Annotated in this window: 111 protein-coding genes, 7 tRNA genes and 1 pseudogene (2 of these 119 only partly in view); 67 read left to right on the top strand and 52 right to left on the bottom strand. The window is 66.9% G+C overall.

What is annotated here, in order from left to right:
- The 5 genes and pseudogenes from dapA to CETAM_RS07955 form a co-directional block, all read left to right on the top strand.
- Positions 1–573, top strand: partial view of a 4-hydroxy-tetrahydrodipicolinate synthase gene (dapA, locus tag CETAM_RS07975; RefSeq protein WP_156228363.1) — the 3' portion only. The gene continues 336 nt to the left of window position 1, outside the view; 573 of the gene's 909 nt are visible here — the last part of the coding sequence; its start codon lies beyond the left edge, outside the window; its stop codon occupies positions 571–573.
- Positions 574–782: 209 nt separating this feature from the next.
- A pseudogene (locus CETAM_RS07970) lies at positions 783–2,705 on the top strand (ribonuclease J); the annotation flags it as partial.
- A gap of 42 nt (positions 2,706–2,747) precedes the next feature.
- Entirely contained in the window at positions 2,748–3,374 is a 627-nt protein-coding gene (locus CETAM_RS07965) for a TIGR03085 family metal-binding protein (protein ID WP_231587399.1), read from the top strand.
- An 85-nt stretch (positions 3,375–3,459) separates the two neighbouring features.
- On the top strand, positions 3,460–6,318 hold the full coding sequence (locus tag CETAM_RS07960; protein WP_156228360.1) for a DNA translocase FtsK: 2,859 nt from the start codon (positions 3,460–3,462) through the stop codon (positions 6,316–6,318).
- Positions 6,319–6,520: 202 nt separating this feature from the next.
- Positions 6,521–7,654, top strand: coding sequence for a TerC family protein (locus tag CETAM_RS07955; RefSeq protein WP_156228359.1), 1,134 nt, complete (start codon positions 6,521–6,523; stop codon positions 7,652–7,654).
- On the opposite strand, the gene CETAM_RS07950 is transcribed toward CETAM_RS07955, so the two are convergent.
- Positions 7,655–7,960, bottom strand: coding sequence for a YciI family protein (locus tag CETAM_RS07950; protein ID WP_156228358.1), 306 nt, complete (start codon positions 7,958–7,960; stop codon positions 7,655–7,657).
- Positions 7,961–8,051: 91 nt separating this feature from the next.
- Between CETAM_RS07950 and pgsA (CETAM_RS07945) the strand changes: the two genes are divergently transcribed.
- The 7 genes from pgsA (CETAM_RS07945) to CETAM_RS07915 all read left to right on the top strand — a co-directional run bounded on the left by pgsA (CETAM_RS07945) (position 8,052) and on the right by CETAM_RS07915 (position 14,125).
- Positions 8,052–8,549, top strand: coding sequence for a CDP-diacylglycerol--glycerol-3-phosphate 3-phosphatidyltransferase (gene pgsA / locus CETAM_RS07945; protein WP_156229440.1), 498 nt, complete (start codon positions 8,052–8,054; stop codon positions 8,547–8,549).
- Entirely contained in the window at positions 8,546–9,028 is a 483-nt protein-coding gene (locus tag CETAM_RS07940; protein WP_156228357.1) for a CinA family protein, read from the top strand. Before pgsA (CETAM_RS07945) ends, CETAM_RS07940 begins: the two co-directional genes overlap by 4 nt.
- Positions 9,028–9,354 carry a helix-turn-helix domain-containing protein gene (locus tag CETAM_RS07935; protein ID WP_156228356.1) on the top strand — a complete coding sequence of 109 codons (327 nt, stop codon included), beginning with the start codon at positions 9,028–9,030 and terminating at the stop codon, positions 9,352–9,354. Before CETAM_RS07940 ends, CETAM_RS07935 begins: the two co-directional genes overlap by 1 nt.
- Positions 9,355–9,434: 80 nt before the next feature.
- Positions 9,435–10,259, top strand: a complete 825-nt coding sequence (locus CETAM_RS07930) for a PspA/IM30 family protein (RefSeq protein ID WP_156228355.1) — start codon at positions 9,435–9,437, stop codon at positions 10,257–10,259.
- 206 nt (positions 10,260–10,465) lie between these two features.
- On the top strand, positions 10,466–11,533 hold the full coding sequence (locus CETAM_RS07925) for an iron ABC transporter substrate-binding protein (RefSeq protein ID WP_156228354.1): 1,068 nt from the start codon (positions 10,466–10,468) through the stop codon (positions 11,531–11,533).
- Positions 11,534–11,609: 76 nt separating this feature from the next.
- Complete coding sequence (locus CETAM_RS07920) at positions 11,610–13,121, top strand: ABC transporter permease (RefSeq protein ID WP_197085696.1); 1,512 nt, start codon at positions 11,610–11,612, stop codon at positions 13,119–13,121.
- Entirely contained in the window at positions 13,118–14,125 is a 1,008-nt protein-coding gene (locus CETAM_RS07915) for an ABC transporter ATP-binding protein (RefSeq protein WP_156228352.1), read from the top strand. Before CETAM_RS07920 ends, CETAM_RS07915 begins: the two co-directional genes overlap by 4 nt.
- Positions 14,126–14,164: 39 nt before the next feature.
- Here CETAM_RS07915 and CETAM_RS07910 read toward each other — a convergent pair whose 3' ends face one another.
- From CETAM_RS07910 to CETAM_RS07900, 3 genes are read right to left on the bottom strand one after another with little or no spacing between them, the layout of a single operon-like run.
- On the bottom strand, positions 14,165–14,776 hold the full coding sequence (locus CETAM_RS07910) for an energy-coupling factor transporter transmembrane component T family protein (RefSeq protein ID WP_156228351.1): 612 nt from the start codon (positions 14,774–14,776) through the stop codon (positions 14,165–14,167).
- Positions 14,773–15,462, bottom strand: a complete 690-nt coding sequence (locus CETAM_RS07905) for an energy-coupling factor ABC transporter ATP-binding protein (RefSeq protein ID WP_156228350.1) — start codon at positions 15,460–15,462, stop codon at positions 14,773–14,775. The genes CETAM_RS07910 and CETAM_RS07905 overlap by 4 nt, the downstream gene beginning before the upstream one ends.
- On the bottom strand, positions 15,462–16,043 hold the full coding sequence (locus tag CETAM_RS07900) for a biotin transporter BioY (protein ID WP_156228349.1): 582 nt from the start codon (positions 16,041–16,043) through the stop codon (positions 15,462–15,464). Before CETAM_RS07900 ends, CETAM_RS07905 begins: the two co-directional genes overlap by 1 nt.
- An 80-nt stretch (positions 16,044–16,123) precedes the next feature.
- Here CETAM_RS07900 and CETAM_RS07895 point away from each other — a divergent pair, with 80 nt between their 5' ends.
- From CETAM_RS07895 to recX, 3 genes are all read left to right on the top strand, one after another.
- A complete protein-coding gene (locus CETAM_RS07895) occupies positions 16,124–16,339 on the top strand; it encodes a DUF3046 domain-containing protein (RefSeq protein ID WP_156228348.1) in 216 nt (71 codons plus the stop codon).
- A gap of 216 nt (positions 16,340–16,555) precedes the next feature.
- The gene (gene recA, locus CETAM_RS07890; RefSeq protein WP_156228347.1) at positions 16,556–17,692 is read left to right on the top strand and encodes a recombinase RecA; all 1,137 of its coding nucleotides are present in this window, start codon (positions 16,556–16,558) and stop codon (positions 17,690–17,692) included.
- 8 nt (positions 17,693–17,700) lie between these two features.
- On the top strand, positions 17,701–18,279 hold the full coding sequence (recX, locus tag CETAM_RS07885) for a recombination regulator RecX (RefSeq protein WP_156228346.1): 579 nt from the start codon (positions 17,701–17,703) through the stop codon (positions 18,277–18,279).
- Between the two features lie 73 nt (positions 18,280–18,352).
- Here the strand turns inward: recX and CETAM_RS07880 are convergent, their stop codons facing one another.
- The 4 genes from CETAM_RS07880 to gluA are packed head-to-tail and all read right to left on the bottom strand — an operon-like array spanning position 18,353 to position 21,630.
- Positions 18,353–19,291, bottom strand: coding sequence for an amino acid ABC transporter permease (locus CETAM_RS07880; protein ID WP_156228345.1), 939 nt, complete (start codon positions 19,289–19,291; stop codon positions 18,353–18,355).
- A complete protein-coding gene (gene gluC / locus CETAM_RS07875; RefSeq protein WP_156228344.1) occupies positions 19,291–19,977 on the bottom strand; it encodes a glutamate ABC transporter permease GluC in 687 nt (228 codons plus the stop codon). Before gluC ends, CETAM_RS07880 begins: the two co-directional genes overlap by 1 nt.
- Before the next feature lie 22 nt (positions 19,978–19,999).
- Positions 20,000–20,872 (bottom strand): glutamate ABC transporter substrate-binding protein, encoded by an 873-nt coding sequence (locus tag CETAM_RS07870; protein ID WP_156228343.1) that lies wholly within the window; start codon positions 20,870–20,872, stop codon positions 20,000–20,002.
- 29 nt (positions 20,873–20,901) lie between these two features.
- On the bottom strand, positions 20,902–21,630 hold the full coding sequence (gene gluA, locus CETAM_RS07865; RefSeq protein WP_156229439.1) for a glutamate ABC transporter ATP-binding protein GluA: 729 nt from the start codon (positions 21,628–21,630) through the stop codon (positions 20,902–20,904).
- A 219-nt stretch (positions 21,631–21,849) separates the two neighbouring features.
- Here gluA and miaB point away from each other — a divergent pair, with 219 nt between their 5' ends.
- Positions 21,850–23,373, top strand: coding sequence for a tRNA (N6-isopentenyl adenosine(37)-C2)-methylthiotransferase MiaB (gene miaB / locus CETAM_RS07860; RefSeq protein ID WP_156228342.1), 1,524 nt, complete (start codon positions 21,850–21,852; stop codon positions 23,371–23,373).
- 64 nt (positions 23,374–23,437) lie between these two features.
- The gene (locus CETAM_RS07855) at positions 23,438–24,064 is read left to right on the top strand and encodes an Rv2732c family membrane protein (RefSeq protein ID WP_156228341.1); all 627 of its coding nucleotides are present in this window, start codon (positions 23,438–23,440) and stop codon (positions 24,062–24,064) included.
- Here the strand turns inward: CETAM_RS07855 and CETAM_RS07850 are convergent.
- Both CETAM_RS07850 and CETAM_RS07845 read right to left on the bottom strand, forming a co-directional pair.
- Entirely contained in the window at positions 24,061–25,080 is a 1,020-nt protein-coding gene (locus tag CETAM_RS07850; RefSeq protein ID WP_156228340.1) for a GNAT family N-acetyltransferase, read from the bottom strand. The two genes, CETAM_RS07855 and CETAM_RS07850, sit on opposite strands and share 4 nt — an antisense overlap.
- A 9-nt stretch (positions 25,081–25,089) precedes the next feature.
- The gene (locus tag CETAM_RS07845) at positions 25,090–26,454 is read right to left on the bottom strand and encodes a DUF349 domain-containing protein (protein ID WP_156228339.1); all 1,365 of its coding nucleotides are present in this window, start codon (positions 26,452–26,454) and stop codon (positions 25,090–25,092) included.
- A 103-nt stretch (positions 26,455–26,557) separates the two neighbouring features.
- Between CETAM_RS07845 and CETAM_RS07840 the strand changes: the two genes are divergently transcribed.
- The 6 genes from CETAM_RS07840 (at position 26,558) to CETAM_RS07815 (ending at position 30,035) form a co-directional block, all read left to right on the top strand.
- Positions 26,558–27,157, top strand: a complete 600-nt coding sequence (locus CETAM_RS07840) for a hypothetical protein (RefSeq protein WP_156228338.1) — start codon at positions 26,558–26,560, stop codon at positions 27,155–27,157.
- Positions 27,154–28,056 carry a tRNA (adenosine(37)-N6)-dimethylallyltransferase MiaA gene (gene miaA / locus CETAM_RS07835; protein WP_156229438.1) on the top strand — a complete coding sequence of 301 codons (903 nt, stop codon included), beginning with the start codon at positions 27,154–27,156 and terminating at the stop codon, positions 28,054–28,056. The genes CETAM_RS07840 and miaA overlap by 4 nt, the downstream gene beginning before the upstream one ends.
- Positions 28,057–28,061: 5 nt before the next feature.
- Entirely contained in the window at positions 28,062–28,871 is an 810-nt protein-coding gene (gene dapF / locus CETAM_RS07830) for a diaminopimelate epimerase (protein WP_156229437.1), read from the top strand.
- 45 nt (positions 28,872–28,916) lie between these two features.
- Positions 28,917–29,195: a transposase gene (locus CETAM_RS07825; RefSeq protein WP_156228337.1), complete on the top strand. Its 279-nt coding sequence runs from the start codon at positions 28,917–28,919 to the stop codon at positions 29,193–29,195.
- 2 nt (positions 29,196–29,197) lie between these two features.
- Positions 29,198–29,539: a transposase gene (locus CETAM_RS07820; RefSeq protein ID WP_156228336.1), complete on the top strand. Its 342-nt coding sequence runs from the start codon at positions 29,198–29,200 to the stop codon at positions 29,537–29,539.
- A gap of 217 nt (positions 29,540–29,756) precedes the next feature.
- On the top strand, positions 29,757–30,035 hold the full coding sequence (locus tag CETAM_RS07815; protein WP_156228335.1) for a transposase: 279 nt from the start codon (positions 29,757–29,759) through the stop codon (positions 30,033–30,035).
- Here the strand turns inward: CETAM_RS07815 and CETAM_RS07810 are convergent.
- Both CETAM_RS07810 and CETAM_RS07805 read right to left on the bottom strand, forming a co-directional pair.
- A complete protein-coding gene (locus CETAM_RS07810) occupies positions 30,032–30,559 on the bottom strand; it encodes a hypothetical protein (RefSeq protein ID WP_231587397.1) in 528 nt (175 codons plus the stop codon). The two genes, CETAM_RS07815 and CETAM_RS07810, sit on opposite strands and share 4 nt — an antisense overlap.
- A 9-nt stretch (positions 30,560–30,568) precedes the next feature.
- On the bottom strand, positions 30,569–31,315 hold the full coding sequence (locus CETAM_RS07805; RefSeq protein ID WP_156228334.1) for a hypothetical protein: 747 nt from the start codon (positions 31,313–31,315) through the stop codon (positions 30,569–30,571).
- Between the two features lie 118 nt (positions 31,316–31,433).
- Between CETAM_RS07805 and hflX the strand changes: the two genes are divergently transcribed.
- Genes hflX through CETAM_RS07790 form a run of 3 tightly spaced genes read left to right on the top strand, consistent with a single transcriptional unit; the run spans position 31,434 to position 34,795 of the window.
- On the top strand, positions 31,434–32,972 hold the full coding sequence (hflX, locus tag CETAM_RS07800; RefSeq protein WP_156228333.1) for a GTPase HflX: 1,539 nt from the start codon (positions 31,434–31,436) through the stop codon (positions 32,970–32,972).
- 38 nt (positions 32,973–33,010) lie between these two features.
- Positions 33,011–34,315, top strand: a complete 1,305-nt coding sequence (locus tag CETAM_RS07795; protein ID WP_156229435.1) for a uracil-xanthine permease family protein — start codon at positions 33,011–33,013, stop codon at positions 34,313–34,315.
- Between the two features lie 9 nt (positions 34,316–34,324).
- Positions 34,325–34,795 (top strand): hypothetical protein, encoded by a 471-nt coding sequence (locus tag CETAM_RS07790; RefSeq protein WP_156228332.1) that lies wholly within the window; start codon positions 34,325–34,327, stop codon positions 34,793–34,795.
- 63 nt (positions 34,796–34,858) lie between these two features.
- Here CETAM_RS07790 and CETAM_RS07785 read toward each other — a convergent pair whose 3' ends face one another.
- The 3 genes from CETAM_RS07785 to CETAM_RS07775 are packed head-to-tail and all read right to left on the bottom strand — an operon-like array spanning position 34,859 to position 38,177.
- Positions 34,859–35,125, bottom strand: coding sequence for an HPr family phosphocarrier protein (locus CETAM_RS07785; RefSeq protein ID WP_156228331.1), 267 nt, complete (start codon positions 35,123–35,125; stop codon positions 34,859–34,861).
- A gap of 39 nt (positions 35,126–35,164) precedes the next feature.
- The gene (locus CETAM_RS07780; RefSeq protein ID WP_156228330.1) at positions 35,165–37,198 is read right to left on the bottom strand and encodes a PTS fructose transporter subunit IIABC; all 2,034 of its coding nucleotides are present in this window, start codon (positions 37,196–37,198) and stop codon (positions 35,165–35,167) included.
- A 16-nt stretch (positions 37,199–37,214) separates the two neighbouring features.
- A complete protein-coding gene (locus CETAM_RS07775; protein ID WP_156228329.1) occupies positions 37,215–38,177 on the bottom strand; it encodes a 1-phosphofructokinase family hexose kinase in 963 nt (320 codons plus the stop codon).
- A gap of 343 nt (positions 38,178–38,520) precedes the next feature.
- Here CETAM_RS07775 and ptsP point away from each other — a divergent pair, with 343 nt between their 5' ends.
- Positions 38,521–40,215 (top strand): phosphoenolpyruvate--protein phosphotransferase, encoded by a 1,695-nt coding sequence (gene ptsP / locus CETAM_RS07770; RefSeq protein WP_156228328.1) that lies wholly within the window; start codon positions 38,521–38,523, stop codon positions 40,213–40,215.
- Positions 40,216–40,238: 23 nt separating this feature from the next.
- Here ptsP and CETAM_RS07765 read toward each other — a convergent pair whose 3' ends face one another.
- Complete coding sequence (locus tag CETAM_RS07765) at positions 40,239–41,021, bottom strand: DeoR/GlpR family DNA-binding transcription regulator (RefSeq protein WP_156228327.1); 783 nt, start codon at positions 41,019–41,021, stop codon at positions 40,239–40,241.
- Positions 41,022–41,261: 240 nt separating this feature from the next.
- Complete coding sequence (gene lexA / locus CETAM_RS07760) at positions 41,262–41,975, bottom strand: transcriptional repressor LexA (protein WP_156228326.1); 714 nt, start codon at positions 41,973–41,975, stop codon at positions 41,262–41,264.
- 745 nt (positions 41,976–42,720) lie between these two features.
- Between lexA and nrdR the strand changes: the two genes are divergently transcribed.
- Positions 42,721–43,215 (top strand): transcriptional regulator NrdR, encoded by a 495-nt coding sequence (gene nrdR / locus CETAM_RS07755; RefSeq protein WP_156228325.1) that lies wholly within the window; start codon positions 42,721–42,723, stop codon positions 43,213–43,215.
- Here the strand turns inward: nrdR and hrpA are convergent.
- Positions 43,212–47,120: an ATP-dependent RNA helicase HrpA gene (hrpA, locus tag CETAM_RS07750; RefSeq protein WP_156228324.1), complete on the bottom strand. Its 3,909-nt coding sequence runs from the start codon at positions 47,118–47,120 to the stop codon at positions 43,212–43,214. The genes nrdR and hrpA overlap by 4 nt on opposite strands.
- Positions 47,121–47,205: 85 nt before the next feature.
- Here hrpA and CETAM_RS07745 point away from each other — a divergent pair, with 85 nt between their 5' ends.
- Positions 47,206–48,165 (top strand): hypothetical protein, encoded by a 960-nt coding sequence (locus CETAM_RS07745; RefSeq protein ID WP_197085694.1) that lies wholly within the window; start codon positions 47,206–47,208, stop codon positions 48,163–48,165.
- Between the two features lie 25 nt (positions 48,166–48,190).
- Here CETAM_RS07745 and CETAM_RS07740 read toward each other — a convergent pair whose 3' ends face one another.
- The gene (locus CETAM_RS07740; protein WP_156228322.1) at positions 48,191–49,138 is read right to left on the bottom strand and encodes a hydrogen peroxide-inducible genes activator; all 948 of its coding nucleotides are present in this window, start codon (positions 49,136–49,138) and stop codon (positions 48,191–48,193) included.
- A gap of 146 nt (positions 49,139–49,284) precedes the next feature.
- Here CETAM_RS07740 and CETAM_RS07735 point away from each other — a divergent pair, with 146 nt between their 5' ends.
- The 4 genes from CETAM_RS07735 (at position 49,285) to sucD (ending at position 52,635) form a co-directional block, all read left to right on the top strand.
- Positions 49,285–49,881 (top strand): peroxiredoxin, encoded by a 597-nt coding sequence (locus tag CETAM_RS07735; protein ID WP_156228321.1) that lies wholly within the window; start codon positions 49,285–49,287, stop codon positions 49,879–49,881.
- A 3-nt stretch (positions 49,882–49,884) separates the two neighbouring features.
- Complete coding sequence (locus CETAM_RS07730) at positions 49,885–50,409, top strand: carboxymuconolactone decarboxylase family protein (protein WP_156228320.1); 525 nt, start codon at positions 49,885–49,887, stop codon at positions 50,407–50,409.
- A gap of 148 nt (positions 50,410–50,557) precedes the next feature.
- Positions 50,558–51,730, top strand: coding sequence for an ADP-forming succinate--CoA ligase subunit beta (gene sucC, locus CETAM_RS07725; RefSeq protein WP_156228319.1), 1,173 nt, complete (start codon positions 50,558–50,560; stop codon positions 51,728–51,730).
- A 20-nt stretch (positions 51,731–51,750) separates the two neighbouring features.
- Positions 51,751–52,635 carry a succinate--CoA ligase subunit alpha gene (gene sucD / locus CETAM_RS07720; RefSeq protein ID WP_156228318.1) on the top strand — a complete coding sequence of 295 codons (885 nt, stop codon included), beginning with the start codon at positions 51,751–51,753 and terminating at the stop codon, positions 52,633–52,635.
- Between the two features lie 17 nt (positions 52,636–52,652).
- Here sucD and CETAM_RS07715 read toward each other — a convergent pair whose 3' ends face one another.
- The 7 genes from CETAM_RS07715 to CETAM_RS07685 all read right to left on the bottom strand — a co-directional run bounded on the left by CETAM_RS07715 (position 52,653) and on the right by CETAM_RS07685 (position 60,972).
- On the bottom strand, positions 52,653–54,032 hold the full coding sequence (locus tag CETAM_RS07715) for a chloride channel protein (RefSeq protein WP_156228317.1): 1,380 nt from the start codon (positions 54,030–54,032) through the stop codon (positions 52,653–52,655).
- A gap of 45 nt (positions 54,033–54,077) precedes the next feature.
- Positions 54,078–55,412 (bottom strand): D-serine ammonia-lyase, encoded by a 1,335-nt coding sequence (locus tag CETAM_RS07710; protein ID WP_156228316.1) that lies wholly within the window; start codon positions 55,410–55,412, stop codon positions 54,078–54,080.
- A gap of 26 nt (positions 55,413–55,438) precedes the next feature.
- Positions 55,439–56,854, bottom strand: a complete 1,416-nt coding sequence (locus CETAM_RS07705) for a GntT/GntP/DsdX family permease (protein WP_156228315.1) — start codon at positions 56,852–56,854, stop codon at positions 55,439–55,441.
- 149 nt (positions 56,855–57,003) lie between these two features.
- On the bottom strand, positions 57,004–57,390 hold the full coding sequence (locus CETAM_RS07700; protein ID WP_197085693.1) for a DUF5655 domain-containing protein: 387 nt from the start codon (positions 57,388–57,390) through the stop codon (positions 57,004–57,006).
- Between the two features lie 68 nt (positions 57,391–57,458).
- Positions 57,459–58,832, bottom strand: a complete 1,374-nt coding sequence (locus tag CETAM_RS07695) for an MFS transporter (RefSeq protein WP_156228314.1) — start codon at positions 58,830–58,832, stop codon at positions 57,459–57,461.
- An 11-nt stretch (positions 58,833–58,843) separates the two neighbouring features.
- On the bottom strand, positions 58,844–59,845 hold the full coding sequence (locus tag CETAM_RS07690; protein ID WP_156228313.1) for a PDR/VanB family oxidoreductase: 1,002 nt from the start codon (positions 59,843–59,845) through the stop codon (positions 58,844–58,846).
- 2 nt (positions 59,846–59,847) lie between these two features.
- Positions 59,848–60,972: an aromatic ring-hydroxylating dioxygenase subunit alpha gene (locus CETAM_RS07685; protein WP_156228312.1), complete on the bottom strand. Its 1,125-nt coding sequence runs from the start codon at positions 60,970–60,972 to the stop codon at positions 59,848–59,850.
- A 194-nt stretch (positions 60,973–61,166) separates the two neighbouring features.
- Between CETAM_RS07685 and CETAM_RS07680 the strand changes: the two genes are divergently transcribed.
- Positions 61,167–61,793 (top strand): helix-turn-helix transcriptional regulator, encoded by a 627-nt coding sequence (locus tag CETAM_RS07680; RefSeq protein WP_156228311.1) that lies wholly within the window; start codon positions 61,167–61,169, stop codon positions 61,791–61,793.
- A gap of 9 nt (positions 61,794–61,802) precedes the next feature.
- On the opposite strand, the gene CETAM_RS07675 is transcribed toward CETAM_RS07680, so the two are convergent.
- Together CETAM_RS07675 and CETAM_RS07670 are read right to left on the bottom strand one after the other, a co-directional pair.
- Positions 61,803–64,334, bottom strand: a complete 2,532-nt coding sequence (locus CETAM_RS07675; protein WP_156229433.1) for a DEAD/DEAH box helicase — start codon at positions 64,332–64,334, stop codon at positions 61,803–61,805.
- A 36-nt stretch (positions 64,335–64,370) separates the two neighbouring features.
- Entirely contained in the window at positions 64,371–65,471 is a 1,101-nt protein-coding gene (locus CETAM_RS07670; protein ID WP_156228310.1) for a PAC2 family protein, read from the bottom strand.
- 263 nt (positions 65,472–65,734) lie between these two features.
- Between CETAM_RS07670 and CETAM_RS07665 the strand changes: the two genes are divergently transcribed.
- The gene (locus tag CETAM_RS07665) at positions 65,735–66,811 is read left to right on the top strand and encodes a DUF4192 domain-containing protein (RefSeq protein WP_156228309.1); all 1,077 of its coding nucleotides are present in this window, start codon (positions 65,735–65,737) and stop codon (positions 66,809–66,811) included.
- Position 66,812: 1 nt separating this feature from the next.
- Here CETAM_RS07665 and galE read toward each other — a convergent pair whose 3' ends face one another.
- The 6 genes from galE to CETAM_RS07635 form a co-directional block, all read right to left on the bottom strand.
- Positions 66,813–67,796 carry a UDP-glucose 4-epimerase GalE gene (galE, locus tag CETAM_RS07660; protein ID WP_156228308.1) on the bottom strand — a complete coding sequence of 328 codons (984 nt, stop codon included), beginning with the start codon at positions 67,794–67,796 and terminating at the stop codon, positions 66,813–66,815.
- A 6-nt stretch (positions 67,797–67,802) separates the two neighbouring features.
- A complete protein-coding gene (locus CETAM_RS07655) occupies positions 67,803–68,483 on the bottom strand; it encodes a metal-dependent transcriptional regulator (protein WP_156228307.1) in 681 nt (226 codons plus the stop codon).
- 126 nt (positions 68,484–68,609) lie between these two features.
- A complete protein-coding gene (locus tag CETAM_RS07650; RefSeq protein WP_156228306.1) occupies positions 68,610–69,599 on the bottom strand; it encodes a sigma-70 family RNA polymerase sigma factor in 990 nt (329 codons plus the stop codon).
- A gap of 72 nt (positions 69,600–69,671) precedes the next feature.
- Positions 69,672–70,106 carry a D-aminoacyl-tRNA deacylase gene (dtd, locus tag CETAM_RS07645; RefSeq protein WP_156228305.1) on the bottom strand — a complete coding sequence of 145 codons (435 nt, stop codon included), beginning with the start codon at positions 70,104–70,106 and terminating at the stop codon, positions 69,672–69,674.
- A complete protein-coding gene (locus tag CETAM_RS07640) occupies positions 70,103–71,626 on the bottom strand; it encodes a N5-glutamine methyltransferase family protein (RefSeq protein ID WP_156228304.1) in 1,524 nt (507 codons plus the stop codon). The genes dtd and CETAM_RS07640 overlap by 4 nt, the downstream gene beginning before the upstream one ends.
- The gene (locus CETAM_RS07635) at positions 71,623–72,159 is read right to left on the bottom strand and encodes a DUF3099 domain-containing protein (protein WP_156228303.1); all 537 of its coding nucleotides are present in this window, start codon (positions 72,157–72,159) and stop codon (positions 71,623–71,625) included. Before CETAM_RS07635 ends, CETAM_RS07640 begins: the two co-directional genes overlap by 4 nt.
- A 57-nt stretch (positions 72,160–72,216) precedes the next feature.
- On the opposite strand from CETAM_RS07635, the gene CETAM_RS07630 reads away from it, so the two are divergent.
- From CETAM_RS07630 to CETAM_RS07615, 4 genes are all read left to right on the top strand, one after another.
- Positions 72,217–72,456, top strand: a complete 240-nt coding sequence (locus tag CETAM_RS07630; RefSeq protein WP_156228302.1) for a DUF3039 domain-containing protein — start codon at positions 72,217–72,219, stop codon at positions 72,454–72,456.
- Complete coding sequence (locus CETAM_RS07625) at positions 72,453–74,183, top strand: DEAD/DEAH box helicase (protein WP_156228301.1); 1,731 nt, start codon at positions 72,453–72,455, stop codon at positions 74,181–74,183. The genes CETAM_RS07630 and CETAM_RS07625 overlap by 4 nt, the downstream gene beginning before the upstream one ends.
- Positions 74,184–74,301: 118 nt before the next feature.
- Entirely contained in the window at positions 74,302–74,820 is a 519-nt protein-coding gene (locus CETAM_RS07620) for a hypothetical protein (protein WP_156228300.1), read from the top strand.
- Complete coding sequence (locus CETAM_RS07615) at positions 74,817–76,055, top strand: DUF418 domain-containing protein (RefSeq protein ID WP_197085692.1); 1,239 nt, start codon at positions 74,817–74,819, stop codon at positions 76,053–76,055. Before CETAM_RS07620 ends, CETAM_RS07615 begins: the two co-directional genes overlap by 4 nt.
- A 111-nt stretch (positions 76,056–76,166) precedes the next feature.
- On the opposite strand, the gene CETAM_RS07610 is transcribed toward CETAM_RS07615, so the two are convergent.
- Positions 76,167–77,570 (bottom strand): RNA polymerase sigma factor, encoded by a 1,404-nt coding sequence (locus tag CETAM_RS07610; RefSeq protein ID WP_156228298.1) that lies wholly within the window; start codon positions 77,568–77,570, stop codon positions 76,167–76,169.
- A 170-nt stretch (positions 77,571–77,740) separates the two neighbouring features.
- A complete protein-coding gene (gene ppgK / locus CETAM_RS07605) occupies positions 77,741–78,493 on the bottom strand; it encodes a polyphosphate--glucose phosphotransferase (RefSeq protein ID WP_156228297.1) in 753 nt (250 codons plus the stop codon).
- A 36-nt stretch (positions 78,494–78,529) separates the two neighbouring features.
- On the opposite strand from ppgK, the gene CETAM_RS07600 reads away from it, so the two are divergent.
- Together CETAM_RS07600 and CETAM_RS07595 are read left to right on the top strand one after the other, a co-directional pair.
- Positions 78,530–79,375 carry an inositol monophosphatase family protein gene (locus tag CETAM_RS07600; RefSeq protein WP_156228296.1) on the top strand — a complete coding sequence of 282 codons (846 nt, stop codon included), beginning with the start codon at positions 78,530–78,532 and terminating at the stop codon, positions 79,373–79,375.
- Positions 79,376–79,495: 120 nt separating this feature from the next.
- Positions 79,496–79,789 (top strand): DUF4193 domain-containing protein, encoded by a 294-nt coding sequence (locus CETAM_RS07595; RefSeq protein WP_156228295.1) that lies wholly within the window; start codon positions 79,496–79,498, stop codon positions 79,787–79,789.
- 68 nt (positions 79,790–79,857) lie between these two features.
- Here the strand turns inward: CETAM_RS07595 and CETAM_RS07590 are convergent, their stop codons facing one another.
- Entirely contained in the window at positions 79,858–80,385 is a 528-nt protein-coding gene (locus tag CETAM_RS07590; RefSeq protein WP_156228294.1) for a DUF3093 domain-containing protein, read from the bottom strand.
- 46 nt (positions 80,386–80,431) lie between these two features.
- Between CETAM_RS07590 and dut the strand changes: the two genes are divergently transcribed.
- From dut to CETAM_RS07565, 5 genes are all read left to right on the top strand, one after another.
- Positions 80,432–80,878 carry a dUTP diphosphatase gene (gene dut, locus CETAM_RS07585; protein WP_156229432.1) on the top strand — a complete coding sequence of 149 codons (447 nt, stop codon included), beginning with the start codon at positions 80,432–80,434 and terminating at the stop codon, positions 80,876–80,878.
- A gap of 47 nt (positions 80,879–80,925) precedes the next feature.
- Positions 80,926–81,783: a DUF3710 domain-containing protein gene (locus tag CETAM_RS07580; protein WP_156228293.1), complete on the top strand. Its 858-nt coding sequence runs from the start codon at positions 80,926–80,928 to the stop codon at positions 81,781–81,783.
- 131 nt (positions 81,784–81,914) lie between these two features.
- Complete coding sequence (locus tag CETAM_RS07575) at positions 81,915–83,132, top strand: class I SAM-dependent RNA methyltransferase (protein ID WP_269076370.1); 1,218 nt, start codon at positions 81,915–81,917, stop codon at positions 83,130–83,132.
- An 82-nt stretch (positions 83,133–83,214) separates the two neighbouring features.
- Positions 83,215–85,128: a 1-deoxy-D-xylulose-5-phosphate synthase gene (dxs, locus tag CETAM_RS07570; protein ID WP_156228291.1), complete on the top strand. Its 1,914-nt coding sequence runs from the start codon at positions 83,215–83,217 to the stop codon at positions 85,126–85,128.
- A 129-nt stretch (positions 85,129–85,257) separates the two neighbouring features.
- Positions 85,258–85,488, top strand: a complete 231-nt coding sequence (locus tag CETAM_RS07565) for a hexameric tyrosine-coordinated heme protein (RefSeq protein WP_156228290.1) — start codon at positions 85,258–85,260, stop codon at positions 85,486–85,488.
- On the opposite strand, the gene CETAM_RS07560 is transcribed toward CETAM_RS07565, so the two are convergent.
- Both CETAM_RS07560 and CETAM_RS07555 read right to left on the bottom strand, forming a co-directional pair.
- Complete coding sequence (locus CETAM_RS07560; RefSeq protein WP_156228289.1) at positions 85,485–86,684, bottom strand: HRDC domain-containing protein; 1,200 nt, start codon at positions 86,682–86,684, stop codon at positions 85,485–85,487. The two genes, CETAM_RS07565 and CETAM_RS07560, sit on opposite strands and share 4 nt — an antisense overlap.
- 23 nt (positions 86,685–86,707) lie before the next feature.
- Entirely contained in the window at positions 86,708–87,289 is a 582-nt protein-coding gene (locus tag CETAM_RS07555) for a DUF3000 domain-containing protein (protein WP_231587642.1), read from the bottom strand.
- A 196-nt stretch (positions 87,290–87,485) separates the two neighbouring features.
- Here CETAM_RS07555 and hemQ point away from each other — a divergent pair, with 196 nt between their 5' ends.
- Positions 87,486–88,154: a hydrogen peroxide-dependent heme synthase gene (gene hemQ / locus CETAM_RS07550; RefSeq protein WP_330221212.1), complete on the top strand. Its 669-nt coding sequence runs from the start codon at positions 87,486–87,488 to the stop codon at positions 88,152–88,154.
- 53 nt (positions 88,155–88,207) lie between these two features.
- Here hemQ and msrB read toward each other — a convergent pair whose 3' ends face one another.
- The 9 genes from msrB to CETAM_RS07505 all read right to left on the bottom strand — a co-directional run bounded on the left by msrB (position 88,208) and on the right by CETAM_RS07505 (position 91,103).
- Positions 88,208–88,615 carry a peptide-methionine (R)-S-oxide reductase MsrB gene (gene msrB / locus CETAM_RS07545; protein WP_156228286.1) on the bottom strand — a complete coding sequence of 136 codons (408 nt, stop codon included), beginning with the start codon at positions 88,613–88,615 and terminating at the stop codon, positions 88,208–88,210.
- The gene (locus CETAM_RS07540; protein WP_197085691.1) at positions 88,560–89,852 is read right to left on the bottom strand and encodes a glycosyltransferase family 87 protein; all 1,293 of its coding nucleotides are present in this window, start codon (positions 89,850–89,852) and stop codon (positions 88,560–88,562) included. Before CETAM_RS07540 ends, msrB begins: the two co-directional genes overlap by 56 nt.
- Before the next feature lie 10 nt (positions 89,853–89,862).
- Positions 89,863–90,483, bottom strand: a complete 621-nt coding sequence (locus CETAM_RS07535) for a dihydrofolate reductase family protein (protein WP_156228285.1) — start codon at positions 90,481–90,483, stop codon at positions 89,863–89,865.
- Between the two features lie 52 nt (positions 90,484–90,535).
- Positions 90,536–90,608: transfer RNA gene (locus tag CETAM_RS07530), tRNA-Gly, on the bottom strand.
- 24 nt (positions 90,609–90,632) lie between these two features.
- A tRNA-Val gene (locus CETAM_RS07525) sits at positions 90,633–90,704 on the bottom strand.
- 10 nt (positions 90,705–90,714) lie between these two features.
- Positions 90,715–90,785 (bottom strand) — tRNA-Cys (locus tag CETAM_RS07520).
- Positions 90,786–90,824: 39 nt separating this feature from the next.
- Positions 90,825–90,897 (bottom strand) — tRNA-Gly (locus CETAM_RS07515).
- A 25-nt stretch (positions 90,898–90,922) separates the two neighbouring features.
- A tRNA-Val gene (locus tag CETAM_RS07510) sits at positions 90,923–90,994 on the bottom strand.
- 36 nt (positions 90,995–91,030) lie between these two features.
- Positions 91,031–91,103, bottom strand: a tRNA-Gly gene (locus CETAM_RS07505).
- Positions 91,104–91,355: 252 nt separating this feature from the next.
- On the opposite strand from CETAM_RS07505, the gene CETAM_RS07500 reads away from it, so the two are divergent.
- The 3 genes from CETAM_RS07500 to CETAM_RS07490 all read left to right on the top strand — a co-directional run bounded on the left by CETAM_RS07500 (position 91,356) and on the right by CETAM_RS07490 (position 93,591).
- Positions 91,356–91,427: transfer RNA gene (locus tag CETAM_RS07500), tRNA-Val, on the top strand.
- Between the two features lie 81 nt (positions 91,428–91,508).
- The gene (locus tag CETAM_RS07495) at positions 91,509–92,903 is read left to right on the top strand and encodes a TrkH family potassium uptake protein (RefSeq protein ID WP_231587395.1); all 1,395 of its coding nucleotides are present in this window, start codon (positions 91,509–91,511) and stop codon (positions 92,901–92,903) included.
- 1 nt (position 92,904) lies between these two features.
- Positions 92,905–93,591: a potassium channel family protein gene (locus tag CETAM_RS07490; protein WP_156229429.1), complete on the top strand. Its 687-nt coding sequence runs from the start codon at positions 92,905–92,907 to the stop codon at positions 93,589–93,591.
- Between the two features lie 21 nt (positions 93,592–93,612).
- Here the strand turns inward: CETAM_RS07490 and CETAM_RS07485 are convergent, their stop codons facing one another.
- Positions 93,613–94,203 carry a TetR/AcrR family transcriptional regulator gene (locus CETAM_RS07485; RefSeq protein ID WP_156228284.1) on the bottom strand — a complete coding sequence of 197 codons (591 nt, stop codon included), beginning with the start codon at positions 94,201–94,203 and terminating at the stop codon, positions 93,613–93,615.
- 14 nt (positions 94,204–94,217) lie between these two features.
- Positions 94,218–96,575 (bottom strand): MMPL family transporter, encoded by a 2,358-nt coding sequence (locus tag CETAM_RS07480; RefSeq protein WP_156228283.1) that lies wholly within the window; start codon positions 96,573–96,575, stop codon positions 94,218–94,220.
- A gap of 378 nt (positions 96,576–96,953) precedes the next feature.
- Here CETAM_RS07480 and CETAM_RS07475 point away from each other — a divergent pair, with 378 nt between their 5' ends.
- The 10 genes from CETAM_RS07475 (at position 96,954) to CETAM_RS07430 (ending at position 105,694) form a co-directional block, all read left to right on the top strand.
- Entirely contained in the window at positions 96,954–97,529 is a 576-nt protein-coding gene (locus tag CETAM_RS07475; protein ID WP_156228282.1) for a copper resistance CopC family protein, read from the top strand.
- A gap of 3 nt (positions 97,530–97,532) precedes the next feature.
- Positions 97,533–98,150 carry a copper chaperone PCu(A)C gene (locus CETAM_RS07470; protein WP_156228281.1) on the top strand — a complete coding sequence of 206 codons (618 nt, stop codon included), beginning with the start codon at positions 97,533–97,535 and terminating at the stop codon, positions 98,148–98,150.
- Between the two features lie 54 nt (positions 98,151–98,204).
- On the top strand, positions 98,205–99,464 hold the full coding sequence (locus CETAM_RS07465) for a Dyp-type peroxidase (protein WP_156229428.1): 1,260 nt from the start codon (positions 98,205–98,207) through the stop codon (positions 99,462–99,464).
- Positions 99,465–99,614: 150 nt separating this feature from the next.
- Positions 99,615–101,669 carry a threonine--tRNA ligase gene (thrS, locus tag CETAM_RS07460; RefSeq protein WP_156228280.1) on the top strand — a complete coding sequence of 685 codons (2,055 nt, stop codon included), beginning with the start codon at positions 99,615–99,617 and terminating at the stop codon, positions 101,667–101,669.
- The gene (locus CETAM_RS07455) at positions 101,647–102,225 is read left to right on the top strand and encodes an HIT family protein (protein ID WP_156229427.1); all 579 of its coding nucleotides are present in this window, start codon (positions 101,647–101,649) and stop codon (positions 102,223–102,225) included. Before thrS ends, CETAM_RS07455 begins: the two co-directional genes overlap by 23 nt.
- The gene (gene pgsA, locus CETAM_RS07450) at positions 102,218–102,886 is read left to right on the top strand and encodes a phosphatidylinositol phosphate synthase (RefSeq protein WP_156228279.1); all 669 of its coding nucleotides are present in this window, start codon (positions 102,218–102,220) and stop codon (positions 102,884–102,886) included. The genes CETAM_RS07455 and pgsA (CETAM_RS07450) overlap by 8 nt, the downstream gene beginning before the upstream one ends.
- A complete protein-coding gene (locus tag CETAM_RS07445; RefSeq protein WP_156228278.1) occupies positions 102,883–103,767 on the top strand; it encodes a phosphatidylinositol mannoside acyltransferase in 885 nt (294 codons plus the stop codon). Before pgsA (CETAM_RS07450) ends, CETAM_RS07445 begins: the two co-directional genes overlap by 4 nt.
- A complete protein-coding gene (locus CETAM_RS07440) occupies positions 103,767–104,846 on the top strand; it encodes a glycosyltransferase family 4 protein (RefSeq protein WP_156228277.1) in 1,080 nt (359 codons plus the stop codon). The genes CETAM_RS07445 and CETAM_RS07440 overlap by 1 nt, the downstream gene beginning before the upstream one ends.
- Entirely contained in the window at positions 104,843–105,292 is a 450-nt protein-coding gene (locus CETAM_RS07435; protein WP_156228276.1) for a LemA family protein, read from the top strand. The genes CETAM_RS07440 and CETAM_RS07435 overlap by 4 nt, the downstream gene beginning before the upstream one ends.
- 39 nt (positions 105,293–105,331) lie before the next feature.
- The gene (locus CETAM_RS07430) at positions 105,332–105,694 is read left to right on the top strand and encodes a hypothetical protein (RefSeq protein WP_197085690.1); all 363 of its coding nucleotides are present in this window, start codon (positions 105,332–105,334) and stop codon (positions 105,692–105,694) included.
- Positions 105,695–105,784: 90 nt separating this feature from the next.
- Here CETAM_RS07430 and CETAM_RS07425 read toward each other — a convergent pair whose 3' ends face one another.
- A complete protein-coding gene (locus CETAM_RS07425; RefSeq protein WP_156228275.1) occupies positions 105,785–106,939 on the bottom strand; it encodes a DUF2029 domain-containing protein in 1,155 nt (384 codons plus the stop codon).
- Positions 106,940–107,165: 226 nt separating this feature from the next.
- Positions 107,166–107,642, bottom strand: a complete 477-nt coding sequence (locus tag CETAM_RS07420) for a DUF3817 domain-containing protein (protein WP_156229426.1) — start codon at positions 107,640–107,642, stop codon at positions 107,166–107,168.
- Positions 107,643–107,817: 175 nt separating this feature from the next.
- Between CETAM_RS07420 and CETAM_RS07415 the strand changes: the two genes are divergently transcribed.
- From CETAM_RS07415 to secD, 7 genes are all read left to right on the top strand, one after another.
- A complete protein-coding gene (locus tag CETAM_RS07415) occupies positions 107,818–108,678 on the top strand; it encodes an acyl-CoA thioesterase (protein ID WP_156228274.1) in 861 nt (286 codons plus the stop codon).
- Positions 108,679–108,823: 145 nt separating this feature from the next.
- Positions 108,824–109,576: a YebC/PmpR family DNA-binding transcriptional regulator gene (locus tag CETAM_RS07410; RefSeq protein ID WP_156228273.1), complete on the top strand. Its 753-nt coding sequence runs from the start codon at positions 108,824–108,826 to the stop codon at positions 109,574–109,576.
- Between the two features lie 67 nt (positions 109,577–109,643).
- On the top strand, positions 109,644–110,177 hold the full coding sequence (ruvC, locus tag CETAM_RS07405) for a crossover junction endodeoxyribonuclease RuvC (protein WP_197085689.1): 534 nt from the start codon (positions 109,644–109,646) through the stop codon (positions 110,175–110,177).
- Positions 110,177–110,785, top strand: coding sequence for a Holliday junction branch migration protein RuvA (ruvA, locus tag CETAM_RS07400; protein WP_156228271.1), 609 nt, complete (start codon positions 110,177–110,179; stop codon positions 110,783–110,785). Before ruvC ends, ruvA begins: the two co-directional genes overlap by 1 nt.
- A 9-nt stretch (positions 110,786–110,794) precedes the next feature.
- The gene (ruvB, locus tag CETAM_RS07395; protein WP_197085688.1) at positions 110,795–111,844 is read left to right on the top strand and encodes a Holliday junction branch migration DNA helicase RuvB; all 1,050 of its coding nucleotides are present in this window, start codon (positions 110,795–110,797) and stop codon (positions 111,842–111,844) included.
- A gap of 48 nt (positions 111,845–111,892) precedes the next feature.
- Positions 111,893–112,315, top strand: a complete 423-nt coding sequence (yajC, locus tag CETAM_RS07390) for a preprotein translocase subunit YajC (RefSeq protein ID WP_156228270.1) — start codon at positions 111,893–111,895, stop codon at positions 112,313–112,315.
- A 264-nt stretch (positions 112,316–112,579) separates the two neighbouring features.
- On the top strand, positions 112,580–113,159 hold the 5' end (the start) of the coding sequence (gene secD / locus CETAM_RS07385) for a protein translocase subunit SecD (protein WP_156228269.1). 1,241 nt of this gene lie beyond the right edge of the window; only the first 580 of its 1,821 coding nucleotides appear in the window; the start codon lies at positions 112,580–112,582; its stop codon lies off the right edge, out of view.

The following is a 113,159-nucleotide window of genomic DNA, read 5'->3' as shown; positions in this document are numbered from 1 at the left end:
CTGGTGGTCACCCCGTACTACTCCAAACCCAGCCAGGAAGGTCTCTACCAGCACTTCTCGGCTGTCGCAGGCGCCACCGACCTGCCGGTGTGTCTCTATGACATTCCGCCGCGTTCCTCCATCCCGATCGCACCGGACACCCTCCGCCGACTCGCGGAGATCCCGAATGTACTTGCGGTTAAGGACGCGAAGGGTAACATGGGGGAGTCTGCACTGCTCATGCGTGAGACCGGTCTCGCCTACTACTCGGGTGATGATCCGTTGAACATCCCGTGGCTGTCAATCGGTGCCACAGGTTTCATCTCCGTGGTCGGACATGCCGCACCGCGTGCCCTGCGTGAGCTGTACACAAGTTTCGAGGAAGGCGACCTCGCCCGTGCGCGGGAAATCAACGCCACTGTTCTTTCACCGCTGATCGCCGCTCAGGCCCGCCTGGGTGGTGCCAGCATGGCCAAGGCTGCTCTGCGACTGCAGGGCTTTGAGGTGGGGGATCCGCGTCTTCCTGTCGTCGCTCCCGACGAGCAGGAGATCGAGGGCCTCCGCCGTGACATGGAAAAGGCTGGAGTCCTTTAAATATGACTGAATCCCGTAATCGTGCCCGGAAGGTTATCCGCAAGGCGGGTCCGCCGGAGACCGAGAGCTCTACTGAAACACCGGTCTTCCAGGCACCGACACCGGAGACGAGCGGTTCCGAGGCCCCTGCATCCGCCAAGGATGCACAGGATAAGGGTGCCCAGGACTCTGACAACACCTCCCGCACTTCCGGCCGCTCCCGCAGCGGCTCCGGTCGGGGCCGTGGTGGTCAGGGAGGTCGTGGTGGCCAGGGCAACCGTGGCTCCCAGGGGAACCAGGGTGGCCAGGGCAACCGTGGCTCCCAGGGGAACCAGGGTGGCCAGGGCAACGAGCAGGGAGGTGGCCGCGGGCGTCGTAACGTGGTCAAGTCCATGCAGGGCGCTGACCTGACCAAGCGTCTGCCGACCCCGCCGGCGGCACCCCGTAACGGTCTGCGTATCTACGCACTCGGCGGCATCTCCGAGATCGGCCGCAACATGACGGTCTTCGAGTACAACAACCGTATGCTCGTCGTCGACTGTGGCGTCCTCTTCCCGTCCTCGGGTGAGCCGGGCGTCGACCTGATCCTGCCCGACTTCGGCCCGATCGAGGACCATCTCGACCGCATTGACGCACTGGTGGTCACCCACGGTCATGAGGACCACATCGGTGCCATCCCGTGGCTGCTCAAGCTGCGTCCGGACCTGCCGATCCTGGCCTCGCGCTTCACGCTCGCGCTCATTGCGGCCAAGTGCAAGGAACACCGCCTGCGCCCGAAGCTCATCGAGGTCAACTCCAAGTCCGATGAGAACCGCGGCCCGTTCAACATCCGTTTCTGGGACGTGGACCACTCGATCCCCGACTGCCTGGGTCTGGCCATCAAGACCGGCGCCGGTCTGGTGATCCACACCGGTGACATCAAGCTCGACCAGCGACCGCCGAGTGGTCGTCCCACCGACCTGCCGGCACTGTCCCGCTTCGGTGACGAGGGTGTGGACCTCATGCTGTGCGATTCCACGAACGCCACCACCCCGGGTGTCTCGCCCTCGGAGTCCGAGATCATCCCGACCCTCAAGCGCCTGATCGGCGAGGCGAACCAGCGCGTGATCTTCGCGTCTTTCGCCTCCAACGTCTACCGCGTGCAGGCTGCCATCGACGCGGCCGTGGCCACCGGCCGCAAGGTCGCCTTCAACGGCCGGTCGATGATCCGCAACATGGAGATCGCCGAGAAGCTGGGATACCTCAAGGCCCCGCGCGGCACCATCGTCTCCATGGACGACGCGTCCAAGCTGGCCCCCCACAAGGTCCTGCTGATCACCACCGGTACCCAGGGCGAGCCGATGGCGGCACTGTCGCGCATGGCGCGTCGCGAGCACCGCCAGATCACGGTGCGTGACGGCGACATGATCATCATGTCCTCCTCGCTCATCCCGGGCAACGAGGAGGCGATCTACGGCGTCATCAACATGCTGTCCCAGATCGGCGCAACCGTTGTCACCGGCAGTGACGCCAAGGTCCACACCTCCGGCCACGGCTATTCCGGTGAGCTGTTGTTCCTCTACAACGCCGCGCGTCCGAAGAACGCCATGCCGGTCCACGGTGAGTGGCGCCACCTTCGTGCCAACAAGGATCTGGCGATCTCCACCGGAGTGGATCCGGAGAACGTGGTCCTGGCCCAGAACGGTGTTGTCGTCGACCTCGTCGACGGCCGCGCCAAGGTCGTCGGCCAGATCCCGGTGGGCAACCTCTACGTCGACGGAACCACCATGGGTGACATCGACGCCGACATCCTCGCCGACCGCACCAGCCTGGCCTCCGGTGGCCTGATCTCCATCACCGCCGTGATCGACAACCGCACCGGCCGCCTCATGGAGTCCCCGACCGTGCAGACCAAGGGATTCTCCGATGATGCGCCGGCCATGATGCCGGAGGTCCGCGAGCTGGTGGAGAACGTGATGAACGATCTCGCCGCCGAGGGGGAGAACGACCCCTACCGCATGGTGCAGCAGCTGCGTCGCCGCATCGCCCGTTTCGTGGAGCAGAAGTGGCGCCGTGAGCCGATGATCCTCCCGACGGTCGTCCCGATGAGCTCTGATCTGGACCAGACCATCGACGACGATGAGGTCAACGTCTCCGCACGTCCGTCGCTGTAGTTCCTTCTCCACACATGCACCCCGGCACCTATGCTGGGGTGCATGTCTTTTTCCTCCGTTGAACGCGCCCGCCTCGCCGACCTGCTCATTGAGCTCGGCCCCGACGCCCCCACCCTCTGCGAAGGGTGGGACACCCGCGATATGGCGGTGCACCTCTACCTCCGTGAGAACCGGCCGTTGGCCGCCGTCGGGATGTTCGTGCCGGGGTTGTCCGGACTCCTGGCCAAGGCGAGCGCCAGAGCGGGGGAGCGGGACTACGCTGAACTGGTCCGGGACTGGGCGGCGGGCCCGGGGAGGTTGAGTCCGGTCAGATACATCGACCGCTTCATGAACACCGCGGAGCATTTCATCCACCACGAGGACGTCCGCCGGGGCGACGGCGTGGCCCGTCCCCGGGATTTCAGCGCGGTGGTGCAGAAGCAGCTGAATCAGATTCTCTCGTCTTCGGCGCCCAGGTTTCTCCGGAACAGTGCCACTCCGGTGATCCTGCACCCGACCGGTTTCCCACGCATCGTCGCGGCGGATCAGCGGGGGGTGAGCGTCGACGGAGAGAACGTTCTGCGGGTCTCCGGCAATGTGGGGGAGTTGCTGTTGTGGGTTTTCGGCCGCGACGCCGTCGAATTGACATTCGAGGGCAATCCCGAAGATGCCCACCGATCAAGCCTTTGACCTTGACGTTGGCAAAACTCCATTTACCTGGGTGTCCGGAGTGGCTGATGTGAATAGTGTGGCGTGAGGAACTACAGTGGGGGCCATGTCTGTACGAAACTCGGCGCCACGCTCCACCAAGCGCTCCCCGGACCGGGGACGCACGGCTGACCGCACCCGACCCTCGAGCACGACCGGTTCCAAGGGGTCGAAGGCCGCGGTCGCTCCGACATCCGCGTTCCGTGCCGCCGAAACCTCCGAGGAGAGGACCGGCAGTGCTTCTCGTGCTGTCATCGACGGGCTGGGCACCCTCTTCGGGGCGACCGCCCGGGGCATGGGCAACCTCACCCGGGGAGTGGGCAGAAAGCAGAGCGACGACGAAGCGACGAGCAGAGAGGCGGAGAAGACCGTCATCATCGACAAATCCTCAGCCACGGACGACGAAGACTCCCGCCCCGGCGCCGACAAGGACGGCGTCGCCCTCATCCTCATCGGCCTGGCCGCGGTGCTGGGCGCATCGGTGTGGCTGGACATCGCCGGCCCCGTGGGTGAGGCGATCTCCCACGTGACCCACCTGGCGATCGGCGCCGGCGCACTCATTCTGCCGGTGGCTCTCGTCGGCCTGGCGATCGCGCTCATGATGGGCGTGAGCAACGACCCCGGTGATCGACCGCGTATCGCCGTGGGCACCACGCTCATCGTCGTCTCCATGCTCGGCCTGGTCCACGTCTTCGCCGGCAACCCGGTGGACTGGGTGGGACGCAGCACCGCCGGAGGTGCCGTGGGCACCTGGACCGGCGGCACGCTCGCCGCCGGGTTCAGCTCCTATGTCGCGATCCCGCTGCTCATCCTCGTGATCATCTACGGCGCGCTCAAGGTCACCGGCATCACCACCCGGCAGGCTTTCGACTACGCCCGCGAGCTGATCGGTGAGGTCCGTCTGCCGGGTACGGACGACGATGACCGGGATGAAGATCTCTACGGCCACGTGGACGACGACATCGACGACCTCGCCGAGGGGCGCCGGCGTGCGCCCCGACCGGCGGTGCGACCGGCTCCGAAGAAGCGGGCGCTCCCGCGGGCGTCGACAAGCACCCCGCTGGACAACTACCCGGCTGAGCCCGACCACGCCGAGGAGTTCGAACACGACACTCAGCACACGCTCTTCGACACCCCCGTCAAACGTGAACGCACCGACACGGACGAGTTCCCGGCCGTCCATGCCGAGCCGGTCGAGGACGCCGTCGGGCAGTCACGCGAAGCGATACGCCAGGCCATCCTCGCGCGCTCGGGTATCGACGCCGCCGCCGTCCCCGCCACGACCCCGAAGTCCGAGCTCCAGGCAACCCCCGCCCCCGCACCGCGACAGCCGGAGAGCACCACCGACTACCGGCTGCCGAGCACCGATCTGCTCATCGACGGCGAACGGCCCAAGACCCGCACCGAGGCCAATGACCGGATGATCGAGGCGATCACCGACGTCTTCAGCGAGTTCAGCGTCGACGCCACGGTCACCGGTTTCTCGCGTGGTCCGACCGTCACCCGCTACGAGGTTGAACTGGGTCCGGGCGTGAAGGTCTCCAAGATCACCAATCTGCAGTCCAACCTGGCGTATGCCGTGGCGACGGACAACATCCGACTGCTCACCCCGATCCCGGGTAAATCGCTGGTCGGTATCGAGGTACCCAACCTCGACCGGGAAATGGTCCGTCTGGCGGACGTCCTCAACGCGCCCGCCACCCGCGGGAACCACGACTCGATGCTCATCGGTCTGGGCAAGGACATCGAAGGCGATTTCGTCTCCCACTCCGTGCAGAAGATGCCGCACCTGCTCGTCGCCGGTTCCACCGGTTCGGGTAAGTCCGCGTTCATCAACTCCCTGCTCGTGTCGCTGCTCACGCGCGCCACCCCGGAGGAGGTCCGCCTCATTCTCGTCGACCCGAAGATGGTCGAGCTGACCCCGTACGAGGGCATCCCGCACCTGATCACCCCCATCATCACCCAGCCGAAGAAGGCCGCGGCCGCGCTGCAGTGGCTCGTGGAGGAGATGGAGCAGCGCTACATGGACATGAAGTCCGCGCGCGTGCGCCACATCAAGGACTACAACCGCAAGGTCAAGTCCGGTGAGGTCACCACTCCGCCCGGTTCCCAGCGCGAGTACCGGCCGTACCCGTTCATCATCTGTGTCGTCGATGAGCTCGCCGACCTCATGATGACCGCGCCGAAGGAGGTCGAGAACTCCATCGTCCGGATCACCCAGAAGGCGCGTGCCGCCGGCATCCACCTCGTCCTGGCCACCCAGCGCCCCTCGGTGGACGTGGTCACGGGCCTGATCAAGACGAACGTGCCGTCCCGGCTCGCCTTCGCCACTTCCTCCCTCACGGACTCGCGCGTCATCCTCGACCAGGCGGGTGCAGAGAAGCTCATCGGCATGGGCGACGCCCTGTTCATCCCGCAGGGCGCCGGCAAACCCCAGCGACTGCAGGGCGCCTATGTCACCGACGAGGAAGTCTCCGCAGTTGTGGAGGCCGCCAAGCTCCAGGCTCAGCCGAACTACACCGAGGGAGTGACCGAGGACAAGGCCTCCGACACCAAGAAGGAGATCGACGACGACATCGGCAAGGACATCGACGACCTGCTTGAGGCCGTCGAACTCGTCGTCACCTCGCAGCTCGGCTCGACCTCGATGCTGCAGCGCAAGCTGCGCATCGGTTTCGCCAAGGCCGGCCGACTCATGGACCTGATGGAGACCCGAGGTGTCGTGGGCCCCTCCGAGGGATCCAAGGCCCGGGACGTCCTGGTCAAGCCCGACGAACTCGACACCATCCTCTGGATGATCAAGGGCGCCGACCCTGCCGACGCCCCGAAGGAGGCCGGCTGGGAGGACGAGTCCACCCCTGAGGGGGCGGAGGATGACACCCGCATCGTCCAGGCAACCTACAACCCCTCATCAGGGGCGTTCTAGGCCCGGTCCTGCGAAAATCGGTGAGCGGGTGACTGTCCCGGATCGCCGTGTATAGTGTGACCTTGTCATGGAGGGGAGTACCCCATAATCGGCGCGGATCGTCAGCACGGCCCTCGGGCCCGGTCGCGCCGGCCCGCAGGTGATGCGGGTGGGGGAGACCTCCGGTCGTTCATCTACCCAGAAAAGACCGGAGGCATAGATTTTGACTATTCCATTGTGGATCTGGATCGCCACCATCGTGGTGATCCTCGGATTCTTCGTTTTCGACTTCTACAGTCACGTGCGCACCCCGCATGAGCCGACCATCAAGGAATCGGCGGTGTGGACGGGTTTCTACGTCAGCCTCGCCCTGTTGTTCGGCGTGTTCGTCTACTTCATGTGGGATCACGATCACGGCGTCCAGTACTTCACCGGCTATGTGACGGAGAAGGCGCTGAGTGTGGACAACCTCTTCGTCTTCGCGCTCATCATGGGCGCCTTCAAGATCCCCCGTAAGTACCAGCAGAAGGTACTGCTCATCGGCATCGTGCTGGCGCTGGCGTTCCGCCTGGTGTTCATCCTCATGGGTGCCGCGATCATCTCCGCCTGGTCGGACGTGTTCTACCTGTTCGCCATCTTCCTCCTGTGGACGGCCGCCAAGCTGCTGTGGGACGAGGCCACGGACGCCCCGGAGACTGATCCCAACGACATGAAGGTGATCAAGTGGCTGCGCAAGGTCGTGCATGTCACCCCGGGCTATGACGGCGACAAGCTGACCACCCGCTTCCACGGCAAGTTCGCGCTGACCCCGCTGTTCGTCGCCCTGGTGGCTATCGGCCTGGTGGACGTGATGTTCGCCTTCGACTCCATCCCGGCCATCTACGGCATCACCACTGAGCCGTATCTGGTCTTCACCACCAACGCGTTCTCCCTGATGGGCCTGCGCCAGATGTACTTCCTGCTGGACGGCCTGCTCGAGCGTCTGGTCTACCTGCCGTACGGGCTGGGCCTGATCCTGGGGTTCATCGGTGTGAAACTGCTGCTGCATGCGCTGCACGAGAACAACCTGGCGTTCATCAACGGCGGCGAGAACCTCTCCGTACCGGAGATTGCGACGGAGCTGTCCCTGGTGGTCATCGTGGGGATCCTCGTGGTGACGGTGCTGGCGTCCATCTGGCGCAACTACTGGGAGAAGTCCCAGGGTGCCATCGATACCCGCGTCAGCACGGGGGAGTGGGATCACGAGCTCACGGAGGAAGAGAAGTACGAGGCTGACCACCTGGACCTGCCCGCCGATCAGGCGGGGGTCCAGCATGGGTCAACCAGGCTGAGTGAGTTGGATGAGAAGAAGGACTAGCTAGTCCTCATCCGGTGAGCGGAACACGTTGAGAACGGGGTTCCACTCCCGGATGGTGCGACCCGCGAGAGCCTTCTCGCGGGTGAAAGGATCATTGTCCATGATCTCCTCCGCGTCACTGATTGTGGCGGTCTCGGGGAGGCGGATGATGATCAGCGCACCGCCCTGTCCGTCGGTGTAGGGTCCCGAGCCGACGAGCTGGTCCACGGCGCCGAGGGTGGCGAGCCACTCCCGGTGCGCAGGGCGCAGGGCGACGATCTCGGGCGCTTCGTTGGCGTACTGGTAATGGACCGCGAAGTATTTCATACTCAGAAATTCTACTCCGCCGCAGAGGGGTAGGGTGTGTGGCGTGACTGCACCGACGCCCGCGAAGCCCAGCAACTTCAACCTGCCCAACATGTTGACGAGTCTGCGGATCCTGGTCATCCCCCTGTTCCTCTGGCTCGTCCTGACGGACCACATGTGGTGGGCGTTCGGCGTCTTCGTCGCCCTGATGATCACCGACAAACTCGACGGGGACATCGCCCGGGCGCGCAACCTGGTGACGGACTTCGGCAAGATCGCTGATCCGATCGCCGACAAGGCCCTCATGACCGCTGCACTGGTGAGCCTGAACCTCATCGGCGAGCTGCCGGTGTGGATCACCGTGGTGATCCTCATCCGGGAGTTCGGCATCACCGTCTGGCGGATGATCATGCTGCGCCGCGGCCTCGTGGTGCCGGCCTCCAAGGGCGGCAAGATCAAGACGACCCTGCAGGCGATAGCGGTGGGCCTGTACCTGATGCCCCTTCCGGAGTGGACGGATCTGCCCACGTACCTGGTCATGCTCGCCGCCGTCGTGGTCACGGTGTGGACGGGTGTGCAGTACCTCATCGATTCCCGGCGACAGCAGTGAACCTCGTCGACGCCCTGCGGCGCCGCTCCCTCACCGTCGCCTTCTGCGAGTCCCTGACCGCGGGGCTCGCCGCCGCCACCCTCGCCGACACCCCTGGAGCGTCCGACGTGCTGCGAGGCGGCCTGATCACCTATGCCACGGACCTCAAGGGGCTGCTCGCCGGGGTGCCCAGCCATACGCTGCGCACCTACGGCCCGGTGTCCCCGGAGGTGGCCGCCGGGATGGCGGAGGGTGTCCGCGAGGTGTGCCTGGCGGACTGGGGAGTGTCCCTGACCGGCGTGGCGGGACCTGATCCCCAGGACGGGCACCCGGTGGGCGAGGTGTGGATCGGCTACGCGGGGGAGGGCGGGGTCGAGACGGAGAAGCTGAACCTCAGCGGAACGCGCCGTGACATCCGCGAGGCGGCGGTCGACGCGGCGTTGCGGGGGTTGTTGACCCGTGTGGAACAAACCGACCCCGCGGGTCGTTGTAGGGAGTAATGGTTACCACCGCTGTCATTGATACCCCGATCGTTTCCACCCGTCGCGCACCTGAACTTCTGCTCCGGGAGGCACTCGGTGCTGCCCTCCGCTCGTTCCGGGCGGACCAGGGCATCACTTTGCGCGAACTCGCCGAATCCGCCCGCGTCTCCCCGGGCTACCTCTCCGAGCTGGAACGCGGCCGCAAGGAAGTGTCCTCCGAACTGCTGGCCTCGGTCTGTCATGCTCTGGGCACCTCGGTCGCGGATGTCCTCATTGAGGCCGCAGGGTCGATGGCGTTGCAGTCCGTGGCGGAGGATCTCGCCAGCGAGTCCCTCCACGCCTGACTGCGGCCGACGGCATGGAGTCGCGTCCGCTAGCATGGTGGCGTTAACGTTGGACAAAATCTAGGAAGGCCCGATCTGACATGGCTAACCCCTTCGTAAAGGCATGGAAGTACCTCATGGCGCTGTTCGACTCGAAGATCGAGGAGAATGCCGATCCGAAGGTGCAGATTCAGCAGGCCATCGAGGACGCACAGCGGCAGCACCAGGAGCTGTCGCAGCAGGCGGCCGCTGTCATCGGTAACCAGCGTCAGCTGGAGATGCAGCTGAACCGCCGTCTCGGAGAGATTGAGAAGCTCCAGGCGAACACCCGGCAGGCGCTCCAGCTGGCGGACAAGGCGCGCGGCGAGGGCGACGAGAAGAAGGCCCTCGAGTACGAGAACGCCGCCGAGGCTTTCGCTGCCCAGCTGGTCACCGCCGAGCAGTCCGTGGAGGACACCAAGCAGCTCCACGACCAGTCCCTCCAGCAGGCGGCCCAGGCCAAGCAGGCCGTCGAGCGTAACTCGATGGCACTGCAGCAGAAGGTCGCGGAGCGCACCAAGCTGCTCTCCCAGCTTGAGCAGGCCAAGATGCAGGAGAAGGTGTCCGAGTCCCTGCAGTCGATGAACTCCATCACCGCCGGCTCCAGCCCGAACCTGGATCAGGTGCGGGAGAAGATTGAGCGACGTTACGCCAACGCCCTCGGACAGGCCGAGTTGGCCGAGAACTCCGTTGAGGGTCGCATGGCGGAAGTTCAGCAGGCAGGTATCCAGATGGCGGGTCACTCCCGCCTCGAGCAGATCCGCCTCGAGATGCGGGGTACCCATGAGCTCTCCTCGCCGGAGGAAGAGAAGGCCATCGAGGGTGGCGCGACCAACGTCACCGATGACGCCGTGGCCCGCCGCATGCGCGAACTGCGCGGCGAGTAGTCTCCGCCCCCGCCGCGGATGGTGCTGCCACCGCGTATTTTCCCCCGATCGTGGACTCCACGGCCGGGGGTTTTCTTCTGAACGCCTGCAAGCCTTGACCGGAACAATGAGTTAAGGCTAACCTAACCATGTTTTGTTACCGGGGTCACCTCTCGCTTCTGCACAGCGCAGATCAAGGTGCCCGACACCACATGGAGGATTATCAGATGCGTTCTTTCACCCGCATGACCCTGGCAGCGATCGCTTCGGCGGGCGTGATCACCGGCCTGACCGCATGCGCGGACACCGGTTCGGAGGACTCCGCAGACACCACCGGGACGACCTCCGCCGCGTCCGATGACACCCTGGTGATCTATTCCGGCCGCGATGAGAACCTCATCGCGCCGCTCATCGAGCGGTTCGAGGAGGCCACCGGGATCCGGACCGAGGTGCGCTACGGCAGCACCGCGGAACAGGCCCAGCTGCTGATCACCGAGGGGTCCAACAGCCCGGCCGAGGTCTTCCTCTCCCAGGAGGCGGGCGCTCTGGGTCTGGTCGCACAGGAGGGCATGCTCGTGGAGCTGCCGGAAGAGGTCCTCGAGAAGGTGCCCGCCGCCTTCAGCTCCGATGACGGACAGTGGGTCGGCCTCACCGGCCGGGCACGCGTCGTGGCCTACGACGAGGAGACGGTGACCGAGGAGGAGGCTCCGGACACCCTGGCGGAGATGGTCGACCCGAAGTGGGCGGGGGAGATCGCCATCGCCCCCGGCAATGCCTCCTTCCTGTCCTTTGTCACCGCGATCCGTGTGACCGAAGGCGAGGAAGCCGCCCGCGACTTCCTGCAGAAGCTCAAGGACAACGACGTCCAGACCTACGAGAAGAACGGCGACATCCTCGAAGCCGTCAACACCGGCGAGGTCGAGATCGGCCTGATCAACCACTACTACTGGTACCAGTCCGCTGCGGAGGTGGGGGCCGACAACATGCGCGCCCAGCTCAAGTACGGCCAGCCGGGCGACCTCGCCGCGCTGATCAACGCCACCGGAGCAGGGGTGCTGAAGCAGGACACCCAGGATCCGCAGGCCATCGAGTTCATCGAGTACCTGCTCTCTGAGGAGGGGCAGGCGTATTTCGCTGAGGAGACCTTCGAGTATCCTCTGCTCAAGGGCGCTGAAGGCCCGGAGGGTGTGCCTGCGTTCGATGCCGGCGCGAATCCGGACTTCGACCTGTCGGACATGTCGTCCGTGGATGACACCGCCGCACTCATCGACGAGGTTGGCCTGAACATCACCTAGGGCCGACCCCGGGGCAGCGGGCCGACCCCACGTGCGCCTGGCCCGATCGACTCCCCGAACCCAGAAGGATCCGCCCGTGCGAAAGCCCTCACCTGCACTGGTGCTCACGGCGTTGCTGGCCGCTGCCGCGGTGGCAACCCCGCTCGCCTTCCTGTTCAGGGAGCTTCTCGACGCCCCGCCGGAGGCCGTCACGCGCGCCCTCGCCCGGCCCGGCACCTGGGTCCAGGTGGCCAACACCCTCAAGCTCACCCTGGCGGTCACCGCCACCACGCTGGTCCTCGGAGTGTCCACCGCGTTCGCCATCACGCGTCTGCGCCTGGGGGCAGAGCGGTTGTGGTGGCTGGTGGCGACCCTGCCACTGGCGGTGCCCTCCTACGTCGCGGGCATCGCCTGGGTTGACCTCACGCCCCTGCGCGGTTTCACCGGGGCGTGGCTGGTACTGGTCCTGGCCACGACGCCCTATGTCACTCTGCCCGCGGCGGCGGCGTTCCGTCGGGCAGACCGCTCCTACGAGCACGTGGCACGCACGCTCGGCTACGGCCCCGCCCGCAGTTTCGCGGCGATGACCCTGCCCCAGATCGCCCCGGCCGCCGGGGCGGGGGCACTGCTGGTGGCGCTCTACTGCATCGCCGAATTCGGCGTGGTCGCCATCATGCGCTACTCCACGCTCACCACCGCCGTGCAGCAGGCGTTCTCGGGAAGCTTCAACCGGTCGTTGGCCGTGGTGCTCTCGATCATTCTGGTGGCCATGGCCCTGGTCGCCGTGGTCGGCGAGAGGATCGTACGTCGACCCGTCCTCACCACACGCTCGGGGGATGACGCCAACTCACTCATCAGACTGCCCGGCTGGCTCCGTGCTGTCGTCAGCGCCATCCTGCTCGTGGTCTTCGCTGCAGCGGTCCTCCTCCCGCTGACGGCTTTCCTCCTGCGCCTGGGCCTCAGCGTGGCTGAGAACGAGGTTGAGTGGGCACGCATGATCCAGGCCGCCGGCACCACCGTCGCCCTCGGTTTCGGCGGGGCGCTGATCGCCACCGCGATGGCGTTGCCCATCAGCGTGCTCGCCGCCCGTCACCACGGCCGACTCGTGGGCGGCCTGGAGACCATCACGTTCCTGGGACACGGGCTCCCCGGCATCGCCATCGGCCTGTCCATGGTCTACCTTGCCCTGGCGGTTGCCCCGGGCCTCTACCAGACCACCACGTTGATGGTCATCGCCTACGGCATCATGTTCGTGCCCAAGGCCATGGGATCGGCCCGCTCAGCCATCGCCCAGGTACCCACGTCCTACGAGGACGTCGCCCGCACCCTCGGGCGCGGCCCCCGTCAGGTATGGGCCGAGGTGACCTCGAAAATCGCCTGGCCCGGCATCACCGCCGGTGCCCTCATCGTGGCGCTGACCATCATGAAGGAGCTTCCCGCCACACTCATGATGCGACCCATCGGCACCGATACCCTGGCGACCCGTCTGTGGCAGCTCACCGACATCAACGCCTTCGGGGCGGCCGCCCCCTACGCCCTGTTGCTCATCGCCGTGGCGACCATCCCCGCCCTGGCCCTGGCACGTTCCCCGGAAGGACATCGCCGATGACCCCCGCCCTCTCCATCACCGGACTCAGCGTGGCTTATGGCCATCGGGCGACGCCGGTGCTCCGGGACATCTCCCTGGACCTGCCCACCGGAGAACTCATGGCGGTACTCGGCCCCAGCGGCTGCGGGAAGACGACCCTGCTGCGCGTGATCGCCGGACTGCTGCCGGCCACGTCCGGCACCGTCGAACTGGCCGGCCGCGAGGTCACCACCCTCGCGCCCGAGAAGCGGCGTGTGGGTCTGGTTCCGCAGGAGGCCGCGTTGTTCCCCCACCTGAGCATCGCGGAGAACATCGCCTTCGGGATCAAGAGGACGCCTGCTGCCCGGCGCCGTGCCCGGGTGGCGGAGTTGATGGAGCTGGTGGACGTCACCGCTCTGGCGGACCGCAGGCCCTCCCAGGTCTCCGGTGGTCAGGCGCAACGTGTGGCGCTGGCGCGTGCGTTGGCGCCCTCCCCGGACCTGGTGCTTCTCGATGAACCTTTCTCCGCGCTCGACGCCGCCCTGCGCACCCGTCTGCGTCAGGATGTGGCGGCGATCCTCCGCGCGGCCGGAACCGCGGCGGTCATCGTCACCCACGACCAGGACGAGGCGTTGTCGATGGCGGACTTCGTCGCCGTCCTCCGCGCGGGGGAGGTCGCGCAGTCGGGCAGCCCGGGCGCGCTCTATGCCGAACCCGCTGATGCGTGGGTCGCAAACTTCCTGGGCAGCTGCGCGATCCTGGACGACGGCCGTGTGCTGCGCCCCGAGCAGATCCGTCTCACCGACGCAGCTGCCACGGACGTGCACAATGCGACGCTCTCCTTCGACGCGCAGGTCGTCCACGTTGAGTTCTTCGGCCATTCCACGCTCTATCAGCTGCGGCCCGGACGGGGTCTGAGACTGGCTCCGCAGGACACGCGGGCCGGGCTGATGTTCGCCCGGGAGCTGGGATCCCCGCGTTTCGTGTCGGGCCAGGAGGTGGTTGCCTCGGTGGCGGCCGAGCTTCCCTTCGTTCCCCTCGGGTAGCTGCGCGCCTCTACAGACGGGGTGAGCGCGGGGAAGAGGTCAGTCCGCGACACCCCGGGCGATGAGCGCCTCCGCCAGGAGCCGACCGCGTCGGATGGAGCGGATGAGAACGGGCGTGCCGAACGCGGTGATGGAGAAGCCCGCGCCCCTGGCCTTCCGCGCCGCCAACACCTCATTGACCGTGGCCAGCTGGAGGGGAATGAGACGGATGGTCAGCGAGACCGCCAGGGAGATGGTCTCCACCGGTAGCCCGAAGCGCCCGAAGGGGGACAGGCCCTTCTCGATGGCCGTCATGAGCTCAATGATCGTGGTGGTCAGGGTGAGCAGCGTCGCAGCCGCCACCGAGGCGAACAGCACGATGACGGTGGTCAGTGCGAAGGGGAGTCCGCGCTGCCACCACTGGAAGGCGCCGAGCACCAGCAGCACGGGCAGCACCGGAGAGGTCTGCCCGACGGCGATCCGCAGCGGCACGCGCGCGATGACGTAGCCCACCGCGACCAGTCCCAGCCACCCGGTGGCGACCAGGGGAGTCTCCACCACCAGGGTGGACGCCAGGATGAACCCGAGCAACGCCAGGAACTTCCCGCCGGCGGGGGCCCGGTGGATCAGGGTTCGGCCGGGCAGATGAACGCCGAGGGGGATGCTCCTCATGACAGCATCAGGGCCCGGTAGTGATCGCACACCTCGCGGGGCGCACCGTCGGCGATGACGTGACCATTGTCCAGGCAGATGACGCGGTCGAAGCCCTCGAGGATCTCCAGGTCGTGTGTGACCACGATGAGCTGCTGGTCCAGGAGGGCGAATTCGCGGGCGATCCGGGCCCGGTTGCGCAGGTCAAGCAGCGTGGTCGGTTCGTCGGCGATGATCAGCTCCGGCTCCATGACAAGCACCGCGGCGAGCGCGAGAAGCTGCTTCTGGCCACCGGAGAGGGTATGGGGGGAGGCGTCGGCGAAGGATGTGAGACCGAAACGGTCGAGGGCGGCGTCGATACGCGCGTCCCGTTCGGTGCGGGAGAGCTTCAGGCGACGGAGGGAGAAGGCGACGTCATCACGCACCTGGGGCATGACGATCTGGTTCTCGGCGTCGGAGAAGACGAAGCCGACCCGGCGGCGGATCTCCCGGCCGTGCCTGTCGACGTCCCTTCCGTCCACGCTCACCCGTCCGGCTGTGGGGGAGCCGAGGCCGTTGATGAGGCGGGCGAGGGTGGACTTGCCTGAGCCGTTGGAGCCGATGATGCCGATGCGGTGCTCGGTGAGCTTCAGGTTGATCTGGTCCAGTGTGGGCCACGCATCCCCGTCGAAGGTGACGGAGACGTCCTCGAAAATGATGTCCGGCATTATTTCCGGCGGGAGAGCAGGTCCGGGAAGGCGGCGTGGATGCCGAGGGCGATGACGACCATGACCGCGAACTTCGCCACGTCCGGGATGAGGAAGGCGCCCTGGGCGACGACGGCCTCGGTGAAGCTCATGCCGGCACGCCAGACCAGGCCGAGGGAGCCGGAGAGGTACTGCAGGAGCAGTCCGACGGCGGCGGCGACGGAGAACCATACGGCTTGAACCGCCCTGTTCCGGGCGGGTGCGCGGTAGGCGATCGCACCCGCGACGCCCGCGGACACGAGGTAGCCGACGAGGTAGCCGACGGTCGGGCCGGCGAGTGCGGCGAGGGTGGTGCGGCCCCCGGCGAGCACCGGCAGGCCGATGAGGCCGAGGAAGAGGAAGAGTGCAGCGGCCAGGAAACCGCGTCGGCCACCGAGCACCAGACCGGCGAGGACGATGGCCGCGTTCTGGAGCACGATCGGCACACCGGCCGCACCAATAGGGATGGAGACGAAGGCCAGCACGATGATCAGTGCGGCGAACACCGCGATGTAGGCCAGGTCCTGGACGCTGGTTCGCGAGGTGCGGGATGTGGTGGTCATGGGTGATCACATTATCATTGAACGGTGTTCAGTCTGGTGCGGGGGAGGCCTGTGGACAAGTGTCCCGGTAATATGCGGGCATGCGACTGACGGAATTCCATCAGCTCCTCGAGGACGAGTTCGGACGGCCCCAGGCACGTTTCCTCGTACATTCCCATGTCCTGGTCTCGAGCGGGCGCACGCCTGAGCAGCTCATCGACGACGGCGCTGACATGCGTAAAGTCTGGCTCGAGCTGTGTGACGACTTCGACGTTCCGGAGGATCGCCGACTGGGCAGGGACATGCCCGGCCAGTGACGTTGCCTTCGAACAGATGTGCGTGTATCTTCGAACTCGACGCACCTTGTGTCCCACCCTGTGGATACTGTGAGGCCAGAAATCGTGACGGAGGGTGACTCTCCGGCTGCCGGGAGCTTTATGCAGGTGGCCGGGGTCTAAGAGGGTGTGGACACTCTCACACACGAGCAACCTACCGACGTCACCACTGACCACCCAACAGAAGGAAACGCCACCATGGCAACCAAGAAGAAGGCCACCGCCGCCAAGGGCGATGACCGGCAGAAGGCTCTCGACGCCGCGCTGGCGATGATCGAGAAGGACTTCGGCAAGGGCGCCGTCATGCGCCTCGGCGACGAGAACCGCCCGCCGATCCAGGTCATCTCCTCGGGCAACACGGCGATTGACGTCGCCCTGGGCATCGGCGGCTTTCCCCGTGGCCGCGTCGTCGAGATCTACGGCCCGGAATCCTCCGGCAAGACGACCGTCGCGCTGCACGCCATCGCCCAGGCACAGAAGGCCGGCGGCATCGCCGCGTTCATCGACGCCGAACACGCCCTTGACCCCGACTACGCCAAGAAGCTCGGCGTGGACACCGACAACCTCCTGGTCTCCCAGCCGGACACCGGCGAGCAGGCACTGGAGATCGCCGACATGCTGGTGCGTTCCGGTGCCATCGACATCCTCGTCATCGACTCCGTCGCGGCGCTGACCCCGAAGGCCGAGATCGAGGGCGAGATGGGTGACAGCCACGTCGGCCTGCAGGCCCGCCTGATGAGCCAGGCGCTGCGCAAGATGACCGGTGCGCTGCACACGTCGAACACCACCGCCATCTTCATCAACCAGCTGCGCGAGAAGATCGGTGTCATGTTCGGCTCCCCGGAGACCACCACCGGCGGAAAGGCGCTGAAGTTCTACTCCTCGATCCGCCTGGACGTGCGTCGTATCCAGACGCTCAAGGACGGCCAGGACGCCATCGGTAACCGCACCCGCGTCAAGGTCGTCAAGAACAAGGTCTCCCCGCCGTTCAAGATCGCCGAGTTCGACATCATGTACGGCGAAGGCATCTCCCGCGAGTCCTCCATCATCGACATGGGAGTGGAGAACGGCATCGTGAAGAAGTCCGGTTCCTGGTTCACCTACGAGGGCGACCAGCTCGGCCAGGGCAAGGAGAAGGCCCGTCTGCTGCTCAAGGAGACCCCGGAGCTTTCCGATGAGATCGAGCGGAAGATCTTCGCCAAGCTCGGCATCGGCCCGGAGGCCGCCAACGCCGCGAACGCTCTCAGTGATGATCCGGTCGATATGGTGCCCAACGTCGACTTCGAGGATGACGAAGAGGACGAGGCCGACGTCGCGGCAGGCGCCGCCGAGTAGAGGGTGCCATGACCAGCCAGGAGGAGAAGATCGCCCGTCTGAAACGGGCGATAGCCGAGTTCACCCCGGGGCAGTTCGACCAGGAGGCGGAGAAGACCAAGGCAACCGTGCGCAAGCGCGCGCTCGGGCTCCTCGACGCCCGTGCCCGCTCCCGGCATGAGCTCCGCGGCCGACTCCTCGACGCCGAGTTCGACCCGGTGGTCGTGGAGGACGTCCTCGACGACCTGGCTGCCGTCAACCTGATCAACGACGCCGACTTCGCCCACGAATGGGTCCGGCAGCGTCACGCACGCCGCGGTAAGTCCACCCGGGTGCTGGATCAGGAGCTGCGCGACAAGGGGGTCGACGCAGCCACCCGTGCCGTTGCCCTCGATCAGATCGACGCCGCCGACGAGGAGACCACCGCCCGGGCCCTCGCGGAGAAGAAGGCCCGGACCATCCGGGAGGTTCCGGCGGACCGGGCAGACACCGACAAGGCGCTGCGGCGCATCGTCGGGGTGCTGGCACGTCGGGGCTTCCCCCAGTCCATGAGTCTGCGTATCGCCCGCGAGGCGCTGGATGCGCGCACCGCGGAGCTCGGCAGATAGCCCGCGCGGCAAGCAGGCGATGAACAGGACCGCCGCACCCGGAAAGGTGCGGCGGTCCTGTTGTGGGCGGGGCCTACTGGCCCGGGTTCTTGATCTCGACGTAATCAGGGTCGTGCCAGTCGACGTTGACGTTGTCCTTGGTGTCCAGACCCTGGTCCGCGTGCTCCGGGACCTTCGCCAGGATGTTGCGACGGGCGCGGCCGGCACGCAGCTGGCGTTCGATGCGCTGCGCCAGGGAGGTCAGTGCCCAGTTGATGAGGATCATGATGATCGCGACGACCGTCAGCGAGGCCAGGAAGTTCTGGTTGACCGACGCGGACTGGATGCCGGAGCGGACGACCTCGACGTAGCCGATCTGGTAGCCGAGCGCGGAATCCTTCAGCGCGATGACCATCTGGGCGATCAGGGCCGGGAGCATGGCGGCGACGGCCTGCGGCAGGAGGATCGACCACATGGTCTGCCGGTGAGAGAGCCCCAGGGCGCGTGCCGCCTCAGTCTGTCCCTTGGGCAGGGATTTGATGCCGGAGCGCAGGATCTCGGCGATGACTGAGCCGTTGTACATGGTCAGGCCGAAGACCACCGCAGCGAAGGCGAGCTGCCTCGGCGGCACCATGTTGTACACGGCGAAGAGCTGGTACGCGAAGATCATCAGCAGCAGCACCGGGATGGCGCGGAAGAACTCGACGATCACGGCACAGATCCAGCGCAACCACGCCTGCTCGGACAGTCGCCCCAGACCCAGCAGGACACCGAGGACCATCGCCAGGATGATGGAGACGAACGCCGATCTCAGGGTTCCCCACAGGCCGGGCAGGATGTAGGTCTGCCAGGTCTGGGAGTCGGTGAACGGGGTCCACTTCGCGGCCTCGAGCTGGCCGTTGTTGTTCAGGGTCCACATCACCCAGCCGACGATGAGCACAGTGACTGCCGCAGCGAGGATGGTGAAGAGGGTGTTGGCGCGGCGGCCGCGGGGACCGGGGGCGTCATAAAGCACTGTGGCGCGTACGGACATTATTTCCTCACCGCCATGCGGTTGGCCAGCTGGCCGAGGGCCAGGCCGGTGGGCAGGGTCAGGATGATGAAGCCCAGGGCGAAGATGGCGAACACCACGAACAGCATGTTGGCGTGGTTCTCGATGGTGGACTTCATCAGCAGGGAGGCCTCGGCGACGCCGATCGCGGAGGCGATGGTGGTGTTCTTCGTCAGGGCGATGAGGGTGTTGCCCAGGGGCACGATCGCGGCGCGCACGGCCTGGGGGAAGACAATGTTGCCGAAGGTCTGACTGAAGGTCAGGCCCAGGGAACGCGCGGCCTCCGCCTGCCCGAAATGCACGGTGTTGATGCCCGAGCGCAGGGACTCCGACACGAATGCCGAGGTGTAGAGCACGAAACCGAGCACCGCGAGGCGGAAGTTGTTGTCCACCAGGAAGGTGGAAGATGATCGGTCGGCCAATTCCAGACCGAGGTTCTGGTACAGGCCGAAGGAACAGAAGATGATGATCAGGGTCAGCGGGGTGTTTCGCACCGTGTTGATGTAGAACGTGGCGATGCCCCGCATGATGCCGACCGGCGAGACCCTCATGGCGGTGAGGATGGTGCCCAGGATCATGGAGCCGATCGCGGAGTAGATCGTCAGCTGAATGGTCAGCCAGAAGGCCGGCCACAGCCGGGGACCGAGGTCGGCCCAGAGTGTGCTCATGGGGTCTCTCCCTGTCCGCCGATTATTCGCTGATGAAGGACAGGTCGCCCGGAGTGCCCGGGGCGACGGCCTCGTCGCCACCGAGGTTCTTCTGCAGCAGGGTGGCGAACTCGCCCGACTCATGCAGCTGGTTCAGGGCCGCGTTGATGGCGTCGGTACCCTCGGCGTCGTCCTTGGCCAGGCCGATGCCGTAGTACTCGTTGGTGAAGGGCTCACCGTCGCGTTCCATCTCGATGACCTTGAACTGGCCCGGTGCCTGCGCGGAATAGCCGAGGAGGATGGTGGCGTCGGTGGTCATCGCGTCGATGTTGCCCTGACGCAGCGCCTCGACGCAGGAGGAGTAGGTGTCGTATTCCTGGAGCTGGACACTCGGCAGGGCATCCTTGACCTTCTGCGCCGGGGTGGAGCCGGTGACGGAGCAGAGGATCTTGCCGTCGAGGCTGGCCAGGTCGGTGACCTCTGTCTCGTCCTCCCGAACGAGGAGTGCCTGGTGGGTGACCAGGTAGGGGCCGCCGAAGTTGACGGACTCGGAACGGCCCTTGTTGATGGAGTAGGTCGCGGCGATGAGGTCGACCTCGCCGTTCTGGATGAGGGTCTCACGCTGGGCGGAGGGGGTCTCGCGCCAGGAGATCGTGGGCTGCTCCCAGCCGTTCTCCTCCGCGATCTGGTTGACCACGTACTCGGCGATGTCCACGTCCAGGCCGGACATGGAGCCGTCCGGGTTGCGCAGGCCCAGGCCCGGCTGGTCGTACTTGGTGCCGATGGTCACGTCGCCGGACTCGATGGCGGCGAGCATGCTGTCGCCGCCCGAGGAGCCACCGCAGGCGGCGAGGGTCACGCCCGCGAGGACGACCGTGGAGGTGATCGCGGACAGTCGGAGAATGTTGCGTTTCATTGTGTTTTGTTTCCTTTGGAGTAGAGGTTCTAGTGGGAGAGGATCTTGCCCAGGAAGTCCTTGGCGCGGTCCGTCTTCGGGTTGCTGAAGAACTCGTCGGGGGTGGAGTCCTCGACGATCGCCCCGTCAGCCATGAACAGGACACGGTCGGCGGCCTTCCGGGCGAACCCCATCTCGTGGGTGACCACCACCATCGTCATGCCTTCCTTGGCCAGGGCGGACATGACGTCCAGGACCTCGTTGACCATCTCGGGGTCGAGGGCGGAGGTCGGCTCGTCGAAGAGCATGACCTTCGGGCTCATGGCCAACGCCCGCGCAATGGCCACGCGCTGCTGCTGGCCGCCGGAAAGCTGCGCGGGGTATTTCTCCGCCTGGTTGGCGATGCCCACCCGTTCCAGCAGCTCCATGGCCCGCTTCTCGGCCTCGGCCTTCTTCATCTTGCGCACCTTCATCGGACCGAGGGCGACATTGTTCTTGATGGTCAGGTGAGGAAAGAGGTTGAAGGACTGGAACACCATGCCGACATCGGCACGGAGTCTGGCCAGCTCGCGGCCCTCCTCGGGCAGGAGGATGCCGTCGATCTCAATGGTGCCTTCTTCGATGGTCTCGAGGCGGTTGATGGTGCGGCACAGCGTGGATTTGCCGGATCCGGACGGGCCTAGCACCACAACGACCTGGCCCCGGGGCACCTCAAGGTTGATGTCCTTGAGCGCCTGGAAGTCATCGAAGTACTTCTGCACGTCCTGCATCCGGATCATGGGCGTGTTCCGGGGAACGCGATCCGACTCGGGTGTGGTCTGGGTCATATGTTGATCTTAGGCACAGCCAAGGTGAACTGATGTGACTTTCGGTCACATTTCTGAGACGACGCACGGCCTGTCAGGCACGACGTCGTTTCCGCCCTGAACGCCACCGGGGCAGGCGCGGCCGAGGCGGGAGTTGGGTCACCGAGCAGGGGAAAGCTACAATGACGACCCGTGAACACCCCCGTGGAGACCCCCGTGACCGCCCCCGCGAAAACCTATGAGGTCCGCACCTTCGGCTGCCAGATGAACGTGCACGATTCCGAGCGACTGTCCGGACTGCTCGAGGAGGCCGGATACTCGGCCGTGCCGAAGGATGTGGACGCTGACCTGGTTGTCTTCAACACCTGCGCGGTGCGGGAGAACGCCGACGAGAAGCTCTACGGCACCCTCGGAAACCTCAAGGCCACCAAGGACAGGCATCCGGGCATGCAGATCGCCGTCGGCGGCTGCCTGGCGCAGAAGGACCGCGACACCGTCGTATCCCGGGCCCCGTGGGTGGACGTGGTTTTCGGCACACACAACATCGGCTCGTTGCCGACCCTGCTCGAGCGTGCCCGCCACAACGAGTCCGCCCAGGTGGAGATCGTCGAGGCCCTCGAGGCCTTCCCGTCGGTGCTGCCCGCCAAACGTGAATCGGCCTACGCCGGCTGGGTCTCCGTCTCCGTGGGCTGCAACAACACCTGCACCTTCTGTATCGTCCCCAGCCTGCGCGGCAAGGAGATCGACCGGCGTCCCGGCGACATTCTCGCGGAGGTGCAGGCGCTCGTCGATCAGGGCGTGACCGAGGTGACCCTGCTGGGCCAGAACGTCAACGCCTACGGCGTGAACTTCGCTGACCCGGACCTGGGGCGGGACCGTTCGGCTTTCTCGAAGCTGCTCCGTGCCTGCGGCAGGATCGAGGGCCTGGAGCGCCTGCGCTTCACCTCGCCGCATCCGGCCGAGTTCACCTCCGACGTCATCGACGCCATGGCGGAAACCCCCGTCGTCTGCCCGCAGCTGCACATGCCGCTGCAGTCGGGCTCGGACAAGGTGCTCAAGGAGATGCGCCGTTCCTACCGTTCGACGAAGTTCCTCGCCATCCTCGACGAGGTCCGGGCGAAGATCCCCCATGCCTCCATCACCACCGACCTCATCGTCGGTTTCCCCGGCGAGACCGAGGAGGACTTCCAGGCCACCCTGGACGTGGTGGAGAAGGCCCGCTTCACCTCCGCCTACACCTTCCAGTATTCACCGCGTCCCGGCACCCCGGCCGCCGGGTACGACAACCAGGTGCCCAAGGAGGTCGTCCAGGAGCGTTTCGAGCGACTCGTCGCCCTGCAGGATCGCATCGCGGAGGTGGAGAACGCCGCTCTCGTGGGCACCGGGGTGGAACTGCTCGTCCAGGCGGAGGGGCGCAAGAAGACCGGCCGCATGACCGGCCGCGCCCGCGACGGCCGCCTCGTGCACTTCCGTCCGGAAGGCGCGGTCGACCGGGACATCCGCCCCGGTGACGTGGTCACCACCACGATCACCGATTCCGCCCCGTACTTCCTGCTTGCCGACGCCCCCGTCACCTCCCACCGCCGCACCCTCGCCGGCGACATGTCCGCCGCGGGCCGGGTCCCCACAACCGAACCCATCGGCGTCGGCCTCGGCCTGCCGGGATTCGGTGCTCCCGCCGCGGCACCCGCCACGGCCGACTCCTGCGGCTGCTGACCTGTCCCGCATCAGGGGTAATGTGGGACCCGTCGCCCGAAACCTCTGAGGAGAAACCACCACCGTGAGTGAACCCACCAGCACCGACCTCGCCCTCCGGGAGCGGCGCGCAGCCACCCACCTGGTCCTGGGCAGGCAGCTCTGGCTGTTCGTCGCAGCTCTCGTCATCTACGTGGTCTCGCTTTTCCTGCCCCAGGCCGGCGAGGTCCGCGGCTTCGAGGTCCTTCTCCAGCTCGAGCCGGCGCAGGAGGCGGGGATCAAGATCACCGAGTACGTTTACGCCCTCCTGATCTTCCTCGGTGTCGGTGTGCTCACCCCGCTGCTGCTGATCACCCGACGCAGCGCCGTCGCGGCGATGGCCTGGATGCTCACCACCGTCGGCCTGGCTTATTCCATCTTCGCCATCTGGCTGCGCCAGACCCGTAGCAGTGCCGACGACGGGGTCGAGATGAACATCGGCTTCTGGCTCTCGGTCCTCGCGGTGACGTTGGCGTTCTTCGGGTTCGCCTTCGTGGTCATGCGCCGGAGCCCCGAGCAGGCAGAGATCGCCCAGGCCCGCGCGGAGTCCGACAACCTCGATGAGGTGGGGCGCCTGCAGCAGAACGCCAACGTCGCGGTGGAGAGCAATCCGCTGCTCATCGACGACCGCCGCGCCCGGGCCACCGAACGCCACCGGCCGAAGCAGGACTAGAGCCTCAGCTGCCAGCCTGATCCGCCGCTGACCACGCGCCAGCCCAGCTGCCGGTTGATCTCGATCATCCAGGGGTTCCCGGTGGCGTTCGAGGTGTAGACACGACGCACGCCGGGCAGCGCGCGGGCCGCCTGCCGCAGGACCTCACGCTTGAGGTTGAGGCCGTGGCCCCTGCCCCGGGCCTGCGGCGCAACGATGGTGATGCCCTGCTCGGCCACCTCCGGTTCCGAACCCGGGAAGCGGGTGATCTCGCTGATTCCGATCACGCCCTCCCCGTCCGAGAGCACCACGCTGACCATCTCCCGGTTGGTGTCGACCACCCGCTGGGCGGCGGCACTCAGGCGCCCCGGGGTCCAGTCGACGGGGTCGGCGTCCAGTCCGCCGGTGGGCACGTCGATGGAGGCCTGCCGGTAGAGGGCTATGACGCCGTCGACGAGCGGGGAAGGGAAGGCGAGGTTGCGGACCACATCGACGCGGACGGACGGCGGCCACGTCGGCTCCGGCACCCCCACTGACACGAACCCCTGAATTTCGCTCAGGCCGAGCTCATAGCCGCGGCCCCGGAGAAGAGCTGCCCAGTCGCCGCTTCCGGGCGCCTCCTCGGCGGAGTGCAGCAGCCAGGTCTGCACGACCGACCGGCCCAACCGCGCGGCGATGGCCTCGGCCTCCGCGTACAGCAGTCCGAGCACCTCGCGGCCCTCCGGTTCCAGGGGCTCGCCGGGGAGGGGGAGATGGGCGGCGTCGAGAATGATCTCCGCGTCCACGACGTGGGTGTCCTCGAGCAGGGGAGTGCTCACCAGGAGGTACCCCGCGTAGTCCTCCTCCGGATCCAGCTCCAGAGCGTAGGCGAGGGTGTCGTATTCGACGGAGCCGCGCAGGCGGTGCTGGACGCGCTCGACCGAGGTGGAGGAGGCCGAGTCACCGGTCACCTCCTGGGCGGCGAGGTTGGCCAGGAAGACCAGGTTACGGACGTCATCGGCCGGTTCCGTCCCCGGAACCGGCCGATCGAGTGCCACAAACCGCAACTAGAGGTCCTCCACTGCCTTGGCGGCGGTGTCTGCCCACTCCTGCCACTGTGCGGCCTGCTCGCGCAGCTTCGTGGCCTTCTTGGCGTTGCCCTTGGCCTCGGCTGCCTCAGCCTGGGCGGTGAACTCCTCCACCTTGGCCAGGAACTGGTTGGCGCGGGCCTGGGCCTCCGGGTCGGTGCGACGCCACTGGGACTCCTCGGCATCCGAGACACGCTTCTCGAACACCGCGATCTTGTCCTCGTACTCCCGCACCTGGCCGCGCGGGACGTAGCCGATCTCCTCCCACTTCTCCTGCAGCTCACGCAGCTTGGCGCGGGCGGTGTCGAGACCCTTGGCGGGGTCAATCTGGGAGTCGTAGGCGGCGATGAGCTCGTCCTTCGCCGTGGCGTTGGCGACGAACTCCTTGTCGCGCTCGCTGTTGACGGCGTTGCGGGCGTTGAAGAAGTGGTCCTGCGCGCCACGGAAGGCGTCCCACAGCTTGTCGTCGACCTCACGCGGGGCGCGGCCGGCGGCCTTCCACTCCTTCATCAGGTCGCGGAAGGCGTTGGCCGTCTCGTTCCAGTCGGTGGATTCCTTGAGGGCCTCAGCGCGCTCGACCAGTGCCTCCTTGGCGCGACGGGCGGTGGCGCGGTCCCGGTCCAGATCCGCGAAGTGGGAACCACGGCGACGGTTGAAGGCGTCGCGCGCGCGGGAGTAGCGCTTCCACAGGGTGTCATCGGTCTTGCGGTCGATCCCGCGGATGGTCTTCCACTCCTCGAGGATGTCGCGCATACGGTCGCCGACGACCTTCCAGTCGGTGGAGTTCTCGGCGAGCTCCTCCGCCTCACCCGCCAGTGCCTCCTTGCGGGCGATGGCCTGCTCACGACGCTTCGCCCGCTCAGCCTTGGCCTGCTCGCCAGCGGCTTCGGAATGTTCCATGATGGAGGCCAGTCGCCTGTCCAACGCCTCGAGGTCGCCGATGACGGAGGCCTTCGGCAGGGTCCCGCGCAACTGGGAGGCGGTCTCCTGGATGGAGTTCGCGTCGTCCGGGTGAGCGGCGAGACGGGTCTCCAGCAGCTCGACCTCGGTGGCCAGGTCATCGAAGCGGGTGCCGTAGTGGGCGAGTCCCTCCTCCGGGGTGCCTGCCTGCCAGGATCCGATCTCGCGTTCCCCGTCAGCGGTCCTGACGAACACCGTTCCGTCGGCGTCGATGCGGCCCCACTTGGCCGGATCGTTCTTCATCGGCCGGGCGACAGAGGGGATTGCCGGTCGCGGGGAGGGAGTGGGTCGGGATCCGACACCCGGGAGGGGACCCGGCTTCGGTCCCGGACGCGGGCCTGGTGTCGGGGAAGGCGTCGGGGAAGGCGTCGGGAAATTTGTCATGTCGGGGTCCTCTACTGGTCGTCATGCCGCGCGACACGGCTGCCACTTGTGCTCCACCAAACATACAGCGCACGGTTCGGGAGTGTCAGCAGGAGTCGGTAGGATGTCCCGGGTGAGCACCAACCTTGTCGTGATGCCCGCCGGACCGGCGCTGGTCCGCGCGCTCGCCCCCGCCGACGCAGCCGGTCGGCGCATCGCCACCAGCATCCTGTCGCTCGTCGACGCCGCCGGAACCCGCCCCATCCACCTGGTCGGTTCACGTTCCGCCCGCTGGGAGACGGATCTCGAGGGATCTTTCGGTGCCTGGGGTGCACCCCAGGTGACGGTCGGTGCCGGACGATTCCTGCCGGAGCTGGTGCAGCGGCACGTCCTGGGGGAGAGATCCTCGCGTATCGAGGACGTACGGGGGTCCCTGGGGGTGCCCGACCCGTCGGTGTTGACGCTGGTGGCGCTCGACGGCAGCGCGGGCCTGACTGCCCGGGCACCCCTGACCCTGCTGGATCGCGGCGCGGAGGCGGACCGGTGGTGCCGGGACATGTTGTCCGGCGGGCAGGTGGCCGACCCTGGGTTCCTGAGCGAGGCGGGGGTACTGGAACCTGAACTGTGGCTCCAGCTCGCGGCCCTGACACCACGTCGGGCAGCGCTGGTGGAGGCGGACACCTCCCACGGAGTCGGAAGGTATGTCGCGGCATGGGAGATCTGATCCGCCCGATCGCGGTGGTCGGACCAACCGCCTCCGGCAAATCCGCACTCGGCCTGCGCCTGGCCCATGAGCTGGGCGGTGAGGTGGTCAACGTCGACTCCATGCAGCTGTACCGGGGCATGGACATCGGCACCGCGAAGCTGACCCCGGAGGAGCGGGAGGGCATTCCCCACCATCAGCTGGACATCCTCGACGTCACCGCGACAGCGTCGGTGGCCCGCTACCAGGCCGATGCCGTCGCCGACGTCGAGGACATCATGTCCCGGGGCCGGGTGCCCATCCTCGTCGGCGGGTCGATGCTCTACGTCCAGTCGCTTGTCGACGACTGGCAGTTCCCACCCACCGATCCAGCCGTCCGCGCGCATTGGGAGGCGCGGCTGGCGGACATCGGTGTGGATGCCCTCCACTCGGAACTGGCCGCCGTGGACCCTGCCGCGGCCGTGATCATCGAGGACAAGGATCCGCGCCGCACAGTCCGCGCCCTCGAGGTCATCGAGCTGACGGGCAGACCCTTCACCGCCTCCCAGCCCCCGAAGAACGCTTCCCCGCGCTGGGACACCCGGATCCTGGGGTTACGCACCGACGCTGACTGGCTCAACCCGCGCATCGACCTGCGTACCCGCCAGATGTTTGAGCGGGGGTTCGTCGAGGAGGTCGACCGCCTGGTCACCGGGCACGGGCTGAGCGCCGATTCCACTGCCGGCCGCGCCATCGGCTACGCGCAGGTCCTGGCCGCCCGGGCCGGGGAACTGACCTGGGCGGAGGCGGTGGAGCGCACCATCACCGGCACCCGCCGCTACGTGCGCCGTCAGCGTTCCTGGTTCAACCGGGATCCCCGCATCACCTGGCTTGATGCGGCAGCGGATCCGGCTGATCGGGCGCTAGACTTTCTCGGGTGAACTCCATCGCCTTCGCCAAAGGTCACGGCACCGAGAATGACTTTCTCATCCTGCCCGGCAGCTTTGATCCCACCCCCGCCCAGGTCCGCGCCCTGTGCGACCGGCGTGCCGGTCTGGGCGCGGACGGGGTGCTGCGCGTCGACCGGCGCGACGGACGATGGTTCATGGACTACCGCAACGCGGACGGCTCGATCGCGGAGATGTGCGGCAACGGTGTGCGCGTCTTCGCCCACTGGCTGCGCTCCCGCGGCCTGGTCGACGAGGATCACTTCACCGTGGGCACCCGGGCAGGGGACAGGCAGGTGGTCGTGGAAGGGTGGACCGCCACGGCGGCGAGCGTCACCGTGGACATGGGGCCGGCCGAGGTGACCGGCGTGTCCACCGCCCACCTGGCCTCCCTGCAGGTCGCCGGTCTGGGAGTGAACATGGGCAACCCTCACCTGGCGTGCGTTCTGCCCGGCCTGGACGCCGCCAGGCTTCAAGCACTGGACCTGGGGGAGCCGGACTTCGACCGTGACTTCTTCCCCGACGGGGTGAATGTGGAGATCATCACCCCGCTCGTTGACGGCCACGTGCACATGCGTGTCCACGAACGCGGGGTGGGGGAGACCCGTTCGTGTGGCACGGGTACCGTCGCCGCGGCACGGGCGGCCCTGGCAGACGCCGGTCTGGCGGAGGGAACGGTGACGGTCCACATCCCCGGCGGTGAGGTCGTGGTGGAGATACTCAACGGTGCCTCCACCTTGACCGGTCCCTCGCGGATCATCGCCACGGGCGAGGTGGATCTGCAGGGTCTGTCCGGCCGGGAAGGCTAGGGTGTGTCTCCTAAATAGGTTGGTCGGCGGGGTGATGCTGGATCGGTGAGTGAGACTAAGAGTCGGTTTCGCGTTCTGACCGACCAGCAGTGGGAGACGGTCGCGCGCCTTCTACCCAGCAGCAACGGCCGGCCGGGTCGGCCCTTCCGCAACAGTGGGCTGGTCGTCGAGGGCATCATCTACCGCTACCGCACCGGAATCCCGTGGCGGGATCTGCTCCATGACGAGTTCGGGCCCTGGCAGACGGTCTGGAAGCGGCACCGCAGGTACTCAGCCGACGGCACCTGGGATGCGGTCCTGACCTATCTGCTGACTGTCTGCTGACTGTGGCCGACGCGGAGGGAAAAATCGACTGGGACGTCTCCGTCGACGCCTCGATCACCCGGTCTGAACAGGACACAGGGGGCACGGTCGAATCACCAGAATCCCCCCCGCTGGCGCTGACTGAACCGGCAGGTCACGGCATCGGCCGGTCGCGTGGCGGACTGTCGAGCAAGATTCATGCCGGCGTGGACGGGCATGGTCGTCCGTTGTCTGTGGTGGTCATCGGCGGGCGGCGCAATGACGGGGTGATGCTTCAGACCGTGCTCGACGACATTCATGTTCCCTGCCGTGGGCCGGGTCGTGCCAGGTCGCGCCCAGATGCGGTCCTGATCGAGTATTCGTAGGTGTGAAGGCCACCCAAAGGTGTGGTTGGGGGCCAGCGATATTGCCTGCGGGGGCCGGCAGCCGTCGTGATCTGTGTGTGATCGGGGCCACCGGCGTCCGCAGGCAATATCGCTGGCCCCCGAGCGCACCACGAGTAGCCCCGAAGCCTACGAATGCACCGTCAGTGTGCTAGCCCCCGGGCATACGACCGGTGGACCCCAGTGAAGCGATTATTCACTGGTCGACCGTCGCTACGCGACGACGGTGATCCGACGTCATCTGCGCGAGCAGGGGATCGTCGTGGCCAGTCAACGTAAAGGCAGCAAGGGTGGTCGCCCGCCCGCCTTTGACGCGCAGGCCTACAAGAGCCGCAACGTTGTGGAGCGGGCGTTTGCTCTGGCCAAGCAGTGGCGGGGTTTGGCCACCCGCTACGACAAACTCGCCGTGGTCTACCGTGGGGCCGTCGTCCTCTGTGCCGTGATCTCCTGGCTCAGGGTTTCAGGAGACATGCCCTAGTAGTCCGGTCCCAGCCGCTGTGCGGATTGGCGGGCGGCAATCCAGGCCTCGCGAATTCCCAGGGCACGGGCATCGGTCACCTTGAGGAGAGTCTCCAGCTGCGGGATATCCAGATCACCCTTGGTCAGCCGGGCGTCGATGCGGTTGAGGAAGCGTTTGGCGGTGGCGTACTCGTGATGGAACCCCGAGATGTCGGGATCGGCGCAGTCGAAGTCGAGCAGCGCCGGCCGGGTGAGCGTGCGGTCCGCCATGTGCTGGGCGTCAGGGGATGTGGAGAAGGCGTCGAACTCGTCGATGACGTCCTGGATGTCCTCCGCGGACAGGGCGATCGAGGAGCGCAGCGCGGTGGTTTCCGATTCATCGGGGCGTTTACCCACCACCAGGATCGCGATGGCAGCGATCGGCACGATGAGCAGGAGTCCCTGCAGTCGGAGGCTGGCCAGGATGATGAGGCTGCTGATCACCATGATCAGCAGGATCAGTATCCGTCGGTTCGGCTCCGACGGCATCATCCGGTCAGGCATGTCGGGTCCTCAGTGGCCGCCGCAGGCGCAGCCGCCGCCGCAACCGCCGCAACCGCCGTCCGACATCGGGGACAGTACTGAGGCGGTGAGCATCGCGGTGCCGGCGATGACGGAGTTCTTCTGGGGCAGCTCCGGGGCGTCGACAAGGCAGACGTCGAAGGGGAAGGCGCCGTCTACCGTGGCGTGGATGAAACGCTGGCCGGTGAGCTGGTTGTGGCGGTACTCGGCCTCCAGGACGCGGGCGGAGAAGGTGGCCGAGGCGTCGGGCGCGGACGCGCCGGAACCGGCGGCAACGACCTGGGCGCCCTCGGAGACCAGCAGGCCGAGGATCTCACCTGTGGCGGCCTCGTAGGCCTCCGGGGACTCGTAGGTCCGGGCGTCGAGGGCGAGGGCCGTGACACCCACCTGCTGCCACGTCTGAGTCGGCTGATCGACGAGCAGCGGACCCTGTGCGAGGTTGCAGGTGATGGAGGTCAGTACGGTGCCGTTGGGATCGACGATCTCGCAGAAGGCGAGGACGTCATTGACCATGCTGATGTGGGCGAAAGTCTGGGTGATCGACTCGAAACCGGCGAAAGTGGCGAAAGGCTCCACGGCCAGGATGTTGATCTGGGCGCCTGAGGCGTCCGTGTACTGGATCAGTTGTCCGCCCCGGATCTCGCCGGCGACGACCAGCTGGTTGGTGGCGATGGCCGCTTCCACGGCGTCCTGCCAACGGTCAAATCCCAGGCCGATGCTCTTCAGGTCGGTGCTCATGGTTGACCAGTCTAGCCCCTCGCGTGGGAGGGGAGAATTCTCCTTGATCGGGCCTGGCGGGAAGGAGCCGGGAGGTGGTGGCGCAGGCACTTGACAGGGCATGGGACAATGGTTGTCAATGACTGATGTTTCTGAGCACGACCATGATGATCTGCTGGCCCGCGCCTTCCGCGACAATGAGCCGCAGCCGCCCACGCCGGAGGACCCCGGCACTGATCTGTCCGGCCTGATCACCCCGACCACCGGTGAGCTGGATCTGGCGGAGCGTAACCGTGCCCGCCGGGGCAGCAGCAGCACCGAAATCAGGGCCTCCGACACCGAGGACATCACCGAGGTCGAGTACCGCAAGCTCCGTCTGGAGCAGGTCATCCTGGTGGGAGTCTGGACGGAGGGTTCTGCGGCGGAGGTCGAGGCCAACATGGCCGAGCTCGCCGCACTGGCGGAAACCGCCGGCGCCGAGGTCCTGGAGACGCTCTTCCAGCGTCGGGACAAACCGGACCCGGGCACCTACATCGGCTCAGGCAAGGTCCAGGAGCTCAAGGACATCATCGCCGCCACCGACGCCGACACCGTCATCTGCGACGGTGAGCTCTCACCTGGTCAGCTCGTCGCACTCGAGACTGCACTGAACACCAAGGTCATCGACCGCACCATGCTCATCCTCGACATCTTCGCCCAGCACGCGAAGTCGAAGGAGGGCAAGGCGCAGGTGTCGCTGGCGCAGATGGAGTACCTCTACTCGCGCGTGCGTGGTTGGGGCGGCAACCTCTCGCGCCAGGCCGGCGGTCGCGCCGGATCGAACGGTGGCGTGGGCCTGCGTGGTCCGGGTGAGACCCGTATCGAAGCTGACCGTCGCCGCCTGCGCACCGACATGGCCAAGCTCCGACGCGAGCTCTCGGGCATGAAGATGGCGCGAGAGATCAAACGGCATCGCCGCCAGTCGTCGACGATCCCGCAGATCGCCATCGCCGGATACACCAACGCCGGCAAGTCCTCGCTGATCAACGCGCTCACGGGCGCGGGCGTGCTGGTGGAGGACGCGCTGTTCGCCACCCTGGATCCCACGACCCGTCGCGCGGAGCTCGCCGACGGCCGCGCCGTGGTCTTCACCGACACCGTCGGATTCGTCCGTCACCTGCCGACCCAGCTCATCGAGGCCTTTAAATCGACCCTCGAGGAAGTGCTCGCGGCGGACCTGGTACTGCACGTCGTCGACGGCTCCGACCCGTTCCCCCTCAAGCAGATCGAGGCCGTGAACAAGGTCATCTATGACATCGTCAAGAAGAGCGGCGAAGAGGCCCCGCCGGAATTGATCGTGGTGAACAAGATCGACCGGGCCGACCCACTGGTGCTGGCCGAGCTGCGTCACGCCGTAGACGACGCCGTGTACGTCTCAGCGGTCACCGGCGAGGGCATCCCAGAACTCGAGGCGCGCATCGAGCTGTTCCTGAACTCCCTCGACGACCACCTCGTCCTGCTGTTGCCCTTCACCCGCGGTGACGTCATCTCCCGACTCCACGAGTACGGCACCGTCCGTTCCGAGGAGTACACGGAGCACGGCACGCTCATCGACGTCCGCCTGCCCAGGTCCCTCGCGACCGAGCTCGCGGAATTCGCGGTGGAACCGGAATCGGACGGCGCTCCCGAAGCCTCCTGAGCGCTGCAGTCCCTCCCGGGGGTTAGTGTTGATCCGTGATAACCAAGACCTCCAGTGAGTCCCGCGGCCGTTTCGGCTGGACTGTTCATGGCGACGGCAGGAAGATCCAACCCGGCGCGGTCGTCGCGCCCGACGAGCGGTTGAGCTGGCCGCGCACCATCGGCATCGGTATGCAGCACGTGGTGGCCATGTTCGGTGCCACTCTGCTGGTGCCCACCCTCACCGGTTTCCCGGTGAACACCACCCTCCTGTTCTCCGGTATCGGCACGATGCTCTTCCTGCTGATCACCCGCAACCGACTGCCCAGCTACCTGGGCTCCTCCTTCGCCTTCATCGCCCCCCTGATGGCCAGCCAGCAGCACGGCATGGGGGCGCAGCTCGGTGGCGTGCTGGTCGCAGGTCTGGTGCTCGTCACAGTGGGCTTCATCGTCCGGGCCGCCGGTCGGCGCGTGCTGGATGCCGTCATGCCGCCCGCCGTCACCGGCGCGATCGTCGCGTTGATCGGCCTGAACCTGGCGCCCGTGGCCACGGGCAACTTCCAGGCCCAGCCCCTGGTGGCCACCGTGACGCTGGCCGCCATCGTGCTGGCCACCGTCGCGGGCCGTGGCATGGTGGCCCGCCTGGGCATCCTCATCGGCGTGGTCATCGGCTGGGTGTTCGCAGCCGTCACTGGCAACCTCGCGGAGGGTTCGGGGGACGCCATCGCGCAGGCCGCCTGGTTCGGCGTGCCGGGGTTCCATGCGCCGGAGTTCAAGCTCTCCGCCATCCTGGTGACCCTGCCGGTGATCATCGTCCTGATCGCGGAGAACGTGGGCCACGTCAAGGCGGTCAGTGAGATGACGGGCCGCAATCTCGATGACCTGGCCGGTGACGCTCTGGTCGCTGACGGCCTGGCCACCACCCTCGCCGGATCCTTCGGCGGTTCGGGTACCACCACCTACGCGGAGAACATCGGCGTCATGGCAGCCACCCGCGTGTACTCGACGGCCGCGTACTGGGTCGCGGCGCTGACGGCGGTCGCGCTGGCGTTCGTCCCGAAGTTCGGGGCGCTCATCTTCACCATCCCCTCCGGTGTGCTCGGCGGGGCGACGATCGTGCTCTACGGGCTCATCGGAATGCTGGGTGTGCGCATCTGGCAGGACAACAACGTCAACTTCAACAACCCCGTCAACCTCACGGCGGCAGCGGTGGCGCTCATCGCGGGCGTGGGCAACCTGACCCTCACGGTCTTCGGTGTGGAGCTCGAGGGCATCGCCTGGGGCTCCGCCGGCATTCTCGTCGCCTACCCGGTGCTGAAGAAGCTCTACACGTCGGTCGGTGAAGGGAAAGCCGCGACGTTCTAGGCTGGGGGCATGACCCGCGAACGCATCATCACAGTCCCCGCCCACACACTCGTGGCCAGCCGTGAGACGATCCCCGCCGACAACATGCAGGGGTACTTCGACCGCGCCTTCACCCGTTCGATCGAGGCGATCCAGTCCGTCGGCGCCAGCCCCGCCGGCCCGGCCCGTGCCTACTATTTTTCCCCGCTCACCGACGTCGTGGATCTCGCAGGCGGTTTCCCCCTCGCGGAGGAGTACGTCGAGGCCGTGGAGGCGGCGTTTCCCGACCTGGTCCATCGGATCCCGGAGTTCCGTGTGATCACCGGACGCCACCGTGGCCCCTACGACCAGTTGGGTGTCACCTGGCAGGAACTCATCGAGCACATCCGGGACCTCGGACAGCAGACGGGCCCGGTGTTCTGGGAGGAGTACATCACCATGCCCACCCCGGACGCCGACCCGGCCGACATGATCACCGATCTCTACGCCACTCTCGTCTGACCCGCCCGACGACAGGACACGCCGCCCACCGGTGTCGGTGGGCGGCGTTTTTCCGGGGTGTGGCTAAGCGTCGAGGTCGGACTCGATGAGCGCGGCGATCTTCTCCACGGCCTCGGCGTTGGTCGAGGTGATGGTGACCCGGTCACCCTTCTCGGCGCCGAGGGCCATGATCATGAGGGAGGATGCGGCGTCAGCCTCCTCGCCGTCCTCGTCACCGACCAGGGTGAGGATGATCTCGTCGTCGTATTCTGCGGCTGCGTCGGCGACGACGGCGGCGGGACGGGCGTGGAGACCGACTGCGGAGCCGACGGTGACGGTGGTGGAGGCCATGGGGTGTGGTCCTTTCGTTAGGGGGTGATCAAGGCCAGCTTAGGCATTGACTGTGGCGGCCGCCATGGCCTGGGTGGCCTTGTTCGGCCAGAACTGCTTGAGTGCCACGACGGTGGCGGCGGAGATGATGGTGCCGACGATGATCGCCAGGAGGAAGCCCCACCACGGGTCGATGGCGAAGAGCACGAACACACCGCCGTGGGGAGCGCGGGAGCCGACTCCCAGGCCCATGGAGATCGCGCCGGTGACGGCGCCGCCGGCCATCATGGACGGGATGACGCGGAAAGGATCGGCCGCGGCGAAGGGAATGGCACCCTCGGAGATGAAGGACAGGCCGAGCAGCCAGGCGGATTTGCCGTTCTCCTGCTCCGCCGGAGTGAACAGGCTCTCCCGGGCGAGGGTGGCCAGGGACATCGCGATGGGCGGGACCATGCCGGCGGCCATGACGGCGGCCATGATCTGCATGGAGGCCTCATCGCCGGTGGACAGGCCCGCGGTGGCGAAGAGGTACGCCGCCTTGTTCACCGGGCCACCGAGGTCGAAGCACATCATCAGGCCGAGGATGATGCCGAGCACGACCGCCGAGGAGCCGGACAGGGACGAGAGCCAGTCGGTCAGCCCGGTCATGATTCCCTCGAGGGGGCGGCCGAGCAGGAGGAACATCGTCAGGCCCACGATCAGCGAGGTCAGCAGCGGGATGATCACCACGGGCATGAGCGAGGCCAGGATCCGCGGGACCTTCCAGTTGCCGATCCACAGGGCGACCAGTCCGGCGAGGATGCCGGTGACCAGACCGCCGATGAAGCCCGCACCGATGAGGACCGAGATCGCACCTCCCACGAAGCCGGGGGCGATGCCCGGTCGACCTGCCAGGGCGTAGGCGGTGTAGCCGGACAGCGCGGCGACGATGAAGCCCATCGCCATCTGACCCGTGGCGAACAGCACCGCGCCCAGGTAAAGGGCGAGGCCGGAGCGGTCGAAGGTCACGGTGGCGCCGTCGACCAGCACGTCGTTGCCGGGGAGGTTCGTCAGTGAGTGCTGGAGGGTGATGGCCTGCCAGCCGTTGGCCATGTCGTAGCCGCCGACCAGGAAGCCGAGTGCCAGGAGGAGGCCACCGGCGGCGACGAACGGGATCATGTAGGAGACGCCGGTCATCACGGCCTGCTGGATGCGGCGCGCCCAGCTCAGTTGTGAGGTGTTCTCGGTGCTCGCGGCAGTGACGGGTCCTGCCGTCACGCGTCGTGCGTCGGGGTTGCCGGCCGCAGCGACGGCCTCGTCGATCATCTTGGCGGGCTCGTTGATGGCACGCTTGACGGGGGATTCGATGACGGGTTTGCCGGCGAAGCGTTCCTTGTCCCGCACCCCGACGTCGGTGGCGAAGATGACGGCGTCGGCGGCCGTGATCAGGGCCGGATCCAGCGCCTGGGTGGAGGATGAGCCCTGGGTTTCGACGACCAGGTCGACGTCGTCACGCGACTGCGCGTTCAGCGTCAGCGCATCCGCGGCCATGTAGGTGTGCGCGATGCCGGTCGGGCAGGCGGTCACCGCGACGATCCGGGTGACCTTCTTGCCCGGTGTCGGCGTCGGCGTCGCCGCAGGCTGCTCGGCCTGCTTCTCGACGCCCGCATCGCCCACCACCTCAGTCACCGCGGCGACGATGTCCTCGGCGGTGCCGGCGGCACGGAGCCGGTCGATGAAGTCGCCGCGCACGAGCGCGCGGGCGAGCTTCGACAGGATCTTCAGATGCGCCTTGCCGCCTCCCGCGGGAGCGGCGATGAGGAACACGAGATCGGAATCTCCGTCCGGGCCACCGAAGTTCACCGGCCGGGACAGGCGCGCGAACGCCAGGGTTGGTTCGCTGACGGTCTCGGAACGACAGTGGGGGATGGCGACCCTGCCCGGGACGCCGGTGGGGTTCTGTGCCTCGCGGGTGAGGGCGTCGCCCGCAAGCAGGGACGCGGAGCCGGCGCGGCCGGCGGCGTGGACGAGACCGGCGAGCGCGTTGATGACGTCGGTGGTGGTGGATCCGAAGTCTGTGTCCAGACGGACCAGATCGGTGGTGATGATGGACATGGATTACCTCAGCGTCTTAGAGGGCACGCACGTGCGTGTCGGTGAGATTCAGCTGTGCAGGGGACGGAATGGTGGTGCCGGGCAGGCCGGTGGCGGCGGTGCCGTAGGCGACGGCACGGGCGAGGCAGTCGGCGGGACCGCCTCCCTCGGCCCGGGCGATGAGATAGCCGGCGAGCGAACTGTCACCCGCGCCGACCGTGGACATGACCTCCACCGGCGGCGGGGTGGCAAACCAGGCGCCCCTGCGGGTGACCAGCGCCGCCCCGGCCGCACCCAGGGTGACCAGCACCTCGTTGACGCCCCGCTCGATGACCAGGCGGGCGGCGGTGACGACCTCGTCGAAATCGCCGACCGCAGCGGCCGCTTCCAACGCCTCGCCGTCGCGGTCCGTCAGCTGCCCGAGTTCCAGGCCGTTCGGCTTGATGAGGGTGGGGGCCGCCGTCTCCAGGCCGCGTCCGAGCGCGCGGATCGCCTCATCGGAGGTGTCGACGGCGACGGGCAGCTGCGGGTGGGTGGCCCGGACCGTGGCGATGAGCGAGGTGTACCAGTCGAGGGGCACGCCCGGCGGCAGAGATCCGGCCATGACCAGCCACGAGGAGTTCGCGGCGAGTTGGGTCACCGCCTGCTCGATGGAGCGGCGGGCCGTGGCGTCGATGGTCGCGCCGGGGCCGTTGATCTTGGTGGTCGTGCCGTCGGGCTCGGTGATCGTGGCGTTGATCCGTACACCCTCGTCCACCGGTATGGCATGGAAGGGGATGCCGGTCTGCCGTGTCAGCGCCACGAAGGGGTCGTTGGTGTCGGCGGGGAAGACCGCCAGCGTGTGCTTCTCGGCGAGCAGCATCGCGTGCGAGACGTTGACGCCCTTGCCGCCGGCTACCTGGGTGATCGAGGTGGGGCGTTGGACGTGTCCGCGACGCAGTTCCGAGTCCAGCTGCATGGTGGCATCGATGCTGGGGTTCGGTGTCAAGGTGAGTATCACTGTCGGCTCCCTGTCCGGTCGGGAAATTCTGGAAACGGGGACGGGGTGGAATAAACTTCCGTCGCCGCTCTACGTGGTGTGGCCTGACGGCCGAATATTGTCTTGAGCTGGCCCAATCGTATGATGTGAGGTCTGGGTTCCGGGCGACTCCACCGCAGGGCGGGCAGTCCGTTATGCAAATGATGAACTAGGTCACATTTCATGTGGGGTTGTGACGTAAGTATTGTCCGTTTGTGCCCGGTTGTCAAGGGGTGGCGGTGTCCGATTGATTGCGAAACGGTGGATTCTATGATGTTCTGGAGATCACAGCCACCCTCATCCTGTGAGACAGGAGACAAATATCATGGATGATGTCCGAAACCCCTCAGGTGCAACAGCCATAAAAGGTACCGGTGTCGTCGCCGGTGTCGCCTACGCCCCGGTGGTGTGGGTCCGGCCGCGCCCGGCCCTGCCCGAGGCCGGCGCAACACTCACCGAGGACGCCCGGGAACCTGAGTTTGAACGCTTCAGTGCCGCGGCAGACACCGTCGCGGAGCGTCTGGCGGACCGGGCCGCAACCGTCGAGGGCGTCGCCGCCGACGTGCTCACCGCCACCGTCGGCATGGTCAGGGACCGGGGCTGGCGCCGCACGGTGAAGAAGAACATCTCCGCCGGGCACCCGGCCGAGTACGCCACCGTTGCCGCCACCCAGAAGTTCGTCGGCATGTTCGAGGCCGCGGGGGGTGTCATGGCCGAGCGGACCACCGACCTCAAGGACATCCGCGACCGCGTCATCGCCGAGCTGCGTGGGGAACCGGAGCCCGGCCTGCCCGATGTCGAGGGTGAAGGCGTTCTCTTCGCCGACGATCTCTCACCCGCGGACACGGCCACCCTGGACCCCGCCCACATCATCGCGCTGGTCACCGAACTCGGCGGACCCACGAGCCATACCGCGATCATCGCCCGTCAGCTCAACCTGCCCTGCATCGTGGCCACGGGCGAAGGGCTGCGCCAGATACCTGCAGGTGAGTTCGTGCTTGTCGACGGCGCCCTGGGCACCGTCACCCGCAACGCCGAAGAGGCGTCCGCCCGCGCCACCGTCCTCGAATTCCGCGAGCGAGCGGCGGTCATCGCCCAGTGGCGGGGCCCCGCCCGGACCACGGACGGCCACCGCGTGCAGTTGCTGGCCAACGTCGCAGACGGCAACGCCGCCCGCATCGCAGCCGGTACCCAGGCCGAGGGCATCGGCCTGTACCGGACCGAGATGAGCTTCCTCTCCACGTCCACGGAACCCACGGTGGAGGAGCAGGCGGCGGTCTACCGCAAGGTGTTCGACGCCTTTCCCGCGTCCAAGGTTGTCATCCGCACCCTCGACGCAGGATCCGACAAGCCCATCGCCTTCGCGAACATGGCGCAGGAGGAGAACCCCGCACTCGGAGTGCGTGGCCTGCGCATCGCCCTGGGCAACGAGGGGCTGCTCACCCGCCAGCTCGACGCCATCGCGCTGGCCGCCGAGGGGCGGGGGGAGAATGCCCCCACCTGGGTCATGGCCCCCATGGTGGCCACTGAATCGGAGGCCGGATGGTTTGCCGGACTCTGCCGCGACCGGGGCCTGACCCCGGGCGCGATGATCGAGGTCCCTGCGGCCGCGTTGATGTCCGACAAACTCATGCCGCACCTGGACTTCGTCTCCATCGGTACCAATGACCTCACCCAGTACACGATGGCCGCCGATCGTCTGTCCCCCCAGCTGGCGTACCTGACGGATCCTTGGCAACCGGCGGTGTTGCGACTGGTGAAGGAAACCTGTCGGGTCGGGGAGGATACGGGAACCCCCGTCGGTGTCTGCGGCGAGGCCGCCGCTGATCCGCTGCTCGCGTGCGTGCTCACAGGTCTGGGCGTGACCTCGCTGTCTGCGGCATCGACCGCCCTGGCCGGGGTCGGTGCCCAGCTGTCCTCCGTGGATCTGGCCACCTGCCGGGAAGTCGCCGAGGCTGTTCTCGACACCTCCGGGGCTGCCGCCGCACGCGAAGTCGCCCGTCAGATGCTCCTGGGCTGACCTGCTCCCGGAGAGACGCGGGGTCAGTCGCCCGCGATCACAACCTCGATCTCGCGCTCCCGCAGTGCCGACAGGAAGGACTCGGGGGCCGCGGAATCGGTGATAACCACGTCAATGTCGTCGATGCCGGCGAAACTGACCAGGTAGTCGGTGCCCAGCTTGGTGGAGTCGCAGAGGACAACCACCTTGTGGGCGTTGGTCACCATGGCGGATTTGATCGCAGCCTCCTGGGAGTCCGCCGTGGAAAGCCCGTGATCGAGGGTGAGTGCGTTGGTGCCGATGAACGCGACGTCCGCCCGCATGAGCGCCAGGGTGCGAAGGGCGGTGTCACCCACGACCGCCTGCGTGATGGCGCGCACCGAACCTCCGAGAAGCTGAACCTCCCGGAGCCCCTTGTTGGCCAGGTTCAGGGAGATCGGCAGGCTGTTGGTCACGATGGACCACTGTTCGGCGTTCGGCTGCTCGGCGATGAGCTCCGCCAGCGTGCCGATGGTGGAACCCGAGTCCAGGAAGAGCCCGCCGCGGGGCTCCGGAAGATAGCGCAGTGCCGCCCGCGCGATGGCTGATTTGGCGGTGGGGGCGGAACGGAAACGCGCGTCGAGGGAGAACTCTGCCGTCTGAAAAGTCTGGCTGGCCACGGCGCCACCGTGAACCCGGTGCACCACGCCCTCCCTGTCGAGCACGGCGAGATCCCGACGAATGGTCTCCGCTGTGACATCAAACCGGTTCGCCAGCTCGGTGACGTTGACCCGACCCTCAACAGCGGTGAGGGAGGCGATCTGTCTGCGACGCTCCTCTGCGTACATGGGTTCTCCTCTGTCGCCTCACGGACGGAATCGGACAAAAATGGATGTCTGTTTCCGCCATTGTTCCAAAATAAAAGGCCGCAGGGAAGAGAATGGGGATTAGCCAGTACAAATAGGTGCGAACCGGAGGACATCAAGCGAAAGGCGGTCGGCCGGGCCTGTCATCAAACCGGGCCCGTTCCCGTGGGTTGATGTGGAATTCTGTGCCGTCAATTGTCTGACTGGGCGGGGCGAACGTCTCTAGAGCTTCCGGAACACGGAGACGATCTTCCCCATGATTTCCGCCTTGTCGCCGGGGATCGGGGAGAAATCCTCGTTGTGCGGCAGCAGCCAGACCCCGGTGGAATCCTTGTGGAACTCCTTCGCAGTCGCCTCTCCGTCGATCAGGGCGGCGACGAACTCGCCCTTCTCCGCGACCGGCTGGGAACGGATGACGACCCAGTCGCCGTCGAGAATGCCGGCGTTCTTCATCGACTCACCCACGATCTGCAGCATGAACAGCTCACCGTCACCCACCAGGTCGGCCGGCAGCGGATAGTAGTCCTCGACCTCCTGCTCGGCGAGAATCGGTGAACCTGCGGCGATGCGGCCGAGCACCGGAATGAAGTTCGCGGCGCTGGCATCCTCCGGGGCCGTCGAAGTCTTGGCCACGACGCGCCGCCCAGGCTTCTTGGCGGTGTCGGTCGACGTCAGGGTACGCACGTCCACCGCACGCGGCTTGTTCGGGTCGCGACGGAGAAAACCCTTCTTCTCCAGCTGATTCAGCTGGTACGCGACCGAGGAGGTGGACTGCAGTCCCGCTGCGTCACCGATCTCCCGGATGCTCGGCGGATAGCCCCGCAGCACGACGGCATCCCGGATGACCTCAAGAATCCGTCGCTGACGATCGGAAAGTGTGGAGGGGTCCGGCTTGCCGGAGGGGGTCAGTTTGGCGGGGGCGCTCTTGCGGGTCATCGTCCTTCTCGTTCCTGGGGTGGTGGCGGTGCGTGCCGTATCGAATCGTCGGGGCGGCTCAGCGGCGTTCCGGTGGTCGTTGTTCGAATGGCGTGTCGTCCGCATGCCATTCACCTGTTACATGTTTAGCACGATCTGGTACGGATGTTCGACTGATGTGCGGGTTCTGTGGACAAAATTTCGAACGGGTGCTTTAATCGAACACATCAGCTAGTTAGAACACCTGAACGGTAGCACTGTTCGAGGGTGTTGACCAGTCTCGATATCCTCACAGCAGACAACGAAAGGACTTCGCCGTGATCACCTTCCTGCATCGTCCATGCCCAGGTGGCAGCGTCCATACTTCCGTACATGACTCCGTCCGCCCGGCCGCTGTGTGGGAGCCGTCGAGCTTCCACAGGTCCCCTTCCTGTGGCCGGGGTGTTCGAACTCTGGTGCCCGCAAATCGAACACAGGGCCTACCTGGCGCCGATCCTCTGCCGCGGGACGCAGGTGAGGGACATTCCAGCCGCTGGCGGGAGACCGGCCTGACGTATCTGCTCGGCGCACTTTTCGGTCTGGTGGTGGTCAGTGCCTCCTTCCGGGGTGCCGGGGATGAAGGCGTAACCGGATCTACGGTGTATCCCGCGGGCAACCAGACGCAGTCGAGCGACGAGGCGCGTTAGGGGAAATCTTCCCGGGGAGTAGGATCGGTGCCACCATCCGGTCCACCGGTTTCCTCCCAGAAAGGCACTGGAGACACGCTGTGTACTGCCCGTTCTGCCATCACGATCACTCCCGTGTCATTGACTCGCGCATTATCGACGCCGGAGCCGCCATCCGTCGCCGGCGTGAGTGCACCAAATGCAACGGACGTTTCACCACGATTGAGAAGGCCGTTCTCCTGGTGATCAAGCGCAACGGCGTCACGGAGCCGTTCAGTCGCGACAAGGTTGTCCTGGGTGTCCGCCGCGCCTGCCAGGGCCGCGATGTCTCCGATGATGCGCTCAAGCGTCTCGCGCAGGAAGTGGAGGAGAGGGTTCGTTCTCAGGGTGGCTCCCAGGTGAATGCGAACGACATCGGACTTGCCATCCTCGAACCGCTACGCGCTCTTGATGAGGTCGCCTACCTGCGCTTCGCGTCCGTGTACAAGTCCTTCGAGTCGGCCGAGGACTTCGAGTCGGAGATCCGGCTCATGCGCCGCCGGGCTCGGGAGGAAGAAGCGGCGGCCGAGTCCCTCGAGGGCTGGCCCGGGGCCTAGCGGAGCTTGTCCACGGCCTTCTGGATACGGCGCAGGGAGATCGGCCGCGCGGTGCCCAGGCGCTGGGCGAACAGGCTCACCCGAAGTTCCTCGATCATCCAGCGGATGTCCTTGACCTCGCGGGTCTTCTCCCGACCTTTCGGCAGCCTGGCGAGCCGGAGGTTGAGGTAGGACTGGGCCTCCTCGACCTCATCCTGACGGTCTACGTCTTTGTCCGGGTCCTGTGCCATCTCCTCGAGACGGACTCGCATCGCCTGCAGGTAGCGGGGGAGGTGACGAAGCTGGGCGGATCCGTGCAGGGTGACGGCATTCCTGGGCACCAGGAACTCCAGCTGTGCCTTCATGTCGTCGATGGCCTCGCCGCTCCAGCGCGCGAGTTCTTCGGCGACGGACTGGTATTCGATGAGCGCGGGAGCAAGCGCCACCACGGTGCGTCGGACAGTGCCTGAGACCTCGGGGGAAACCTTCTTCCTCAGTTCCTCGAACTCCTCCGGGGAACGTACCGGACCGCCGTGCGCAATCATGAGGTCCCGGATGGCGGCCACCCGCGCATCCTCGATCAGTCCTGCGGCGCCGCCGTGCGGGTAGTTGTCCACCGCCACCCGCTGCTGCAGGGGAAGTCCCTTGGTCATCTGGTTGGCGTTGACGGAGATCTCGCGGAGCAGGAGCGTCAGCGTCGCGGTCATCATGGAGGCCTCGGCTGCGGCCCTGGTCGGGTGCACGCGGATCTCCACGCCGCCCGGGGTGGCCACGAGCGCGGGGTAGGCGGTGATCTCGTGGCCGTCGACGACCGTCTGCACCTCTTCGGCGACGGTACCCAGGGTGTCGGACGTCCACTCCGACACCGCCTTGGACTCACTGGTGCGCGACACCCTGCTCACCGATGCTCTGATGGAGCCGGCGTTGCGCTCGATGAGTGCACCGAGATCCTTGTCGGCGTCGATGACCTTGCCCCGTTTGTCCACGGCTCCGAAGGTCATCTTCAGGTGGGCGGGGACGGCGGAGGGGCGGAAATCCTCGGCCGTGATCTGTCGCCCGCCGAGCGAACGCAGGATCTCGGCGAACTGCTCGACCAGCGGCCCCGCGTAGGGGCGCAGTCGGGGCAGCGCCCGGGCGGCGTAGTCCGGTGCGGGCACGACCGTCTTGCGCAGCTCCTTCGGCAGGGTTCGGATGAGCTCGGTGAGCAGTTCCTCGCGAAGCCCCGGTACGAGCCAGTCGAAGCCTTCCCGGTCCATGCCGGCCAGCAGAGGAATGGGGACCAGGATGGTCACGCCGTCCTGCGGGTGACCGGGTTCGAAACGGTACTCCAGGTCGTAGTCGATGCTGCCCTTGCGCCACTTGTCGGGGAAGGCGGCCTCGGTGATCTCCTCGGCGTCGACACCCAGCAGCGTGTCAGGGTCGAAGTCGAGCAGGTGCGGGTTGGTCTGGCGTTCCTTCTTCCACCAGGCGTCGAAGTGCCGGCCCGTGGTGATGGTCTGGGGCAGGCGGGAGTCGTAGAAATCGAAGAGGGTGTCCTCGTCGACTATGAGACCGCGACGACGGGCCTTCTCCTCGATTTCGGCGGCGGCCTCAAGTTTCTCCACGTTGGAGTGGAAGAAGGTGTGGTGGGTGGTCCAGTCGCCCTCGATGAGGGCATGCCGGATGAACATGTCCCGCGCGGCCTCGGGATCGACATGGTGGTAGGCGACCACCCGGTCGGCGATGATGGTCAGGCCGTACAGGGTGGACTTCTGGTGGGCGATGCCGGAGGCACGCTTGCGGGACCAGCTGGGTTCGGAATGCTGGTGCTTGAGCAGGGGGCCCGCTAGCTTCTCCACCCAGGCGGGTTCGATCTTCGCCACGTCGCGTGCCCACAGCCGGGAGGTCTCCACGAGTTCGCCGGCCATGAGGAACTCCGGTGGCTTCTTGGCCAGGGAGGAGCCGGGAAAGATCATGAAACGGGTGCCGCGGGCGCCCTTGAATTCGCGGGTGTTGCCGTCGCGGGCGCCGATGTGGGAGAGGAGTCCCGAGAGCAGGGCCTGGTGGATGGCGTCGGGGCTGCGGTCGCCGGCGACGTCGTCACGCGAGGACCAGCCGAGCTGACGGGTGACCTCGCGCAGCTGACGGACCAGGTCGTACCACTCGCGGATGCGCATGTAGTGGAGGTACTCGTCCTTCATGCGGCGTCTGAACGCGTTGCCGGTCAGATCGTCGCGGGACTGGTTGATGTAGTCCCACAGCTTGAGAAAACTCAGGAAGTCGCTGGTGGCGTCCTTGAAACGGGCGTGCTTCTGGTCCGCCTGGGACTGCTGTTCCATGGGACGTTCGCGCACGTCCTGGATGGTCATGGCGGCGACGATGACGATCGCGGCGTCGAGTTCGCCGAGGCGGTTGGCCTCCACGAGCATGCGGGCCATGCGGGGATCGACGGGGATGCGGGCGATGTCGCGACCGGTCTGTGTGAGCACGGGCTGGCCCTCGCGCTCCTCGTCGGTGAGCGCGCCGAGTTCGTGCAGGAGCAGCAGTCCGTCGTGGATGGCGCGGTTCTCGGGCATCTGGAGGAAGGGGAACTCGGCGATGTCGCCGAGGCGCATCATCGTCATCTGCAGGATGACGCTGGCGAGGTTGGTGCGCAGGATCTCCGGGTCGGTGAACTCGGGCCGGGAGTTGAAGTCGTCCTCGGAGTAGAGACGGATGGCTATGCCGTCGGCCACACGGCCGCAGCGGCCTGAGCGCTGGTTGGCGCTGGCCTGCGAGACCGGCTCGATGGGCAGCCGCTGGACCTTGTTGCGTGTGGAGTAGCGCGAGATTCGCGCGGTACCCGTATCCACGACGTAGCGGATGCCCGGGACCGTCAGGGAGGTCTCGGCGATGTTGGTCGAGAGCACGATGCGTCGGCCGGAGTGCGGCTGGAACACCCGGTGCTGTTCCTGGTTTGACAGGCGACCGAACAACGGAGTGGCCTCCACGCCCTTCCATTTGCGGCCCTCGATGGCCTCCATCGCGTCGCGGATGTCCCGTTCGCCGGGGAAGAAGCAGAGGATGTCGCCGGGGCCTTCGAGCATGAGCTCCTCGCAGGCCTCGCAGAGCGCGTCGAGGGGGTCCTGGTCGATGACCTTGCCGTCGAGTTCGAACTCCATCGGCCGGTAGCGGATCTCCACCGGGAAGGTGCGGCCGGAGACCTCGATGATGGGCGCGGGCTTGCCGTCGGCGTCGGCGAAGTGCTCGGCGAAACGCTCCGGGTCAATCGTCGCGGAGGTGATGATCACCTTGAGATCGGGGCGTCTGGGCAGCAGTTGGCGCAGGTAACCCAGGAGGAAGTCGATGTTGAGGGAGCGTTCGTGGGCCTCGTCGATGATGAGGGTGTCGTACTTGTTGAGGAAGCGGTCGCGCTGCATCTCCGCGAGCAGGATGCCGTCGGTCATGAGTTTGACGGCGGAGGTGGGGGAGACACGGTCGTCGAAACGGATCGCGTAGCCGACGGTCCCGCCGATCTCCTGGCCGATCTCCTCGGCGATCCGCTCGGCGACCGTACGCGCGGCCAGACGGCGCGGCTGCGTGTGACCGATCAGACCGCGACGACCGCGGCCGAGGTCCAGGCAGATCTTCGGGATCTGCGTCGTCTTACCCGAACCCGTCTCACCGGCGATGATGACGACCTGGTTGTCCCGGATCGCCTCCGCGATGTCCTCGCGTCTGGCGGAAACCGGCAGCGACTCCGGGTACTCGATCGGGGGGATGCCGGCCTCGATCGACGCGACTTTTTCGGCGGCCCGTTCCATGTCCGCGGCGATCGCCGCCAAGGCCTGTGGGGTGCGGGCCTTGTGCAGGCGGCGACGGATGGAGCGTTCGTCGGACAGGGAGACGTCCGCGAGGCGCTCGAGGAGGGCGTCGCGGTTGACCGGGGCGTCAGAAGTATTACTCATGGCTGACGTTGAATCCTACCGGCTCATCACCGGTGGCCTATCGTTGGTCGCGTACCAGACCGCAAGTGCTCAGGAAGGCAGACACATGTCCACCCCCAATGACCCCTCCGAAGACCGGCCGCAAGGAAGGCAGGAGCACCCGGAGAACTTCGGTCTGCCGCAGTACCCGTCCTACCCCTCGACTCCGCACCCGGAGGACACCCCGGGTTACGGCGCCGGCTACGGCGGCTACGCCGGTTACGGCATCGGCGGGCAGCCCGCCTACGGACAGTCGCAGGGAACCGGCGTGGTTCAGCCGATGGAGGCGGTGAGCTGGGCCTTCTCCGTGGTGTTCCGCAACTGGAAGTTGTGGATTCTGGGGGCCCTGGCGCTGGGCGTCGTGGTGATGGCTGTGTCCGCCATCGTGGACATGGCCTTCGGGGGCCTCAACGGCGACGTCGGTCTCCAGAACGGATTCGGCTACCAGATCGCGCAGTTCGCCATGGGCCTGTTGACGGCGGCTCTGATGGTCTTCGTCTACCACGGCGCGCTCAGGCAGGTGGACAAGAAGAAGATCGGGCCCGGAGACTTCACCCACGACGTCAACTTCGGACCCGCGTTCGCACTGACCATTCTCCTGCAGGTCCTCTCCAGCCTGCTCTTCGCTGCCCTGGCCATCCCGCTCTTCCTGGCCGGCAACCCGATCGCGGACACCCAGATGGCCTCAGACGAAGAGATGCTGGCGGTGCTGGGCACCCTGTTCGCCGCTCTCGCCGTGGTGCTGGTGGTGGCCGTCCTGGTCTCGCCGCTGACGATGTTCATGGTGTGGTTCGTCATCGACCGTCGTGCCACTTTCCGTGGCGGGATCGTCGAGGGGTTCCGCCACGGTCTGCGCAACTACGGCCGGCTGCTCGCCTTCAACCTGGTCGCGGGCGTCATCGTGGGTATCTCGGCGATCATCACCCTGGGGCTGGCCATGGTCGTCCTCGGACCGGTTCTGCTGCTCGCACAGGCGATGATCTACCGCCAGGCCGCCGCAGGTCCGCTGCCGGAGCCGGTGCGCTAGCCGCCCGCCGACGGCGGCGGCCCCGCTACGCCGGGACGGACTCGCCGACGGCGCTGCGGAAGGCGCCGGTGGTCAGCCGGCCGAGGATACTGAACTCCTCGGCGCGTGAGCTGGAGCTGCGGTAGACGAGGCCGATGTCGCGCTGGGCGGTGACGTCGTCCCGGAAGGTGGCCATGGCCAGTCCGGGGCGCCGGCATTCTGTGCCCACGGCGGAGACGGGGACGAGGGTGGAACCCAGGCCGCCGACGACCAGTTGCATGATGGTGGTCAGCGAGGACGCCCGGGTCACGGAGTTGGTGGCCTCCGTGGGGTTGAGGTCGGCCTTCCGGCACAGGTCGATGATCTGGTCGTGGAGGCAGTGGCCGTCGTCGAGAAGCAGGAGATCCAGCTGGTCGAGGTCTGCGAGGCCGAGGTCCGTGCGGCCGGCGAGACGGTGGTTCTCGGGGACGACGACCGCGAAGTCCTCGGAGTAGAGGCGCACCTCGGTGACGCCGGTGGCCTCGGAGGGCAGTGCCATGACGGCGAGGTCGATCTGGCCGTCGCGGAGCATCTGCAGGAGGTGGCGGGTCTGGTCCTCGACGATGTGGGGCTCGAGCTGGGGGTACTGCTCATTGATGGAGGTGAGCAGCGCCGGGAGGATGTAGGGGGCGATGGTGGGGATGATGCCGATGGTCAGCGGGCCGATGAGAGTGCCGTGCGTGCCGCGCGAGTGGGCGAGGAAGGCGTCGGCGGCGTCGAGCGTGGCCTTGGCGTAGGGGAGCAGTTCTTCACCGGCGGGGGTGACGATGACCCGACGGGTCGAGCGTTCGATGAGCTGGATCGCCAGTCCCTGTTCCAGGGCGACGAGTGCCTGGGAGAGGGACGGCTGCGAGATACCCAACTTTGTCGCGGCGGTGCCGAAATGCTTGTTTTCGGCGATGGTGACGAAGGTCCGCAGCTGGGAAAGGGTGGGGCGGTACTCCTTATTGTTCATACCTATGACTCTACAACAACTGCTCAAGATTATTTATTGACGGCACCGAAATTGCCGTGCATAATGGTCCATGGCTTCGGAGAGTTCGATTAGTCGGACCATTCCGTGACGGCCGTCACACCATCTTTTTCTGAGGAGACATTCGCATGGCAATCATGACCGTTGGAGAGAAGTTCCCCGAGTTCGAGCTGACCGCCCTCAAGGGTGGCGACCTGCACGGCGTCAACGCCCAGCAGCCGGAGGACTACTTCGAGACCGTTTCCCTGGACACCTACGCGGGCAAGTGGAAGGTCGTCTTCTTCTACCCGAAGGACTTCACCTTCGTCTGCCCGACCGAGATCGCCGCCTTCGGCAAGCTCGACGAGGAGTTCCAGGACCGCGACACCCAGATCCTCGGCGGCTCCATCGACAATGAGTTCGCCCACTTCAACTGGCGTGCAACCCACCCGGAGCTGAAGGACGTCCCGTTCCCGATGTTCTCCGACATCAAGCACGAGCTCATCCGTGAGCTCGGCGTCGAGAACGCCAACGGTGTCGCTGACCGCGCGACCTTCATCATCGACCCGGACGGCATCATCCAGTTCGTCTCCGTCACCCCGGACGCCGTCGGCCGTAACGTCGACGAGGTCCTGCGTGTCCTCGACGCCCTGCAGTCGGAGGAGGTCTGCGCCTGCAACTGGCAGGCCAACGACCCGACCAAGAACATCGACAAGATGGCCGTCGTCCAGGAGGGCCTGAAGTAAAGCATGTCCATCGATAACCTGAAGAGCTCCCTCCCGGAGTACGCGAAGGACCAGAAGCTCAACCTGGGTTCCCTCACCCGGTCGACCGAGCTCAACGAGCAGCAGCTGTGGGGCACCCTTCTCGCCTCCGCCGCCGCCACCAAGAACGACACCGTGTTCGCCGAGATCTCCGAGGAGGCCAAGGAGCACCTCTCCGACGAGGCCTTCGAAGCGGCCCTCGGCTCCGCTACCGTCATGGCCATGAACAACGTGGCCTACCGTGCGAAGCACTTCCTCGGTGAGGACTACACCAACGTCAAGTTCGGCCTGCGGATGAACATCATCTCCAAGCCCGGCGTTGAGAAGGCTGATTTCGAGCTGTGGTCCCTGGCCGTCTCCACCATCAACGGCTGCGAGAACTGTGTCGTCGCCCACGACAAGACCGTCCGCGAGGAGGGTCTGACCAAGGAACAGGTCTGGGAAGCCGTCAAGGTCGCCGCGGTCGTCCAGGCAGTGGCCCAGTCCGTGCAGATCGAGGCCGCCCGCTAAGCTTTTGCTTATCGACGTCCGCTGATCCCAGCGACGCACAGCGCCGTCACCCTTCATGGGTGGCGGCGCTCTGCTTTTTTAAGGGATAGAATTCACTACATGCCCGAATAACCGAACACGGCCGATCAGGTCGGGGATGGGATGCAACGTGGATCTCTTTGAGTACCAGGCGCGTGAGCTCTTCGCCGCCCACCAGGTCCCGGTCCTGGCGGCCATGGTGGCCTCCACACCTGAGGAGGCCCGCGAGGCCGCCGCCCGGATCGGCGGGGTGACCGTGGTCAAGGCCCAGGTGAAGATCGGCGGCCGCGGCAAAGCAGGCGGCATCAGGGTGGTCACCACACCGGACGAGGCCTTCGACGCCGCGCGCGAGATCCTCGGCATGAATATCAGGGGCCACACGGTGGAGAAGGTCATGATCTCCCAGGGTGCCGACATCGCGCAGGAGTACTACTTCTCGGTGCTGCTCGACCGCGCGAACCGCTCCTACCTGGCGATGGCCTCGGTCGAGGGAGGGATGGACATCGAAGGGCTGGCGAAGGAGAAGCCCGAGGCGCTCGCCCGCGTCGAGATCGACCCTGTCACGGGCATCGACGAAGCCAAGGCTCGCGAGATCGTGGCGGCGGCGAACTTCCCCGGGGAGGTGGGGGAGAAGGTCGTTCCGGTCCTGCAGAAACTCTACGAGGTCTACCGCGACGAGGACGCCACGCTCGTGGAGGTCAACCCGCTGGTGCTCACCACGCAGGGCGAGATCATCGCGCTCGACGCCAAGATCACCCTTGACGACAACGCCGCCTTCCGGCACGAGAACCGCGCGGCGCTGTCCCAGGCCGCAGGCCACCTCGACCCGCTCGAGCGGAAGGCCAGGGAGAAGAACCTCAAGTACGTCACCCTCGAAGGCTCGGTCGGGATCATCGGCAACGGTGCGGGCCTGGTCATGTCGACGCTCGACGTGGTCGCGGCCGCCGGCGAACGACACGGCGGCCAGAAGCCCGCGAACTTCCTTGATATCGGCGGCGGTGCCTCGGCGGAGACCATGACAGCCAGCCTCGAGATCGTGCTCGCGGACGAGCAGGTCAGAAGCGTCCTGGTCAATGTCTTCGGGGGGATCACCGCCTGTGACGACGTCGCCCGGGGCATCGTCGGGGCGCTCGAGGAGCTGGGCGACGCCGCCACCAAGCCACTGGTCGTGCGTCTCGACGGCAACAACGTCGACGAGGGTCGCCGCATCCTCGCCGAGTACAACCACCCGCTCGTGACGGGCGTGTGGAACATGGACGAGGCCGCCGATAAGGCCGCCGAACTGGCCGCGGCCGTCGAGTAGAGAAAGCGCAGGACGAGACAATGTCGATTTTTCTCGACGAGAACTCCAGGATCATCGTTCAGGGCATCACGGGCAACGAGGGCCGTGAGCACACCACCCGCATGCTCGCCGCGGGGTCGAAGGTGGTCGGCGGCACGAACCCACGCAAGGCCGGGCAGACGATCACCCTGCATGACACCGAGCTGCCCGTCTTCGGTACCGTGGCCGAGGCCATGGCGGAAACCGGTGCGAACGTGTCGGTGATCTTCGTCCCCGCGCCCTTCGTGAAGGACGCCATCGTCGAGGCCATTGACGCGCAGATCCCGCTGGCCGTGGTCATCACGGAGGGCACCCCGGTCCGGGACTCCGCCGAGGCCCTCGCGCAGGCCAGGAAGGTCGGCGCGACACGGATCATCGGTCCGAACTGCCCCGGCATCATCACCCCGGGAGTCTCGCTGGCGGGCATCATCCCCGCCAACATCACCGGCACCGGCCCGGTCGGGCTGATCTCGAAATCCGGCACGCTGACCTACCAGATGATGTATGAGCTTTCCGACGTCGGCATCTCCACCGCCATCGGCATCGGCGGCGACCCCATCATCGGCACCGCGTTCATCGACGCCCTGACAGCCTTCGAGGCCGACCCCGACACCAGGGCGATCGTCATGATCGGTGAGATCGGGGGCGACGCCGAGGAGCGCGCCGCCGAGTTCATCAGGGCCAACGTGACCAAGCCCGTCGTCGGCTACGTCGCCGGCTTCACCGCACCCGAGGGCAAGACCATGGGCCACGCGGGTGCCATCGTCACCGGCTCGGTCGGCACCGCCCAGGCCAAGAAGGAGGCCCTCGAGGCCGCCGGCGTGCGTGTGGGCACCACCCCGACGGAGACGGCGAACATCATGCGGGAGATCGTGGCCGGGTTGTAGCGGGGAAGCTTCCGGGTCTACCGGTGCAGGACGTACCGGTCCAGCAGATAGGAGACGGCGATGCCCGCGGCAGTGGCGAAGGCCACCGCGGCCACACAGGTCAGCCGTGCGGATATCGGCCCGCCGACCGTGAGCACCATGGCGATCGCGGTGAGAGGAAGACGGTAGCCACCGGCGATACTGCCCGCGGCACCGGCTGCTGCCGCCAGCTCACCCGACACTCCCAGTATGGGGGCGAGTGCCCGACCGGACAGGTCCCCGATTGCCAGCAGCGGGACGAACAAACCGCCACAGCCTCCCGCCATCACCGCGGCCGTGGTGGCCAGGGCACGCAATACGACGACGGCCAGCAGTACCCAGAAGGTGGCCGAGGATGATTCCGCCCACGTCACCGCCCCTGCGCCAGGGCCGATCGCAGCCGCCGGCGTGGCCAGCGAACTGATCGCCAGCAGGCAGATCAGAAGTAGAGCCCCGCCCGTGGCGAACTTCACCGTCGGGCTGGCAGACCAGCCCCGTGCCTGGTAGATCGCGGATCCGGTCACCGAACCCAACACGCCGGAAAGGGCCCCGACCAAAGCTGCGGTTGCAAGAGCACGGAGCAGGTCACCGGGGGGAATGTTCGGCACGATCAGGCGGATCAGGTCCAGATCCAGCCCCACGTTGACACCCCAGCCGATGAACGCTCCGCTGGCTGCCGCCAGAACCCTGGACAGGTTGAGCGGAGCGTGGTTGCGTCGGCCGAGTTCCAGCATGAACGCGAGCCCCACCAGGGGCAGACCCATCAGGGCGGCCACTCCGGCTGCGCCCCCGCCCACACCCGCACTGCGCGCCAGACTCCGCCACCTTTGACCGAGGGAACCGAGCGCCGAGCCTGCTGCCACGCCGAGGTGCGCCGCGGGAGACTCCGTGCCCATCGGCGCGCCCATGCCGACGGTGGCGAAGATCGCCGCCGCGCGGATCGGGGCGAAACGCCAGGGGAACTTCTCCTCGCTTCCGGCGTTGTCGACCACATCTGAGGTCAGGTCAGCCCGCACGGCGTTGGCCGGAAACTGCAGCCAGGAGGAGAATTTTCGGGGTGGCGTCTTCGAACCATCCACCTGCTGCAACGCCTGACCTCGTGCGACCAGGTTGAGCAGGAGCACCGCCACGGCGATGCCGATGAACGGGGCCAGCAACATGATCCAGTTGTCCTGGCTCAGCACCCAGGCGAGATTCTCCTTGATCAGCGTGGTGAAGGCGACGACAAATGCAGCCGCCAGCACCCCGCCCACAAGTCCGCCCACCACACTCAGAGTGGCGTCCTGAACGCTGTCTGAACCCCAGCGTCCGTTGACGTCCGACAGCCGCTGACCCTTCAAGGCCTCGCCGCCACGACCTCCCGCAGGAATCTGTTCCATGAGGAAATTCTGTCACGCGGAGGACCGGGAAGGGGGAGAGATCGCCTACCGCAGCGACCGGCCCTTCTCCAGGTAGGAGGCCATCTCGGCTTCCGGCACCATGGAGCCGCCGGTGACCCAGGCGACGTGGGTGCACTCGGCGATCGAGTCCGCATCCAGGCCCAGGGACTTCAGGTACTCCGCGTCCTGCGCCACGCGCGCGGGCCCTACCAGGCCGGCGGCGGCGGAAGGCTCGATGCGTAGGCCTTCCGTCTCGTCGAGCAGGCTGATCAGGCGGTAGAGGTTGTCGTCGTCGATGGTGAAGAAGCCGTCGAGAAGCAGCGCCATCCGCGAGCCCACGAACCCGGAGGGGCGACCCACGGCGAGGCCGTCGGCGGCGGTGAGGTTGTCGATGCCGAAGTCCTGCACGCTGACCCGGTCATGCAGGCCGGTGTGCACGCCGAGGAGCATGGCGGGTGAGTGGGTGGGTTCGGCGAAGATGCAACGCACGGCGTCGCCGAGCGCCGCCTTGAGGCCGAAGGCCACGCCACCTGGGCCGCCGCCCACGCCGCAGGGCAGGTAGACGAACATGGGGCGCTCGCGGGTGGGGCGGATGTCGTAGGTGGCGAGTTGTCCGGCGAAACGGGCACCGGCGACGGCGTAGCCGAGGAAGAGGGTGACGGAGTTCTCGTCGTCGACGAAGTGGGTCGTGGGGTCGCCCTCCGCCTCGGCGCGGCCCTCGGCCACGGCGACGGAGTAGTCGGAGTCGTACTCCACGACGTTGACGCCGTGCTCGCGCAGCTTGTCCTTCTTCCACTGGCGGGCATCGGCGGACATGTGGACGCTGGCCTGGAAGCCGAGGGTGGCACTCATGATGCCGATGGACAGGCCCAGGTTGCCGGTGGAGCCGACGGCCACCTTGTACTGCGAGAACAGCTCGCGGGCCTGGTCGGAGTCGAGCTCGCGGTAGTCGCTGTCGATGGTGATCAGGCCGGCCTCGATCGCGATCTTCTCGGCGTGCGCGAGTACCTCGTAGATGCCGCCGCGGGCCTTGATGGACCCGGAGATCGGCAGGTGGGAATCGAGCTTGGCCCAGAGCTGTCCCGGCTGGTTCAGCGTGGTCTGGAGGACGGGTACTCCGACGAGCGGGGATTCGAGGATGCCGTAGGTCCTGGCGGCGTCCGGGAACACCTCGGCGAGGTACGGGGCGAAGCGCTTGAGGCGGTCGGCGGCGTCCTGGATGGCGGCGTCGGTCAGGCCGACCTTGGCCAGGCCGTCGGTGGCGCTGGTGGCGGTGGCGGCCGGGTTGAACCAGGACAGTTCCTGCAGGGCCTGCAGGTCCTTGATCAGCGGGAACTTCTCGATGATGGCGGCAGTGTCGACGGGTTGGTGCGTGGTCATGAGTGCGATCCTTTCGGGGACGGTGTCTAGAAGAACAGGGAGAGCAGCAGCACCATGACGAGGGCGACCAGGGAAGCGATGGTGGTGCCGACGGTCAGCGTCTTGATGGACTGCTGGACCGAGATCTTCATGTAGGACTGGTACATCCAGAACAGGGAGTCGGTGACCTGGGTCAGGCCGATGGCTCCGGCGCCGATGGCCAGGGTCATGATCTCCGGGGAGATGCCCGAGGCGGCCATCATCGGCAGGACGATGCCCGCGGCCGAGATCATGGCGACGGTGGCGGAGCCGACCGCGAAGTGCAGGATGATGGCGATGAGCCACGCCAGGATGATGGGGCTGACGGGGAGGGCGGACAGGGCGTCGGCGAGCGCGGGTGCCACACCGGAGGCGGTGAGCACGGCGTTGAAGCCGCCGCCGGCGCCGATGATGAGCAGGACGCCGCCGATCGGGCCGAAGGAGTTGTCGGTGATCTCGGAGATCTGCTTGAGGTTGCTGCCCTGCGCCAGGCCGAGGGACCAGTAGGCGAAGAGCACGGAGATCAGCAGGGCGACGATCGGGTTACCGATGAAACCGATGACCAGCCCTGCGGTTGAATCCGGGTCGATGAACAGGTGCGCGATGGTCTTGGCCACCATGATCAGCAGCGGAAGCAGAATGGTCAGCAGTGTGATGCCGAAACCAGGCAGCACCTTCGGGGCCTGCTTCTCGACGACGCGGGTCGCGGTGCGCGTGGCGACGGCACCGGATCCCGTCGGACCGTTGTCCGTGGGGGTGCCCGGGGTGCCGGTCGCGTCCTCGGGCTCGACGTCCTCGACGGCGGCGAAGAAGCGCCGGCCCAGGCGGCCGTAGAGCGGGCCGCCGGCCAGAGCCGCCGGGATGCCGACGATCAGCCCCATGAGGATCACCATGCCGATGTCCGCCCCCAGCGTTCCGGCGATCGCGGTGGCCGCGGGGTGGGGAGGCAGGATGCAGTGGACCGTCATCAGCGAGATCGCCAGCGGGAGGCCGACGGTGACCCTGGAGAGCCCTGCTGCCTTGGCCACGACGAACACCAGCGGGACGAGCAGCACGAAGCCGACCTCGACGAAGACCGGGATGCCGGCGATCAGTCCCAGGAAGGACATGGCCACCGGCGCGCGTCGGGCGCCGAAGACATCCAGCAGGGAGGTGGCCAGGCGTTCGGCACCGCCGGATGTCTCGAGCATTTTGCCCAGCACCGCGCCGAAGCCGATGACCAGGACGAGGAAGCCGAGGGTGCCGCCGACGCCGTCCTCGATGACGGTGACGACCTCACCCAACGGCACCTGCGTGACCAGGGCTACCGCCAGGGCTGCGACGGTGAGGGCGATGGAACCGTGAAACTTCAGTTTCACGATGAGAAAGACAATGAGCACGATGGCGAGCAACAGAACTGCAACGAGTCCGGCGGTAGATGTCATGGCGTCTCTCTCCTCCTTTAGTTAGTTTTGGGATGATCAAAAGGAGTATAAGTAGTCGAACGCGATTTAAACGATAGGAGGAGGTTAGATGTGACCTATTGCACGGAATGTGGGGGTCGAGGCGGGCGGCGTCATCCCGGAGCCAGGGGCTACTTGTGTGCCGAGAACTCCCACGCCTCCCCGATCCACCCCATGAGTTCCTGATCGATGTCTTCGCACGTGGACACCACCACATGGTGAGTCCAACGCCGGGGGTATGGCTCGACCGTCTCGACGATGCGGGGTGAATCCAGCCGCCTCCCCAGGCCGAAGGTCACCAGGAGATACTCCTGGGGCCGGTCCTTCATCCGCCGGAAGGGAAGCCAGGCCGCAGCGAACAGATGACGGTTGTAGAAGCTGATCTGGGTCTTGTGCACCTTCACGCGGGTGTCCGGGAACGTTGCCAAGACCTTGGCCGCGAACACCTCATACAGTCGGCGTTCGGTGTCATGAGGGCCGAAATAGTCGAGGATGTCCCGCCCGTAATTCTCGTCCATGGTTCCAGTAGACAACTGACGCGCCACCCCTCGCAAGAGTGGTGGCGCGTTATGTTGTCTCAGTTGTTTCAGTTGGCGGCGGAGGGAACAGGGGCGGAGTCTTCCTGTCGCTTCGCGGGGGCCGCCGGTTCGGAGGAACCGGTGGTCCCGAGGTAGGGCTTGATGCCGATGAGCGCGACGGCGCCGATGACGACGACCACCGCAACGCCGGAGTAGAGGGCGGTGGGGGACCAGCCGCCGTCGAGAAGCGCACCGACGGTGATGGGTGCGAGGATGGCGCCGAAACGTCCGATGCCGATGCCCCAGCCGACACCGCTCGAGCGCAGCTCGGAGGGGTAGCTCTGCGGGGTGACCGTGTACAGGCCGGCGATGCAGCCGTTGATGAGCATGCCGACCAGGACACCACTGAAGAAGGCCAGCGCCGGGATGGAGGTGGTGGTGATGAACAGGACGAGAGTGATCGCGGAGAGAACCGTGAACACCATGAGGGTGTGACGCGCGTTGAACTTGACGGTGATCAGACCGTAGAGAAGCGAGCCGAAGGTGCCGCCCAGGGTGAGTGCCAGGCCGCCGATGATGCCCTGGTTCTCGGTCATGCCGGACTCGACGAGCAGCTTCGGGGTCCAGGAGTTGGCGAAGTAGAAGCCGAACATGATGAAGAAGAACGCCGCCCAGAGCTTGAGGGTGGTGGAACGGAAACGTCCTGAGACAAGGTCGGAGAGCCTGGCCCGGGGTGCCTCGGTGCCCGGCGCGGGCTCGGCGAAACCGGTCACGCCGGTCTTGCCGATGCGGTGGGCGATCTTCAGGACACGGGTCCGGGCGTCGGGGGTGCGCTTGACCCGGAGGTAGTCGACCGACTCCGGGAGGCTGAAGGCCACGATCACAACGGCGATCGTCGTCAGTGCGGCACCCACGGCGAAGACGGAACGCCAACCGAAGCTCGGAATGATCTGGGCCGCCAGGAGGCCGCCGAGGGTGGCGCCGAGGCCGTAGCCGGCGGTGTAGATGCTCACTGCCATGCCGCGGTTGCGGTTGTTGGAGTACTCGCTGGTGATGACGGTGACGGTGGCAAGAATGCCACCGATGCCCACGCCGGTGACGATGCGCCACAGGCCCAACTCGTTCGCCGAGCCGGCGCTCGCGGACATGGCCAGACCCAGGGCGTTGATGATGAGCGCAATGATGAGCATGCGGCGTCGTCCGAATCGATCGGCCAGCGGGCCGAGAACCAGTGCGCCCGCCGCCATGCCGATGAGGCCGGCACTGAGAAGGGAGCCCAGTTGACTTCCCGTCAGGCCGAATTCCGCGGTGACCGAGTTGGCCGTGAAGGCCATCGCCAGGACGTCATAACCGTCCAGGGCGTTGAGGAAGGTGGCGAGTCCGACGATGTACCACTGGTAGCTGCTCATCGGTGTTGTGTCGATGGCTTTTCTGATGTCCATGCTGGGGCCTTTCAGGGGACGTCGATGGTCAACTGGGCGGTTGAGGTGGCGGAAATGGGGTCATGGGGGACAACTCGGGAGACGCACGCACAGAGCTTCTCGGACGCGTTCTTCTGGCGGTCGGAGAAGAACACGTCGCGGTGGTCGATACGGCCGTCGACGTCGGTGACCTTCACCTGGCACAGGCCGCATTCACCTCGTCGACAGTCGTACATCATCGCCACGCCGATCTTCTGCAGCGCCTCCAGAATTGTCTCGTTGGCGCCGATCTCCGTGGAGACGCCGAGCCGGGGCAGGTTGACCCGGAACCGCCGGGCCTCGTACCAGCCGCTGTTGCCGAATGTCTCGAAGCGCAGGTTGGTCGGATCCAGTTCGAGTTCGCGCCAGGCACGCCGGATGGCGTCCATGAGGCGGATCGGTCCGCACATGTACAGCTCGGCGCCGGCCTCCATCGTGGAGATGAGCGCGTGTGCGTCGAGGAAGACGGACTCGGAGTCGAAGTAGGTGGTCAGGCGGTCGCCGTGCTCGGCGATCAGCTCCTCGCGGTAGGCCATGGCCTCCGGCGAGCGGGCGGCGTAGTGGATGCTGTAGTCCGCGCCCAGCCGGCGCAGCAGCGATGCCATGCCGCGGATCGCTGTGATGCCGATTCCGCCTGCCACCAGGACATACCTGGGTGCTCCGATCCGGAGCGGGAAGTTCTGCTGCGGCTGGGTGACGCGCAGAGTGTCACCCACCTGCAGGGAATGCATGTAGGCGGAGCCGCCACGGGAATTCGGGGTGTGGAAGACCGTCAGGGACACGTCGGATCCGTCGGGTGCGGCATCGACGATGGAGTAGGAGCGCTTGACCTCGGACCCGTCAATGCCCACCAGCACCTTCAGGTGTTCGCCGGGTTGCACGGTTCTGCCCTGGGGTGGTCGGGAGGGGCGCAGTGTGATGCGGCGGATGCGGTCGGCGACCTCGGCCGTCGCGACGACCTCGGCATCCTGCCATTCGTGTGCGGAGGCGTTCATGGTCAGGCCTTCTTCTCGACGGCGGCGTAGGTGGTCTCGGCGTCCAAGCGGCCTTCCGCTGCCAGGGCCTGCTCCAGCATGCGGCGGACCCACATGCCGCCGGCATCGATGTTGAGGCTGTAGAACTCGTGGTCCGGGTTGGCGTCGATCGCCTCCTGCTGGGCGGTGAGCATGTCCTCGTCCTCCGCGAAGACACCGCTGACTCCTTCGCGCAGCTGGGTCGTGATCAGCTGACTGTCCAGACGGTAGTTGCGCTGGAAGGACCAGAAGTAGTGGGAGGAACGGTCGGTCTCGGGGGTGATGGTGTTCATCACGTAGCCGTTGACGCCCTGACTGCGGTCGCCCTCGGGTGCGCCGGTACCAGCCTTGGCCACCCCGACGTCGAGGCAGATGGTGGAGGGGAAGTAGTAGTGGATGATCTGCCAGCGGTCGACCTTGCCCTCGAAGCCGGGGAACTTGTCGTTCATGTTCTTGTGCCAGAACGGCGGGGCGTCGATGTCATGCATCCAGCGGGTGACGGTGACGGAGTCTTCCGTGCGGGTGACCTCGAATTCCGCCTCGCTGAGTTCCTCCTGGCCGATGGTGGAGGAGTGGACGAACTCCTCGTGGGTGAGGTCCATGAGGTTGTCCAGGATCAGCTGGTAGTTGCAGGAGGCGTGGATCGTCTTGCCGTCGCCGGCCCACTCCGGGTGGTTCATCTGGTGCATGTCGGGCACGAGCGTGGGATCGGCGAGGGTCGGATCGCCGAGCCACACCCAGACGAAGCGGTGCTGCTCGACGATGGGGAAACTCGACACCGCGGCCGACGGGTTGATGGTTTCCTGGGCGGGCATGCTGGTGCACCGGCCGGCGGAGTTGTACGTCAGGCCGTGGTAGGGGCACTGGATGCCGTCCCGGCCGATCAGCTTGCCCTTGGACAGGGGCGCCAGGCGGTGCCAGCAGGCGTCAGCCAGTGCGACGGCCCGGCCGTCCTGGGTGCGGTAGAGCGCGAGCGGCTTGTTGGCGACCTTCCGGGAGAGGATGCCCTTACTGGTCACCTCATGATCCCAGGCGACGACGTACCAGGCGTTGAGCGGATGGGGGAGGATCTTTGCCGTAGTTGTGGAGGTGGCGGCCGGGTCAGTCACTGGGTTCTCCTCTGAGCTATCTAGGCAACTATCTAAAGAGTGAGATAGTTGGTGGGATGGATCACACAGTAGGGCAATCTGTGGGCCAGGGCAATACCTGGGCGCATATTTCCCGGCGACCAGACAGTGAAACGGGGCTGACCACGGCGAAGATCCTGGCGACACCAGGGCAGGCGGTGGGGTAAGAAGGGGGTGTGACCCTTCGACACGCCTTGCTCGCGCTCCTGTCCTCCGCCCCCATGACGGGCTACGACGTCGCGAAGAAGTTCGCCTCCTCCGTCGGTCACGTGTGGCATGCCGCCAACTCCCAGATCTATCCGGAGCTCCGGAAGATGGAACGCGAAGGCCTGGTGGACACCCGGGACGTGCCCTGGGGTTCCAAGGGGGAGACCAAGACCGAGTACGCCATCAATGACCGGGGACTGCAGGCGCTGCGGGAATGGCAACGGGAACCGATGGCCTATGTCGCCGACCGGGATCCGGCACGGCTCAAGGCCGCCTACCTGGAGTGGGGGACACCCGAGTCGGCGGAGAGCTTCCTGCGCGAGCACATCTCCCACTTCAAGGCCCAACGCCGGCAGGCTCTCGACGAGATGAAACGGATCGAAGCAGGCATGAACCCCACCCTGGTGCGGCGCCTTGAGGACACACCGGAAGCTGCGCGGGAGAAGGTCACCGCCTTCAAGAGATTCGCCTATGAGGGGCGGGTCCTGCAGGCCGAGGCGGAGATTGAATGGGCGGAGCGGGGGCTGGAGATGCTGGAGAAGCTCACGGACCTCCCGGGACCGCCGGCCGACGGCGTCGCGCCGGGCGGTGACTGAGCCCTTCGCCTAGCGTCGCACCATCTCCAACGACTTCAGCCTGACCTCCCCGGCCTCGTCAGACGCGTCCAGATCGACCACCGCGACCAGCTGGAAGGCGTTGTCGCCCTCCGGGTCCTTGATGATCTGCCGGGCAGTCCACAGACGCCCGTCCTGGGTGAGGGTGAAGTACTCCGCGCTGCGGGCGTCGGATCCGGTGTCCAGGTCGGCGTACTCGTCGAAGTAGGCGTCGAGCTCGGCACCCCAGTCCGGTTTCCCGTCGCGGTCGAGGTACTCGGTGAGTTCGGCCAGGCGGTCCTCCTTCTCCCACGCGAAGAGCTCCACGAGACGGAACATGAGGTTGCGGACCATGATGGTGAAGGCGCGCCGGTTCGAGGTCAGCGCGGTGGGATCCTCCAGGCCGAAGGCGAGTTCGCGTTCCAGGGCCTCCTTGGAGATGGGGGTGTCCTCGTCGCCCATCTGGGCCCACTCGTCGATGAGCGAGCTGTCGACCTGACGGATGAGCTCGCCGAGCCACTCGGTGACGTCCTCGAGCTCATCGTTGAGCGCCTCCAGGGGCACGGACTGGCGCAGGGTGCGCCAGGCGTCCGTGAGGTAGCGCAGCACCACGCCCTCCGAGCGGGCGAGACCGTAGGTGGCCACCAGGTCGGAGAAGGTCATCGCGTGTTCGATCATGTCGCGGATGACGGACTTGGGCGAGAGTTCGAATTCCTTGGCCCAGGGGTGCCCCTCGGCGAAGGTGCCGAAGGCCTCCTCGAGCTCCTCCTCCAGCGGCTTGGGCCAGGTGACGTCCTCGATGATGGCCATCCGCTCGGTGTACTCGACGCCCTCGGCCTTCAGCGCCGCGATCTCCTCACCACGGGCCTGCTTCTGCTGGGCCTGGAGGACGGGGCGGGGGTCGTCGAGGATCGCCTCGAAGGTGGAGATGACGTCGACGGTGTAGGTCTCCGACTCCTTGTCCAGCAACGTCAGGGCGGCCAGGGCGAAGGGGGACAGGGGCTGGTTGAGGGCGAAGTCCCGCTGCAGATCCTCGGTCAGGTGGTACGGGCGCCCCTGATCATCGGTACCGTCGGCGGCCTTGACCACGATGCCCGCGTTGAGCAGACCCTTGAACAGCTCCAGGGCGTGCAGGATGTCACGGTTCTGCTTGGTGCGGGAGTCATGGTTGGTGCGCAGCAGGTGCTTGAGATGCTCATATCCGTTGCCGGGGCGGGCGATGACGTTGAGCAGCATGGAGTTGGTCATGCGGAACTGGGAACTCATCGGCTCGGGATCAGCGGTGGTCAGGCGCTCGTAGGTCCGCTCCGACCAGGTGACCTCGCCTTCACGGGCGGATTTCATCCGCAACTTCTTCAACTTCTTCGGATCGGTGCCCGCACGCTCCCGCAGGCGCCAGTTCTCGATCTCATGCTCGGGTGCCTGGACCACGACGGTGCCCTCCGTGTCATAGCCCGCACGCCCCGCACGCCCGGCGATCTGGTGGAACTCACGGGACTTGAGGATGCGCTGGCGGGTGCCGTCGTACTTCGCCAGGCCCGTCAGCAGCACGGTGCGGATGGGAACGTTGATGCCCACGCCCAGGGTGTCGGTGCCGCAGATGACCTTGAGCAGGCCGGTCTGGGAGAGACGCTCCACCAGGCGGCGGTACTTGGGCAGCATGCCGGCGTGGTGGACGCCGATGCCCCGGCGCAGCAGCTTGGACAGCTGCCTGCCGTAGGTGGTGGTGAAACGGAAGCCGCCGATCTCGGCGACGATCTTCTCCTTGGTCTCGTCGTCGATGATCTTCAGACTCGTCAACGCCTGCGCACGTTCGGTGGCCTCCCGCTGGGAGAAGTGCACGACGTAGATCGGCGCCTTGCCCCCCTCGAGCAGCTCCTCGATCGTCTCGTGGACCGGGGTGTAGACGTAGGAGAAGCCCAGCGGCACCGGTCGCTCCGAACCTGCGACCAGGGTCGTGGTCCGCCCGGTGCGCTGCGTCAGGTCCTCCTGCAGAAAGGTCGTGTCACCCAGGGTGGCGGACATGAGCAGGAACTGCGCCCGGGGCAGTTCCAGCAGCGGCACCTGCCAGGCCCATCCGCGCTCCGGGTCGGAGTAGTAGTGGAACTCATCCATGACCACCTGGTCTATGGCTGCGGCCGAGCCTTCGCGAAGCGCGATGTTGGCCACGATCTCTGCGGTGGCCGCGATGATGGGCGCCTTGGCGTTGACGGTGGCGTCACCGGTCATCATGCCGACGTTCTCGGGACCGAAGATCTCGCAGAGGGCGAAGAACTTTTCGCTCACCAGCGCCTTGATGGGTGCGGTGTAGAAGGAACGCTGCCCACGGGCCATGGCGATGAAGTGCGCCGCGTTGGCCACCATCGACTTGCCCGAACCCGTGGGGGTGGCCAGGATGACGTTGTCACCGGTCAGGATCCCCAGTGCCGCCTCCTCCTGCGCCGGATACAACTCAATGCCGCGCGTGCGGGTCCAGGCGAGGAAGGAGTCGAAGATCGACTCGTCCAGGAGGGACTCTGGGACGTCGGACAGGTCGGGCAGCATCTGGGCGAGGTTCACCCAACCAACCCTAGCCTGCCGTTAACGGTCGTCGGCGGGATCCTCGTCCTCGAGATCCTCGGGGTAGATGTCCTCCGGATCGGAAGCCTCGTCGGCGGGATCCTCGTCCTCGAGATCCTCGGGGTAGATGTCCTCCGGATCGGTCTGCTCCGGCAGCTCGCGCGGGCCTCCGACGTCCTCTGAGGCGTTGTCCTGGTCGGTGGAATCCAGGGCGGCCAGGAAGCGCTCGAACTCTTCGCCGATCTCATCGCCGGAGGGCACGTTGTGCTCACCGGAGAGCATCGCCTTCGGGTGCTTGGCGCGGTAGCGCTCCAGTTCCTCGTCGAACTGGATCTCCAGGTGGTGGACAACCTGCTGGATCTCCGCGGAATCATTGACCTGCTCCGCCAGCTGGCCGGCGACCCGGGTCATGTCGTGCTCGATCGCGCGGAGCGGGAAGGAGAGGCCGGAGGCGCGTGCGACGGCATCGAGAAGCTCGTGGGTGGCGGCCGGGTACGGGGATGCCGCGAGGTAATGGGGGACATGCGCGGTGAAGCCGGCGACGTTGCGGCCGCGCTTGTGCAGCACACGCTCGATCATCATCGAGGCAGAGCCGGGCAGCACCACCTTTGAGTCATAGGTGAACATCGAGTTCACCAACGCCGGCGTGTTGCTGTGCGCGGAGACCACCAGCGGACGGGTGTGCGGGACCGCCATCGGGGCGGAGTAGAGGCAGATGGTGTTCTCCACACCGAACTTCTCCGCCAGATCCGCCACGGCCTCGGTGAACGCCTCCCACCGCAGATCCGGCTCGGGGCCGGAGAGGAGCAGGAAGGAACGGCCTTCCGTGTCCCGCAGCACCCGGATGCCCAGATTGAGGCTCTCCATGCCGGTGATGCGGTGGTTGTCCATGGTTACCGCGGGCCGGCGGGAACGGTAGTCAATCAACTCATCGTTGTTGAAGGACGCCACCGGCCGGGAGTCCAACGCCGCCAGAAGATGATCGGCGCTGGATTCGACCGCGTGTCCGGCGTCCGCGTAGCCCTGCAGGGCGACGATGAGAGTGGGACCACCCGTAGTATCCGAGCCGACCTCCGGGGCCGGGTATTCCAAGTCGTACATGCGGCGCTCATTGTCCTGCATACCCACCATCCTCCTTCGCTGACCTTCACAGATCCGGGGTAATACCTATTGCAACGCTGACCCCGGTGACATTAATCCCGGGAATCAGCGGCAGAGGCGAAAAACGTTCCTCCAGTGTAACCGCACCATCCTGCCCGATTATCCATCGAACCGCCACAACGGGCTTTTCCGGGTGTGGATAACCACCCTTCATCCACAGGCACGGGTCCGGGGACACAGGCCAGGCCTCGCGCCGTGGCCGGGCAGAGGGGAGTGTCGGAGCCATGACAGCGCTCAGTTCACCAGGACAACTCGCCGCCAACCTGCCGGGCATCCTCGGCTTCTACCCGCACGACTCCGTCATCTTCGCCGCCTTCGACTCCACCGGCGCCCAGAACCGCTTCCGGCTCGGGCCCGTCATCCGGCTGGACATCGATGACCTGCGCCATCTCCCCGACGTCGCCCGCACCCTCGACGAGTCCGGGGAGGACCTGATCTTCGCTTTCGTGGTCACCCGCCGCAGTGAGGAAGAGATCGAGGAGATCATCGACACCCTCCTCGCCCTGGTGCGGACCTGCATCATGCCCATCCACGCCTGTTGGGTGACCCCCGAGATCCTCACCGGCGAACCCGTCCAGATCGCCTTCGGCCCGGCACCCGTACCCGGTGAGGAGAACTGGTCGGAGGTCTGGTTCGACGACGTCATCGCGCCCGTCGTTCAGGCACAGGCCATGGCGTCGCTGCTGGCCAACGGCATGCTCCCGGATCTGAACCGGGAGGAGACCTTCGAGCAGTTCGCCCGCTTCAACCCCTCCTTCACCCCGACGGAATGCGACCAGCTCAGCGACTTCGCCCATCGCCACTCCCACAGTCTGCTCAACGCGCCGGACCGGGGCGGTGTCGCCGGCCTCGCCGCCGACATCGGTCTCCTGCTCACCGAGATCGAGGAGCAGGACCTCACCGTCGCCGACCTCATGGCAGACGAGGAGACCCTGCTCACCATCGGCGTCGTGCTGGGCAACGCCACGCTCCGCGACATCATCATCGAGGACACACTGCGCCAGGCAGCACCCGCCGCCAGAATCCTGCTTGCTGCCGCACGCACCTTCGACGGAATCGTCCGCCTCAACGCGCTCGCGCTCTACGCCGTCTGCGCCCTCGAACTCAAGCTCCCGATGCGCGCCATGCCCGCCCTGGCCGCGGTCCTCGTCGAGGACCCCGGGCACACACTGTCGGTTCTGCTTCTCGACGCCTGCCGGGCCGGCGCCTTCGACACCCTCCTGCAGGCCGTACGTGAGGGCTCCCGCATGGTGCGAACCGCACACGACATCACGGACGGCGTCGGGCTGGAGGCCGCCTGACTCAGCGCTTCGCGGACCAGGCCCTGTCGCCCAGGCGGCTGGTGAAGGCCCAGGCGTCGGTGACGATGGTCTCCAGGTCCGTCCGGGTGGGGTTCCACCCGAGTTCCGCCTGGATCTTCTCCGAGGAGGCGATGAGCACGGCCGGGTCGCCGGCACGCCGCGGCGCCACCTCCGCCGGGATGGGGTGACCGGTGACCTTCCGGCACATCTCGATCACCTGCCTGACGGAGTAACCGTCGCCCGAGCCCAGGTTGTAGATCCGGTGCGTGCCCGGCCGGTTGGACTCCAGTGCCAGGACGTGAGCGTCGGCCAGGTCCCGGATGTGGATGTAGTCGCGCACCGGGGTGCCGTCCGGGGTGGGCCAGTCGTCGCCGAACATGAAGATCTTCTCGCGGTGGCCGAGCGCCACCTGCAGGACCAGGGGAATGAGGTGGGTCTCGACCTCCCGGTTCTCGCCGATCGCCCCGTACGCGCCCGCGACGTTGAAGTAGCGCAGGCTCGTGGCGCCCAGCCCGTGGGCCTGGGCATAAGAGGTGATCGCGTGGTCGATCGCCAGCTTCGTCGCACCGTAGGGGTTGGTCGGCGAGGTGGGCATGTCCTCGGTGATGGGGACCTGATCCGGCTCGCCGTAGGTGGCGGCGGTGGAGGAGAACACGAGGTTGGTGACGGCGTGGGCCCGCATGGCGTCAAGAAGCACCAGGGTGGTCACCACGTTGTGCTGCCAGTACTCCTCGGGCTTGACCATGGACTCGCCCACGAGCGAGCGGGCGGCGAAGTGGATGACCCCGTCAAAGCCACCCTCTGCGAGCACCTCATCGGCCACGTCGCGGACATCCCCCTCAACCAGGCGGGCCCCGGTGGGCACGGCCTCGCGGTTGCCGGTGGAGAAGTTGTCCACGATCACGACGTCATGGCCGGCCTCGACGAGGACCTGCGCACAGACGCTACCCACATAACCGGCTCCGCCGGTGACCAGAAGCTTCATCTGCAGTTACACCTTCTCCACACGGATCGCATGGGCCAGATCGGGGTCGAGCTCCACCTCAGCGGCGCCCGTACTGAGGGTGACGGTGCCGTTGTCGTTGGTGACGGTGACGGTGGCGCCGACGGTGATGCCTGCGTCATGGAGAGCCGCGAACTGCGGAGCGTCCACCTGCAGGATCTCGTTGATCTGCACGATCCGTGCGTCCACGGGAAAGCCCGTCGGCAGATCGACCGCACGGATGCCGTGGTGGGCGGTGGCGTCAGCTGCGACGCCGAGTTCCGTCAGGCCCGGGATCGGGTTACCGAAAGGGGAGCGGGAGGCATCCGTGAGGACAGCGACGACGCGCTGCTCCACGGCCTCGCTCATCACGTGCTCCCAGCGGCATGCCTCCTCGTGGACCTGGTGAATGTCAAGCCCCAGGATGTCGGTGAGCAGACGCTCGGCGAGGCGGTGCTTACGCATGACGGCGGTGGCCAGTTCGCGGCCCTCCGCGGTCATCTCCAGGCTGCGGTCCGGACGCACCACGACAAGGTTGTCGCGCTCCATGCGTGCGACGGTCTGGCTGACGGTCGGACCAGACTGCTCGAGCCGCTCGGCGATACGTGCCCGGAGTGGGACGATGCCCTCTTCCTCGAGCTCGTAGATGGTCCGCAGATACATCTCTGTGGTGTCGACCAAGTCCTTCACGTCAGGAGAACCTTTCTGCAGTATGTCCAGGCAATGGGTAGTAGCCTACCCTAAAAAAACCTGCCCTCCCCGGCGAACGGGGAGGGCGGGGCGGCTGATTCCTCGGACTGGTCCGAAGGGGAAAAACTAGATGGCGTACTCGCGCAGACGCTCGGCCCGCTGGCCGTCGCGCAGCTTGCTCATCACTTCGCGCTCGATCTGACGGACGCGCTCGCGGGAGAGACCGAAACGACGGCCGATCTGGTCCAGGGTGCGCGGGACACCATCGTCCAGGCCGTAACGAAGACGGATGACGTCCTGCTCCCGGTCCTCGAGGGTGCCCAGCACCGCACGGATGTCGGAGTGGCGCATGGAGGCCACGACGGCGGACTCGGCGTCGGTGGCCTCTGCGTCCTCGATGAAGTCGCCCAACGGGGCCTCCTCATCCGCGCCCACCGGCATGTCCAGGCTCACCGGGTCGCGGGACTGCCGCAGCAGCATCTCGATCCGTGACTCCTCGATACCGGATTCCTCGGCCAGCTCATCGTTCGTCGCCTCGCGGCCCAGATGCTGGTACAGCTCACGCTTGATGCGCGAGAGCTTGTTCACCTGCTCCACGAGGTGGACGGGCAGACGGATGGTGCGGGACTGATCCGCCATGCCGCGGGTGATCGCCTGCCGGATCCACCAGGTCGCGTAGGTGGAGAACTTGAAACCCTTGGCGTAATCGAACTTCTCCATCGCGCGGATGAGACCGAGGTTGCCCTCCTGGATGAGGTCAAGCAGGGGCATGCCGCGGCCGGTGTAACGCTTGGCCAGGGAGACGACCAGTCGCAGGTTCGCCTCCAGCAGGTGGGCGCGAGCCTTGTTGCCGTCCTTCGCCAGGACCTTCAGATCGCGCTTCATGGCGCGGGTAAGAGGTTTCTCCGACTGCTCCAGCAGGTGTGCGGCATACAGCCCCACCTCGATCCGCTGGGCGAGATCCACCTCTTCCTCAGCGCTCAACAGTGCCGTCCGGCCGATGCCGTTCAGATATACGCGGACCAGGTCTGCGGACGGATTGTCATTGGTCTGCCCCCGACGGCTTCCACGGTCGGTGGTCTCTACGTCAGAATCCTGCAGGGAAGGGGTGGTCATTAGGAGGCCTCCTATTGTCGCCAGTCTTATGTGTTCAACGCCTCAGTGACCGGTTTTGTTCCCGACGGCTCTCTAACACTCCACCAGCACCGTGAAAGGCCCCTCATTCACGGACGCGACCTGCATCATCGCCCCGAACACGCCTTCCTCGACGCGTATTCCCCGTTCGCGCAGCCCGGCCGCAATCCTGGCGATCACCGGCTCCGCAACCTCACCCGGCGCGGCATCGGACCAGCTGGGACGCCGACCTCGGGCGGTCCGCCCGTGGAGGGTGAACTGGCTGACCAGCAGCACCGGCGCACCGGCCTCCTCCACGCCCAGCTCGCCGTCAAGGATCCGGAGCTCCGCAATTTTGCGGACCATCGTCTCCCACGCCTCAGGCGCGTCCTCCCGGCCGACGCCCACCAAAGCCAGCAGCCCACCCGTGTCAGGGCAGTCGATGGCGCCGACGACGTCGCCGCCCACCGTGACCGACGCCGAACTCACCCGGGTCAGAACTGCCTTCATTCCACGAGCTCCGCCAGCTCGGCCGGCAGCACCAGGCCGTGTCGGATGAGGTCGACGACCGCCGGCACCGCGGCCTGCACCAGCTCATCCTCGTCCAGCCCGTTGGCCATGGCGTAGAGCCCGACCGTCTCCGCGAGGGAGAGACCCTGCGGGTGCAGGCCCGAGACGACGGCGGCCAGATGCTCATCGACGTCATGGGACCAGCGCGGACCGTCGGTGCGCGTCAGGCGCAGCGCCGCCGGCGCGAAACCGACGCCGGCGTCCTTGTCCGCCACAGCGATGTTCTCCCGGGCGAGGCCGGGGCGGGTGAGGAACGTGGCGTCGGCAAGCTCCTGGGCACTGCGGTCCCGCAGCCAGGCGGTGCGGGCGAAGTACTCCTCGACCTCCGGACCCAGGGGATCGCTGAAGGTCTGCGGCATGGACTCGGCCAAGATGTCGGAGGGCTCGTCGCCGATGTTGCGGATGGCCACAAAACCGAAACCAATGCCGATGACCCCGTGCTCGGCGAAGTGCGCCAGCCATGCCTCCGTGCGGGCGGCGGCCTCCGGTGAACGGGGATCGATCGACTCGTCCCTGAGCCAGGTACCCACGTAATGGGCGGGATCGGCGACGTCCCTTTCGATGACCCACGCCGCCACGCCCCGGTCCGGCAGCCAGGAGGCCACGCGCTGGGCCCAGGACTGGTCATGGGTGTGCACCCACGCGGCCAGCAGGTGTGCCGTACCACCCGGCGCCAGGTACCCGGGAGCCTGGGAAACCACGAGCTCTGAGGCACCGTCGAGGTTGAGACCCGAATCGCGGTAGACGTGCCCCACCTCGGGCAGGCCGACGACGAACGGCGGGTTGGCCACGATCCGGTCGAAGGTGCGGCCGGCGACAGGCTCAAACCACGGACCCTGGAGAAGCTCCACCCGCGCATCCGCACCCGCGAAGGTGGCCTCCGCCAGATCCAGCGCCCGGGGATGGACGTCGGTGGCGGTGATGGACTCGGCCAGGCCGAACTGTCCGAGCGCCTGCACCCCGGAACCGGTCCCCAGATCCAGCGCGGACCCCACCGGGGTCACCGGAGTGGACTGCAGCAGCGAGAGACTCGCCGCACCCACACCCAGGACGTGGTCGGGGCCGGGTACGTGCGGGGTCATTGAGGCGTCGGCGTCAGAGAACACCCACCGGTTCACGCCCACGATCACGTGCGGGCGGATGTCCAGCGCCATGCGTACCGTCCCGTGGAGGTCGGACACGGCCGCCCCGGAATCCAGCAGACGCGTCGTCAGCGAAGCGCCGACCAGATCGGCGAGCTCGGTGGCGGGTACGGCGTCGCGGAGAATGAACACCCGGATCAGCCGCGAGAGAGTCGAACCGTCGGAGGTCACGTAGCGTACCGCCGCGGGCTCACCACGGTGCATCGCCTCGGTGAAGTCCGGGCCGAGGTGGCCGGCGACGCCGGCGGCGGTCAGGCCGGCGGCGTCGAAAAGCGCCGTCAGTTCGGGCGCGAGAACAGTCAGGGGAGTACGGGTCACTTGTCGTCCTTCAGGGTCTCGTCTGAATCGTCGGTGTGGTCGATGGTCTCATGCTCTTCCCCGGCAGAGGGGAGAGCATGCTGGTCGCCGGACGCCAGCTGAGCGCGCCGGGCGGCCTCCGCGGCCAGCTGGGAGTTGAACTCCCGCGCGGCCTGCGGCTTGTACACGTTCCTCATCCGCTTGTCGCGGCGCTCACCCTTGCCGTTGGCGATGACCACCGCGATCCACGGCAGCGGCACAGAGATGATGAACAGCAGCCCGGAGATGATCCAGTCGCCCAACCAGAGGTAGCTTCCCGCACTGATCAGTAACGCGGGCAGACGGGCCCCCTGCAGCAGAGAGTAGAGGAGCTCGCGGCGGCGCAGATCCTCGGCGGGGGAGCGGCGGGCGTCGGTGATCAGTTCCGCGCGACGGCGGGAGAGCCGGAACCTCTTCCCTGACCTCTTCCCCGACCGCGACGTGGCACCATCACCGGCCACGTCGCCGTCACCGGTGCCGGCGTCGTCGACCGTGTCGAAAGGGTCCTGATCCATACAGATCAAGATAGCCCTGTGTGCCTTTCATGGTCGGGGTGGGGCATGATGGATCAGGTGAGAACCAGTACGAAGACCATTGACCGCCCCGACATCAGGGAAGACACGGAGCTCGACGACGGCACCCCGAAGTTCTTCCACTACGTCAAGAAGGACCAGATCGTCGGGTCCGCGGTGACCGGCAACATGGTTGTCGCCCTCTGCGGCGAGACCTTCCCGGTGACCAAGCAGGCCAAGCCGGGATCGCCGGTGTGCCCCGACTGCGAGCGGATCTACAAGGGCCTGCGCCGGAAGTGAGTGGAGAAGGGAAGGGGCAGCTCCGCGCCTGGCAGCGGGCGGCGCTGACGAAGTTCCTGCTCCAGAAGCCGAAGGATTTCCTGGCGGTCGCGACCCCGGGCGCCGGTAAGACCACCTATGCGCTGCGCGTGGCCACCGAGTTGAAATCATCGCGCGTGGTGGACCGGATCATCGTCGTCGTGCCCACCGAGCACCTGAAGATCCAGTGGTCCCACGCCGCGGCGCGCGTGGGACTGTCGCTGGACCCGCACTTCAGCAACGCCTCGGTGATCAACCCCGCCTACGACGGCGTGGTGGTCACCTACGCCCAGGTGTCGATGCACCCCTACAAGCATCACGCCGTGACCACGTCGAAGCGCTCGCTGGTGATCCTCGACGAGATCCACCACGGCGGCGACGCCAAGAGCTGGGGCGACGGCATCCGCCAGGCCTACTCCGACGCCGAACACCGCCTGTCGCTGACCGGTACCCCCTTCCGTTCGGACGATTCCCAGATTCCCTTCGTGCGCTACGAGGAGGACGGCGAGGGCCATCTGGTGTCCCGCGCCGACCACACGTACGGCTACTCCGAGGCGCTTGCCGACGGCGTCGTCCGCCCCGTCGTCTTCCTCGCCTACTCCGGCGAGGCCCGCTGGCGTACCTCCGCGGGCGAGGAGTACGCGGCCCGACTCGGCGAACCCCTCAACGCCGAGCAGACGGCCCGCGCCTGGAAGACGGCGCTCGATCCCGGTGGCGACTGGATTCCAGCCGTCCTGCAGGCCGCACACACCCGTTTGCTCCAGCTGCGCAAGAACATGCCTGACGCCGGCGGCCTGGTCATCGCCACGGACACGAAGACTGCGCGTGCCTACGCACGGATCCTGGAGAAGCTCTCCTCCACACCCGTCGCCGTCATCCTCTCCGACGAGCCCGGCTCCTCCGAGCGCATCGAGGAGTTCGCGGCCTCGACGGATGAGTGGATGGTCGCGGTCCGCATGGTCTCCGAAGGCGTCGACGTTCCCCGTCTGGCCGTCGGCGTCTACGCCACCTCGGCCTCCACGCCGCTGTTCTTCGCCCAGGCCATCGGCCGATTCGTGCGCTCGCGCATGCCCGGCGAAACGGCGTCGGTCTTCCTGCCCTCCGTGCCGGTTCTCCTGGAACTCGCCGAGAAGCTCGAGACCTCGCGTGACCACGTCCTGGGCAAGCCCGACCGCCCCAAGGAGGGCTGGGACGACGAGGCCCTCGCCGAGGCCAACCGGGAGCAGAACGAGAAGGACGAGGATCCCGCCTACGAGTCGCTCGGCGCCGACGCCGAGCTCGACTCGCTGATCTATGACGGCTCCACCTACGGCACCGCCACCTTCACCGGCTCCGACGAGGAGGCCGATTACCTCGGCCTGCCCGGGCTTCTCGACGCCGACCAGATGAAGGCCCTGCTGCGTCAGCGGCAGGAGGAGCAGTTGGATGCGAGGGATGCGGCGGAGCAACGCCGGGCGGACATCGCCCGCGCCGACGCCGAGGCACGCAGGTCCGCCGGCAACCGGGCCGCCGCCGACCGTGTCGCCAGCGATGAGATCCCCCAGCTGCGCAAGGAGCTCAACGCCATCGTCTCCATCACCGCCGGGCGCACCAAGCGGCCCCACGGTGCGATCCACACCGAGGCGCGCAACGCCTGTGGCGGGCCGCCCACCGCCCTGTGCTCCGCGGAGCAGCTCCGCGACCGCATCGCCTACCTGCGTCGCTGGTAGGCGAGGGTGGCGGGGTTTCCCCCATGTCAACCGGATTTCCCTGCTTCTGCCCGGTAATCAGGGGTACTGCGGTTAGTGTTGGGGGACGATCTCTCCGGCACGGAAAAGGTGAAGCATCATGACCACCCCCAACGACCCTCAGCAGCCAGACTATGGTGCCTACCAGTACCCCACGGGCTCCCCGGAACCTCTGGCCGGTCAGACCCCCTCCTATGGCGTCACCCCCTCTGGTTCCACCGGGGCGACCGGTTACGCCGGTGTCGGCTCATCCTGGGCGATGGAGGAGGAACGCAACCGCGTTGCCCCCTGGGCACTGGGCCTGGGCATCCTGGCCCTCGTCATGGGCCTCAGCCTGATTCTCACGGGCCTGGCGTTCATCGCCGGCGGCATCGGCCTCATCGTGGCGATCATCGCCATTGTGCGCGGCCGGAGGATCAACGGCCCGGGTCGCCGTACCGCCATGTCCGTCACCGGTCTGGTCCTGTCTGCGGTGGGAATCATCCTGTCCATCGTGTTCTGGGCCGTGGTCACGGCGGTGGTCACCCAGTCAGGCATCAGTGAGTGCGCGGGCCTGACCGATCCGGACTCGCAGCGCATATGTGTCGAGGATGCCCTCAGCGAGTGGACCAACCCATGACGTCAGTGCTGGCGTCGCGTACCCACAGCGCCCAGTCCAGCAGATACATCGCACCTGACGTCGCCCGTGGCCTGGCGCTGCTGGGCATCGCCCTGGCGAACATCCCCACCGCCTGGGCTTTCGCCCAGAACGCCGACTACGCCAGTGACTTCGGTGGCGTCTACGGCACAGGTACCTGGCTGGAGAACCTGGCCGTGGTCTTTCACACCATGTTTGTCCACGTCCGGGGTCTGCCGATGTTCACCACTCTCCTCGGGTTCGGCGTCGGCCTGATCACCCTGAGCCTGTGGCGCCGTGGTTTTCCGGTGAAGAAGGCGCGCTTCATGCTGTGGCGCCGTTATCTCCTACTCGGCGCCTTCGGTGTCGCACACCTGGTGCTGCTCTTCTTCGGGGACATCATCGTGCAGTACTCGCTCACCGCGCTGATCCTCATCGCCATGATCTCGTTCCGCGACCGCACCCTCATGATCATCGCGTGCGTCCTCCTCGGACTCACCATCGCCTACTCCATGGTGATGTCCGTGGTCGCCCTCTACTTCCCGGAATTCATGGTGATGGACGGCAGCATCATCGGTCTCGGCGCCACGGAGTCCTACCTGGAGTACGTCGCCACCAACGGCATGTTCCTGGGCGTCACCCTCGCAGGTATGCCCATGACGGCGGTGGCGCTTCTGTCCGTCATGATCATCGGCTTCGTGTGGGCCCGTCAGGGGGTGCTTGCCGACGTCGCTTCCCACCTCACGCTCCTCCGCGCCTGGGTCGCGGTCGCCGGCGTGGTGGTTCTGCTCGTCGGCCTTCCGTGGGGTCTGGCCGCCATCGGAGTGCTCCCGCCCGCGTGGGAACTGCCGCTGAGCCTGCTCAACACGGGTGTCGGTATGCTCACCGGCCCCGGCATCCTGGCACTGATTGCACTGATCTTCCGTGGTACCGAGGAGCAGATCACTCCGGCCACCCGGGCCTTCGTGGCGCTGGGCCGACGCTCCATGAGCGGTTACATCCTGCAGTCGGTGCTTTTCCTCCTGATCACCCAGCCCTTCACCCTCAACTGGGGGCCCACCGCCGGAATTCTGGGGCAGATGGGCATCGCCCTGGTCGTCTGGTTCATCACGCTGATGTGGGCCCTGGCGTGGGATCTCCTGGACTGGCCCGGTCCCGTCGAATGGGCCCACCGCCGGTTGGCCTACGGGCGGGAGGGCCTGCCCGCCACCTACCGGCCGAAGCAGCTGTCCGCCTGAACCCGTCCCTTCGAGAGGCTGTCGCAGCGCTTGTCGACGCCCCGCAACGCCAATCGGCCCGGCTCCCTGAACAGGGAACCGGGCCGATGCGGTCGTACGAGAAGCGGGCGACTAGTCCAGGTAGTCGCGCAGGACCTGCGAGCGCGAGGGGTGACGCAGCTTGGACATCGTCTTCGACTCGATCTGACGGATGCGCTCACGAGTGACGCCGTAGACCTGGCCGATCTCGTCGAGCGTGCGCGGCATGCCGTCGGTCAGGCCGAAGCGCAGACGAACGACGCCGGCCTCACGCTCGGACAGGGTCTGCAGGACATCCTGCAGCTGGTCCTGCAGGAGGGTGAAGGAGACGGCGTCGACGGCCACGACAGCCTCGGAGTCCTCGATGAAGTCACCGAGCTGGGAGTCACCCTCGTCGCCGATGGTCTGGTCCAGGGAGATCGGCTCACGGGCGTACTGCTGGATCTCGAGGACCTTCTCCTCGGTGATGTCCATCTCCTTGGCCAGCTCCAGCGGGGTGGGCTCGCGCCCGAGATCCTGGAGGAGCTCGCGCTGGATCCGGCCCAGCTTGTTGATGACCTCGACCATGTGCACCGGGATGCGGATGGTGCGGGCCTGATCGGCCATGGCCCGGGTGATGGCCTGACGGATCCACCAGGTGGCGTACGTGGAGAACTTGTAGCCCTTGGAGTAGTCGAACTTCTCTACGGCGCGAATCAGACCGAGGTTTCCTTCCTGGATGAGGTCCAGGAAAGCCATGCCGCGGCCCGTGTAGCGCTTGGCCAGGGACACCACGAGTCGGAGGTTGGCCTCCAGCAGGTGGTTCTTGGCCTTCCGGCCGTCGCGGGCGATGGCACGCAGGTCACGCTTGACGGCGGGGGTCAGCTTCGCGTCCTTGTCGCCGGAGGCGAATGCGTCCTCCATCTGCTCCATGCGGTGCTGCGCGTAGAGGCCTGCCTCGATGCGCTTGGCCAGGGACACCTCCTGCTCGGCATTGAGCAGGGCGACCTTGCCGATCTGCTTGAGATAGGCGCGGACGGAGTCCGCGGAGGCGGTGAGCTCAGCGTCCTTGCGCGCCTGGCGCAGGGCGGCGGACTCGTCCTCATCCCAGACGGAGGCGCCTTCGTCCTCTTCCTCCTCGTCCTCCTCCTCGACCTCGGCGACCGCACCAAGCTCGACCTCGCCGAGTTCCTCCTCCTCGAGGGTGACCTCGTCGAACTCGACCTCCTCCGGCTCGACCTCCTCCGTCTCGACCTCGCCGACCTTCAGCTCGTCGACCTCGGTCGCGACCTTGGTGGTCGCCTTCGTCGCCTTGCGCACGGTCTTCTTCGCGGTCTTCTTGACTGCGGTGCCGGTGGTTGCCTTCACCGCCTTGCGCACGGTTTTCTTGACGACCTTGCGGGCCGTCTTCTTGGCCACCTTCTTGGCGGCCTTCTTCACCGGAGTGTCGGCGGCCGACGCAGCGGTCGTCTCCGTGTTGTCAGTCGCTGCATTGCCTGAAGAATCGGTGGCTGCCACGTACGCCCTTTCGACTTGCCTACTAGTCCATGTGGGGACGGGGACACTGCCCCGGGACCCACATTAGTGACGCAGTGGAATCTACTGTCATCACGATCGACCGCCCAGTATAGAGCAATTGATCCGGGATGGTTCACACCCGCCCCTGGTATGAGCTCCCGGGAAGGTTCCTAGGGTCTCAGGTGTGCTGCCACCGCCATGGCCGCTCCGACGATGCCGGCACGGTTGCGGAGGCGGGCGGGGAAGACCGGCGTGTCGACGCTGAGGAGTGGCACCCATCGCTCGTGGTCCCGGGAAATTCCGCCGCCCACGATGATCACGCCCGGGTTGAGCAGGCGCTCGTATTCTTTGAGCACCCGGGAGACACGCTTCGCCCACTTCTTGAAGCTCAGCTCATCCCGGTCCTTCGCAGCGGAGGACGCACGGGCCTCCGCCTCGTACCTGCCGATCTTCATGTGCCCGAGCTCGGAGTTGGGGAACAGTCTGCCGTCGATGAGAAGGGCGGAACCGATGCCTGTGCCGAAGGTGAGGAAGAGCGCGGAGCCCTCACGGGCACGCGGATCCCCGAAGGCCACCTCGGCGATGCCGGCGGCGTCCGCGTCATTGAGCACGCTGATCTCCCTCCCGCCGAGGTGGCGGTCGAACAGTTCATGGACGTCGGTGCCGATCCAGGAGGGGTCGATGTTGGCGGCGGTCTGCGCCACCTGACCACGGATGACCGACGGCAGGGTGATCCCCACGGGGCCCGACCATTCCGAGGTGCGCAGGATCTCCGCGACCGTCGCAGCCACGGCCTCCGGAGTCGCGGGCTGCGGAGTCTTGATCTTGATCCGGTCGCCGACGAACTCGCCGTCGTCCATGTTCACGCGGGCGCCCTTGATGCCGGAGCCGCCGATGTCGATACCGAAGCCGATATTGGTCATGGGGCCCAGCATACAAACTGCAGGCACAATGGGGCCATGACTTCACATGATCCTGTCGAGCTCCGTTCCATCGCGATCGACGTCGCCACCTCCGCGGCTGAGCGCATCCTGGCCAAGCGGGCCGAGCTGGCCGGGCACGGGGACATCCGCCAGTTCGCCACCACCAAATCCTCGGCGGAGGACCCGGTGACGATCGTGGACACCCTCGCGGAGGACTTCATCGCCGACAGGCTCGCCACGCTGCGGCCCGCGGACGGGATCATCGGGGAGGAGGGGAGCGAGAGGGCGTCGGAAAGCGGCGTGTCCTGGTTGGTCGACCCCATCGACGGGACGGTCAACTTCCTCTACGGGCTGCCCGAGTATGCGGTGTCCGTCGCCGCGGCCGTCGACGGCGAGGTCATCGCGGGTGTGGTGGTCAACGTGCCGCGTGGTGCGGTGTATTCGGCGGCGCTCGGGCACGGCGCGACCGTGTCCCGGGACGGCGAGGTGCACACGCTGCACTGCACGGCTGCCGCCGATCCCGCGCTCGCGCTGGTGGCGACCGGTTTCTCCTACTCCGCCCACTGGCGCGGGCAGCAGGCCGAACTGCTCACCCGGCTGTTGCCCAGGGTCCGTGACATCCGCCGCATGGGCGCCGCGGCCCTCGACTTCTGTCGCGTCGCCGAAGGCACCGTCGACGCCTTCTACGAGCACGGCCTGCACTGCTGGGACTTCGCGGCCGGGTCGCTCATTGCGCGGGAGGCCGGCGCCGTCGTGCACACCCCCCGCTTATCGACGCCCGGTTCCGCCGGCGAGCCCGTCTCTGTCGCCGCAGGCCCACTTGCCCCGCAATGGGCGGAACTGCTGGAATCCGTTGGTGCGTGGCATTCGTTGAAACGCTAGAAAACCCCCATCTGACCTGGGGGTATGACAGGGGCTCAATTGTGGCTTAATATCCGGCTCGAGACTACGCACATCGTCCCTTTCTGCAGGGCCGACCTACACGTTAAGGATGTACGAGCAATGGCCACCGATTACGACGCACCGCGCCGCCGGGCAGAGGACGAACTGGACACTGATTCCCTCGAGGGCCTGAAGGCCGCCGAGAGCCAGAGCCCCGGCATCGATGACGACGGCGACATCGTCGAGCCCTTCGATCTGCCGGCAGTGGACCTCTCCGGCGAGGAACTCAATGTCACCGTCGTTCCCAAGCAGGCCGACGAGTTCACCTGCTCCGTCTGCTTCCTGGTTCAGCGACTCAACCGCCGTTCCCATATCGAGCCCGACGGTTCGGAGGTATGCCTGGACTGCGCCTAGGCGCCCGGGGTTGTCCGCCCGGTCGAGGTCCCTCGGGGTCCCGGCCGGGCTTCTTCGATTCCGGGGACTTAGGGCCGGTACTTCGACAGGGAGGAGTCGGTCTGCTCCGGCAGGAACGCTTCGAGCAGGGCCTCAGGGTTACGCGTGCTCACGAGCCAATAAGGGGTGGAGTCCTCGGGGTCATCGAGCACCAGCATCACCATTTCAGGGATCCAGCCGTGCGACACGACGAAGGCCGCGGGGTCCAGCTGCCTGCCCATCGCGTTGCGCTTCGCGGTGGAGGGCACCGCCAGGGAACGCGACACCACTTTGTGCGGCAGGTTGGCTGATTTCACCGACAGCCAGCGGGTGCCGTCCGGATCCTGTTCGACGGTGAGCACCGTGGAGGACCAGCTCAGCAGTATCCACGCGGCGACCGCGGAGAGGACGGTCATCGGGATGATGAACCACCAGATGTCGCGGTTGAGGTAGAACTGCAGAGACGTCAACGCCACGAGGAACAACGCCATGAACCACCAGTAGAGGGGCACCCACTGACGCTCGCGGTAGAGCGTGCGGGGGGAAGAGGCAGAATCAGCGGAACCTGTGTCACTCACGATTGAACACTCTATCGTATGGGTAGATTTGGACGACGTGACCTACATGAGCGAATTCAGTCCCGTGCGCATCAAGCGACTCGACAAGGACCTGCCCCTGCCCGCCCGTGCCCACCGCGGTGACGCGGGCGCCGACCTCTACTCCGCCGAGGACCTGACCCTGGCGCCGGGGGAACGCCGGCTCGTCGGCACCGGCGTGGCCCTGGCGCTGCCGCTGGGCACGGTCGGGCTCATCCACCCGCGTTCGGGCCTGGCTGCGAAGCAGGGCCTGAGCATCGTCAACGCGCCCGGCACCGTGGACGCGGACTACCGGGGGGAGATCAAGGTCTCCCTGATCAATCTCGACCCCGCCACGCCGATCGAGATCAGCCGGGGCATGCGCATCGCCCAGCTGGTGATCCAGAAGGTGGAGCTGGTCGACTTCGAGGAGGTCGAGGACCTCGACGAGACCGTCCGGGGAGCCGGCGGTCATGGCTCCACCGGAGTCTCCTGAGCACCGGTACAGTAGTCCCCAACTCGACTGAAGGAGACGATCCAGGCATGGCACTGTGGCCATTCGGCAAAAATAAGGACGCCCAGCCGGCAGACGGCCCGCATTCCGCCGCTGAGCCGACGTCGACCTACAGCGATGCACCGCCGGAGGTGCCCGCGGACGTCGCTACGCCCGCGCACGACGCCATCCACGGCGACACCGGCCCGTTCGACGGTGACGCCGTGGACATCGCAGACTTCGATTTCTCGGACTTCTCCCAGGGCGTCCTCGACCTCGGCTCCATGAAGATTGCGCTGCCGCGCAACTCCCAGGTGCAGGTGGAGATGGGGGAGCAAGGCCCGAAGATGATCCACATCGTCACCGAGTTCGGCCGCATCACCCCGGTCGCCTTCGCCGCACCGAGATCGGCCGGCCAGTGGGCGGAGTCGACGGAGCAGATCTCCCAGGGCATGATCGGCGACGGCCTGACCGTCGACATCGAGCAGGGCCCGTGGGGCGCCGAGGTCGTCGGCCTGGGCGAGCACGGCGTCATCCGCGTCATCGGTGCGGAGGGGCCCCGCTGGATGCTGCGCATGACCACCACGGCCCCGCACGAGAAGGCCGAGGGACTGCGTGAACTCGCCCGCGAGATCACCGCCCGCACCTTCGTCTACCGCGGCGAGGACCCGGTTCTCGCCGGCAACTCACTGCCGGTCGTCCTACCGCAGCAGCTTGTCGCACAGGTTCAGCAGGCAGTGCAGCAACGCGCCCAGGACCTCCGACGGGCAGAAGCCCAGCAGTCGGTCCAGCAGCCGGTCCAGGCGCAGCAGGCCGCCCGGTCCGAGGAAGAACAGTCCATCGATGACACCGCCCGGGCCCTCCGCGACCTCGCGGACGGCTCGGGGACAGACACCACGCAGAAGTAGTGGGCCGCCCTGGCCGTGTCCGGGATTCCCGTGAGACGGCCATGGACGGGTATCGTCACTCTTTTCACGTTCTTCATGGTCAAGCGCGCCAGGCGCGTCATGAAGTCAGCCGAACTCAAGGAGCCTTCACCGTGACCGAACTCGAACGGGATCAGACCCGGGAACTCACCATCACCCGGATGGCCCACGGTGGCGAGGGCATCGCAGAACTCGACGGCCGCGTCGTCTTCGTCAGGGGCGCATACCCGGGCGACGTCGTCGACGCCACCATCACACAGGTGAAGAAGCGCTTCGCCCGCGCCGAACTCGACCACGTGTCCACGCCGGGCCCGCTCCGCGTCGACCAGTCCTGCCCGGCCGCGGCAGCCGGCGCCGGCTGCTGCGACTTCGGCGACCTCGACCCCGCCCAGGAGACCGGCCTCAAGGCGGACATCCTGATCGGCCAGCTCACCCGTCTGGGCCGGGTGGCGGACGTGCCCACCCCGGAACTGATCAACCTGGAGCCCGCGCGCGGTTGGCGTACGCGGGTGCGGCTCGGCGTGGATAAGCAGGGACGCGCAGGCTTCCGGGCCCGCTCCTCGCACGACGTCGTCCACATCCCCTGCACCCAGGTCGTGCCGGGACTCCTCGACGGCCTCGTGGGGGAGAACGCACGCCTGTTCACCCCGGGCGCCGAGGTCGTCGCCGTGCTGGATTCCGAGGGTGTCCGCCACGTGGTGGAGACTCGTAAGGCACCCCGCGGCCGCCGCGTGGAGAAGGTCACCGACGTCCTCGAGGGCACCGGAACCGTCACCGAGCGCGCCGATGACCACACGTTCCGCTTCCCCGCCACCGCCTTCTGGCAGGCGCACGTGAAGGCCCCCGACGCGTACACCGGCGTGATCCGTCGGTGGTTCAGCGACCTGGGTGCCTCCGAGAACAAGGTCGGCTGGGACCTCTACGGCGGAGTCGGCCTGTTCGTCCCCGCCCTGGCCGACTCCCTCGGCGAGGGAGCCACCATCCACTCCGTCGACTACTCCCCGGCGGCCGCCGAGCTCACCCAGGATTCTCTGGAGCCCTACGGACTCAAGGTGCACGACGCCCTGGTGGAGAAGTCAATCGAGACGCTGCCCACCCCCCGCGTCGTGGTGCTGGATCCGCCCCGGACGGGTGCGGGCGACGAGGTGGTCGCGGGCGTCGCGAAGAAGCAGCCGGAGCGGATCATCCACATCGGCTGTGACCCCGCGACCTTCTCCCGTGACGTCGCCGCCTGGGGTGAGAACGGCTACCGCATCGCGCGCCTGGCCGTCATCAACGCTTTCCCCGGCACCCACCATTTCGAGGTCATCGCTGAGCTCACGCGCCCGTAACACGGTCGTGTGGGGGGTCCGGCGGGAGGCAGGTAAGATGATCGAAACTGTTACCGAGGTCGAAGGAGACGCGCAGACAACGATGGGTACTCTCAGTGGACTGTCGTCGCCAGCCGACCTGAAGGCGCTGTCAGTGGAGCAGCTCGAGGAACTCGCGGATGAGATCCGGCAGCTCCTCGTACAGAAGGTCTCCGCGACCGGTGGCCACCTCGGGCCCAACCTCGGTGTCGTGGAGCTGACAATTGCGCTGCACCGGATATTCGACTCGCCCGACGACCCGATCATCTTCGACACCTCCCACCAGAGCTACGTCCACAAGATCATCACCGGGCGGGCCGGGAAGTTCGACACCCTCCGCCAGAAGGGCGGCATCTCCGGCTACACGGCGCGCGGCGAATCCGAGCATGACTGGACCGAGTCCTCCCACGCCTCGGCCTCCCTGTCCTACGCTGACGGACTGGCCAAGGGGTTCCAGCTCACCGGCCGGAAGGACCGCAACGTCGTGGCCGTCGTCGGCGATGGTGCGCTGACCGGCGGCATGTGCTGGGAGGCGTTGAACAACATCGCCTCCGGCAAGGACCGCAACGTGGTCATCGTGGTCAACGACAACGGTCGTTCCTACTCGCCGACCATCGGCGGCCTGGCGGACAACCTCGCCCACCTGCGCATGGAACGCTCCTACGACGAGATCATGGAGCACGGCCGGAAGACCCTCAAGTCCATGGGCTGGGTCGGGGAGCGCGCCTTCGAGGCCCTCGCGGCCTTCAAGGAGGGCGTGAAGTCCCAGATCATCCCCACCGAGATGTTCCCCGAGCTCGGCATGAAATACGTCGGTCCGGTCAAGGGCCACGACTTGAAATCTCTGCTTCATGCGCTCACGTACGCCAGGAACTACGAGGGTCCGATCATCGTCCACGCCGTCACCGAGAAGGGCCACGGCTATGCCCCGGCGGTCAACGACGTCGCCGATCAGATGCACGCCACCGGCATCATGGACCCGGTCACCGGCGTCGCCCTCTCCACGGCCAAACCCGACTGGACCAGCGTGTTCACCTCCGAGGTGCTCGCCGCCGCCGAGTCGCGCGACGACGTCGTGGCGATCACCGCCGCCATGGCCGGCCCGACCGGACTGGCGGCCTTCGCCGAGCAGTACCCCTCCCGCTTCTTCGACGTGGGCATCGCCGAGCAGCACGCCGTCACCTCGGCCGCAGGCCTGGCGCTCGCCGGCATGCACCCCGTCGTGGCGATCTACTCCACGTTCCTCAACCGTGCCTTCGACCAGCTCCTCATGGATGTGGCACTGCTGGACCTGCCCGTCACCTTCGTCCTCGACCGCTCCGGTGTGACCGGTTCGGACGGCGCCAGCCACAACGGCGTCTGGGACATGGCGCTGACCACCATCGTCCCCGGCATCCGTATCGCCGCACCCCGCGACGGCGCGCAGCTGCGGGAACTCTTCCGCGAGGCCCTCGACGTCTCCACCGGACCCACCGTCGTCCGTTACCCCAAGGGCGCCCTGCCGCAGGAGCGCCAGGAACTCATGCGTCTGGAGGATGGCGTGGATATCCTCCACTACTCCGACACCGATTCCTCGCTTCTCGACGTCCTCATCGTCGCCGTCGGTTCCTTCGCCTCCCTGGCGCTGTCCGTCGCACCCCGGCTGGAGGAGCTCGGCCTCAACCTCACCGTCGTCGACCCCCGCTGGATCGCACCGGTCCAGGCCTCCCTCATCGGGCTCGCCGACGACCACGACCTCGTCGTCGTCCTCGAGGACGGCGTCATCCGCGGAGGTGTGGGCTCCCTCATCTCCGAGGCACTGTCCGCCGCAGAAGTGGACACTCCCGTCCGCCGCCTGGGCTTCCCCTCCGTGTTTCCGCTCCACTCCACCCGCTCCGAACTTCTCGCCGAGGTCGGCCTCGACGCAGACGGCGTCGTCGACTCGATCGCGGGCTGGCTGGATGGCCTGATGTTCGATGCAGACGAGGCCGGGGCCTGACCCGCCGCTCTTCTCCTCCTCTAGGGAGGGCGACGTCCGGGGATCCCTTTCGCTATGATCTGGGTTACAGTCCCGCGGCGCCGGGTTCCGGTGGCCGCCGTCCCATCCACTGACCCCCCGGAGGTCATCATGGCGCTTGTGCCCAACAACTCCCTCCTCACGGACACTCCCGAGCAGGGCCGCGAGCTGGCCATCATGCTGGCGAGGAAGACGATCGGGGCGATCCAGCCCGACGCCCGGGTCCGGGAGACCCTGAGGCCGGGTTACGCCACCAACGCGGATTCCCTGGTCATGGCGGGACATGTCGTGGCCATCGAGTTCGCCACTGTCGCCGCAGCCAACAACTACTGGCGCGACTAGCGGAAGAGCGTCTCCGTCAGGATCGGGGCGGTCAGTTCAACCTGCCAGTTGCGGGCCTGGTAGTCGCGCAGGACATCGGGAAGATCGAGGGGCGAGCGGATCTCGCGGCCGACGGTCGCGCCCCAGGCGACGGTGCGCAGGACGGCAGGTTTGAGGATGTTCTCGACGGGGATGGCCAGGTCGGCGGAGAGATCGTCGAGGAGCGTGCGGGCGTTGGAGAAGCGTTCCCAGGAATCGGGGTGCTCGGCGGCCCAGGTCTGGCGTGAGGGCAGGCCGCGGGGTGGGCGGTCGCGGGTGGGCCAGGTGCGGGGGTCGGACTCCAGCGCGCGTTGGATGATCTCACCCCAGAAGCGGACTTCGCTACGGCGGAAACCCTTCACGCGGACGAGTTCGCGGGCGGTGCGTGGCAGGAGGCGGGCGATCTCGATGAGCACCTTGTTGGGCAGGATGCGGGAGACGGCGCGGTCCTCCTCCACGGCGATGGACTCCCGGATCATCCACAGTTCACGGGCGACGGCGAGCTGTTCGGGCCGGGTCAGCGAGGCCACCCCGCGTACCGAGCGCCAGGTGGCTTCGGCGGGGCCGGTGATGGTGGAGTGGGTGTTGCGGATGTATTCGAACTCCTCGGAGGCCCAGTCGAGTTTGCCCTGGTTGTCCAGGATTTCAGCCATGGTGTCGCCGAGTTCCAGGAGGAGTTCGACGTCGAGTGCGGCGTAGGCGAGCCAGTTGGCGGGCAGGGGGCGCTGGGACCAGTCCTCGGCGCCGTGGCCTTTGGCGAGGCGGACGTCGAGTAGCAGCTCGGTCATGGCGGCGAGGTTGACGTGGTCGAGGCCCGCGAGGCGGCCGCCGAGTTCGGTGTCGAAGAGCGAGCCGGGGTAGAGGCCCAGCCACGCCAGCGACGGGAGGTCGGAGGGGGCGGCGTGGAGTATCCAGTCCTGGCCGTTGAGGACGGGTGCCAGTGCCGCGGTGAATTCCGTGCGGTGGCCCTCCGGGTCGAGGAGGAAGGTGCCGACGTCGCGGCGGCGGATCTGGACGAGGAAAGCGCGGTCGTCGTAACGGAAGCCGGAGGCGCGTTCGGTGTCTATCGCCAGGGGCCCCTGCCCGGAGGCCAGCGCGGCGGCGGCCTCCCGGAAGGAGGCGGGCGTGGAGAGGACGGGAGGAATACCGTCGCGGGGGGTGGTGAGATCGTGCGCCATGATTGTCCAGCCTAAACCAGGCTCTAACCCAGGCGGGTGATGCCCTCGGGTGGCAGGCCGGCCACGTTGGCCAGAACGCGGGAGAAGGCGAGTACGTGCGGGGCGAGGTCGAGGGCGGAAGCGGTCCAGGATGCCCGCATCTCCAGCTGATGGGCCCGCGGCGGGCCACCGATCTCCCCGAAGCGGACGGAAGCTGTGGCTGTCACCGTGCCGCCGAGGTTGGTGTGCTCCGCGCCGGTGCCGGAGAGGCCTTCGGTGAGCCACTGCCAGGCGACGTCCGGAAGCATGGGATCGGAGGCGACCTCATGGTCCATGTCGGCCTGGATGTAGGCGACCAGACGCATCGCCCCTTCCCAGGCTTCCTCGGCACCGGGGTCGTGGAGCAGAATCAATCGGCCGAAGGCGTCACCCTCGGCGGCCTGCTCGTCGATGGAGCGTTCCACCTCGAGGCCGATCGCGTGACTGAAAGGGGCCAGACGCTGCGGTGGACGGATCGTGCCGAGGGTGATCTCGGGGCGTAACCGGGCCGCATGCATCGACTCGACGGCCTGCGTGAACGCGGGCGGTGTGCTGTTACCGTTTCCGGTGTCACTCGCGCGGTTCAGAGGCGTCGGGGAGGAGGAGGCGTCTGGGGTGAACACGCCTCAAATAAACCACGCCCACCGCCTCGTCGGTGGAGGCGCGCCGTGGGTTGCCTCCAGCAGGGAGTTCCAACTTATGATGGATGGCACCGCCGTTCTCCACGGCAAAACCAGGAAAGAGGTTTTTGTGAGCAAACTGAACTTTGACGAGCTCAACAGCATGCAGCGCTACACCCAGTTCGTCACCTTCCGGGCCATTCCAGGGGCGCTGGGCAACGAGCGCGAGCAGGTCATCTCTGAGGCGCAGGCCTTCTTCACCGGCCTGGCGGAGGAGGGCACCGTGGTGGTGCGCGGCATCTACGACGTCTCCGGCATCAACGCCGAGGCCGACCTGATGATCTGGTGGCATGCCGAGCAGTTCGAGGACCTGCAGGCCGCCTATCAGGGTTTCCGGCGCACCACGGTGTTCGGCCAGGTGCTGGAGGCCACGTGGTTCGGTACGGGCCTGCACCGGCCGGCCGAGTTCAACCGCTCGCACCTGCCCTCGTTCATCATGGGCGAGGAGGCCGAGGCCTGGATCACCGTGTACCCGTTCGTCCGCTCCTTCGAGTGGTACCTGCTCGACCCGCAGGAGCGCCGCCGCATCCTCGCGGAGCACGGCCAGGCGGCCCGTGATTTCCCGGATGTGCGCGCCAACACGGTGCCTGCCTTCGCCCTGGGCGACTACGAGTGGATGCTCGCGTTCGAGGCACCGGAGCTGCACCGCATCGTCGATCTCATGCACAAGATGCGCTACACGGACGCCCGCCTCCATGTGCGCGAGGAGACCCCGTTCTTCTCCGGCCGCCGCGTGGCGGACATCGGGGAGATCATCAAGGTTCTCCCGTAGCCTGCTTCTCGACGCCCGCCCGGAACCTGAACTGGTCTCCGGGCGGGTTTTTTCTACTGCTCTTTCGGCTCCAGCTTGAGGGAGAGGGAGTTGATGCAGTAGCGCAGATCGGTGGGGGTGTCATAGCCCTCGCCCTCGAAGACGTGCCCCAGGTGCGATTCGCAGTTGGCGCACACAACCTCGATGCGGACCATGCCGTGGGAGACGTCACGGCGTTCGATGATGCGGTCGCCGGCCAGGGGCGAGAAGAAGGAGGGCCAGCCGCAGTCGGAGCCGAATTTCTCGGTGGAGCGGAACAGTTCCGCGCCGCACGCCCTGCAGGAATAGACCCCCTCGGTGGTGGTGTCGGTGTACTCGCCGACGTGAGGCGGCTCGGTGCCGGCCCGACGGAGGACATGGAACTCCTCAGGCGTCAGACGCTTCTGCCACTCGGTGTCGCTGATCAGTTTGAAATCGGTCATGCTGCGAGTCTAGCGATTCCTCCCGCCACCAGACCAGGGCACAGCTGGTGACCACGGTCAGCATCATGGCCCAGCCGATCGTCGGATGGAAGAAGTCGAGCCACCGGGAGAGGTCGACCTGCCTGGCGGAGTTGAAGGAGTCCGGGGTGAGGAAGAGGTAGGCCGCCAGCCAGGCGGGCCAGGTGTGGAACACGCTGGTGCGCTGCAGGACGGTGAACATCATCGGGAACAGCATCATCGAGTAGTACATCTGGCCCAGGGAGGACAGGAAGAACACCCCGGCCAGCAGGAGCCCGCTCGTCGTGGTGGCCCACAGGAGAGGGTCGGTGTAGCGCCAGCGCAGGAGCACGAGGACACCCACCGCGACGATGGCGGCGAACAGCAGCCAGATCGCGGTCTCCAGAACCGGAGGCATACCGAAGTAGACGGCGGCGCCGGAGAGCGAGGAGTTGGCGTAGTCGCGAACCTCACCGAGGTAGGGAACCAGACGGCCGAGGTAGTCGGAGGCCCCCGGCACCAGCGGCCACGCGGCCAGGTTGAACCCCACCGGGACGATGATCCCGCCGAATACCGTGCGCCAGTCGAGTTTCACCGCGGGCAGGAACAGCAGGGGAGCGAACTGCGGCTTGATCAGGATGGCCAGGCCGATGAGCAGCCCCGCCGACCAACCTCTGCCGCTGAGCAGGAGGGACAGGAAACCGACGAGCGCCAGCAGCAGGATACCGTTGATGTTGGAGAAGATCAGGGTGTTGCGTACGGATTCGGTGAGGAACGCCACCGTGATCGCCGTGGGCCACACGAAGCTGCGCAGCGAGTAGCCGAACATGCGGGTGAGCAGGGCGAGCGCGCCGATGACGGCCGCGGCGTTGGCGATGATGAAGGCCGTGCGGGCGGCGTCGACATCCGTCAGCCAGCCCAGCGGCGTCAGCAGGAGTGTGGCGCCCGGGTTGTACAGGTAGTGCGGATCCACGTGATGGTAAATCTCGTTGTACACCGGCACACCCTCGATGGCCCGGCGCACAGCGGAGTACACGGTGGTGAAATCATCGGTCACTGATCCGTTGAGCGCCAGCACGAACACCCGGTGGAGCACGAGCACCACAGCCAACGGCCAGGCGATCGCCCGCCCGATGTTGTCGAACGGGGTCCGGCGATGCTCCCCCGACGACGGGGGAGGATCGGTCAGCGGGGTGCGGGCAACCCACAGGTTCTCGAGTCGGGTCGTCGGCGAAGTCACGCGGATTACCCTACCGCAGCCCCTCCGGGCCCCTGCGGTAGCGGAGGAACAGGGTTCCGTCGTCCGTCGCGGAGTGGTGTTCGAGAGTCAACCATCTGTTCACGTCATGGACCAGATGCTTGTCGACGGGCCCCGATATCAGCGGCGCCACCGTCAGATGCAGCACATCGACGAGATCGGCGGCGAACATCATGTTGAAGACCCCGGGTCCGCCCTCGCACGCGATTCGCCTGAGCCCACGTGCGTGGAGTGCCTCGATCATCTCCTGCGGGCTGTCCGCGGGGATGAGCTCGGCGGGGGAGAGGTTCGAGGGGGCGTGGGCCAACGAACTGCGGGGCGTGAGGATGAGTGCATCGGACGGGGGGCGGTCGCCGAGCTGCAGAGTGCGGGAGATGATGGCCATCTGCGATGCGCGGGTCCCTGCGTAGTTCTCCGCGATGAACGTGCGTGCGCCGACGAGGACGACATCCGCCCAGTCACGCACGGCGAGGAGCAGTTCCCGGTCAAGTTCGTTGCCCAGGCCACCAGACCGGCCGTCGAGGGTGAGGGAGCCGGTGAGTGAGGAGATGGCGACGGCCCGGAGTTCCGGCCGGCCGGGCGGCAGAGTGGGGCCGATGATGTCAGACAACATGGCCCAAGAATAGCGAAAACGGAGCCGGTACAGGACCGGCTCCGTTTCATTGAGCGGATGACGAGACTCGAACTCGCGACCCTCACCTTGGCAAGGTGATGCGCTACCAACTGCGCTACATCCGCGTGACGTTCCATCAGGAACCTCAGTGCGCGATACTGGGATTGAACCAGTGACCTCTTCCGTGTCAGGGAAGCGCTCTCCCGCTGAGCTAAACGCGCTTGTACTGCGAGGTGGAAACGGGAATCGAACCCGTGTGCACGGTTTTGCAGACCGTTGCCTCACCACTCGGCCATTCCACCGTGGCGTTACCGCCTCAGGTACTTGTCTAAACATACCAGAGCGGATGACGAGACTCGAACTCGCGACCCTCACCTTGGCAAGGTGATGCGCTACCAACTGCGCTACATCCGCAAAATAAGAGGGACGTGTCCCTCAGTGCGCGATACTGGGATCGAACCAGTGACCTCTTCCGTGTCAGGGAAGCGCTCTCCCGCTGAGCTAAACGCGCGGGTTCATTTCTTACCGATTGGCCCGGTGAAATGAGAGCGGATGACGAGACTCGAACTCGCGACCCTCACCTTGGCAAGGTGATGCGCTACCAACTGCGCTACATCCGCATGCACCCGGCTACCGGCTTGTGACCGTCGCTGTGGTGCGGTTCAAAACATTATCCCCAACAGCTGTTGTATTACAAATCGCCAGGTGGGGGCGTTGATCGGATGCCGCCGGGCGGCCCCGGGCGTCGACGGTGAATTACGCCGGTGTCATTCAGGGGGGTCCGGGGCGTGGGCGGTGGGGAAGATGTGCATGATGACCTGCGGATTAGGCCCTTTCACTTTCCTGTGTGTAAAGTTCTTAAGCGCACACAAGGTCCTATGGCTCAGTGGAAGAGCGTTCCGTTCACACCGGAAAGGTCGCTGGTTCGAACCCAGCTAGGACCACTTCAGTTACACCCCCTCACGGCCGGATATCCGGCTGTGAGGGGGTGTACGTGTTTCCGGTCGAGGTATAGGATCCTCGGGGTGAGCAACACCCGGCGGTCGCACCTGCCGCATCTCCGGCCCACCGCAGCCGTTGCGCTGGGCTTTCTGGCCGTCATCCTCTCCGGGGCGACCGTCCTCGCGTCCCCGTGGGGCACCGCAGCCGGGCGGTCCACGCCGCTTGTCGACGCCCTCTTCACCGCCACCTCCGCCGTCAGCCTCACCGGGTTGGTCACGGTGGACACCGCCTCGCACTGGTCAACTCTGGGACAGGTGACGATCCTGCTCCTCATCCAGATCGGCGGCCTGGGGTTCATGACCCTGGCCTCCCTGCTGGGTCTGCTGCTCGCCGGACGGCTCGGGCTACGCAGGAGACTCGGAGCGACCGCGGAGGGCCGGGGCATCGACCTCGGCGACGTGGTCTGGGTCATCCGCGCGACCATCGCCTTCAGTCTCATCGTCGAGGCGACGATCGCGTGTGTCCTGGCAGTGCGTTTTCACACCGCCTACGAATACTCCTGGGGGCGGGCGGCATGGGAGGGCACCTTCCACTCCGTGTCGGGCTTCAACAACGCCGGCTTCGCCCTCTACTCCGACAACGTCATGGGTTTCGCCCTCGACGCCTGGATCCTGCTGCCCCTGGCCTTCGCGCTGATCATCGGCGGCATCGGCTTCCCGGTGCTGCTCGAAGCGGTCCGCCGGACCAGGGCGGTGATCGGAGGAGGTGCGGTCCGCAGGTGGAGTCTCACCGCGCGTTTCACCTTCGTGGGCACGGTGGTTCTGGGGCTGGCGGGTACCGCGCTGGTGGGACTGGGGGAATGGGACGGTGCCCTGGCGCAGGCGGGAGGGGGCACCGGGTCCGGGGACGGCCCCGGCGCGGGCGTGCGCCTGCTCAACGCCTTCTTCGCGGGGGTCAGTCCCCGTACCGCCGGCTTCAACGCCCTGGACTACGCGGATTTCCACCCCTCGACGCTGTTGGGCACGGACCTGCTGATGTTCATCGGGGGTGGTTCCGGCGGCACGGCGGGCGGGGTGAAGATCACCACTGCGGCTGTTCTGGTGGCTGCGGTGGTGGCGGAGACTCGCGGCGACAACTCCGTGGCGGTCCACGGGCGTGCCATCAGCGGCGACGTCGTGCGCCAGGCCCTGGTCATTCTCACCGGCTCCGTGACCCTGGTCTTCGGCTCGACCATGGCGATACTGTTTCTCGCCCCGACCTTCACCACCGACCAGGTTGCCTTCGAGGTGATCAGTGCCTTCGCCACCGTGGGACTGTCCACCGGAATCACCCCGGACCTGCCCGTGGCGGCCAAGCTCCTGCTCGCCGTCCTGATGTTCGCGGGCAGGGTCGGGCCGCTGGCCCTGGCCACCGCCCTCGCGGCACGCACCCGCGGCCGCTGTTTCGACTACCCGGAGGAGAGGCCCTTCATTGGCTAACCTGTTCACCCGCGGCAACGCCGCCGATTCCACCGCCCCGCGCGGGCCCGTCTACATCCTGGGCCTCGGAAGATTCGGCCGGGCGCTGGGCGAAGAGCTGATCGACAGCGGAGTGGAGGTCCTCGGGGCTGATTCGGACCCGCGGATCGTCCAGGAGCTGGCGGGCACATTTGACCACGTCGTCACCGCCGACACCACCAATCCGGAGGTGCTGCGTCAGCTCGGCGTAGCTGAGGCCACCCGGGTGGTCATCGCGATCGGCCGCCACATCGAGGCCTCGCTGTTGACTGCCTCGGCAGTGATGGAGATGGGCGTGCCCTCGGTGTGGGCGAAGGCGGACAACCTCGCGCACGCCAAGATTCTCGGCCAGATCGGCGTGCACCATGTCATCCGGCCGGAGGCCGACACCGGGCGTCGGGTGGCGCACCTGATGGGCGGCCGGCTGGAGGACTACCTGGAGTTCGAGCGTGGATTTGCGGTGGCGAAGATCGCCCCGCCGGTCGGGGCGCTCCAGCGCACGGTGGGGGAGATCAACGGGCGCCGGGGTAACGCAGTGGAGATTCTCGCCGTGCGTCCTCGTGACGGGCAGTTCCGGCGGGCGGAGACGGAGGACATCCTGCGGGCCGGGGATGTGGTCATCGTGGCGGGGCAGGTCACGGCGATCGAGGAGTTTGCGGCGGATCAATGACCCCGGTGGGCGGGTTTCCGCTCAGCGGCAACCGTGGGCGAGGAAGTCGAAGGCGTCGTCGAGAAGCTCCTGCATCTGCCGGCCGACCGGCAGCTGCTGGCGTCGGGCGGTCTCCAGCGCCGCGGCCGAGGCAGCCAGGCTCACGTTTATCACGGTCAGGGCGCGCAGGGGGGTCAGGGTGCCGCCGGAGCGGGCGACGAGGGCGTCGCGCAGGCCGTCGAAGATCCTGCCTGCACGTTGCCTGCCCTCCGCACCGAGATTGGCCACCACATGTTCACCGAGGGTGACCAGGTTCACGGGGGTGGCCAGATCATCGGCGGGTCGGGCGTAGACGTCGGAGATGATCCGCCGGAGAACGGTGAACGCCGAGTCCCCGTCCGGGGCGTCGGCAACCAGGCGGGCCCAGTCGTCGATCGTCTCCTCCAGGAAGAACAGGTAGGCGTCCTCGCGGGCGGCGAAGTAGTTGTGGAAGGTCCGGGTGGACACCCCTGCCCGCGCGGTGATCGCCGCGACCGTCGCCGCCTCCTCGCCATCGGCGAGCAGGAGTGCCACCGCCGCAGTGGCGAGGTCCCGCCTGGTCTGATGCTTCTTCTCTGCGCGCCGGCCGGTCATCGCCGTAACTCCTCTCACTGTCGGGACGGGACCGCGGCGGTGTCGCGGAGGGACTCATCGGTCAGGGATTCGCCCTCGATGTCAACGCGGGGCAGGATCCGGTCGAGCCAGCCCGGGATGGCCCACGCACGCTCGCCCAGGAGGAACATCGTCGCGGGGATGATGGTCATGCGGACGACGAAGGCGTCGAGAAGCACTGCGGCGGCCAGCGCGAAACCGATGACCTTGATGAAGGGCTCATCCATGAGCATGAAGGCGGCGAAGACGCTGATCATGATCAGGGCAGCGGCGGTGACCACGCGTGCGCCGTGTTTGAAACCGTTCGACGTTGCGTTGCCGGCGGTCTTGCCGTGCGCCCAGCCCTCCCGCATGCGGGTGACCAGGAAGACCTGGTAATCCATGGCCAGGCCGAAGACGATGCCGATGCAGATGATGGGCAGAAAGCTGATGATCGGCTGCGGATCGGCGATGATCCCGCCCCAGCCCTCCTGCCAGAGCGCGACGGTGATGCCGAAGGTCGCCGCGACCGACAGACCGAAGCCCAGGGCGGCGATGAGCGGCACCCACAGCGAACGGAACACCACGACGAGCAGGAGGAAGGCCAGCACCATGATGATGGCCACATAGGGCACCAGGACCTCCGAGAGGCGCTCCGAGATGTCCTCGTAGACCGGGGTGACGCCGGTGACCGCCCAGGTGGCCCCGGTGTCGTCGTTGAAGCGCTCCGCGCCGGCACGGATGTCGTCGAGGACGACGGCGGCGTTTTCGTCTGTGGCGCCATATTCGGGGGTGATGAGGATCTGGGCGGCGTCGCCACCTTCGCTCAGGGCGATGACCTGGGCATTGACCACGCCATCGGTGTCCTGGATCGCTGCCGCGGCGGCACCGTAGGCCAGCGGGCGTTCCTGTTCCGGCAGCTCACCGGCCTCCACGAGGGCGAGCATCGGGGCGTTGCGGCCCGGGCCGAAGGCGTCGTCGATCATCTCGTAGGCGGTGCGGTTGGGTGATCCCGGGGTGGCGGTGCCGTCGGAGGGCATGGCCAGGCGCATGTTGAGCGCGGGGATGGCCGCCAGGCCGAGCACGATGACACCGGCGAGCAGGAAGAGCAGGGGACGGGCACGGATCAGGCGCACCCACTGCAGACCCATGGTCGGTTTCTCGTCCTCGGGGTCCGGAGCCTTGACCAGCGGGGCGCGGCCGGCGAAGACCTTCGTGCCCACTGCGCCGAGGATGGCGGGCAGGAGGGTGATCGCGACCAGCACGGCGATGGCCACGGTAGCTGCGGCGGCCAGTGCCATCGCGGTGAGGAAGGGGATGTTGATGATCCACAGGGCCACCAGGGCGATGATGACCGTCATGCCGGCGAAGACCACTGCGGTGCCGGCCTTGCCCACGGCCAGGCCGGCGAGGTGCGCCCGCTCGACGAAGGGGATCGACCGCAGCTTGTCCGCCAGCTCCTTGGGGGACAGGTCGTTGCCGCCGATGTGGTGGACGAGTTCGTTGCGGAAGCGGGAAAGGATGAAGAGCGCGTAGTCGATGCCGACCGCCAGGCCGATCATCATCGCCAGAGTGGGGGTCATGCTGGAGATGCTGTCGGTGAATGCGGTGGCGGCATAGACGCCGGCGATGCCGATCCCGACGCCGATGACGCCGGTCAACAGGGGAAGGCCTGCGGCGACGAAGGAACCGAAGGTGATGACGAGCACGAGTGCCGCCACGGCGATGCCGATCAGCTCGGAGGTAAAGGACATCTCCTGCATCTGGAAGGCATTGCCGGAATAGGCGATCTTCAGGCCGTCATCGTCGTGCTCGGCGACGATGGCCTCGAAGGCCGCCCGATCCTCGGCCGGGATCTCCATGGCGGAGGGCGCGTCGAAGGCCACCGGGACGGTGCCGGTGGAGCCGTCCGCGGACAGGGGGCCGACAGCCGCGAGGTTGGCCTGGATCTGCTCCGGCGGCATGCCCTGGGCACCAGCCTGCTCGGTCATCTGCTGCTCGAGCCCGGCGGCGGCCAGGACGGGGGAGACGAGGGCGTCGGTCGCGGCCAGTCCGTCGAGTTCGCGCAGGTCCGCCAGGAAGGCGTCGACGTCCCCGGCGACCCGGGGGTCTGCCAGCGTGGCGCCCGCAGGGGCCTGCAGGACGACGGTGCCGGCGGGAGCCTCGAGCTGGTCCTGTCCACCGGGGAAGTAGCCCTGGATCTTCTCCTGGGTGTCCACCGACTCCAGCCCCGGGATGGTGAAGCTGTTGGAGGTGGGCTGCGTCAGCACGGCGGCCGCGGTGCCGGCGCTGAGGATCAGCAGGATCCAGACGGCGATGAACCGCCAGCGGTGGAGGTAGGCGGAACGGCCTAACCGGTACAGGAATGTCGCCATCAGGCGTGGCTCCTCGGCATAGATGTGCGGATGGAAGAAGACCCCGGAGGTGGTCCACCGGGCATGTCGACAATTATTGCACCCGAACTGCAAAAATTTAGAACGTGCGGTGACCGGGTGTGGTCCGCCCCACTGCCGGATGCCGGAAGGTCGGCCCGGTGGCACATTTCACATTCCGACGCCGATGTCGGAATAGTCGCAGGTGGACGCCCGGATTGTGGTTCGGGCGCGCGCCCCGGATGAATAAAACCGCCCTCAGCAGCCGGGCAGCCCGGGAACTATCCGCCATCCGGGTCCGACAGCTCTCGTGATGCCCGCACCGCGCGGGTATCGTATGCCCGAAGATCATCCCGCCCCGCATCCAGAAGGTGAGCAGCAGTGTTCCATGTCCTCCGCACCCGCGCCGTCCGCGGCGTCACCGCCGCGGCGGCCACCGTTCTGCTCGCCTTCTCCGCCCCCGCATCCTTCGCCCACGACCTGGTCATCGGGGGAAACCCCGACAACGAGGAGACGGTCGCCGAGTTCCCCACGGTCATCGAGCTGGAGTTCTCCGGTTACATCAAGGAGGACTTCAACACCTTCGCCGTCTCTGACGTCGCCTCCGGAGAGATCCTCTTCAGCGGCGAGCCGAACGTCGAGGGAAGGCTGGCCAGCCTGACGGTGCCCGAGGGTATTGACCCGGGCGACGGGGATTACCAGATCGGCTTCCAGATCACCTCGGCCGACGGGCACTCCACCCGCGGCATGACCACCTTCACCGTGGGTGAGGGTGACGCGGCTCCGGCCGCCACCGACCGTGGTGCCGGGCAGCCGGAGGACAACGGGGGCGAATCAGCCGGGACGGGACTGCCCGAAGGGCCCCTGACCTGGGTTCTCGCGGGAGTGGGCATACTGGCTGTCCTCGGTGTCATCGTGATGATGATCGCCCGGGGACGACACACCACACAGGAGTAGGAAATGTTCACTCGAGGCCGTATCGCACTGTCAGTTCTCGCCGTCTCCGCCCTCACCCTGGTCGGCTGCGCCTCCGGCGACGAGGACGCCGGAACCACCGCAGCCACCACCGCCGCCGAGACCACCACGACCACCACCGCGGAGGCCGTTGACGCCGCCGAGGGGGTCACCTTCACCGAGGGCGTCGTCCGGGCCAAGGGCACCGACAAGGAGATGACCGGCATCTTCGGCACCTTCACCAACAACACCGACGAGGAGATCAACGTCGTCGGCTTCGACGCGGACTTCGAGGGCGCGTCCTTTGAACTCCACGAGGTCGTGGACGGCGTCATGCAGATGAAGCCGGGCGGCTTCGTCATCCCCGCCGGCGAGACCTACGAGCTCGCGCCGGGCGGCGACCACATGATGATCATGGACTATGTGGACGAGATCCCCGCCGGCGACGTCGTCGACATCACCGTCGAACTCTCCGACGGATCCACCATCGACGTCGAGGACCTGCCGGTCCGCACCATGAACCCGGGCGACGAGAACTACAACCAGGACGGCGGCCTCATGGGCCACGAGTCCGGCGTGCAGGAGCAGGAGCAGGAGCAGTCGGGCATGGAGGAGCAGAACTAGCCGCCGGCCGTACCGTCACCCGCGAAGTACCCGTCAAGAAAGTAGATGACAGCCATGTCCCCGTTGTCCCGTCGTGGTTTCCTCACCGGTCTGTCCGTCACCGCCGGCGGGGCCGCCCTCGTCGGCTGCTCCCGTGCCGTCGAGCCCGCAGCCGGCGGAGCGCCGCAGGAGGGGCAGATCGATCAGGTGGCCGTGGAGACGCGGCTGCAGGATGCGATCGTCCCCTTCGATGGCGTCCATCAGGCGGGCATCGCCACGCCCGCGCAGGCGCAACTCAACCTGATCGGGTTCGCCCTGGTCGAGGGTGTGGACCGCGCCGGGCTCACCCGCCTGATGCGCTCCTGGACCGAGGACTCCCGGCGGTTGTGCACGGGGGAGACACCGTTGGGCAGCCTCGAACCGGAGCTGGTGACCGCCCCGGCGAACCTCACCGTCACCTGCGGCTTCGGGCCGCGCGTCTTCGACGTGATCGGCCTTCCGGAGCAGCGTCCGGAGTGGCTGAAGCCGCTGCCCGGGTACAGCCTCGACCAACTGGACCCGAAATGGGGGCAGACCGACCTGGTGATCCAGGTGTGCAGCGATGATCCACTCATGCTCTCCCACGCCACCCGCCACCTGGTGCGTTCGGGCACGGACTACGCGCGGGTCCGCTGGATGCAGCAGGGTTTCCTCAACGCGGACGGCGCACGCGCGAAGGACCGGACACCCCGTAACCTCTTCGGGCAGGTCGACGGCACCGTCAACCCGCGCGAGGAGGAGGCCTTCGACGAACAGGTGTGGATCCATGACGACGGGCCGGCGTGGATGCAGGGCTCGACGTCGATGGTGATGCGCCGAATCACCATGAACATGGACACCTGGGAGAGGCTCGACCGCACGTCCCGCGAGGAGTCCATGGGGCGCCGCCTGGACAACGGTGCACCCCTGACCGGCGAGAAGGAGTTCGACAAGCCGGACTACGACGCCACCGACAAGTACGGCCTGCCCGTCATCGACCGGCAGAGCCACATGTTCCGCGCGAAGGCGCCCGATGACCATCCGGAACAGAAGTTCCTCCGCAGGCCCTTCAACTACGACATCGCCCCGGAGCCCGGCTCGGAGCAGCTGTCCAACTCCGGCCTGGTGTTCCTGGCGTTCCAGAAGGACCCGGTTCTGCAGTACGACCCCGTCCAGAAGCGCCTGGACGAGGCGGACCGCCTCAACGAATGGATCACCCACATCGGTTCCGCCGTGTACTGGATCCCGCCGGGAACCAGCGCCGACGGACGCGGCCGCGACGCCTTCTGGGCTCAGTCGCTTCTCGACGACGCCTGACCCCGACGTCGCTCCCGGAAGGCGCGCGGTCGCGGGGTAGTATGTTGCGCAGCGACTGCGCCGTGCGCAGCCGTGCCAGTCATGTAGAGCAGGCAGCGGCCAGGTATGCCGCTGCCTGCGCGAGCGCAAGTTAAGGAGCGCAGCACGCCCATGGTGAACACCACCGCACCCGCTTTCCCCCCGTTCAAGGTCCCGGCCGGCACAGCCGTCGGTGCCGCGATGCGGGAGCTGGATCTGCCGAACAAGGGCCCGGACGCCGTCGTCGCGGTCGAGGACGCCGAGGGTAACCTGCGCGACCTGTCCCACACCCCGGAGGAGGACTCCGAGTTCACCCCGGTTCCGGCCAGCTCCGAGGCGGGCCGCGGTGTCATCCGCCACTCCTGCGCGCACGTCCTCGCCCAGGCCGTGCAGGCCGAGTTCCCGGGCTCGAAGCTGGGCATCGGCCCGGCCATCGAGAACGGCTTCTACTACGACTTCCAGGTCGCGGAACCCTTCACGCCGGAGGATCTGTCGACCCTGGAGAAGCGTATGAAGAAGATCATCAAATCCGGCCAGCGCTTCGAGCGCCGCCTCTACGAGTCCGTCGAGGCGGCCGCCGAAGAGCTCAAGGACGAACCCTTCAAGCTCGAGCTGGTGCAGGACAAGGGCAACGTCGACCCCAACTCGGATGAGGCGACCGAGGTCGGTGCCGGCGATCTGACGGCCTACGACAACGTCAACCCGCGCACCGACGAGGTCGAGTGGTCGGATCTGTGCCGTGGCCCGCACATCCCGACGACCCGCTACATCCCGGCCTTCACCCTGACCCGTTCCTCCGCCGCCTACTGGCGCGGTGACCAGGCCAACGCAGGCCTGCAGCGCATCTACGGCACCGCGTGGGAGTCCAAGGAGAAGCTGGACGAGTACCAGACCATGCTGGCGGAGGCGGAGAAGCGCGACCACCGCCGCCTTGGCACCGAGCTGGACCTGTTCTCCTTCCCGGACGAGATCGGCTCCGGTCTGCCGGTATTCCACCCCAACGGCGCGACCGTGCGCATGGAGATGGAGGAGCATTCCCGACGCCGACACATCGAGGCCGGCTACTCCTTCGTGACCACCCCGCACGTGACCAAGGGTGACCTCTTCGAGAAGTCCGGCCATCTGAGCTTCTACAAGGACGGCATGTTCCCGCCGCTGCAGCTCGACGCCGAGTACGACGACGAGGGCAGAGAGACCAAGCCCGGCCAGGACTACTACCTCAAGCCGATGAACTGCCCCATGCACAACCTCATCTTCGACTCCCGGGGCCGTTCCTACCGGGAGCTGCCGTTGCGGCTGTTCGAGTTCGGCACCGTCTACCGCTACGAGAAGTCCGGTGTGGTCCACGGCCTGACCCGCGCCCGCGGCTTCACCCAGGACGACGCCCACATCTACTGCACCGAGGACCAGCTCGAGGCCGAGCTGACCACCGTGCTGGAGTTCATCGTCTCTCTGCTCAAGGACTACGGGCTGGACGACTTCTACCTCGAGCTGTCCACCAAGGACCCCAAGAAGTACGTCGGCGACGACGACATCTGGGAGCGCTCGACCGACATCCTGCAGCGCGTGGCCACCAACTCAGGACTGGACCTGGTGCCGGATCCGGAGGGCGCGGCCTTCTACGGCCCGAAGATCTCCGTGCAGGCCAAGGACGCCATCGGCCGCACCTGGCAGATGTCCACCGTGCAGCTGGACTTCAACCTGCCGGAGCGTTTTGAGCTGGAGTACACCTCCCCGGACGGTTCGAAGCAGCGCCCGATCATGATTCACCGCGCGCTGTTCGGCTCCATTGAGCGTTTCTTCGGCGTACTGCTCGAGCACTATGCCGGTGCCTTCCCCGCCTGGCTGGCGCCCCACCAGGTCATGGGCATCCCGGTCGCAGACAACTTCGCCCCGCACCTGGAGGCCGTTGCCGCGCAGCTGCGCAAGCGTGGCATCCGGGCGGACGTGGACACCTCCGACGACCGCATGCAGAAGAAGATCCGCAACCACACCACCGGCAAGATCCCGTTCATGCTGCTGGCCGGCGCACGCGACGTGGAGGCGGAGGCCGTGAGCTTCCGCTTCCTCGACGGCACCCAGATCAACGGCGTGCCGGTGGATGAGGCTATCGGGCTCATAGACGCCTGGGTGCGCGACCGGATCAACCTCCAGCCGAGTGAGGATGCTCTTGCAGCCCGCCGCTGAGGAGACCACCGGGCAGACCTGGACCGACACCGGCGTCGGTGAGCAGGACGGGCTGACCCGGCTGTGGGCGCCGTACCGGATGGGCTACATCAAGAAGCGCCCGCCCCTCGGGTCCGATCAGCCGCACGAGCCCTTCGTCGATGCGCCGAAGATGGCGGACGAGGATGCACTCATCATCGCCCGCGGCGAACTGGTCTACGCGATTCTCAATCTGTACCCCTACAACGCAGGCCACCTCATGGTCATCCCGTACCGCAAGGTCGCCGATCTGGAGGATCTCACGGCGGAGGAGATGTCGGAGCTCATGAGCTTCGTCACCACCGCCGTGAAGGTGCTGAAGAAGGTGTCCCGACCGGAGGGCATCAACGTCGGGTTCAACCTGGGCAAGGCCTCGGGCGGCTCGGTGGGCGACCACCTGCACATGCACGTCGTGCCCCGCTGGCCGGGCGACGCGAACTTCCTCACCATCCTCGACGGGACAAAGGTGCTGCCGCAGCTGCTCCGCGACACCCGCACCCTCCTCGCGGACGCCTGGGTGGAGGTTGCCGGTGCTTAGCACCCACGGTCGTCGTTCGGCGTCGGTCATCGTGGAGCCCGTGGCGCGTGGCCTGCTGCGGTTGGGCCTGACCCCCAACATGGTGACGGTCATCGGAGCCGTGGTCGCCGCGGGCATCGCCGTGGCGCTCATCCCGAGCGGTCACCTGGTGTGGGCCGCGGTGACGTCCGGTGTCTTCGTCGCCTTCGACCTGATCGACGGCACGATGGCGCGTCTGCGTGGCGGGGGGACGAAGTTCGGCGCGACCCTCGACGCCACGTGTGACCGCATCACCGACGGTGCGCTGTTCGCGGCGATCACGTGGTGGCTGATCTTCAGCTATCAGCCGCACCCTTCGCTGATCGTCGCCTCCCTCGTGGTGCTGGTGGGCTCCCAGGTGATCAGCTATGTCAAGGCGCGCGGTGAGGCCAGCGGTTTCAGTATCGTCGGAGGTCTGATCGAGCGTCCGGAACGCCTGATCATCGGCCTGACGGGTATCGGACTGCAGGGCCTGGGTGTGCCGTATGCCGTCGATGTGGCGATCTGGGTCCTGGCTGCGGGCTCGGTGTACACCGTGGTGCAGCGCCTGTACATGGCGTCGCGTGACTCACAGGCCGATGACCACATCGCCCCGCCGCCGGGCGCCCGGGATTCTGATCCCCAGGAGGCCAACGCCCGATGAGGTTGAGGGATCTGGATCCGGCGGCCCTGGTCTACCTGGCGGGCTGGAAGCTGGTCCGCCACCTGCCGGACAAGGTCGCGGAGAAGCTCTTCACCCTCGGGGCGGACCACGCCTCTGACCACGGTTACGGCATGGAGATGCTGCGCCGGAACCTCACCCGGGTGGTGGGCGCCGAGAACGTCACCGCGGAACTGGTGAGGAATTCGGTGCGTTCCTACGCCCGTTACTGGCGGGAGGCCTTCCGCCTGCCGGCCATCATGGATGATCCGGAGCTCGATGCCCGCCTGATGCGGGGCTTCGTCGGGCGCGAGCACCTGGACGCCTCCCACCGCTCAGGCCGGGGGGTGGTTCTTGCCCTGCCGCACTCGGGCAACTGGGACATGGCGGGCATGTTCATCGTGCGCCACTACGGCGGGGTCACCACCGTCGCGGAGCGGCTGAAGCCGGAGGTGCTCTACGACGCCTTCGTCGACTACCGGGAATCGCTGGGGATCGAGGTGCTGGCACACGCCGGTGGGAAATCCCCGTACCCACGGTTGCGCGAGGTGCTGGAATCCGGCGGCATCGTCGCCCTGGTGGGGGAGCGTGACCTCAAACGCAGGGGAGTGAAGGTCAACTTCTTCGGTGAGGAGACCACCATGCCGGTCGGGCCCGCCCGTCTGGCGATGGACACCGGGGCCGCACTGCATGTGGCGCACCTCTGGTTCACCGACGACGGCTGGGGTTTGTCCGTGTCGGAGGAGATCTGCGTGGATACGCTCGAGGACACGGTGCAGCGCACCGCCGATCACTTTGCCGCCAATATCGCTGCACACCCGACCGACTGGCACATGCTGCAGCCGCTGTGGCCCGCGGACGTCACGAACCGGGGTGGGGGATAGTGCGCATCGGCATCGTCTGCCCGTACTCCTTCGACCAGCCCGGTGGAGTGCAGGCGCATGTCCTCGACCTGGCGGAGGTGCTCATCGGGAAGGGCCATCACGTGCAGGTGCTCGGCCCCGCGTCCAGGCACACCGAGGTTCCCGATTACGTCACGCGGGGCGGGCGCAGCGTGCCGATCCGCTACAACGGCTCCGTCGCCAGGCTCTCGCTGGGGCCGGCGGTGCACGCGAAGGCCCGGGAGTTCATCACCCGTGGACGTTTCGACGTCCTCCACATCCACGAGCCCAATTCCCCCAGCTACTCCCTGGTGGCGCTGCGGATGGCCACGGGGCCGATCGTGGCCACCTATCACGCCTCCTCGGCCGGGTCGTTCATGCTGCAGTTCGCGCGGCCCCTGCTGCGTCCGGCGCTGGAGAAGATCCGTGGCGGCATCGCCGTGTCGGAGATGGCGCGCCGCTGGCAGGTGGAGCAGCTGGGTGGGGATCCGGTGCTCATCCCCAACGGGGTGGACACCGCCAGTTTCGCGGCCGCCCGTCGGTCCCGGGATGCGGCGGAGGGCCCCGTGGAGCTCGTCTTCCTCGGTCGACTGGATGAGCCCCGCAAGGGTCTGGACATTCTCCTGCGCGCACTTGAGCTGCTCGACCGCGAGGTCCGTGTGACCGTCATCGGGGGTGGTCGTGAGCGACACGTCCCGGGTGTGGACTTCGTCGGCCGGATCAGCGACGAGGAGAAGACCGAGATCCTGGGGCGGGCCGACATCTACGTCGCCCCCAACACCGGTGGCGAGAGCTTCGGCATCGTGCTCGTCGAGGCGATGGCCGCGGGTTGCGCGGTTGTCGCCAGTGACCTCGAGGCCTTCGCCGCCGTGATTGACGGCGCCGGCCTCCTCTTCGAGATGGGCAATGCGGAGGACCTCGCGGACAAGCTCCGCCTGCTCATCGACGCCCCCGCGACGCGCGCCGAACTCATCGCCGCTGGTGAGCGGCGTGCCCGGCGCTTCGACTGGGACACCGTCGCCCGGGACGTGCTCACCGTCTACGAGACCGTCGCCGACGGCACCGTGGTGGGGGTGGAGTGATGATCTGGTGGATCCTGCTGGCGATCGTCATCACCGCCGTGGCACTGTGGGCGTTCTACACTGCGCAGCGACTCAACCGGCTGCACATCCGGACCGACGCCGCCCTGGCGGCACTGCAGGCGGCTCTGGACCGTCGGGCGGCCGTCATCGCGGCACTCCTGCCCGGCACACAGCCCCTCGCTTCGGCTGCGGAGGCGGAATCGCTCCTGCACAACGCGTTCCAGGAACGGGCCGCCCGCGAGCGTGATCTCTCCGACGCGCTGGTCCCGTTGGGCACTGAGCTGCCCGCTCAGCTCGTCGACGCGGAGGTCCGTGTCCAACTGGCCCACCGCTTCTACAACGATGCAGTGGCCGATACCCGTGATCTGCGGCTGCGCCCCTCCGTCAGGCTCCTGCGTCTGGGCGGCACCGCGCCGTTGCCGGAGTTCTTCGCCTACTACTCCTGACCCCTTGCATACCTGCCAGGGTATTGACATCATGGGTGCATGTTCACGTGGCGCGGCCGGACCATCCTCCCCCTCTACGGGCTCCTCGCGGCCGCGCTGACGGTTCTGCTCATCGGGGTGCCCACCGACATCATCCCGAATCCGGTCTTCGGGCGCGAAGTGCCGGTGCGGTGGTGGGAGTACCCGGTGCTCGGCGCTACGGCACTGCTCACCGGCGCCTGGTTCAGCATCGGTCGCGGCGACGGGGAGGAGAAACCGGAACGCGGAACGATGATGAGCGTGGGGGTGTTCGCCGCGTGGTTCGCGGTGGCCTGCCCGGTGTGCAACAAGCTCGTGCTCCTGGCCCTCGGCACGTCCGGCGCGATGGGCCTGTGGGCCCCGCTCAGCCCTACGTCGCCGTGATGTCCCTCGGGCTGCTGCTGGCGTCGGTCATCGTCAGATGGCGTTCGAAGCTCGACGGCTGCGTCGACGGCTCGTGCAGCCCGGGCACGGTCACCGAGGCCCGTACGTCCGACGGCTCTCCTGAACCAGCCATGCGGTAGCCAGCAGCGTGAGGACGACGACGAGGCCGTTGCGCACAGCCAGGACGGTGATCTCGGTGGCGGCGGTGGCGGGGTCAACCCACAGAGGGTCGTAGTTGAAGGGGTAGATCCAGGTGCCCAGAGCCGCCGTGACCACGGTCAGCACCGCCATCACCGGAACCAGCCGGGAGCGCGTGGCGTAGAGGGCCACCGCGAGAAGAGGACCCGCCCAGACGATGTACTGCGGCGAGAACACCTTGTTCGTGATGATCAGCAGCAGAACCAGCAGCAGCGAGAACGCCAGCGTGGTCTCCGGACGCCAGCGGCCGGTCACAAGGTTCCGCCCGGCCCACGCCACGGCGAGGATCAGGACGGCGACCATGGCGGCGTCGGCGAGCGTGGCCGCCACGTCCGTCCCGGGGCCGGTGATCTCGAAGCTCTTCGACGACGCGTAACCCGTCGAGTACTCACCGGGCCGGCGGTACGCGTTGATGAGGAACGGAGTGGCCGCCAGCGACTCGATCTGGATGCCACGGTCACCCTGGTAGGTGAGCGGGCTGAGCAGGCGGTCGAGGCCCGACGTAGCCCATGTGACGCCCACCAGGGCGGCGAGGGTGCCGAAGAAGACGGTCACGCGCAGCCACGTGTCCGTCCGACGGATCCCGCCGACCAGCCCCGCGGCGAGCACCCCGGGCCACAGTTTCACCGCCGTCGCCAACGCCAGTACCGCCGCCGCCCAGGTCGGACGCAGGAACAACAACGCCGCGAACAGGCCCACCAGGACGCCGGGGAAGAGATCCAGACGCAGCCAGAACACCTGCCCCGCGGCCACCCCGAAGACCACCCAGAACCACGCGGCGTGCAACCTGCGTTCGCGGCCGAAGATCAGGAGGAGGCCGAGGAAGGCGGCGTCGAGAAGCGCCATCATCACGGCGAAACCGATGAGAAAGCTCATCTCATCCGGCCCCGTGATCTGACCGAGCAGACGCACGGGCCAGACGCCGGCGTCCGGGTACTCGGTCATGGCCGTCGGATCATCGCCGAACAGGCCGAGGCGGTAGTAGCGCACGTCGCCGATCGGCTCAGGGTCCGACAGGATGAGACGGACGAGAAACAGGCGGGCCACCACCCATCCCAACCATAAGAGAGGTACCGGGGATAATCTGCGCACCGGGAGATCCTATCCCGCCCGGAATGAAAAAACCGGGCAATCAACCCGTGCCCGAGCACCCGCCCGATGATCTCGGGGCGTCACCACTCTAAACAGCGGGAACTGCACCCACCCGGCCCCCGGAGCGGAAAAAATCCACGCCCGGCACATGCCGGGCGTGGATTCCCTCGTTTCAGAGCGCCTAGTTCACGCGGTCCGCGATGGCGTCCGGATCATAGGGCTGGCCGATCAGCAGCAGCGCCGTGAACACGAGCGCGATCGCGATCAGCAGGAACACGATGGAGCGGGCCGGGTGACGCACGAACTGGGCCAGGACCTTCTCCGGCAGGGTGCGGGGCTGCTCGTCTGCACCGGCGAAGCGCCAGCCGCCCTCCAGCAGGCCCTTGCGGTCTGCCCACATGGTGAAGGGCCACGCAGCGAAGGGGACGATGGAGACCGCCAGTCCGACCACGCCCTGGCCGAAGGACCAGCGGTTGTTGATCCACAGCAGCGTCGTGATGGCCAGGAACATGAGGAAGCCGAAGCCGTGGATTCCGCCGGCGATGGGGGTGAAGGCCTCGGTGACACCCGAGTACTTGAGGATCATGCCGATGATCAGCAGGGACCAGGTCACCATCTCCGTGAGCGCGGCGAAACGGTGGAATTTTTTGGGGGTCAGCCTGTGGCTGGTGGTGGGCTGGGTGGTCGTGGTCATGGGCCCTGATGCTACCGGGGATACACACGATGACGAGAGTCGACGGGGGCCCGTCCGCAGGGAACTGGGGTCAACCGGGCGGTTGATTTTCGGGGCCTGGGTAAGGTTTCCGTTAACAACCCGCAGGGAAAGGTGACACATGAGGCAGATCGAGTACATCCTCGGACTGGAACGCATAGACAATGACATCTACCGCGGTCCGGCGGTGGAATCCGCACTCACCCGCACGTTCGGCGGACAGGTGGCGGCGCAGGCCCTCGTCGCCGCGACCGAAACCGTCGACGGGGACAAGACCGTGCACTCCCTCCACGGCTACTTCGTCGCGCCGGGCAAGTCGGCGGAGCCGACGGTCTTCCTCGTGGACCGGCTCCGCGACGGCCGCAGCTTCTCCTCCCGCCAGGTGCGCGCCGTCCAGGACGGGGAGACGATCTTCTCCATGCAGGCCAGCTTCCATCGTCGTGACGACGTCGGTCCGGAGCACTCCGACCGCATGCGGGACGTGCCGATGCCGGAAACCCTCACCGACGACCCCTCCACCCTGCCCAGGTCCTCCCGTAACCTGCTCGAGGAGTGGGGCGACTGGGACATCCACGTCGTCCCGTCCGAGGCCTACGAGCACAACAAGTACAGCCCCAGCCAGCAGGTTGTCTGGTTCCGTTCCCGACGTCCGCTTCCCGACGACGAGACCTTCCACATCTGCACCCTGGCCTACATGTCGGACATGACCCTCCTACATTCCTCGCTGGTGCCGCATCCGGGCCATCCCGTGCAGATGGCCAGTCTCGACCACGCCATGTGGTTCCTGCGTCCCTTCCGCGCCGACGAGTGGCTGCTCTACGACCAGGTGTCCCCGTCCGCCTCCGCCGGCCGCGCACTGACACACGGCAGGATCTTCGACCGGGCGGGGAATCTCGTGGCCATCGTCACCCAGGAGGGACTCACGCGCACCCTGCGCGAGGGTGGGGAATCGGTCCCGATGAAGCGCGTTCAGGAGAAATAGCAGGATGACGTGATGCGCTGCGTATAATCGGGCGAGTCAAGTCAGCCGATGTCCCCGCCTACTCTGCGTTGCCCGCTCCCTCGCCCTTATCGACGGTGGGGTTGAGCGCGCAGGAGGACAGGTGGGGCTGGAAGAAAGGGATCCGATGGCAGGGCACTCAAAGTGGGCGACCACGAAGCACAAGAAGGCTGCGAACGACGCCAAGCGCAGCAAGGAATGGGCCAAGGCGATCAAGAACATCGAGGTCGCAGCCCGGATGGGCGGCGGCGATCCGGCCGGCAACCCGACGCTCGACGACATGATCAAGAAGGCCAAGAAGGCCTCCGTCCCCAGCGACAACATCGAGCGTGCCCGCAAGCGCGGTGCCGGTGAGGAGGAGGGCGGATCCAACTGGGAGAACATCACCTACGAGGGCTACGGCCCCAACGGTGTGGCCGTCCTCATCGAGTGCCTGACCGACAACCGCAACCGCGCAGCCACCGAGGTGCGCACCGCCATGTCCAAGAACGGCGGCAACCTGGGTGAGTCCGGCTCTGTCGCCTACATGTTCACCCGTACCGGCATCGTCCTGGTGAACAAGGGCGAGCTCGCCGAGGACGACGTGCTCATGGCGGTTCTGGATGCCGGCGCGGAGGAGGTCAACGACCTGGGTGAGAAGTTCGAGGTCGTCTGCGCACCCACCGACCTTGAGGCGGTCAAGGAGGCGCTGGAGGAGGCCGGAATCGAGGTCGACGACTCGGATCAGGACTTCCGCGCCTCCGTGGAGGTGCCGTTGGATGTCGAGGGCGCCAGGAAGATGATCAGGCTCATCGAGGCTCTGGAGGACTCCGACGACGTGCAGAACGTGTACACCAACATGGATCTGTCCGACGAGGTCATCGCCGCGTTGGACGCCTGAACTCCACTTTCGGACGTGTGTGCTATAAGTTGGGGGTGAAGGCACACAGAAAGGGACGGGCGACGCAGTGAAGCTCAACGGACTACGGGTCATGGGGATCGATCCAGGCCTGACCCGCTGCGGCCTGTCCGTGGTCCAGGCGGGTCATGGTCGGGCCGTGGTCCCGGTCGCAGTCGGCATCGTCCGTACTCCGGCGACCGCGGACCTGGCTGAGCGGCTCCTGCGTCTGTCCACCGGCGTCAATCAGTGGATGGATGACTACCGCCCGGACGTCGTCGCCGTCGAGCGGGTGTTTGAACGCGGTAACGTCTCCACGGTCATCCACACCGCCCACGCCTCCGGGGTGCTGGTCCTGGCTGCCGCGCAGCGCGGGATCCCGGTGCACATGTACACGCCCTCCGAGGTCAAGAAGGCGATCTCCGGGAACGGGCGGGCAGACAAGAACCAGATGACCACCATGATCACCCGGATTCTGGGACTCACCGAACCACCCAAGCCGGCCGATGCCGCAGATGCCCTGGCGTTGGCGGTGTGTCATTGCTGGCGTGCCCCCATGCTGGCCCGCACCGCCGCACTGCTCAACTCCGAAGGAGCGAAGTAATGATTGCCTCCCTGCGTGGCACCGTCATCGGCATCGAATTGGACCATGCCGTCATCGAGTGCGCCGGCGTGGGCTACCGCGTCGAGGCCACGCCCGCGACGCTGGCCACCCTGCGTCGCGGCGAGGAGTCGATGATCCTCACCAGCCTCATCGTGCGCGAGGACGCCCACATCCTCCACGGCTTCAGCTCGGGCGAGGACCGCGCGATGTTCCACCTGCTGCAGTCGGTCACGGGCCTCGGCCCGCGCCTGGCCGTGGCCTCCCTGTCCGTGTTCGATGCCGGTGATCTCTCCCGGGCCATCGCGGGCGAAGACTCGAAGGCACTCCAACGCATCCCCGGTGTGGGCAAGCGGATGGCGGAGCGTCTGATTCTGGAGCTCAAGGACAAGGTCGCCGCGTTCGTGCCGGCGCAGCCCGAGAGCGTGCTGACACCGCCGTTGCCCACCGGCGCCGCGGTCGTCGCGGAGCAGGTGACCGATGCGCTCATCGGGTTGGGCTTCCCCGACAGGGTCGCGCAACCGGTCGTCGAGGGCGTCCTGGCGGAGAACCCCGGGCTGGACACCGCCGCTGCGCTGCGCGCGGCACTGACCGGGCTCGGCAGGAAGTAGGTCAGGGACGTGAGTGACATGGAGCGGACGGAGTTCGCGCTGCCGGAGGACCGCGACGTAGATACGCAGCTCCTGGTCGGCGAGCAGGACGTTGAGACGACGCTGCGGCCGCGCAGCCTGGATGAGTTCATCGGCCAGCGCAAGGTGAGGAATCAGCTCTCGCTCGTGCTCACGGGCGCGAAGAACCGCGGGGTCACGGCAGATCACGTCCTGCTCAGCGGCCCGCCCGGCCTGGGCAAGACGACGATGGCGATGATCATCGCGCAGGAGCTGAACACCAACCTGCGCATGACCTCCGGTCCGGCACTCGAGCGGGCGGGTGATCTGGCGGCGATGCTCTCGAACCTCATGGCGGGTGACGTCCTGTTCATCGACGAGATCCACCGCATCGCCCGCCCCGCCGAGGAGATGCTCTACATGGCGATGGAGGATTTCCGCATCGACGTCATCGTGGGCAAGGGGCCGGGCGCCACGTCGATTCCTCTGGAGTTGCCGCCCTTCACGCTGGTGGGGGCGACGACCCGGTCAGGCATGCTCACCGGCCCGCTGCGTGACCGGTTCGGCTTCACCGCGCAGATGGAGTTCTACGACGTCGACGATCTGACGCGTGTGGTCACCCGTGCCGCCCGGATCATGGACGTGACCATGGATCCGGACGCCGCCGTCGAGATCGCATCCCGCTCCCGCGGAACACCGCGTATCGCCAACCGGCTCCTCCGCCGTGTGCGTGACTTCGCCGAGGTCAACGGTGACGGCCACATCAACCTTGCGGCCACGCAGGGGGCGCTCCAGGTCTTCGACGTCGATGAGCTCGGCCTCGACCGACTCGACCGCGCGGTTCTCTCCGCACTGGTCCGTGGACACGGCGGTGGCCCCGTCGGTGTCAGCACCCTGGCCATCGCAGTGGGGGAGGAGCCCGGCACCGTCGAGGAGGTCTGTGAGCCCTACCTCGTCCGCGCTGGCCTGGTCGCCCGCACCGGCCGGGGGCGCGTCGCCACCGCCTCGGCCTGGCGCCACCTGGGTCTGGAACCGCCGGAGGGCACTCTCGGCCTGCATTAGCCGCTCCAGGTGGTGGATCCGGGAAACTCTCTGGCAGACTGGGCGACCATGGACATTCTTCTGCTTATTCTCATTGTCGCGGTATTCATCCTCCCCTCCTTCTTCATGATGCGCACCCAGCGCAGGCGCCAGGCGGAACTGCAGAACATGCAGGCGTCGATCCAGAGCGGCGACCGTGTGGTCACCGTTTCCGGCATCCACGGCACCATCGTCGGCGTGCGCGACACCCAGCTCGATGTTGAGCTGGCGCCGGGCCTGGTGGTCGTCATGGACCGCATCGCCGTGCTGCGTCGGGCGGAGACCGCTGAGGCGGGCATCGCCGGTGCCGGCGGCTACGAGTCCACCTACGATGCCTCGACCGAGGAACAGGGTTTCCAGCACCCGGAGCACCCGGCGCAGCCGGAGCAGGGCCACTTCCCGGAGCACCCGGAGAACCGTCCGACCGACGGTGGTCACCCCGAGAACCGCTAGGTCCTCCGGCCGACGCGCACTCCGCCACCTGCCAGGCAGTTACGACTGCCCGGCCGGTGGCTTCATTCTTTGGCGCGACTTCCCCCGTTCCGTGCTGAAGCGCCGCAAACGATGACGTAGCATGGTCGGTTGTGCACCGGCCGCCTCAATCGGGCGGTGGTGCGTCAACAGACCGTTGGCCGTCGCGGAGCTCCCGAGCGGAGCACGTGCGGCAGTCGTCGCCGGGTCTCCGGTGGCGCTCTCGTATCCGGAGGAGTCACCTCATTGTCCGTCACATCCCGACGCGAACGGTCAGGGTCCCAGCGGACCTGGCCGAAGCGCGCGCTGGCGTTATTTTTCCTGATTCTCGCGGTGGTGTTCGCCCTGGTGTTCTTCACCGGGGACCGTCAGGCGAGCCCGAAGCTCGGTATTGATCTCCAGGGCGGAACGCGCGTGACGCTGGTACCGCAGGGTGAGGAGCCCACCGCGGATCAGCTCGCCCAGGCGCGCGTCATCCTGGAGAACCGCGTCAACGGCATGGGTGTCAGCGGCGCGAGTGTGGTGACGGACGGCAACACGCTGGTCATCACCGTGCCGGGCGAGGACACCTCGCAGGCCCGGGCCGTCGGCCAGACCTCCCAGCTACTGTTCCGTCCCGTGGCCGTGCCCGCGAACCCGGACATCGCCGCACTGCCGGAGGCCCTGGGTTCCATGGCCAACCGCTGGGTCGAGCTGGGTGTGATCACCCGTGAGCAGGCAGACAACTCGGTGACCACGGTCATCGACGCGGTGAACCAGAATCAGCCGGAGGGCGCCGAACCGGTTGCGGCCCCGGAGGTCACCGCCGAGCCGCTGCCCGAGCCGG

Origin of the sequence: Corynebacterium comes (assembly GCF_009734405.1) — a bacterium.
Classification (GTDB): domain Bacteria; phylum Actinomycetota; class Actinomycetes; order Mycobacteriales; family Mycobacteriaceae; genus Corynebacterium; species Corynebacterium comes.
The sequence above is the reverse complement of the archived record's forward strand: the minus strand, read 5'-3'. Positions and strand labels throughout refer to the sequence as shown.

Coding starts and splice junctions, on each gene's coding strand:
- galE (WP_156228308.1), bottom strand. CDS start 67,796: ATGAAGCTTCTGGTCACCGGCGGAGCCGGTTATGTGGGTAGCGTCTGT.
- lexA (WP_156228326.1), bottom strand. CDS start 41,975: ATGACCCGCAAGAGCGCCCCCGCCAAACTGACCCCCTCCGGCAAGCCG.
- CETAM_RS07620 (WP_156228300.1), top strand. CDS start 74,302: ATGACCACCCCCAACGACCCTCAGCAGCCAGACTATGGTGCCTACCAG.
- gluA (WP_156229439.1), bottom strand. CDS start 21,630: ATGATCCGGATGCAGGACGTGCAGAAGTACTTCGATGACTTCCAGGCG.
- CETAM_RS07810 (WP_231587397.1), bottom strand. CDS start 30,559: ATGCCTGACCGGATGATGCCGTCGGAGCCGAACCGACGGATACTGATC.
- dtd (WP_156228305.1), bottom strand. CDS start 70,106: ATGAAGGCAGTTCTGACCCGGGTGAGTTCGGCGTCGGTCACGGTGGGC.
- recA (WP_156228347.1), top strand. CDS start 16,556: ATGGCAACCAAGAAGAAGGCCACCGCCGCCAAGGGCGATGACCGGCAG.
- CETAM_RS07785 (WP_156228331.1), bottom strand. CDS start 35,125: ATGGCCTCCACCACCGTCACCGTCGGCTCCGCAGTCGGTCTCCACGCC.
- CETAM_RS07705 (WP_156228315.1), bottom strand. CDS start 56,854: ATGACATCTACCGCCGGACTCGTTGCAGTTCTGTTGCTCGCCATCGTG.
- CETAM_RS07670 (WP_156228310.1), bottom strand. CDS start 65,471: ATGCAGGACAATGAGCGCCGCATGTACGACTTGGAATACCCGGCCCCG.
- ruvA (WP_156228271.1), top strand. CDS start 110,177: ATGATTGCCTCCCTGCGTGGCACCGTCATCGGCATCGAATTGGACCAT.
- recX (WP_156228346.1), top strand. CDS start 17,701: ATGACCAGCCAGGAGGAGAAGATCGCCCGTCTGAAACGGGCGATAGCC.
- pgsA (WP_156229440.1), top strand. CDS start 8,052: ATGTTGACGAGTCTGCGGATCCTGGTCATCCCCCTGTTCCTCTGGCTC.
- CETAM_RS07805 (WP_156228334.1), bottom strand. CDS start 31,315: ATGAGCACCGACCTGAAGAGCATCGGCCTGGGATTTGACCGTTGGCAG.
- CETAM_RS07880 (WP_156228345.1), bottom strand. CDS start 19,291: ATGTCCGTACGCGCCACAGTGCTTTATGACGCCCCCGGTCCCCGCGGC.
- hemQ (WP_330221212.1), top strand. CDS start 87,486: ATGCAGCGCTACACCCAGTTCGTCACCTTCCGGGCCATTCCAGGGGCG.
- msrB (WP_156228286.1), bottom strand. CDS start 88,615: ATGACCGATTTCAAACTGATCAGCGACACCGAGTGGCAGAAGCGTCTG.
- CETAM_RS07480 (WP_156228283.1), bottom strand. CDS start 96,575: ATGGCGACATTCCTGTACCGGTTAGGCCGTTCCGCCTACCTCCACCGC.
- CETAM_RS07715 (WP_156228317.1), bottom strand. CDS start 54,032: ATGGAACAGATTCCTGCGGGAGGTCGTGGCGGCGAGGCCTTGAAGGGT.
- CETAM_RS07915 (WP_156228352.1), top strand. CDS start 13,118: ATGACCCCCGCCCTCTCCATCACCGGACTCAGCGTGGCTTATGGCCAT.
- CETAM_RS07840 (WP_156228338.1), top strand. CDS start 26,558: ATGTCCCGGGTGAGCACCAACCTTGTCGTGATGCCCGCCGGACCGGCG.
- thrS (WP_156228280.1), top strand. CDS start 99,615: ATGGTGAACACCACCGCACCCGCTTTCCCCCCGTTCAAGGTCCCGGCC.
- CETAM_RS07965 (WP_231587399.1), top strand. CDS start 2,748: ATGTCTTTTTCCTCCGTTGAACGCGCCCGCCTCGCCGACCTGCTCATT.
- CETAM_RS07730 (WP_156228320.1), top strand. CDS start 49,885: ATGTCCATCGATAACCTGAAGAGCTCCCTCCCGGAGTACGCGAAGGAC.
- CETAM_RS07780 (WP_156228330.1), bottom strand. CDS start 37,198: ATGTCCATCATCACCACCGATCTGGTCCGTCTGGACACAGACTTCGGA.
- CETAM_RS07950 (WP_156228358.1), bottom strand. CDS start 7,960: ATGAAATACTTCGCGGTCCATTACCAGTACGCCAACGAAGCGCCCGAG.
- CETAM_RS07740 (WP_156228322.1), bottom strand. CDS start 49,138: ATGAACAATAAGGAGTACCGCCCCACCCTTTCCCAGCTGCGGACCTTC.
- CETAM_RS07535 (WP_156228285.1), bottom strand. CDS start 90,483: ATGTTGTCTGACATCATCGGCCCCACTCTGCCGCCCGGCCGGCCGGAA.
- CETAM_RS07565 (WP_156228290.1), top strand. CDS start 85,258: ATGGCGCTTGTGCCCAACAACTCCCTCCTCACGGACACTCCCGAGCAG.
- CETAM_RS07745 (WP_197085694.1), top strand. CDS start 47,206: ATGTCCACCCCCAATGACCCCTCCGAAGACCGGCCGCAAGGAAGGCAG.
- CETAM_RS07595 (WP_156228295.1), top strand. CDS start 79,496: ATGGCCACCGATTACGACGCACCGCGCCGCCGGGCAGAGGACGAACTG.
- CETAM_RS07665 (WP_156228309.1), top strand. CDS start 65,735: ATGACAGCGCTCAGTTCACCAGGACAACTCGCCGCCAACCTGCCGGGC.
- ptsP (WP_156228328.1), top strand. CDS start 38,521: ATGGATGATGTCCGAAACCCCTCAGGTGCAACAGCCATAAAAGGTACC.
- CETAM_RS07710 (WP_156228316.1), bottom strand. CDS start 55,412: ATGACCACGCACCAACCCGTCGACACTGCCGCCATCATCGAGAAGTTC.
- CETAM_RS07960 (WP_156228360.1), top strand. CDS start 3,460: ATGTCTGTACGAAACTCGGCGCCACGCTCCACCAAGCGCTCCCCGGAC.
- CETAM_RS07675 (WP_156229433.1), bottom strand. CDS start 64,334: ATGCTGCCCGACCTGTCCGACGTCCCAGAGTCCCTCCTGGACGAGTCG.
- CETAM_RS07650 (WP_156228306.1), bottom strand. CDS start 69,599: ATGACCACCCCTTCCCTGCAGGATTCTGACGTAGAGACCACCGACCGT.
- dut (WP_156229432.1), top strand. CDS start 80,432: ATGAGCGAATTCAGTCCCGTGCGCATCAAGCGACTCGACAAGGACCTG.
- hrpA (WP_156228324.1), bottom strand. CDS start 47,120: ATGAGTAATACTTCTGACGCCCCGGTCAACCGCGACGCCCTCCTCGAG.
- CETAM_RS07895 (WP_156228348.1), top strand. CDS start 16,124: ATGCGACTGACGGAATTCCATCAGCTCCTCGAGGACGAGTTCGGACGG.
- CETAM_RS07905 (WP_156228350.1), bottom strand. CDS start 15,462: ATGCCGGACATCATTTTCGAGGACGTCTCCGTCACCTTCGACGGGGAT.
- CETAM_RS07695 (WP_156228314.1), bottom strand. CDS start 58,832: ATGGACATCAGAAAAGCCATCGACACAACACCGATGAGCAGCTACCAG.
- CETAM_RS07580 (WP_156228293.1), top strand. CDS start 80,926: ATGGCACTGTGGCCATTCGGCAAAAATAAGGACGCCCAGCCGGCAGAC.
- CETAM_RS07910 (WP_156228351.1), bottom strand. CDS start 14,776: ATGAGGAGCATCCCCCTCGGCGTTCATCTGCCCGGCCGAACCCTGATC.
- CETAM_RS07415 (WP_156228274.1), top strand. CDS start 107,818: ATGAGGCAGATCGAGTACATCCTCGGACTGGAACGCATAGACAATGAC.
- CETAM_RS07455 (WP_156229427.1), top strand. CDS start 101,647: ATGCTCTTGCAGCCCGCCGCTGAGGAGACCACCGGGCAGACCTGGACC.
- CETAM_RS07485 (WP_156228284.1), bottom strand. CDS start 94,203: ATGACCGGCCGGCGCGCAGAGAAGAAGCATCAGACCAGGCGGGACCTC.
- sucD (WP_156228318.1), top strand. CDS start 51,751: ATGTCGATTTTTCTCGACGAGAACTCCAGGATCATCGTTCAGGGCATC.
- CETAM_RS07870 (WP_156228343.1), bottom strand. CDS start 20,872: ATGAAACGCAACATTCTCCGACTGTCCGCGATCACCTCCACGGTCGTC.
- gluC (WP_156228344.1), bottom strand. CDS start 19,977: ATGAGCACACTCTGGGCCGACCTCGGTCCCCGGCTGTGGCCGGCCTTC.
- CETAM_RS07935 (WP_156228356.1), top strand. CDS start 9,028: ATGGTTACCACCGCTGTCATTGATACCCCGATCGTTTCCACCCGTCGC.
- CETAM_RS07790 (WP_156228332.1), top strand. CDS start 34,325: ATGACCCGCGAACGCATCATCACAGTCCCCGCCCACACACTCGTGGCC.
- CETAM_RS07765 (WP_156228327.1), bottom strand. CDS start 41,021: ATGTACGCAGAGGAGCGTCGCAGACAGATCGCCTCCCTCACCGCTGTT.
- CETAM_RS07600 (WP_156228296.1), top strand. CDS start 78,530: ATGACTTCACATGATCCTGTCGAGCTCCGTTCCATCGCGATCGACGTC.
- CETAM_RS07410 (WP_156228273.1), top strand. CDS start 108,824: ATGGCAGGGCACTCAAAGTGGGCGACCACGAAGCACAAGAAGGCTGCG.
- CETAM_RS07690 (WP_156228313.1), bottom strand. CDS start 59,845: ATGAACGCCTCCGCACACGAATGGCAGGATGCCGAGGTCGTCGCGACG.
- CETAM_RS07430 (WP_197085690.1), top strand. CDS start 105,332: ATGTTCACGTGGCGCGGCCGGACCATCCTCCCCCTCTACGGGCTCCTC.
- ppgK (WP_156228297.1), bottom strand. CDS start 78,493: ATGACCAATATCGGCTTCGGTATCGACATCGGCGGCTCCGGCATCAAG.
- CETAM_RS07735 (WP_156228321.1), top strand. CDS start 49,285: ATGGCAATCATGACCGTTGGAGAGAAGTTCCCCGAGTTCGAGCTGACC.
- CETAM_RS07470 (WP_156228281.1), top strand. CDS start 97,533: ATGTTCACTCGAGGCCGTATCGCACTGTCAGTTCTCGCCGTCTCCGCC.
- CETAM_RS07925 (WP_156228354.1), top strand. CDS start 10,466: ATGCGTTCTTTCACCCGCATGACCCTGGCAGCGATCGCTTCGGCGGGC.
- CETAM_RS07900 (WP_156228349.1), bottom strand. CDS start 16,043: ATGACCACCACATCCCGCACCTCGCGAACCAGCGTCCAGGACCTGGCC.
- dxs (WP_156228291.1), top strand. CDS start 83,215: ATGGGTACTCTCAGTGGACTGTCGTCGCCAGCCGACCTGAAGGCGCTG.
- CETAM_RS07845 (WP_156228339.1), bottom strand. CDS start 26,454: ATGACAAATTTCCCGACGCCTTCCCCGACGCCTTCCCCGACACCAGGC.
- CETAM_RS07700 (WP_197085693.1), bottom strand. CDS start 57,390: ATGGACGAGAATTACGGGCGGGACATCCTCGACTATTTCGGCCCTCAT.
- CETAM_RS07560 (WP_156228289.1), bottom strand. CDS start 86,684: ATGGCGCACGATCTCACCACCCCCCGCGACGGTATTCCTCCCGTCCTC.
- CETAM_RS07635 (WP_156228303.1), bottom strand. CDS start 72,159: ATGGATCAGGACCCTTTCGACACGGTCGACGACGCCGGCACCGGTGAC.
- CETAM_RS07445 (WP_156228278.1), top strand. CDS start 102,883: ATGAGGTTGAGGGATCTGGATCCGGCGGCCCTGGTCTACCTGGCGGGC.
- yajC (WP_156228270.1), top strand. CDS start 111,893: ATGGACATTCTTCTGCTTATTCTCATTGTCGCGGTATTCATCCTCCCC.
- CETAM_RS07930 (WP_156228355.1), top strand. CDS start 9,435: ATGGCTAACCCCTTCGTAAAGGCATGGAAGTACCTCATGGCGCTGTTC.
- CETAM_RS07615 (WP_197085692.1), top strand. CDS start 74,817: ATGACGTCAGTGCTGGCGTCGCGTACCCACAGCGCCCAGTCCAGCAGA.
- CETAM_RS07465 (WP_156229428.1), top strand. CDS start 98,205: ATGTCCCCGTTGTCCCGTCGTGGTTTCCTCACCGGTCTGTCCGTCACC.
- hflX (WP_156228333.1), top strand. CDS start 31,434: ATGACTGATGTTTCTGAGCACGACCATGATGATCTGCTGGCCCGCGCC.